Source organism: Cupriavidus oxalaticus (assembly GCF_004768545.1).
In the GTDB taxonomy this organism is placed as follows: Bacteria; Pseudomonadota; Gammaproteobacteria; order Burkholderiales; family Burkholderiaceae; genus Cupriavidus; species Cupriavidus oxalaticus_A.
Genome location: NZ_CP038634.1, coordinates 798,730 through 911,866, shown reverse-complemented (window position 1 = coordinate 911,866; position 113,137 = coordinate 798,730). Strand labels below are relative to the sequence as shown.

At 66.8% G+C, this 113,137-nt stretch carries 102 protein-coding genes (2 of these 102 running past the window's edge); 69 read left to right on the top strand and 33 right to left on the bottom strand.

Annotation, left to right across the window (positions count from 1 at the left end):
• Together E0W60_RS03940 and E0W60_RS03935 are read right to left on the bottom strand one after the other, a co-directional pair.
• Positions 1–1,069, bottom strand: partial view of a UxaA family hydrolase gene (locus tag E0W60_RS03940; RefSeq protein WP_135703097.1) — the 5' portion only. Its footprint begins 86 nt before the window's first position; the window shows 1,069 of its 1,155 coding nt (coding positions 1–1,069); its start codon is at positions 1,067–1,069; its stop codon lies beyond the left edge, outside the window.
• 5 nt (positions 1,070–1,074) lie between these two features.
• On the bottom strand, positions 1,075–1,365 hold the full coding sequence (locus tag E0W60_RS03935) for a UxaA family hydrolase (RefSeq protein ID WP_133095778.1): 291 nt from the start codon (positions 1,363–1,365) through the stop codon (positions 1,075–1,077).
• A 219-nt stretch (positions 1,366–1,584) separates the two neighbouring features.
• On the opposite strand from E0W60_RS03935, the gene E0W60_RS03930 reads away from it, so the two are divergent.
• From E0W60_RS03930 to E0W60_RS03865, 14 genes are all read left to right on the top strand, one after another.
• Entirely contained in the window at positions 1,585–2,046 is a 462-nt protein-coding gene (locus tag E0W60_RS03930; RefSeq protein ID WP_133095777.1) for a hypothetical protein, read from the top strand.
• Complete coding sequence (locus E0W60_RS03925; RefSeq protein ID WP_135703096.1) at positions 2,036–2,401, top strand: hypothetical protein; 366 nt, start codon at positions 2,036–2,038, stop codon at positions 2,399–2,401. The genes E0W60_RS03930 and E0W60_RS03925 overlap by 11 nt, the downstream gene beginning before the upstream one ends.
• A gap of 47 nt (positions 2,402–2,448) precedes the next feature.
• Positions 2,449–3,420: a zinc-binding dehydrogenase gene (locus E0W60_RS03920; RefSeq protein ID WP_135703095.1), complete on the top strand. Its 972-nt coding sequence runs from the start codon at positions 2,449–2,451 to the stop codon at positions 3,418–3,420.
• Between the two features lie 26 nt (positions 3,421–3,446).
• Entirely contained in the window at positions 3,447–4,241 is a 795-nt protein-coding gene (locus E0W60_RS03915; protein ID WP_135703965.1) for a TauD/TfdA dioxygenase family protein, read from the top strand.
• Positions 4,242–4,294: 53 nt separating this feature from the next.
• Positions 4,295–5,413 carry a Re/Si-specific NAD(P)(+) transhydrogenase subunit alpha gene (locus E0W60_RS03910; protein WP_135703094.1) on the top strand — a complete coding sequence of 373 codons (1,119 nt, stop codon included), beginning with the start codon at positions 4,295–4,297 and terminating at the stop codon, positions 5,411–5,413.
• 16 nt (positions 5,414–5,429) lie between these two features.
• On the top strand, positions 5,430–5,780 hold the full coding sequence (locus tag E0W60_RS03905) for an NAD(P) transhydrogenase subunit alpha (protein WP_133095773.1): 351 nt from the start codon (positions 5,430–5,432) through the stop codon (positions 5,778–5,780).
• A complete protein-coding gene (locus tag E0W60_RS03900; protein ID WP_135703093.1) occupies positions 5,777–7,246 on the top strand; it encodes an NAD(P)(+) transhydrogenase (Re/Si-specific) subunit beta in 1,470 nt (489 codons plus the stop codon). The genes E0W60_RS03905 and E0W60_RS03900 overlap by 4 nt, the downstream gene beginning before the upstream one ends.
• 45 nt (positions 7,247–7,291) lie before the next feature.
• Entirely contained in the window at positions 7,292–8,353 is a 1,062-nt protein-coding gene (locus tag E0W60_RS03895; protein ID WP_135703092.1) for a phosphotransferase family protein, read from the top strand.
• A gap of 254 nt (positions 8,354–8,607) precedes the next feature.
• Positions 8,608–10,359: an FAD-dependent oxidoreductase gene (locus E0W60_RS03890; RefSeq protein ID WP_135703091.1), complete on the top strand. Its 1,752-nt coding sequence runs from the start codon at positions 8,608–8,610 to the stop codon at positions 10,357–10,359.
• A gap of 303 nt (positions 10,360–10,662) precedes the next feature.
• Positions 10,663–11,910, top strand: a complete 1,248-nt coding sequence (locus tag E0W60_RS03885) for an efflux RND transporter periplasmic adaptor subunit (protein ID WP_135703090.1) — start codon at positions 10,663–10,665, stop codon at positions 11,908–11,910.
• Between the two features lie 103 nt (positions 11,911–12,013).
• Positions 12,014–15,199 (top strand): efflux RND transporter permease subunit, encoded by a 3,186-nt coding sequence (locus E0W60_RS03880; RefSeq protein WP_135703089.1) that lies wholly within the window; start codon positions 12,014–12,016, stop codon positions 15,197–15,199.
• Positions 15,200–15,292: 93 nt separating this feature from the next.
• Entirely contained in the window at positions 15,293–16,762 is a 1,470-nt protein-coding gene (locus E0W60_RS03875; RefSeq protein ID WP_135703088.1) for an efflux transporter outer membrane subunit, read from the top strand.
• A gap of 70 nt (positions 16,763–16,832) precedes the next feature.
• Complete coding sequence (locus tag E0W60_RS03870; protein WP_135703087.1) at positions 16,833–17,390, top strand: RrF2 family transcriptional regulator; 558 nt, start codon at positions 16,833–16,835, stop codon at positions 17,388–17,390.
• A gap of 188 nt (positions 17,391–17,578) precedes the next feature.
• Complete coding sequence (locus tag E0W60_RS03865; RefSeq protein WP_135703086.1) at positions 17,579–19,051, top strand: benzaldehyde dehydrogenase; 1,473 nt, start codon at positions 17,579–17,581, stop codon at positions 19,049–19,051.
• Positions 19,052–19,076: 25 nt separating this feature from the next.
• On the opposite strand, the gene E0W60_RS03860 is transcribed toward E0W60_RS03865, so the two are convergent.
• Both E0W60_RS03860 and E0W60_RS03855 read right to left on the bottom strand, forming a co-directional pair.
• Positions 19,077–19,538, bottom strand: coding sequence for a DUF6130 family protein (locus E0W60_RS03860; RefSeq protein WP_135703085.1), 462 nt, complete (start codon positions 19,536–19,538; stop codon positions 19,077–19,079).
• A 144-nt stretch (positions 19,539–19,682) separates the two neighbouring features.
• On the bottom strand, positions 19,683–20,882 hold the full coding sequence (locus tag E0W60_RS03855) for an AraC family transcriptional regulator (protein ID WP_240745830.1): 1,200 nt from the start codon (positions 20,880–20,882) through the stop codon (positions 19,683–19,685).
• A gap of 46 nt (positions 20,883–20,928) precedes the next feature.
• On the opposite strand from E0W60_RS03855, the gene E0W60_RS38030 reads away from it, so the two are divergent.
• Entirely contained in the window at positions 20,929–21,063 is a 135-nt protein-coding gene (locus E0W60_RS38030; protein WP_255519627.1) for a hypothetical protein, read from the top strand.
• A 117-nt stretch (positions 21,064–21,180) separates the two neighbouring features.
• Here the strand turns inward: E0W60_RS38030 and E0W60_RS03845 are convergent, their stop codons facing one another.
• Positions 21,181–22,101 (bottom strand): LysR family transcriptional regulator, encoded by a 921-nt coding sequence (locus tag E0W60_RS03845; RefSeq protein ID WP_240745829.1) that lies wholly within the window; start codon positions 22,099–22,101, stop codon positions 21,181–21,183.
• A 154-nt stretch (positions 22,102–22,255) separates the two neighbouring features.
• Between E0W60_RS03845 and E0W60_RS03840 the strand changes: the two genes are divergently transcribed.
• The 22 genes from E0W60_RS03840 (at position 22,256) to E0W60_RS03735 (ending at position 44,073) form a co-directional block, all read left to right on the top strand.
• The gene (locus E0W60_RS03840; RefSeq protein WP_135703084.1) at positions 22,256–23,638 is read left to right on the top strand and encodes an MFS transporter; all 1,383 of its coding nucleotides are present in this window, start codon (positions 22,256–22,258) and stop codon (positions 23,636–23,638) included.
• Between the two features lie 84 nt (positions 23,639–23,722).
• Positions 23,723–24,922, top strand: a complete 1,200-nt coding sequence (locus E0W60_RS03835; RefSeq protein WP_135703083.1) for a 3-hydroxybenzoate 6-monooxygenase — start codon at positions 23,723–23,725, stop codon at positions 24,920–24,922.
• A gap of 68 nt (positions 24,923–24,990) precedes the next feature.
• Positions 24,991–25,689: a fumarylacetoacetate hydrolase family protein gene (locus E0W60_RS03830; protein ID WP_135703082.1), complete on the top strand. Its 699-nt coding sequence runs from the start codon at positions 24,991–24,993 to the stop codon at positions 25,687–25,689.
• Between the two features lie 13 nt (positions 25,690–25,702).
• Positions 25,703–26,341: a maleylacetoacetate isomerase gene (gene maiA / locus E0W60_RS03825; protein WP_135703081.1), complete on the top strand. Its 639-nt coding sequence runs from the start codon at positions 25,703–25,705 to the stop codon at positions 26,339–26,341.
• Between the two features lie 24 nt (positions 26,342–26,365).
• Entirely contained in the window at positions 26,366–27,409 is a 1,044-nt protein-coding gene (gtdA, locus tag E0W60_RS03820; protein ID WP_135703080.1) for a gentisate 1,2-dioxygenase, read from the top strand.
• An 18-nt stretch (positions 27,410–27,427) separates the two neighbouring features.
• Complete coding sequence (locus E0W60_RS03815) at positions 27,428–28,942, top strand: fumarate hydratase (RefSeq protein ID WP_135703079.1); 1,515 nt, start codon at positions 27,428–27,430, stop codon at positions 28,940–28,942.
• Positions 28,943–29,041: 99 nt separating this feature from the next.
• Entirely contained in the window at positions 29,042–29,461 is a 420-nt protein-coding gene (locus E0W60_RS03810; protein ID WP_133095759.1) for an organic hydroperoxide resistance protein, read from the top strand.
• Positions 29,462–29,724: 263 nt separating this feature from the next.
• Positions 29,725–30,879 carry a patatin-like phospholipase family protein gene (locus tag E0W60_RS03805; protein WP_135703078.1) on the top strand — a complete coding sequence of 385 codons (1,155 nt, stop codon included), beginning with the start codon at positions 29,725–29,727 and terminating at the stop codon, positions 30,877–30,879.
• Positions 30,880–31,088: 209 nt separating this feature from the next.
• Complete coding sequence (locus E0W60_RS03800) at positions 31,089–32,690, top strand: MFS transporter (protein WP_135703077.1); 1,602 nt, start codon at positions 31,089–31,091, stop codon at positions 32,688–32,690.
• Positions 32,691–32,737: 47 nt separating this feature from the next.
• On the top strand, positions 32,738–33,187 hold the full coding sequence (locus E0W60_RS03795; RefSeq protein WP_135703076.1) for a RidA family protein: 450 nt from the start codon (positions 32,738–32,740) through the stop codon (positions 33,185–33,187).
• A gap of 13 nt (positions 33,188–33,200) precedes the next feature.
• Positions 33,201–33,749 carry a 3-hydroxyanthranilate 3,4-dioxygenase gene (locus E0W60_RS03790; RefSeq protein WP_135703075.1) on the top strand — a complete coding sequence of 183 codons (549 nt, stop codon included), beginning with the start codon at positions 33,201–33,203 and terminating at the stop codon, positions 33,747–33,749.
• Between the two features lie 25 nt (positions 33,750–33,774).
• The gene (locus E0W60_RS03785) at positions 33,775–34,425 is read left to right on the top strand and encodes a flavin reductase family protein (RefSeq protein ID WP_135703074.1); all 651 of its coding nucleotides are present in this window, start codon (positions 33,775–33,777) and stop codon (positions 34,423–34,425) included.
• 25 nt (positions 34,426–34,450) lie between these two features.
• Positions 34,451–35,413 (top strand): LysR family transcriptional regulator, encoded by a 963-nt coding sequence (locus E0W60_RS03780; RefSeq protein WP_135703073.1) that lies wholly within the window; start codon positions 34,451–34,453, stop codon positions 35,411–35,413.
• A 158-nt stretch (positions 35,414–35,571) separates the two neighbouring features.
• Positions 35,572–36,654, top strand: coding sequence for a porin (locus E0W60_RS03775; RefSeq protein ID WP_431189867.1), 1,083 nt, complete (start codon positions 35,572–35,574; stop codon positions 36,652–36,654).
• Between the two features lie 143 nt (positions 36,655–36,797).
• Positions 36,798–38,288 carry a 2-hydroxymuconic semialdehyde dehydrogenase gene (locus E0W60_RS03770; RefSeq protein ID WP_135703072.1) on the top strand — a complete coding sequence of 497 codons (1,491 nt, stop codon included), beginning with the start codon at positions 36,798–36,800 and terminating at the stop codon, positions 38,286–38,288.
• On the top strand, positions 38,285–39,112 hold the full coding sequence (gene mhpD / locus E0W60_RS03765) for a 2-keto-4-pentenoate hydratase (protein WP_135703071.1): 828 nt from the start codon (positions 38,285–38,287) through the stop codon (positions 39,110–39,112). The genes E0W60_RS03770 and mhpD overlap by 4 nt, the downstream gene beginning before the upstream one ends.
• Before the next feature lie 59 nt (positions 39,113–39,171).
• Positions 39,172–40,059: an acetaldehyde dehydrogenase (acetylating) gene (locus E0W60_RS03760; RefSeq protein WP_240745859.1), complete on the top strand. Its 888-nt coding sequence runs from the start codon at positions 39,172–39,174 to the stop codon at positions 40,057–40,059.
• Positions 40,060–40,070: 11 nt separating this feature from the next.
• Positions 40,071–41,111 (top strand): 4-hydroxy-2-oxovalerate aldolase, encoded by a 1,041-nt coding sequence (dmpG, locus tag E0W60_RS03755; RefSeq protein ID WP_135703070.1) that lies wholly within the window; start codon positions 40,071–40,073, stop codon positions 41,109–41,111.
• Positions 41,108–41,914 carry a 2-keto-4-pentenoate hydratase gene (locus E0W60_RS03750; RefSeq protein ID WP_135703069.1) on the top strand — a complete coding sequence of 269 codons (807 nt, stop codon included), beginning with the start codon at positions 41,108–41,110 and terminating at the stop codon, positions 41,912–41,914. The genes dmpG and E0W60_RS03750 overlap by 4 nt, the downstream gene beginning before the upstream one ends.
• 6 nt (positions 41,915–41,920) lie before the next feature.
• Positions 41,921–42,943 carry an amidohydrolase family protein gene (locus tag E0W60_RS03745; RefSeq protein ID WP_133095748.1) on the top strand — a complete coding sequence of 341 codons (1,023 nt, stop codon included), beginning with the start codon at positions 41,921–41,923 and terminating at the stop codon, positions 42,941–42,943.
• Complete coding sequence (locus tag E0W60_RS03740; RefSeq protein ID WP_240745828.1) at positions 42,940–43,461, top strand: DUF4863 family protein; 522 nt, start codon at positions 42,940–42,942, stop codon at positions 43,459–43,461. Before E0W60_RS03745 ends, E0W60_RS03740 begins: the two co-directional genes overlap by 4 nt.
• A gap of 27 nt (positions 43,462–43,488) precedes the next feature.
• On the top strand, positions 43,489–44,073 hold the full coding sequence (locus tag E0W60_RS03735) for an NADPH-dependent FMN reductase (protein WP_135703068.1): 585 nt from the start codon (positions 43,489–43,491) through the stop codon (positions 44,071–44,073).
• A 31-nt stretch (positions 44,074–44,104) separates the two neighbouring features.
• Here E0W60_RS03735 and E0W60_RS03730 read toward each other — a convergent pair whose 3' ends face one another.
• Positions 44,105–45,016: an AraC family transcriptional regulator gene (locus E0W60_RS03730; protein WP_205751627.1), complete on the bottom strand. Its 912-nt coding sequence runs from the start codon at positions 45,014–45,016 to the stop codon at positions 44,105–44,107.
• A 99-nt stretch (positions 45,017–45,115) separates the two neighbouring features.
• On the opposite strand from E0W60_RS03730, the gene E0W60_RS03725 reads away from it, so the two are divergent.
• Positions 45,116–45,901 (top strand): SDR family oxidoreductase, encoded by a 786-nt coding sequence (locus E0W60_RS03725; protein WP_135703066.1) that lies wholly within the window; start codon positions 45,116–45,118, stop codon positions 45,899–45,901.
• A gap of 27 nt (positions 45,902–45,928) precedes the next feature.
• On the opposite strand, the gene E0W60_RS03720 is transcribed toward E0W60_RS03725, so the two are convergent.
• Positions 45,929–46,159, bottom strand: coding sequence for a hypothetical protein (locus tag E0W60_RS03720; RefSeq protein WP_133095744.1), 231 nt, complete (start codon positions 46,157–46,159; stop codon positions 45,929–45,931).
• 69 nt (positions 46,160–46,228) lie between these two features.
• Here E0W60_RS03720 and pstS point away from each other — a divergent pair, with 69 nt between their 5' ends.
• The gene (gene pstS, locus E0W60_RS03715; protein ID WP_135703065.1) at positions 46,229–47,272 is read left to right on the top strand and encodes a phosphate ABC transporter substrate-binding protein PstS; all 1,044 of its coding nucleotides are present in this window, start codon (positions 46,229–46,231) and stop codon (positions 47,270–47,272) included.
• A gap of 387 nt (positions 47,273–47,659) precedes the next feature.
• A complete protein-coding gene (locus tag E0W60_RS03710) occupies positions 47,660–48,061 on the top strand; it encodes a cupin domain-containing protein (RefSeq protein WP_133095743.1) in 402 nt (133 codons plus the stop codon).
• A gap of 127 nt (positions 48,062–48,188) precedes the next feature.
• On the opposite strand, the gene E0W60_RS03705 is transcribed toward E0W60_RS03710, so the two are convergent.
• Positions 48,189–48,614, bottom strand: a complete 426-nt coding sequence (locus E0W60_RS03705) for a MarR family winged helix-turn-helix transcriptional regulator (RefSeq protein WP_167884536.1) — start codon at positions 48,612–48,614, stop codon at positions 48,189–48,191.
• A 4-nt stretch (positions 48,615–48,618) separates the two neighbouring features.
• On the opposite strand from E0W60_RS03705, the gene E0W60_RS03700 reads away from it, so the two are divergent.
• From E0W60_RS03700 to E0W60_RS03670, 7 genes are all read left to right on the top strand, one after another.
• Positions 48,619–48,972, top strand: coding sequence for a PaaI family thioesterase (locus E0W60_RS03700; protein ID WP_240745827.1), 354 nt, complete (start codon positions 48,619–48,621; stop codon positions 48,970–48,972).
• Positions 48,973–49,135: 163 nt separating this feature from the next.
• Positions 49,136–49,441 carry a carboxymuconolactone decarboxylase family protein gene (locus E0W60_RS03695; protein WP_133095741.1) on the top strand — a complete coding sequence of 102 codons (306 nt, stop codon included), beginning with the start codon at positions 49,136–49,138 and terminating at the stop codon, positions 49,439–49,441.
• 207 nt (positions 49,442–49,648) lie between these two features.
• Positions 49,649–50,140 carry a YkgB family protein gene (locus E0W60_RS03690; protein ID WP_135703063.1) on the top strand — a complete coding sequence of 164 codons (492 nt, stop codon included), beginning with the start codon at positions 49,649–49,651 and terminating at the stop codon, positions 50,138–50,140.
• A 100-nt stretch (positions 50,141–50,240) separates the two neighbouring features.
• Complete coding sequence (locus E0W60_RS03685; RefSeq protein ID WP_135703062.1) at positions 50,241–50,534, top strand: DsbA family protein; 294 nt, start codon at positions 50,241–50,243, stop codon at positions 50,532–50,534.
• Positions 50,535–50,720: 186 nt separating this feature from the next.
• Positions 50,721–51,881, top strand: coding sequence for an efflux RND transporter periplasmic adaptor subunit (locus tag E0W60_RS03680; protein WP_135703061.1), 1,161 nt, complete (start codon positions 50,721–50,723; stop codon positions 51,879–51,881).
• 27 nt (positions 51,882–51,908) lie between these two features.
• Entirely contained in the window at positions 51,909–55,061 is a 3,153-nt protein-coding gene (locus E0W60_RS03675) for an efflux RND transporter permease subunit (protein ID WP_135703060.1), read from the top strand.
• A complete protein-coding gene (locus E0W60_RS03670) occupies positions 55,058–56,515 on the top strand; it encodes an AdeC/AdeK/OprM family multidrug efflux complex outer membrane factor (protein WP_135703059.1) in 1,458 nt (485 codons plus the stop codon). The genes E0W60_RS03675 and E0W60_RS03670 overlap by 4 nt, the downstream gene beginning before the upstream one ends.
• Before the next feature lie 211 nt (positions 56,516–56,726).
• Here E0W60_RS03670 and E0W60_RS03665 read toward each other — a convergent pair whose 3' ends face one another.
• Positions 56,727–57,686 carry a GlxA family transcriptional regulator gene (locus tag E0W60_RS03665; protein WP_133095736.1) on the bottom strand — a complete coding sequence of 320 codons (960 nt, stop codon included), beginning with the start codon at positions 57,684–57,686 and terminating at the stop codon, positions 56,727–56,729.
• A 350-nt stretch (positions 57,687–58,036) separates the two neighbouring features.
• Between E0W60_RS03665 and E0W60_RS03660 the strand changes: the two genes are divergently transcribed.
• Together E0W60_RS03660 and E0W60_RS03655 are read left to right on the top strand one after the other, a co-directional pair.
• Positions 58,037–59,050, top strand: coding sequence for a carbon-nitrogen hydrolase family protein (locus E0W60_RS03660; RefSeq protein WP_135703058.1), 1,014 nt, complete (start codon positions 58,037–58,039; stop codon positions 59,048–59,050).
• Positions 59,051–59,208: 158 nt separating this feature from the next.
• Complete coding sequence (locus E0W60_RS03655; RefSeq protein WP_240745826.1) at positions 59,209–60,240, top strand: hypothetical protein; 1,032 nt, start codon at positions 59,209–59,211, stop codon at positions 60,238–60,240.
• Positions 60,241–60,830: 590 nt separating this feature from the next.
• On the opposite strand, the gene E0W60_RS03650 is transcribed toward E0W60_RS03655, so the two are convergent.
• Positions 60,831–61,694, bottom strand: a complete 864-nt coding sequence (locus tag E0W60_RS03650; protein WP_135703057.1) for an NmrA family NAD(P)-binding protein — start codon at positions 61,692–61,694, stop codon at positions 60,831–60,833.
• A gap of 128 nt (positions 61,695–61,822) precedes the next feature.
• On the opposite strand from E0W60_RS03650, the gene E0W60_RS03645 reads away from it, so the two are divergent.
• Together E0W60_RS03645 and E0W60_RS38295 are read left to right on the top strand one after the other, a co-directional pair.
• Entirely contained in the window at positions 61,823–62,464 is a 642-nt protein-coding gene (locus tag E0W60_RS03645) for a TetR/AcrR family transcriptional regulator (RefSeq protein ID WP_240745825.1), read from the top strand.
• A gap of 124 nt (positions 62,465–62,588) precedes the next feature.
• Positions 62,589–63,146: a hypothetical protein gene (locus E0W60_RS38295; protein WP_431189866.1), complete on the top strand. Its 558-nt coding sequence runs from the start codon at positions 62,589–62,591 to the stop codon at positions 63,144–63,146.
• Between the two features lie 90 nt (positions 63,147–63,236).
• On the opposite strand, the gene E0W60_RS03630 is transcribed toward E0W60_RS38295, so the two are convergent.
• On the bottom strand, positions 63,237–64,148 hold the full coding sequence (locus tag E0W60_RS03630; protein ID WP_133095731.1) for a LysR substrate-binding domain-containing protein: 912 nt from the start codon (positions 64,146–64,148) through the stop codon (positions 63,237–63,239).
• 276 nt (positions 64,149–64,424) lie between these two features.
• On the opposite strand from E0W60_RS03630, the gene E0W60_RS03625 reads away from it, so the two are divergent.
• Positions 64,425–65,375, top strand: a complete 951-nt coding sequence (locus E0W60_RS03625; protein WP_135703056.1) for a ring-cleaving dioxygenase — start codon at positions 64,425–64,427, stop codon at positions 65,373–65,375.
• A gap of 17 nt (positions 65,376–65,392) precedes the next feature.
• Positions 65,393–66,019, top strand: coding sequence for an NAD(P)H:quinone oxidoreductase (gene wrbA, locus E0W60_RS03620; RefSeq protein ID WP_135703055.1), 627 nt, complete (start codon positions 65,393–65,395; stop codon positions 66,017–66,019).
• A gap of 91 nt (positions 66,020–66,110) precedes the next feature.
• Here the strand turns inward: wrbA and E0W60_RS03615 are convergent, their stop codons facing one another.
• The 4 genes from E0W60_RS03615 to E0W60_RS03600 form a co-directional block, all read right to left on the bottom strand.
• Positions 66,111–67,082 (bottom strand): glutathione S-transferase family protein, encoded by a 972-nt coding sequence (locus E0W60_RS03615; protein WP_346769549.1) that lies wholly within the window; start codon positions 67,080–67,082, stop codon positions 66,111–66,113.
• 104 nt (positions 67,083–67,186) lie between these two features.
• Positions 67,187–68,095 carry a tryptophan 2,3-dioxygenase gene (locus tag E0W60_RS03610; RefSeq protein ID WP_135703053.1) on the bottom strand — a complete coding sequence of 303 codons (909 nt, stop codon included), beginning with the start codon at positions 68,093–68,095 and terminating at the stop codon, positions 67,187–67,189.
• Positions 68,092–69,513: an amidase gene (locus tag E0W60_RS03605; protein WP_135703052.1), complete on the bottom strand. Its 1,422-nt coding sequence runs from the start codon at positions 69,511–69,513 to the stop codon at positions 68,092–68,094. Before E0W60_RS03605 ends, E0W60_RS03610 begins: the two co-directional genes overlap by 4 nt.
• On the bottom strand, positions 69,513–70,649 hold the full coding sequence (locus E0W60_RS03600; RefSeq protein WP_135703051.1) for an iron-containing alcohol dehydrogenase: 1,137 nt from the start codon (positions 70,647–70,649) through the stop codon (positions 69,513–69,515). The genes E0W60_RS03605 and E0W60_RS03600 overlap by 1 nt, the downstream gene beginning before the upstream one ends.
• 257 nt (positions 70,650–70,906) lie before the next feature.
• Between E0W60_RS03600 and E0W60_RS03595 the strand changes: the two genes are divergently transcribed.
• Positions 70,907–71,590, top strand: a complete 684-nt coding sequence (locus E0W60_RS03595; RefSeq protein WP_133096025.1) for a nitroreductase — start codon at positions 70,907–70,909, stop codon at positions 71,588–71,590.
• 107 nt (positions 71,591–71,697) lie between these two features.
• Here the strand turns inward: E0W60_RS03595 and E0W60_RS03590 are convergent, their stop codons facing one another.
• The gene (locus E0W60_RS03590; RefSeq protein WP_133095724.1) at positions 71,698–72,219 is read right to left on the bottom strand and encodes a hypothetical protein; all 522 of its coding nucleotides are present in this window, start codon (positions 72,217–72,219) and stop codon (positions 71,698–71,700) included.
• A gap of 421 nt (positions 72,220–72,640) precedes the next feature.
• On the opposite strand from E0W60_RS03590, the gene E0W60_RS03585 reads away from it, so the two are divergent.
• From E0W60_RS03585 to E0W60_RS03560, 6 genes are all read left to right on the top strand, one after another.
• Complete coding sequence (locus E0W60_RS03585) at positions 72,641–73,228, top strand: hypothetical protein (RefSeq protein ID WP_135703050.1); 588 nt, start codon at positions 72,641–72,643, stop codon at positions 73,226–73,228.
• Between the two features lie 156 nt (positions 73,229–73,384).
• Positions 73,385–75,706, top strand: a complete 2,322-nt coding sequence (locus tag E0W60_RS03580) for a DUF3141 domain-containing protein (protein ID WP_135703049.1) — start codon at positions 73,385–73,387, stop codon at positions 75,704–75,706.
• A gap of 60 nt (positions 75,707–75,766) precedes the next feature.
• A complete protein-coding gene (locus tag E0W60_RS03575) occupies positions 75,767–76,705 on the top strand; it encodes a phosphate acetyltransferase (protein ID WP_133095721.1) in 939 nt (312 codons plus the stop codon).
• Positions 76,706–76,709: 4 nt separating this feature from the next.
• Entirely contained in the window at positions 76,710–77,912 is a 1,203-nt protein-coding gene (locus E0W60_RS03570) for an acetate/propionate family kinase (RefSeq protein WP_135703048.1), read from the top strand.
• A gap of 93 nt (positions 77,913–78,005) precedes the next feature.
• Positions 78,006–78,272 carry a hypothetical protein gene (locus tag E0W60_RS03565; protein WP_133095719.1) on the top strand — a complete coding sequence of 89 codons (267 nt, stop codon included), beginning with the start codon at positions 78,006–78,008 and terminating at the stop codon, positions 78,270–78,272.
• Between the two features lie 62 nt (positions 78,273–78,334).
• Entirely contained in the window at positions 78,335–78,871 is a 537-nt protein-coding gene (locus E0W60_RS03560) for a GNAT family N-acetyltransferase (protein ID WP_135703047.1), read from the top strand.
• A gap of 60 nt (positions 78,872–78,931) precedes the next feature.
• Here the strand turns inward: E0W60_RS03560 and E0W60_RS03555 are convergent, their stop codons facing one another.
• Both E0W60_RS03555 and E0W60_RS03550 read right to left on the bottom strand, forming a co-directional pair.
• Positions 78,932–79,609 (bottom strand): hypothetical protein, encoded by a 678-nt coding sequence (locus E0W60_RS03555; RefSeq protein ID WP_240745824.1) that lies wholly within the window; start codon positions 79,607–79,609, stop codon positions 78,932–78,934.
• A 17-nt stretch (positions 79,610–79,626) separates the two neighbouring features.
• The gene (locus E0W60_RS03550) at positions 79,627–80,304 is read right to left on the bottom strand and encodes a hypothetical protein (protein WP_135703046.1); all 678 of its coding nucleotides are present in this window, start codon (positions 80,302–80,304) and stop codon (positions 79,627–79,629) included.
• Between the two features lie 459 nt (positions 80,305–80,763).
• Between E0W60_RS03550 and E0W60_RS03545 the strand changes: the two genes are divergently transcribed.
• The 3 genes from E0W60_RS03545 (at position 80,764) to E0W60_RS03535 (ending at position 83,769) form a co-directional block, all read left to right on the top strand.
• On the top strand, positions 80,764–81,792 hold the full coding sequence (locus tag E0W60_RS03545; RefSeq protein WP_135703045.1) for a YeiH family protein: 1,029 nt from the start codon (positions 80,764–80,766) through the stop codon (positions 81,790–81,792).
• A 186-nt stretch (positions 81,793–81,978) separates the two neighbouring features.
• Positions 81,979–82,911: an IclR family transcriptional regulator gene (locus E0W60_RS03540; RefSeq protein ID WP_240745823.1), complete on the top strand. Its 933-nt coding sequence runs from the start codon at positions 81,979–81,981 to the stop codon at positions 82,909–82,911.
• Between the two features lie 45 nt (positions 82,912–82,956).
• Positions 82,957–83,769, top strand: coding sequence for an SDR family oxidoreductase (locus tag E0W60_RS03535; protein WP_133095715.1), 813 nt, complete (start codon positions 82,957–82,959; stop codon positions 83,767–83,769).
• Between the two features lie 23 nt (positions 83,770–83,792).
• On the opposite strand, the gene E0W60_RS03530 is transcribed toward E0W60_RS03535, so the two are convergent.
• From E0W60_RS03530 to E0W60_RS03520, 3 genes are all read right to left on the bottom strand, one after another.
• Positions 83,793–85,184, bottom strand: a complete 1,392-nt coding sequence (locus E0W60_RS03530; RefSeq protein WP_133096023.1) for an MFS transporter — start codon at positions 85,182–85,184, stop codon at positions 83,793–83,795.
• Positions 85,185–85,332: 148 nt separating this feature from the next.
• A complete protein-coding gene (locus E0W60_RS03525) occupies positions 85,333–88,776 on the bottom strand; it encodes an ATP-binding protein (protein WP_135703044.1) in 3,444 nt (1,147 codons plus the stop codon).
• Positions 88,777–88,802: 26 nt separating this feature from the next.
• Positions 88,803–89,450 carry a response regulator transcription factor gene (locus tag E0W60_RS03520; RefSeq protein WP_135703043.1) on the bottom strand — a complete coding sequence of 216 codons (648 nt, stop codon included), beginning with the start codon at positions 89,448–89,450 and terminating at the stop codon, positions 88,803–88,805.
• 375 nt (positions 89,451–89,825) lie between these two features.
• On the opposite strand from E0W60_RS03520, the gene E0W60_RS38290 reads away from it, so the two are divergent.
• On the top strand, positions 89,826–90,083 hold the full coding sequence (locus E0W60_RS38290; protein ID WP_371704464.1) for an FmdB family zinc ribbon protein: 258 nt from the start codon (positions 89,826–89,828) through the stop codon (positions 90,081–90,083).
• A 181-nt stretch (positions 90,084–90,264) separates the two neighbouring features.
• A complete protein-coding gene (locus E0W60_RS03510) occupies positions 90,265–90,516 on the top strand; it encodes a hypothetical protein (RefSeq protein WP_135703042.1) in 252 nt (83 codons plus the stop codon).
• A 57-nt stretch (positions 90,517–90,573) separates the two neighbouring features.
• Here E0W60_RS03510 and E0W60_RS03505 read toward each other — a convergent pair whose 3' ends face one another.
• Positions 90,574–91,017, bottom strand: a complete 444-nt coding sequence (locus E0W60_RS03505) for a BLUF domain-containing protein (protein WP_133095711.1) — start codon at positions 91,015–91,017, stop codon at positions 90,574–90,576.
• Positions 91,018–91,073: 56 nt separating this feature from the next.
• Positions 91,074–91,823 (bottom strand): GTP cyclohydrolase I, encoded by a 750-nt coding sequence (gene folE, locus E0W60_RS03500; protein ID WP_133095710.1) that lies wholly within the window; start codon positions 91,821–91,823, stop codon positions 91,074–91,076.
• A 323-nt stretch (positions 91,824–92,146) separates the two neighbouring features.
• Here folE and E0W60_RS03495 point away from each other — a divergent pair, with 323 nt between their 5' ends.
• A complete protein-coding gene (locus E0W60_RS03495; RefSeq protein ID WP_240745822.1) occupies positions 92,147–92,344 on the top strand; it encodes an arsenite efflux pump ArsB in 198 nt (65 codons plus the stop codon).
• Between the two features lie 44 nt (positions 92,345–92,388).
• Here E0W60_RS03495 and E0W60_RS03490 read toward each other — a convergent pair whose 3' ends face one another.
• Genes E0W60_RS03490 through E0W60_RS03480 form a run of 3 tightly spaced genes read right to left on the bottom strand, consistent with a single transcriptional unit; the run spans position 92,389 to position 96,862 of the window.
• Positions 92,389–93,642 (bottom strand): arsenic transporter, encoded by a 1,254-nt coding sequence (locus E0W60_RS03490; protein ID WP_133095709.1) that lies wholly within the window; start codon positions 93,640–93,642, stop codon positions 92,389–92,391.
• A gap of 45 nt (positions 93,643–93,687) precedes the next feature.
• The gene (locus E0W60_RS03485) at positions 93,688–95,844 is read right to left on the bottom strand and encodes a penicillin-binding protein 1A (RefSeq protein WP_135703041.1); all 2,157 of its coding nucleotides are present in this window, start codon (positions 95,842–95,844) and stop codon (positions 93,688–93,690) included.
• A 55-nt stretch (positions 95,845–95,899) separates the two neighbouring features.
• On the bottom strand, positions 95,900–96,862 hold the full coding sequence (locus E0W60_RS03480) for an alpha/beta hydrolase (protein ID WP_135703040.1): 963 nt from the start codon (positions 96,860–96,862) through the stop codon (positions 95,900–95,902).
• 206 nt (positions 96,863–97,068) lie between these two features.
• On the opposite strand from E0W60_RS03480, the gene E0W60_RS03475 reads away from it, so the two are divergent.
• Together E0W60_RS03475 and E0W60_RS03470 are read left to right on the top strand one after the other, a co-directional pair.
• Complete coding sequence (locus tag E0W60_RS03475) at positions 97,069–97,311, top strand: hypothetical protein (RefSeq protein ID WP_133095706.1); 243 nt, start codon at positions 97,069–97,071, stop codon at positions 97,309–97,311.
• 179 nt (positions 97,312–97,490) lie between these two features.
• Entirely contained in the window at positions 97,491–99,452 is a 1,962-nt protein-coding gene (locus E0W60_RS03470; RefSeq protein ID WP_135703039.1) for a sigma-54-dependent Fis family transcriptional regulator, read from the top strand.
• 6 nt (positions 99,453–99,458) lie between these two features.
• Here E0W60_RS03470 and E0W60_RS03465 read toward each other — a convergent pair whose 3' ends face one another.
• The 4 genes from E0W60_RS03465 to E0W60_RS03450 form a co-directional block, all read right to left on the bottom strand.
• The gene (locus E0W60_RS03465) at positions 99,459–99,854 is read right to left on the bottom strand and encodes a DUF779 domain-containing protein (RefSeq protein WP_133095704.1); all 396 of its coding nucleotides are present in this window, start codon (positions 99,852–99,854) and stop codon (positions 99,459–99,461) included.
• Positions 99,855–99,868: 14 nt separating this feature from the next.
• A complete protein-coding gene (adhP, locus tag E0W60_RS03460) occupies positions 99,869–100,897 on the bottom strand; it encodes an alcohol dehydrogenase AdhP (RefSeq protein ID WP_135703038.1) in 1,029 nt (342 codons plus the stop codon).
• A gap of 115 nt (positions 100,898–101,012) precedes the next feature.
• Positions 101,013–102,533, bottom strand: coding sequence for an aldehyde dehydrogenase (adh, locus tag E0W60_RS03455; protein ID WP_135703037.1), 1,521 nt, complete (start codon positions 102,531–102,533; stop codon positions 101,013–101,015).
• Positions 102,534–102,782: 249 nt separating this feature from the next.
• A complete protein-coding gene (locus E0W60_RS03450) occupies positions 102,783–105,269 on the bottom strand; it encodes a GcvT family protein (RefSeq protein WP_135703036.1) in 2,487 nt (828 codons plus the stop codon).
• A gap of 304 nt (positions 105,270–105,573) precedes the next feature.
• Here E0W60_RS03450 and E0W60_RS03445 point away from each other — a divergent pair, with 304 nt between their 5' ends.
• Positions 105,574–106,617 carry a sigma-54 interaction domain-containing protein gene (locus E0W60_RS03445; RefSeq protein ID WP_240745821.1) on the top strand — a complete coding sequence of 348 codons (1,044 nt, stop codon included), beginning with the start codon at positions 105,574–105,576 and terminating at the stop codon, positions 106,615–106,617.
• 47 nt (positions 106,618–106,664) lie between these two features.
• Here E0W60_RS03445 and E0W60_RS03440 read toward each other — a convergent pair whose 3' ends face one another.
• The 3 genes in view from E0W60_RS03440 to E0W60_RS03430 are tightly spaced (each overlapping or abutting the next) and all read right to left on the bottom strand, a layout consistent with a single transcriptional unit that may run on beyond the window.
• A complete protein-coding gene (locus tag E0W60_RS03440) occupies positions 106,665–107,129 on the bottom strand; it encodes a hypothetical protein (RefSeq protein WP_133095701.1) in 465 nt (154 codons plus the stop codon).
• The gene (locus tag E0W60_RS03435; RefSeq protein ID WP_135703035.1) at positions 107,126–109,951 is read right to left on the bottom strand and encodes a DUF4157 domain-containing protein; all 2,826 of its coding nucleotides are present in this window, start codon (positions 109,949–109,951) and stop codon (positions 107,126–107,128) included. The genes E0W60_RS03440 and E0W60_RS03435 overlap by 4 nt, the downstream gene beginning before the upstream one ends.
• Positions 109,948–113,137, bottom strand: the 3' portion of a protein-coding gene (locus E0W60_RS03430) for a DUF4157 domain-containing protein (protein WP_135703034.1). Its footprint extends 395 nt past the window's final position; the window shows 3,190 of its 3,585 coding nt (coding positions 396–3,585); its start codon lies off the right edge, out of view; the stop codon is at positions 109,948–109,950. Before E0W60_RS03430 ends, E0W60_RS03435 begins: the two co-directional genes overlap by 4 nt.

The window sequence follows — 113,137 nt, the reverse complement described above, 5'->3', positions numbered from 1 at the left end:
TCGCATAGCCGTACAGCTGCTCGCCGAGGTCAGGGATCTTGTCCCCGTGCTGCAGGACGCCGCTGACGTCGAAGTCAATGTTGTCGGCCATGGTGTGCAGGGTATTGACGTTGCCGCACACCTTGACCGTCGGTGCCACCATGCTGCCGATCGGATTGCCCACCCCCGTGCCGAAGAAGGTCAGCTGGCATCCGCCGGCAGCCAGCGCAGTGAGATTTTCCACTGCCGCGGCCGGTGCGTCCATGAAATGCAAGCCCTTCTTCTGCGGTGCCTCGCCGTAGCGCAGCACGCCCACCAGCGGGCTGGTGCCGGCCTTGGCCATCGCGCCCAGCGCCTTTTCCTCGACCGTGGTCAGGCCGCCGCGCTTGTTGTCGGGCGAGGGCTGGTCCTCGCGCATGTCCACGCCGCGCGAGATCGCCAGGTTTTCCATGTTGCGCACCGCGGTGACGAAGGCCTCGCGCACGCGGCCATCGGTGGCGCGCTCGGCAAACAGGTGCTCGGCGCCGATGAACTCGGAGGTCTCGGAGATGATCACGGTGCCGCCCTCCGCCACGACCATGTCCGCCATGCGGCCGATCACGGGATTGCAGCTGAGCCCGGAGGTGGTGTCCGAGCCGCCGCACTCCACGCCGATCACCAGGGACGACACCGGGCACGGCACGCGCCGCGCCCTCGACGCCGCCAGCGACAGCCGCGCGGCCTTGCGCGTGCCGTCGGCAATGCATGCGACCGTGCCGTCGGGCTGCAGGTGCACGCGTTCGACCGGCTTGCCGGTGCTGCGGATGCGGCGTGCCACTTCCTCGGTCGACGACTCTTCCAGGCCGACCAGCAGCACTGCCGCGATATTCGGATTGCGGCCCAGCCCGGCGAGCGACTCGAAGGCGAAGTCCAGGTCGGCGCCGAACTGCCCGCGCACGAACAGCGTCGTCACCGGGATGCAGCCGCCCACGGTGCGCGCGATGGTCCGGGTCACCGGGTTGCAGTTGTCCATCACGGAAACCACCGCGACCCAGTTGCGCACGCCGACCGCGCCGTTCTCGCGCGGGTATCCGAGGAAGGTTGTTGTCATCTGCTTTACCCCTTGTGCAGGTCGCCGCGGGCACGCGCCGACTCGATGTTGTGGACATGCATGTGTTCGCCGGCGCGCACCGCGCGGCTGGCGCGGCCGATGACCTGGCCGTATTTCACGATGGTGGCGCCCGCCGCCGTGTCGGCAATGCAGATCTTGTGGCCGAACGGCACGTCCTGCAGCAGCACCAGCGTGCCGGCGCGCTCGCCTTCCAGCACGCAGGCCTCGCCGGCATTGCCGGTGCCCAGCAGGGTGGCCACGTTGTCGGCCGGGTTCAGTACGATGGCTCGCGGCATTTGATCAACTCCTGTATAGGTGTTGAGGCCAACTGTAGGGAACCGGCCGGCGTATGGTCAAGAAAAATTGCGGGTTCTACGAGGAAACCACTACTCTATCCATGGAAGTCCTATATAGAAGTTTGTTGACACCGGCATCTCTGCTGTCTATCGTCATGACAACGGCGGCGGTGTCGGCGCCGGTTTATCGACACCGCGAACCCACTGGAGAAGACAGGCATGAAGGTTCGGTCACACCAGGAGAAGATCGGGCGGCTGCAGGCGCTGCGTGCGCGGCTCGATCCGCAGCAGGATTTCGGCCTCTGGTTCTGGGCAGGCATGACCGCGGGCACCCATGCCGTGAACGCGGCGCTGCACCACGCGGGCGTCACGCAGGACGACGACAGGTTTCCCACGCAGCCAGGCGTCTACCTGGTGCCGCAGCCCGATGGCAGCCTCAGGCCGGCGTTCGGTCCGCTGGGCGACGTGCTCCATGTGGGCCGGCCGAAGGTCGAGGCACCGGTGCCTGCCGACATCGCGGCGATGATGGCGGCGATGGAGGAGATCGAGCATTACCGCGATCCCTGCCTGCGCGAGGGCCTTGAACCCACCCCGGCCATTGCCGAAGTCTGCGATGCGGCGCTGCGCCGCTGCCTGGCGCTGCTGGCGGCGCGACTGGAAGGAGCAAGGGATGGATATTGAACGCCACATGGCGATGGCGCGCGGCATCGAGGCATCGCTGCAGAAGTGCACCAGCGCCGACTACGAGATGCTGATCGAAGGCGCGATGCTGGCCGGCACGCACTGGCTCAACGCGCTGCTGCACAAGCTCGGCACCACGCCGCCGCAGGCGGACGTGTTCCACAGCTACCTGCTGACCGTCAATGAATTCCGCCGGCTGGCGGTGGCGGCGGAACGGCCGCTGCATGCGCTGGCCGCGATCGAGGACAGCCGCGTGCCGTTCGTGCGCGGCAATCACCCCGGCGGTGAAGCAGCCGCCGAGCGCGCACTGGAACTGCTGTCGCTGATCAGGGCGACGGCGCTTGGTAGCGCATAAGGCAGTGCATAGGGCAGCACAGGGATCAATCGGGAAAGGAGACAACAGTGAAGGCAGTCCGCGTAGTGCCGGGCCCGGAGGGCGGCAAGGTCGAAGTGCAGGATATCCCGGTGCCGGTGGCGGCGGCGGGGCAGGTGCTGGTCAGGGTGCGCGCCGCCGGCCTGAACCGGGGCGAGATCAACCAGGCGAAGGAATTGCGCTCGGGCAATACCATCACCGCCGGCGTCGAGTTTGCCGGCGAGGTGGCCGACGTTGGCGCGGGCGTCAGCGGCTGGCGCAAGGGCGACCGCGTGATGGGTCATGGCCGCGGCTGCCAGGCCGAGTACGTGGTGGCCGAGCCGCTGGCGCTGATGCCGGTGCCGGACGGGCTGTCGTGGATCGATGCCGCGGCGTTTCCCAATGTCTTTATCACCGCGCATGATGCGCTGGTCACCAACGGCCGGCTGGTGGCGGGCGAATCGGTGCTGGTCAACGGCGCCTCGGGTGGCGTGGCGATGGCGGCGATCCAGATCGCCTCGCTGATGGGCGCGCGCCCCGTGATCGCGTCGTCGCGCTCGGCGGCCAAGCTCGACAAGATCAGCCAGTTCGGCGTGGACGTGGGCATCGATGCCTCGCGCGACGACCAGGTCGCGGCGGTCATGGCGGCCACCGGCGACAAGGGTGTCGACATCATCATCGACACGGTCGGCGGCCCGCTGTTCGAAGCCAATATGCAAAGCCTGGCGGTCAAGGGCCGGCTGGTGAACATCGCGCGGCTGGGTTCCGCGACCGCGCAGATCGACCTGACGCAGCTCTGGCTCAAGCGCCTGCAGCTGATCGGCGTGACCTTCCGCACCCGCACCGAACAGGAGCGGCTGGAATGCATCCAGGCCTGCGCGCGCGACATGCTGCCGTTCCTGCGCGCGGGGCGTGTGCGGCTGCCAATCGATCGCACCTTTGCCATGACCGATATAGCCGCCGCGCATGCCTACATGAAGCAAGAGCAGCACGTGGGCAAGATTGTGCTGCTTGCAGACTGATTCCACAGAAAAGACGAGGAGACATGATGACCATCCAGATCCAGCCGCTGACCGGTTCCGTTGGTGCCGCCGTGACCGGCGTCGACCTGAACCAGCCGCTCGACGATGCCAGCTTCGACATCCTGCACCGCGCATTCCTGGAATACGGTGTGCTGGTATTCCGCGGCCAGCACCTGCAGCCCGCGGCGCAGGTCGCCTTCGCGCGGCGCTGGGGCAAGCCGGTGCAGGGCAACCCGCTGCTCAAGGGCCTGACAGAGTTCCCGGAGCTGGCCCAGGTGACCAAGATTCCCAAGGAGACCGCGTCGACCGAGGCCTGGCATTCGGACTCGATCTACACCGAGGTGCCGCCCAAGATCTCGATCCTGTCGGCGGTCACCATCCCGGTTGGCGGCGACACCATGTGGTGCAACCAGTACGTGTCCTACGAGCGGCTGTCGCCGGCGATGCAGCGCATGATCGAAGGGCTGCGCTGCCGCTTCTCCGGCGCGCGGCTGGCCAAAATGACCGGCTCCGACAAGGTTCCCGCCGCCGTGCATCCGATCGTGCGCACTCACCCGGAAACCGGCCGCAAGGCGCTGTACGTCGGCCATCCCGATACCGCGCAGTGCATCGAGGGCATGACCGAGGCGGAGAGCCGGCCACTGCTCGACTTCCTCTACGAGCATTCGGTCTCGCCCGACAACGTCTACCGCCATATGTGGCAGCAGGGCGATGTGCTGATGTGGGACAACCGCTGCACCATGCACTACGCGGTGCACGACTACGGCAATGCCGAACGTGTCTTGAACCGCGTCACGCTGGAAGGCGAAGTGCCGCGCTGAGCCGCAACGCCACAGACCGGCGCCGCCATGCGGCGCCAATCCGGAGAATGAAGATGCTGATAGGGATCCCGACTGAGTCGCGGGCGGGGGAGGCGCGTGTTGCCGCGACGCCGGAGACCGTAAAGAAGTACGTCGCCCAGGGCCACAAGGTGGTCGTGCAGGCCGGCGCCGGCGTTCGCGCCAGCCAGCCCGACGGCGCGTATGAAGCGGCCGGTGCCACCATCGGCACCGCTGCCGAAGCGCTGGGGGCACAGCTGGTGCTCAAGGTGCGCGCGCCCGACGACGCGGAACTGGCACAGATGAAGCCGGGGGCCGTACTGGTGGGCATGCTCAATCCCTTCGATGCCGAGAACAACGCGCGCATGGCGGCAGCCAACGTGATCGCGTTCGCACTCGAGGCCGCGCCGCGCACCACGCGCGCGCAGAGCATGGACGTGCTGTCGTCGCAGGCCAACATCGCCGGCTACAAGGCCGTGCTGGTGGCCGCGCACCACTACCAGCGCTTCATGCCGATGCTGATGACCGCCGCCGGCACCGTCAAGGCCGCACGCGTGCTGATCCTGGGCGCCGGCGTCGCCGGCCTGCAGGCGATTGCCACCGCCAAGCGCCTGGGCGCGGTGATCGAAGCGTCCGACGTGCGCCCCGCGGTCAAGGAGCAGATCGAATCGCTCGGCGGCAAGTTCCTCGACGTGCCGTTCCTGACCGACGAAGAGCGCGAGATCGCGCAGGGCGTGGGCGGCTATGCGCGGCCGATGCCGCCGGACTGGATAAAGCGCCAGGCCGAGCTGGTGCACCAGCGCGCGATCCAGGCCGACATCGTCATCACCACCGCGCTGATCCCGGGCCGCAAGGCGCCGGTGCTGCTGCAGGAAGCGACCGTGCAGCAGATGAAGCCGGGCTCGGTGGTGGTCGACCTGGCCGCCGCGCAGGGCGGCAACTGCCCGCTGACGGTGGCCGACGAAGTGGTCGAGCGCCATGGCGTCACCCTCATCGGCCATACCAACCTGGCCAGCATGGTGGCGGCCGACGCCTCGGCGCTCTATGCGCGCAACGTGCTGGATTTCCTCAAGCTTGTCGTCGACAAGGATGGCCAGCTCACGCTCAACCTCGAAGACGACATCGTCGCCGCCTGCCTGGTGGCGGGACGCAAGGAAGCGGCGCTGGCCGGCTGATTCAAAGGAGACCTCAATGGAAATGGTTAGCCACACGGTGATCAACCTGATCATCTTTGTCCTGGCGATCTACGTGGGCTACCACGTGGTCTGGACCGTCACGCCCGCGCTGCATACGCCGCTGATGGCGGTGACCAATGCGATCTCGGCCATCATCATCGTCGGCGCGATGCTGGCCGCAGGACTGACCGAAGGCAATGTCGGCCGGGCCATGGGCACGCTGGCGGTGGCGCTGGCGGCGGTCAATGTGTTCGGCGGCTTCCTGGTCACGCAGCGCATGTTGGAGATGTTCCGCAAGAAGGCACCGAAGGCACCGCCGCAGGACAGCGCGCAGGCGGGCGGGAAGCTGGCGGAGGTGGCGCGATGAACGGCCTGTCGATGAATCTGGTGACGCTGTCCTACCTGGGCGCATCGGTCTGCTTTATCCAGGCGCTGAAGGGGCTGTCGCACCCGACCACGGCACGGCGCGGCAATGCCTTCGGCATGGCGGGCATGCTGGTGGCCGCGCTGACCACGGTGGCGCTGATCCTGAAGCTGAAGAACGAGGTGCTGGCGGGCGCGGGCGAGGCCGGCAACACCGGCAGCGGGCTGGCATTGATCCTGGCGGCGCTGGTGGTCGGCGGCGGCATCGGCGCCTACGTGGCGCGCAAGGTGCAGATGACCAGGATGCCCGAGCTGGTCGCGGCGATGCACTCGCTGATCGGTCTCGCGGCGGTGTTCATCGCGGTGGCCGCGGTCGCGGAGCCTGCGGCATTCGGCATCGCGCCGGTCGGTTCGAACGATATTCCGCTGGGCAACCGGATCGAGCTGTTCATCGGCTGCTTTGTCGGCGCCATCACCTTCTCCGGTTCGGTGATCGCCTTCGGCAAGCTGGCCGGGCGCTACAAGTTCCGCGTGTTCCAGGGCGCGCCGGTGGTGTTCCCCGGCCAGCACTGGCTGAACCTGCTGCTGGCGGTGGCGATGGTCGGCTTCGGCGTGATCTTCTTCATGTCGCAGGACTGGCTGCCGTTCCTGATCATGCTGGCGATCGCGTTCGTGCTGGGCGTGCTGATCATCATCCCGATCGGTGGCGCCGACATGCCGGTGGTGGTGTCGATGCTGAACTCGTACTCGGGCTGGGCGGCGGCGGGCATCGGCTTCTCGCTGAACAACCCGATGCTGATCATCGCCGGCTCGCTGGTGGGCTCAAGCGGTGCCATCCTCTCGTACATCATGTGCCGCGCGATGAACCGCTCGTTCTTCAACGTGATCCTGGGCGGCTTCGGCGGCGATGCGTCGGCTGGCGCGTCCGCCGGCGCGCAGGCGCAGCGCAACGTGAAGTCCGGCTCGGCCGACGATGCCGCCTTCCTGATGGGCAACGCCGAGACCGTGATCATCGTCCCCGGCTACGGCCTGGCCGTGGCGCGCGCGCAGCATGCCCTGAAGGAACTGACCGAACTGCTCACCGAGAAGGGCGTGACCGTGAAGTACGCGATCCACCCGGTGGCGGGCCGCATGCCCGGCCACATGAACGTGCTGCTGGCCGAGGCCGAGGTGCCGTACGACCAGGTCTTCGAGATGGAAGACATCAACAGCGAGTTCGGCCAGGCCGACGTGGTGCTGGTGCTGGGCGCCAACGACGTGGTCAACCCGGCGGCCAAGACCGATCCCAAGTCGCCGATCGCCGGGATGCCGATCCTGGAGGCGTACAAGGCCAAGACCATCATCGTCAACAAGCGCTCGATGGCGGCCGGCTACGCCGGCCTGGACAACGAGCTGTTCTACATGGACAAGACCATGATGGTGTTCGGCGACGCCAAGAAGGTGGTCGAGGACATGGTCAAGGCTGCCTGAGCCGCGCGGCAAGCCGACAACGAAGGCCACACGGAGAACGAATCGATGCAAGCAGCCCAAGCGGCGCCGCCCGACGCAGGCGGCACGGGATTCGACAACGCCGCGCTGGCGGCGCTGCTGCACCGCGAAGGCCTGATCGCGCAGCCCCGGCTGACGCTGGAGCGCCTGGCAGGCGGCCAGTCCAACCCGACCTACCGGATCGCGTGCGGTGCGCAGCAGTACGTGCTGCGCACCAGGCCGCCGGGACAGCTGCTGTCATCGGCGCATGCCATCGACCGTGAGTTCCGCGTCATGCAGGCGCTGCGCGACAGCGACGTGCCGGTGCCGCGGGTCCACCTGTACAGCGAGGACCTCTCCGTCGTCGGCAGCGCGTTCTACGTGATGGACTTCCTGCAGGGCCGCGTCATCTACGACCAGTCGCTGCCTGGTGTGGCACGCGGGCAGCGCGCCGCCCACTACCGCGAGATGAACCGCGTGATCGGCGCGCTGCACCGGGTGGACTACCGCGCCGCCGGCCTGCAGGATTACGGGCGCACCGGCGGCTACGTGGCGCGCCAGCTCGCACGCTGGTCCGCCCAGTGCCGCGATGCCGGCATGGACGGCAACCCGGCACTGGCGGCGCTGGCCGAATGGCTGCCGCACCACGTTCCCGATGCCGACCGGACCTGCCTCGTGCACGGCGACTACCGCATGGACAACCTGGTGTTCCACCCGACCGAGCCGCGCGTGCTGGGCGTGCTGGACTGGGAGCTGTCCACGCTGGGCGACCCGCTGGCTGACCTGGCCTACCACTGCATGAGCTGGCATATCCCGGCCGACCTGTGGCGCGGCATCGGCGGACTGGACCTGCAGGCGCTCGGCATTCCCAACGAGCAGGCCTACCTGCGCTGGTATGGCGAGAGCAACGGCACGCACGCGCTCGAACACTGGGACTTCTATCTTGCCTACAACTTCTTCCGGCTCGCGGCGATCATGCACGGCATCGGCCAGCGCGCCCGCCAGGGCAACGCGGCCGCGGCCGATGCCATGGAGACGGGCCGGAAGGCCGTGCCGCTGGCCGAGCTGGGCTGGCAGTTCGCGTTGCGCTATGGTGCTGCGGGCCGGTAGCGGTACCAAGCGCTGAAGATTTCTTTCGATCCGCCTCATGAGGTGCTTCCTGTGCCAGCCCCGCGGTCAGGGCCGCCAGGAACTCACAGGCTGTGCAGTGTCGCCAACGGTACATGGCAAGCTGTGAACGACAGCGCTCTGCTCTTCATCGATGCGCGGCCCCCGAGGTCCCGGCGGCAGCCGCCGGAACCGTCCCATGCTTGCAGCCACCTCACCTATAGTGATCGTGGCAGTGCCAAGCAGGGGGATTAGCGATGAGCATCGAATCGAATGCGGAAGGCGACATGCATGCCCGGGAAGTGCCGGGCGGGGAGCAGTACGCCAGCGGCGATGCCGAGGACTCCAGCGTGCGGGAACACCCTCGTTATCAGCAGATGTTCCCGGTCCTGACGGAAGCGGAAATCGAACGGGTGCGGCGCTTCGCCAGCGTCTGCCACTACGCTCGCGGGGAATATCTGTACCGGGTTGGCAATACGTGTCCCGGTGTATTCGTCATCCTCTCGGGGAAGGTCCGCATCGTTGCTCCCGAAGGCCTGCGTGAAAAGCGGATCATCCACATCTATACGCAGCACGGCGAATTTACTTCGGATATCACGCAACTATCGAGCAAGCCGGCCGTGGTGGATGCGCACGTCGACGAAGATGTTGACGCGTTGCTGCTGCGACCGGATGACCTCAGCGCACTGATCATTCGGGAAGCCGATATCGGCGAGAAAATCATGCGCGCGCTGATCCTGCGGCGTGCGCTGGCGGTCGAGCGTGGGCGCGGGCTCGTGATCGTCGGCGCTGCCGGCAATCCGCGCCTGCTGGCGCTACAGGATTTCCTGCGGCGCAATGGCTTTCCATACATGGCCCTCGACGCCGAGGCCGATGTGGATGCCATTGCACTGCTCGAGCACCTGACGCCCCAGCCTGACGACTTTCCGCTGGTAGTCTGCCCCAACGGCACTACCTTGCGGAATCCGGATGTGGGGCAGCTTGCATCGTGCCTGGGACTGGTGCCGGAATTCAAGCCGAGCCACGTCTACGATGTGGCAATCATCGGCGCCGGGCCCGCCGGACTGGCGACCGCTGTCTATGCAGCATCCGAAGGCTTGTCCGTGGTTGTGTTCGACTGTCGTGCGCCGGGTGGGCAGGCGGGCTCGAGCGCGCGTATCGAGAACTACCTCGGATTCCCGACCGGCATCACGGGGCACGAGCTGGCGAGCCGCGCTTTCGTCCAGGCGCAGAAATTCGGCGCCCATATCGGTATCCCGTGCGAAGTCAAGGCTCTGTATTGCGACAAGCAGCCGCTTGTCGTCGAGCTTGCCGACGGTCAACGCATCTGCTCGCGCACCGTGGTGATCGCCTCGGGCGCCGAGTATCGACGTCCGGCGGTGGACGGCCTGGCGCGCTTCGAGGGTGGCGGCGTCTATTACTGGGCAACGCCGCTCGAGGCCAGGTTGTGCCGGAACGAGCCCGTTCTGCTGATCGGGGGCGGCAATTCGGCGGGACAGGCGGCCGTCTTCCTTTCATTGCACGCCGAACATGTGCACATGTTCATCCGGGGCACGACGCTGGACGACAGCATGTCGCGCTATCTCGTGGAACGCATCAAGTCGCTGCCGAACCTGACTTTGCATACGCGCATCGAGCTCCGCGCGCTGGAAGGCAAGACGCAACTTGAACGGGTGCATTATCGTGGCGCAGGAGGCGCCGAGGGCAGCATGACGACCCATCACCTGTTCGTGTTCATCGGGGCCGAGCCGAACACGGGGTGGCTGCGGACCTGCGGGGTATCGCTCGATGACAAGGGCTTCGTGCTGACTGGCCCCGACGTCGCCGATGCGCCGCCGCAAGCCCTGCCGCTGCAGACAAGCGTGCAAGGCGTGTTCGCGACCGGCGACGTACGTTCGGGTTCCACCAAGCGCGTCGCGTCGGCGGTCGGCGAGGGCGCGGCCGTGGTCGCACAGATTCATCGCTTCCTGACAGAAGCACGCACCGCACGTCAGGCTACGCCTGCCTGAGGGGCCAGCCCAGCGACAAGATCCCACTGCTGCACATGCAGGTGGGCAGCGTTGCACCATCAAAAACTGCTTGCGCTTCATAACTACGACTAATAGAATCGTAGTTATGGTCCGTTCGGGTGCCGCCGATATGCCAAGGGTGCGCTGCCTGGGTCAAGAGTCGGGAACTGCATGTTCCGTACGCTGAAATGGCGATCGGAGCTTTTATGGCCACCAGCGCACCAGCGACCTCCAGTTTTGAGGCTGGATTGAGGTAAGGGCGCATCGACTCAAGAGTCTCAAAGATGCATGGAGTGAAGAACGATGAATCGCAAGTCTCGACAAACGCTGCTCGCCGCTGCCCTCGTGGCAATGCTGGGGGCCGGTGTGGCAGCCTCCGTGCTGCGTCCCTGGCACGGCGGGGAAGCGCAGGCCACCACGCCGCCGCCGGCACCGGCTGTGGAAGTGGCGGCAGTGGTGGGCCAGACCATCACCGAATGGGATGAATTCTCGGGCCGCATCGAGGCCGTGGACCGTGTGGAGATCCGTCCCCGTGTGTCCGGCACGATCGAAACGGTGCATTTCCGCGATGGCTCGATGGTGACGAAGGGCGACCCGCTGTTCACGATCGATCCGCGCCCCTATGCGGCCGAAGTGGCGCGCGCCGAGGCGGCGCTGGCTGCGGCGCAGGTACGGGCGTCGCATGCGCAGACCGAAAAGGCGCGCGCGCAACGCCTGCTCGACGATAGCGCGATCTCGCGGCGCGAGTTCGACGAGCGCATCAACGCGGCCAGCGAGATGTCGGCCGACGTCCGCGGCGCGCAGGCGGCGCTGGAGGTGGCGAAGCTGAACCTGGGCTACACGCGCATCGTTGCGCCGGTCACAGGCCGGGCGTCGCGCGCCGAGATCACGGTGGGCAACCTCGTGGCGGCCGGCGCGGCATCGCCGCCGCTGACCACGGTGGTATCGGTCTCGCCGGTGTACGCGAGCTTCGATGTCGACGAGCAGAGCTACCTGCGCTACACGGCGCCGAGCGCCGGTGGTGGCAAGGGCGACCTGCCGGTGTTACTGGGGCTGGCCAACGAGGATGGCAATCCGCACCAGGGCCGGATCCATTCGATCGACAACCGGCTCGACACGCGCAGCGGCACGATCCGCGTGCGCGCGGTCTTCGACAACGAGGACCGCCGCCTGCTGCCAGGGCTGTATGCGAAGGTCAGGCTCGGGGGCGGCTCGCCGTATCCCGCCGCGCTGGTCAACGACCGCGCCATCGGTACCGACCAGGGCAAGAAGTTCGTGCTGCTGGTGGACAAGGGCGGCAAGCTCGCGTACCGCGAAGTCGAACTGGGGCCGACGTACGAAGGGCTGCGCGTGATCCGCAAGGGCCTGCAACCGGGCGAGAACATCGTCGTGAACGGCCTGTCGCGCGTGCGCCCCGGCGACACCGTGACCCCGAGGCCGGTGGCGATGGCCTACCGCAGCGAACTTGAGTCGCGTGGCAGCACGACCGACCGCAAGCAGGCCGCGGCTGAGGGGAAGGCCGGCAAGGCCGGCAAGGGCAGCGTGAGCTGAGTCCCGACCTCCGTCACAGACCGAATCCGAATTTCCCGCCGAGGTTGCACATGGCGTCTGCTCCGGCGGACCGCCAGCGGGGACTGCTTTCGCCGAGACCAAGATGAATTTCTCGAAATTTTTTGTCGACCGCCCGATCTTCGCGGGCGTGCTGTCGGTCCTGATCTTCCTGATTGGCGCCATCTCGATGTTCAAATTGCCGGTCTCGGAGTACCCGGAAGTGGTGCCGCCGTCAGTGGTGGTGCGCGCGCAGTTCCCGGGCGCCAACCCGAAGGTGATCGCCGAGACCGTGGCCACGCCACTGGAAGAGCAGATCAATGGCGTCGAGGACATGCTCTACATGAACTCGCAGGCCAATACCGACGGCACGCTGACGCTTACGGTGACCTTCAAGCTGGGCACCGACCCGGACAAGGCCCAGCAGCTCGTGCAGAACCGCGTCTCGCAGGCCGAGCCGCGCCTGCCGGAGGATGTGCGCCGGCTGGGCATCACCACGGTCAAGAGCTCGCCGGACCTGACCATGGTGGTCCACCTGGTCTCGCCCAACGACCGCTACGACACGACCTACCTGCGCAACTACGCGCTGATCAACGTGAAGGACCGCATCGCGCGGATCCAGGGCGTGGGCCAGGTGCGGCTGTTCGGCGCGGGCGACTATTCGATGCGCGTGTGGCTGAATCCGGAGAAGATCGCCGAGCGCGGCCTCGCCGCATCGGACGTAGTGCGCGCCATCCGCGAGCAGAACGTGCAGGTGGCGGCAGGCGTGCTCGGCCAGTCGCCGGCGCTGCCGGGCACCGACCTGCAGCTGTCGGTGAACGCGCAGGGCCGGCTGCAGACCGTGGAAGAGTTCGGTGACATCATCGTCAAGAGTTCGCCCGACGGTGTGGTCACGTACCTGAAGGACATCGCGCGCATCGAACTGGGCGCGTCGGAATACGCGCTGCGTTCGCAGCTCGACAACAAGTCCGCCCTGTCACTGCTGATCTTCCAGTCGCCGGGGGCGAACGCGATCGATATCTCCAACGAAGTGCGCAAGACCATGGCCGAGCTAAAGCAGAACATGCCGGAAGGCGTGGCCTACAGCATCGTCTATGACCCCACGCAATTCGTGCGCCACAGCATCGAGGCGGTGGTCCATACGCTGTTCGAGGCGATCTTGCTGGTGGTGCTGGTGGTGATCCTGTTCCTGCAGACGTGGCGCGCGTCGATCATCCCGCTGCTGGCGGTGCCGGTGTCGATCGTCGGCACCTTCGGACTGATGCATGCGTTCGGCTTCTCGATCAACGCGCTGTCGCTGTTCGGGCTGGTGCTGGCGATCGGCATCGTGGTGGACGATGCGATCGTGGTGGTGGAGAACGTCGAGCGCAATATCGAGGAAGGCTTGTCGCCGAAGGAAGCCACCTACAAGGCCATGCGCGAGGTGAGCGGCCCGATCATCGCCATCGCGCTGACGCTGATCGCCGTGTTCGTGCCGCTGGCCTTCATGACCGGCCTGACCGGCCAGTTCTACAAGCAGTTCGCGCTGACGATTTCGATCTCGACCATCATCTCGGCCTTCAACTCGCTCACGCTGTCACCCGCGCTATCGGCCCTGCTGCTGAAGAGTCATGACGCCCCCAAGGACTGGCTGACGCGTGGCATGGACAAGGTCTTCGGCAAGTTCTTCGTCCGCTTCAACCGCTTTTTCGGCCGCAGCTCCGAAAGCTATGGCCGTGGCGTGAAGGGTGTGATCCGCCGCAAGGGCTCGGTCTTCGGCGTCTACGCGGTGATGCTGGTGGCCGCCTGGGGCGTGTTCCAGCTGGTGCCGAAGGGCTTTGTGCCGGCGCAGGACAAGCAGTACCTGGTCAGCTTTGCCAAGCTGCCGGACGGCGCCACGCTGGACCGCACCGAGGACGTGATGCGCCGCATGTCGGAGATCGCGCTCAAGCATCCGGGCGTGGAATCGGCCGTTGCCTACCCGGGCCTGTCGATCAACGGCTTCACCAACAGTCCGAGCGCCGGCATCGTCTTTGTCACGCTGGACCCGTTCGAAATGCGCAAGAGCAAGGAGCTGTCGGGCAAGGCCATTGCCGCGGACCTGAACAAGAAGTATGCCGCGATCCAGGACGCGTTTATTGCCGTGTTCCCGCCGCCGCCGGTTCAGGGCCTGGGCACGATCGGCGGTTTCAAGCTGATGATCGAGGACCGCGCCGCACTGGGCTATGACGCACTGTTCGACGCCACCAACGCGTTCATGACCAAGGCGCGCGCCACGCCTGAGCTTGCCGGCATCTTCAGCAACTACCAGGTGAACGTGCCGCAGCTTGATGTGCAGCTGGACCGTACCAAGGCCAAGCAGCTCGGCGTGCCGGTGACCGATGTGTTCGATACGCTGCAGACCTACCTCGGTTCCGCCTACGTCAACGACTTCAACAAGTTCGGCCGGACCTATCAGGTCAAGGTGCAGGCGGATGCGCAGTACCGCCAGCATGCCGAGGACATCCTGCAGCTGAAGGCGCGCAGCGCCAGCGGCGAGATGGTGCCGCTGTCGTCGCTGGTGCAGGTCAGGCAGGGCTTTGGCCCGGACAGCGTGATCCGCTACAACGGCTTCACCGCCGCCGACCTGAATGGCGGCCCGGCGCCGGGCTTTTCGTCGGGCCAGGCGCAGGCTGCCGCCGAGCGCATCGCCGCCGAAACCCTGCCGAAGGGAATCGGCTTCGAATGGACCGAGCTGACCTATCAGGACATCCTGGCTGGCAATGCGGGTGTGTGGATCTTCCCGCTGTGCGTGCTGCTGGTTTTCCTGGTGCTGGCCGCCCAGTATGAAAGCCTGACGCTGCCGCTGGCCGTGATCCTGATCGTGCCGACCAGCCTGCTCGCCGCCATGACGGGCGTATGGCTGACGCAAGGCGACAACAACATCTTCACGCAGATCGGCTTCATCGTGCTGGTGGGGCTATCGGCCAAGAACGCGATCCTGATCGTGGAGTTCGCGCGGGAGCTGGAGCATCACGGCCGCACCGTGGTCGAGGCCGCGATCGAGGCCAGCCGCCTGCGCCTGCGCCCGATCCTGATGACGTCGTTCGCTTTCATCATGGGCGTGGTGCCGTTGGTGGTGTCCAGCGGTGCCGGCTCGGAGATGCGCCAGGCAATGGGCGTGGCGGTGTTCGCGGGCATGCTCGGCGTGACCTTCTTCGGTCTGTTTTTGACGCCGGTGTTCTATGTGGCGTTGCGTTTGCTGGCCACCCGTGGCCAGCGCCGCGCGCAGACGGCGCAAGTCGAACACCATGCTGTGGCATTGGCTGAATAACGCATGTTTGCTTCCCTCTCCCGCAAGCGGGAGAGGGGAGCTACCTCGGCGGCGTTGAAGCCGCCGGAGCACAGAACAGTCAAGGAAACACAAATGATTGCCCACATCACAACGCAGTTGCCCCGAATCGCCACACTAGCGGCCGCGCTGATCCTGGCCGGCTGCTCGCTGGCGCCGACCTACAAGGTGCCGGAGACCGTCACCGTGCCGGCCTTCAAGGAAGCTGAAGCCGCGCAGGCCGAGAGCGCGCAATGGAAGACCGCCACGCCCGCCGAAGGCCAGCAGCGCGGTGAGTGGTGGAAGCTGTTTGGCGATGCCGATCTGGACCGGCTGATCGACGCGGCCAACACTCACAACCAGGAGCTGGCCGCGGCGGCGGCGCGCCTGAAGCAGGCGCGTGCGTTCACCGGCGCCACCGAGGCGGACCGGTACCCGCAACTGAGCGTGGGCCTGGACCCGACGCGCTCCCAGTCGTCGGCCGCCTCGCAGGGGCTGCCCGATGGCGCGCGCGTGGCGCCCCGGACGGTGCTCAAGGCCCGTGCGTTCGCCAGCTATGAGCTTGACCTGTTTGGCCGCGTGGCCAGCAGCGTGAACGCCGCGCGCGCCGACGAGCGGGGTGCTGAGGAGCTGTACCGGTCGGTGCAGCTGGCGCTGCAGGCCGACGTGGCGCAGGCCTACTTCGCGCTGCGCACGCTGGACAGTGACCGCGAGCTGCTCAATGCGACGATCAGGCTGCGTGAGGGCGCGCTGTCGCTGCTGCGCAAGCGCTACGAAGCAGGGGAGACCACCAACCTGGATCCGGCCCGCGCCGAAAGCGAACTGGGCACGGCGCGCTCCGACCTGGCCGGCATCGAACGCCGCCGAGCCAACCAGGAACACGCGCTGGCCGTACTGACCGGCGTGGCGCCCGCGCAGTTCGGACTCGCCGCCCGGCCGTTCGATACCGCTCCGGTGGCCGTGCCGGCGGGGCTGCCGTCGGAACTGCTCGAGCGCCGGCCCGATATTGCGGCGGCGGAGCGCCAGATGGCAGCAGCCAATGCGCGCATCGGCATCGCCCGCGCGGCGTTTTTCCCGCGCATCTCGCTCACGGCGCTGTTCGGCTTCGAGTCTTCGGACCTGTCGAACCTGTTCCAGTGGTCGTCGCGCACGTGGCTGCTGGGCCCGCTGGTCGGTTCGACGGTGGCGCAGACCGTGCTCGACGGTGGCCGCAACCGATCAAACCTGGCTGGCACCCGCGCCGCGCACGAGGAGAGCGTGGCGCGCTACCGGCAGACCGTGCTGTCGGCGTTCCGTGAGGTGGAGGACAGCCTGGCCGATGTGCGCTGGCTCAGCCAGCAGGCCACGGCGCTCGACGGCGCCCTGGCCGGCGCGAAACGGGCGCAGCGCATTTCGCGCAGCCGCTACGATGCCGGTGCCGTTGACTACCTGACCGTGATCGACGCCGACCGCACCGTGCTGCAGTCGCAGCGCGATGCTAATGCGGTGGCAGGCTTGCGTGCCGCGGCGACGGTGTCGCTGGTGCGCAGCCTCGGGGGCGGATGGAGCCAGCGGCAACAATCCTGACGGCGCGCCTTGCGGTTCCCGCAGAAGTTGTATAGCATTTCAACTACGATATACAAAGTCCTAGTATGCTATGTCCCAAATCAGTACAGGCGTTGAATACAGCATCCACTGCCTGCTGTACCTGACGCGGTCGCCGGCGGCTGTGGAAGAGGCGAGTGTCCGTGACCTGGCTGAGCTTCAGGGCGTTCCACACGACTTCCTGGCCAAGCTGTTCACCAAGCTGGCCAAGGCCAAGCTGGTAGTCGCCACGGAGGGCATCAAGGGCGGATTCCGGCTCGCGCGGCCTGCCAACCACATTACCGTTCACGATGTCGTGGTCGCGATCGACGGCGAGAAGCCGCTGTTCGACTGCCTCGAGATCCGCGGCCGCTGTGCCGTCTTCAATGACGACGCACCGGGTTGGGCGACACGTGGCGTTTGTTCGATTCACGCCGTCATGCAGGCGGCGGAGAAGGCGATGCGAGCGGAACTGAAACGGCATACCCTGGCCGACCTTTCTCAGCGCGTCAATGACAAGACGCCGGCCAGCTACGGGGTGCAGGTTGTCAACTGGCTGTCGGATCGTGCGGCCAACCGGCGGGGCGAAAGAGCTGCGCCCACGCGCGGGGGTTCACGCAAGAACGCCTGAGGTCCGCGCGTTCAGGTCACCGGCATTGCCTTGAGGCTCCTCATCGCTTGAGGGGCTTTTTTTCGCCGGCTTTTTCAAACTCGTCACATCTGACCTGCCAGCGATGCGTGACTAAACAGCGACTGTTTTAGTCGTTGTTTACGTCTATACTTGCTCTTGATCCCCACACCACAGGAACTGGAGCTTTGATGAACCTCACGCATTCCCCCGGCCTGCTCGACAAGAACATCTGGACCGGCCAGCTCTTTACCGGGCGCTGGCAGGCTGGCAGCTTCGCGACCGGCGTGATCGAGCCCGCTACGGGCCGGGAACTGGGCCGTATCGGCATGGCCGATATCTCGACGATTGCCAGTTCGGCCGAGGCCGCGGCGAAGGCGCAGCCGGGCTGGGCCAGCCTGCACTATGAAGAACGCGCAGGTGTGCTGCGCAGGGCTGTGCGAGTCGCCGAGACACATTTCGACGAGATCGTCGGCTGGATCGTGCGCGAAGGCGGCTCCACGCGAGCGAAGGCGGCGTTCGAGACCACGATCACCATCAAGGTTCTGCAGGAAGCCGCAGGGCTGCCATCGCGCTCAGCCGGAGAGGTATTGCCTTCCGTGCCCGGGCGGCTGTCGCTGGCACGCCGGCGGCCGCTTGGCGTAGTTGGCGTCATCTCGCCGTTCAATTTCCCGCTCTACCTGGCGATGCGGGCCGTTGCGCCGGCGCTGGCGCTGGGCAACGCGGTGGTGCTCAAGCCCGATCCGCGCACGGCGGTGTCCGGTGGCTTCGTGGTCGCGCGGCTGTTTGAACTCGCCGGCCTGCCGGCTGGCGCGCTGCACGTGCTGCCGGGCGATGGTGCCGCCGGTGCGGCGCTGACGGCCGATCCGAATGTGGCGATGATTCAGTTCACCGGTTCCACGGCCGCGGGCCGCAAGGTCGGGGAGGCCGCGGGCCGGCACCTGAAGAAAGTCTCGCTGGAGCTGGGCGGCAAGAATTCGCTGATCGTCCTCGATGATGCCGATCTCGATCTCGCGGTTGCAAACACCGCATGGGGCACCTTCCTGCACCAGGGCCAGGTCTGCATGGCCACCGGGCGCGTGCTGGTGCAGCGTGCCATCCACGACCGGTTCGTCGGGAAGCTGGCGGCCAAGGCCGCGAGCCTGACCGTCGGGGATCCCGCTGAAGGCGACGTCGCGCTAGGGCCGCTGATCAATGAAAGCCAGCGCGATAACGTTGCCAGGATCGTCAGCGACGCACAGCGTTCCGGTGCCCGCATCGCAACCGGCGGCGGGTATCGCGACCTGTTCTTCGAGCCGACCGTGCTCAGCGACGTCACACCGGATAGTCCTGCCTTCAGCGAAGAGATATTCGGGCCGGTGGCCGTGGTGGTGCCGTTCGACACGGATGAAGATGCGATTGCGCTGGCCAACCGTACCGAGTACGGGCTGTCGATGGGCATCGTCTCCAGTAATGTCGGCAGGGCATTGCGCATGGGGGAGCGCCTGCGCACCGGCATGCTGCATATCAATGACCAGACCGTCAACGACGAGGCCATCAACCCGGTCGGCGGCGTGGGCGCGTCTGGCAACGGTACCAGCATCGGCGGAGCGGCCAACTGGGAGGAATTTACCCAGTGGCAATGGATGACCATTCAGGGCGAAGCGCCGCAGTACCCGATCTAGGGCTTCCAGAAGCAACAATCAGAGATCAATGCTTGAGCGCCGCCGGCGCCTTCGGGTCAGGCAAGGTGAAGGCAATGGTCTCCGTGGCCAAGATCTTGTGGCTGGGATCGGCCAGTTCGAGCCGAAGCTTGTGGGCCCCCGGGGGCAGCCCCACTACGATGACGGGATCCTCGTTGGTGTGGGCCCAGGTAATGTGCGAGTCGTCGACCGTCACATGAAGATGCCCGATGCGCGGCGATACCTGTGTGGCGGTCTTGCCGAACACCGGCATGACACGGAAGTGTTCGGTCCGGAACTGCACGATGACGACACCGCGGGCCAACGGTTCGGCCAGCGGCGGATACGGGACCAGCCTGGGCGCCTGCTCGGATTCGAGTGGAAGGATTGCCGGGGGGCGGATGGGATCCGGTGCGCCTTGTGCAAAAGCCGTCACGCAGAGTGCCAGGGCGGACGCGGCGACGGACGCATGTCTCAGGGGGGAACGCATGATTGTTGTCCTTCCTTTTTGGAGGAGGAGTTTCGTCGACGCACGAGCCGATGCCGGTCCGTGCGTAAGTACAGAGTAGTCGCTGGCACAGCCGGCGACAGTACTTGCACAGCACGCCGCGATCGGTTGAATCCGCAACCGGAATCAGTCGCCACCCACGCGCCGACGAGGCGCCGTTCGCTGCCGGAATCCGCTTGGGTCCACACCATGCTGTTTGTGGAACGCCTGCGAGAAATTGCTGCGACTGGAGAAACCCACGGCGTGCGCCACCTGGGAAATCTGCAGCGTCGTGGTCGCCAGCAATTCCGCGGCCTTGTGCAGCCGCACCGTTCGCAGCATGGCCATCGGCGTCTGGCCGAACGCCCGTTCGAAGTGCGAAGCGAACGCTGAACGGCTCATTCCCGCCAGATCGGCCAATCGCTGCACCGACAGTGGTGCTTCGGGTTGTTCAAAGAGCTTTTCCAGCGCGAGCAGCAGCCGGGGATCGGCAACGGCCGCCGTCCACGACAGCTGCGCGTTATCGCTTTCCATCTGACGCCGTAGCAGCATGACCAGGCATTGCTTGAGCAATGCCTCGATCAGCACCCTCGATCCCAGTCCGGGCTGCGCGGATTCCGCCAGCAGCATGACGAACTGGTCTCTCAGCCCCGCTGGGCCATCGAAGCGCGTCACGATCGGATGCCGCAGCATCCTGAAGGGATCGGCGGTGTCCGTCGCAAAGCGCAACTCCCCGCACGCCAACTCGATCCCCGCTGCCGCTTCGCCCACCTTCAGCGTCGGCGCCGTTTCGCGCGCGGACCATGAGCCAAGCCTTGCCCGATCCACTGACATAGCCGGCGACTCGGACACGCATTCGAGCCGGTAGGAGACGCCGGGAGGCATCAGGACGAAACTGTGCGGCTGCAACGCGACGCGGTGGCCATTGCCTGCGTCGAGCGTGCCGCGGCCGTCCAGGCAGTAGTGGAGGCTGGCTGTTTCACACGCTTCGAAGCGCACGCTCCACCCGTCGCGGATGTCGCACCGTGTGATGTGCGTGACACCGATGTCCAGTGTGGCAAGGAAATGTTCGAGCACACGATGTGCGGAAGGGGCGGATGCCATCATTGGACGAATTGAAACCAAACTAAGACCAGGCGGAACCTTGCCCTTCCTATCATACGTACTCCAATCCCAACCTTGATGGAGTTTTCCATGCTCGATATGAAGGATCGTGCCTCGTTTGAGGAAGCTGGACGAAAACGCTCCTGAAGCGATGAAGAGCTTCCGTGCATTGGACCACGCGGCTTTTGCAGACGGCGCGCTTTCGGTGCAGCAGAAACAGATCATTGCGGTGGCCTGCGCCACCGGCGCGTGCTCCTCCACCACACCACCTATCCGTTGAGGAGTAAATATGCAACCCATCACATCCGCCGCCACGACGCGCACCAGCGAAGCCGTCCACAACCACGAGGCGTTGCTGTGCTGGTCGCTGGTTGTCGTCCTGCTGCGCACGGCGCTGGCACGTTGCCATGCGGCGCGTTCCTGATTCTCCTGGAGGACTGTCTGTCGATCGGCATTTCGCGACGAACGCGCAGGCAATCATGAACGAGGGCGATCCGATGATCGCCCTCGTTGCCTTTAATGGATGCGATGCACGGGCGCGCTACTCGCCAGGAGATTCGCCGAACAGTTCCTGGGTGACCGAGCGCAGCCAGCGATTGCCCGGGTCGTCATGCTGACAGCGGTGCCAATGCTGCCTGAGATCAAAGGCGGGAATCGGGAACGGTGGCTCGAGGACCTGTACATCGGCGATGCGCGCGAACAGCTCGCCCACCGGCAGCGGCACCGTGACGACCAGGTCGGTCGATGCGACCACGAGCGGAATGCTGAGGAAATGCGGGGAACGCAGCATCTCGCGCCGCGCGATGCCATGCTGGCGCAGATACGACTCGACCAGCTCCTGGCTGCGGCTTTCGCTCTGGATCACCGCATGCGGCAGTTCACGGAACTGTTCCGCGGTCATGCGTCCGCGTGCCACCGGGTGATTCTTGCGCGCCAGGCACACGAACCCGTGCCGGAACAGGCGCTGCTGGAATACATCCGAGCCGCCGAGGTCCGGATAGTAGCCGATGGCCAGGTCGATCCTGCCGCGTTCGAGCTGATCCATGATGTCCGTGTGCCGCGCCGATACCGTGCGCACGTCCACATGCGGCGCCTCTTTCATGAGCCGGGCCAGCAGGCGCGGCAGGAATGCCGCTTCGCCGACGTCGGACAGCGCCAGCGTGAAGGTCCGCCGCGCCTGCGCGGGATCGAAGCGCGGCGCCGTCAGCAGATGCTCCCGCACCTCGGATAACACGCCCTGCACCACGGGTGCCAGCACTACGGCGCGCGGCGACGGCTGCATGCCGGTGCGGACCTTCAGGAACAGCGGATCGCCGAGCTGGTCGCGCATCCGCTGCAACGCGTGCGACATGGCCGGCTGGCTCACGCCGATCTCCTCGGCCGCGCGGCCCAGGTGACCATGCCGCCACAGCGCATCGAACACGCGCAGCAGGTTCATATCGAAATTATCCATTTCGTTCATGACCGTCATTCCGTTCATTTGATTGCCGAATGATAGGCGAGGAACGAGACTTCCGTCATCCGGTTTGCCCGCAGCGCGGCGCAACGGCCGGCCGGATCGGGCCTGACCGGGTCAGGCCTCAATCAAACAACAGACCGCGCAAACAAGGAGACCCATGTACACGCCCCCAACCAGCATTGCGTCGGTCATCGACGCACGGCCTCTAGGTGCCTATCGGCTTCGCATCTTCATCGTCTGCTTCCTTATCGTGCTGATGGATGGTTTCGATACCCAGGCGATCGGCTTTGCGGCGAAGGCCATGTCTTCCTCGCTCGACATTGCCATCGCACTGTTCGGGCAGGTCTTCTCCGCGGGCCTGCTGGGCGCCATGCTTGGCGCCTTCCTGCTGGGCCCGCTGGCGGACCGCTTTGGCCGCCGCTGGCTGCTGGCGGCGGCGATCGTGGTCTTCTCGGGGTTTTCGCTGCTGACGCCGCATGCGTCCACGCTGCCGGAACTGCTGCTGGTGCGGTTCCTCGCCGGCCTCGGCCTTGGCGGCGCGATTCCGAACCTGCTGGCGCTGTCTGCCGAATACACGCCGCGGCCCATGCGCGGCATGATGACCGGCGTGCTCTATGCCGGCTTTCCGCTCGGTGGTGCCGTGGGCGCGCTCGCCAGCTCGTACATCGTGCCGCACTACGGCTGGCCCGCGCTGTTCTATCTCGGCGGCGCGCTGCCGCTGGGGCTGGCGCTGCTGGTCATCGTGGGCCTGCCTGAATCGCTCCCGTTCCTGCTGCGCCGCAAGGACGGCCAGGAGGCGGTACGCGCCATCGTCGCGCGCATCGCGGGCCAGCCGTCAGCGTCCGATCGCCAGGTCACCTATGTCGATGCCGAGGAACGCGTGCGCGGCCTGCCATTCCGGGAACTCCTGTCGGGAGGGCGGATCGTTGCCACGCTGCTGCTCTGGACCGGATTCTTCATGTGCTTTGTGCTGTTGATAGTGCTGGTGCTGTGGACGCCTGCGCTGCTGCGCGGCGAGGGCGTCGGCGAGCACGATGCCGCGCTCGTGGTCGCCCTGATCAATCTCGGTAGCGTGGCTGGTACCGCCGCGGGTGGCCGCCTGGTGGACCGCTTCGGTCCGTACCTGACGCTGCCGCCGCTGTTCCTGCTCGGTGCGCTCAGCGTGTCCGTGCTCGGTTACGCCACCGGGTCGCTGCCCGCGCTGGGGCTCGCGGCCACGCTGTCCGGCATCTTCCTGGGCGCCGGCAGTTCAGGGCTGCTGGGCCTGGCCGTGCTGAGCTACCCGAGCGGGATGCGCGCCACCGGCGTGGGCTGGGCCATGGCGCTGGGCCGCATGGGCCAGGTTAGCGGGCCGCTTGTCGTCGGCGCCTTGCTCGCGAGCGGATTCGGCATCAAGGCCATCTTCGTGTGCAGCGCCGTTCCTGCCGCCATTGCCGCTGCCGCGATTCTCGTGCTGCGGGTGGTGCGCGCCGCGCCGAGGGCACAGGGGGACGCGTCGGTGCAGAACGCCGCGCTGCCCGCCGCACTGGACGGCCACTAGCCACCTGATTCATTCATCGCCGTTGCATGGGGCGCCTGTCACGGCTTTTCGTGGCCGATGCCGCCCGCAGAAATAAGGAGTGTCATGCGTATTACTACTCAGTCATCCCCCGTGCTCGTCGTCGGTGGCGGCATCGGCGGGCTTGCGGCGGCGCTCGCGCTGGCGCGCGAGGGCTGCCATGTCAAGGTGCTGGAGCAGGCCAGCGTCATCGGCGAAATCGGCGCGGGCGTGCAGTTCGGCCCCAATGCCTTCGCCGCCTTTGACGCGCTTGGCGTGGGCGAGCGCACGCGCAGCCATGCGGTCTACACCGATCACATGATGATGATCGATGCGATCGACGGGAAGACCGTTGCCGACATCCCGGTCGGCGAAGCCTTCCGCAAGCGCTTTGGCAATCCGTACGCGGTCACGCACCGTGCCGACGTCCACAATTCGCTGCTCGAGGGTGTGCGCGAGACCGACCGGATCGAGTTCGTCACCGCAACGCGCATCATCGAGGTCCGGCAGTCGGCGGACGGCGTTACCGCATTCGACGAACAGGGCAACAGCTACCACGGCTGTGCCCTGGTCGGCGCCGACGGCGTGAAGTCCGCCATCCGCCAGCAACTGGTCGGCGACCCGCCGCGCGTATCGGGGCACGTGGTGTACCGCGCGGTGATCGATGCCGGGCATTTTCCGCGCGACATGCAATGGAACGCACCGGTGCTCTGGGTCGGGCCGAACTGCCACGTCGTGCATTACCCGGTCCGCGCCGGCGAGCAGTACAACCTCGTGGTGACGTTCCACAGCCGCCAGCAGGAGACCTGGGGCGTCAGCGAGGGCAGCCAGGAGGAGGTGCTTTCGTACTTCCAGGGCATCGATGCCCGTCCGCTGAGCCTGCTCTCCCTGCCGCCGACCTGGCGCCGCTGGGCCACCGCAGACCGCGAACCCATCGGTCAATGGACGCACGGCCGCATCACGCTGCTCGGCGACGCTGCGCATCCGCTGCTGCAATACCTGGCGCAGGGCGCATGCATGGCCGTCGAGGACGCCGTCACGCTCGGGGCCGCGGTACGCGCGTGCGACGGCGACCTGCCGCGCGCCTTTTCCGTGTACCAGGACGCACGCATCACCCGTACCGCGCGCGTCGTCCTGTCGACCCGCGAGTTCGGCCGGCTGTGCCACGCGTCGGGCGTGGAGCGCCTGGTGCGCAATTCCCTGTGGAAGAGCCGTTCGCCGGAGCGCTTCTATGACTCTCTGGAATGGCTCTACGGCTGGAAGGCCGAGACCTGCCTGACCGTATGACGGCCACTTCCCTCATCCCCTGATCGACCAGGGATCTGACCTTGCAGATCCCAAACCTGGAGTTCCGCATGACCTTTGTCGTTCCGCCCATTCCCGCCGTCACGATTCCCGTGTCCGGTGGCGACGGACTGTTTCCCGTGCGCCGCATCTACTGCGTTGGCCGCAACTACGCCGCGCACGTACGCGAGATGGGCATGGACCCGAGCCGCGAGCCGCCGTTCTTCTTCTGCAAGCCTGCCGATGCGATCGTGGTAGCCCCCGCGGGCGCCGGCGCGCAGATCGCCTATCCGCCGGCGACCGGGCAGTTCCACTTCGAGATCGAACTGGTGGTGGCGATCGGCCGCGCGGGACGGGATATACCGGTCGAGCAGGCCAATGCGCATATCTGGGGCTACGGGGTCGGCATCGACATGACGCGGCGCGACCTGCAGATCGCGGCGCGCGACCGGGGCCGCCCGTGGGAACTCGGCAAGAGCTTCGACCAGTCCGCGCCGGTTTCACTGCTGCATCCTGCCAGCGAAGTCGGCCATCCGGCAGCCGCTGAGATCTGGCTGCAGGTCGACGGACAGGACCGCCAGCGCAGTGACCTGGACAAGCTGATCTGGTCGGTGCCCGAGATCGTCGCAAACCTGTCGACGTTCTTCACACTGCAGCCCGGCGACCTCATCTTCACCGGCACGCCGGAAGGCATCGGGCCGGTGCGCAGCGGCGAGGTCATGCGTGGCGGCATCGCCGGGCTCACCGACGTCGAAGTGCGCGTAGCCTGAAGGCGGTACGAGCATGGATCTGTACAACTTCTTCAACAGTTCGGCGGCGTACCGGGTGCGCATCGCCATGGCACTGAAGGGCCTTCCCTGGGACCATATCGGCGTGAATCTGCGCGCCGGCGAGCAGGACCGGCCCGGGTACCAGGCGCTCAATCCGAACCGGCTGGTGCCGACGATCCAGGATGGCAGGCAGACCATCACGCAATCCCTGGCGATCATCGACTATCTCGATCGCAAGTGCCCCGTGCCGCTGCTGGTTCCCGCCGACGGCCAGGCTCGCACACGCGTGCTGGAGCTGGCGCTGACCATCGCCTGCGACCTGCACCCGCTGAACAACATGCGTGTGCAGAAGTACCTTAGCGCCCGCCTTGGCATTGCCGACGCCGACAAGTCCGAATGGGTCGCCCACTGGCTCACCGCGGGCTTCAGCGCACTGGAACCGTGGCTGCCCGCGGACGGCGGCTGGTGCGTCGGCGACGCCCCGACCCTGGCCGACTGCTGCCTGGTACCGCAAGTTGCCAATGCGCAGCGTGCGGGGTTCAGCCTCGACCCGTTCCCGCGCGTGCGCCTTGCCTACGAGCACTGCATGCGTCACGAGGCCTTCCGCGTGGCGGCGCCGAGTGCCCAGCCCGATTACATAGCCGCCCACTGATACCGATGCAGGAGGCATCCGATCATGACAACCAATCCCACGCCTGATGTGTTGAGCCGGCGCGACGCGTTCTACCGCGAGCTGGAACCGCATGCGATGGCGGCCCTCTGGACCCGGCTGCGCAAGCTGATTCCATCGGAACCCACACCGGCGGGCGTGGCGCACCGCTGGGCATATGCAACGGCCCGCCCGTACCTGATGGAATCGGCGAGCCTGATCTCGGCCGAGGAAGCTGAACGGCGCGTGCTGCTGATGGAGAATCCGGGCCTGCCCGGCACTTCGTGCATCACCAGAACGATGTACGCCGGCCTGCAGCTCATCCTGCCGGGCGAAGTCGCGCCCGCGCATCGCCATACCCAATCGGCATTGCGCTTCATCGTCGAAGGTTCGGGCGCCTACACCGCCGTGGACGGCGAGAAAACCTATATGGAACCCGGCGATTTCGTCATCACGCCGGCGTGGACATGGCACCATCACGGCCACGAGGGCAACGCGCCGATGGTCTGGCTGGACGGACTCGATATTCCTATCGTGTCGCTCTTCAACGGCGGCTTCCGCGAGGAATTCAAATCCGGCGAAGCGCCGGTCACGCGCCCTGCAGGCGACGCACTCGCGCGCTATGGCACAGGTCTGATGCCGGTGGGCTACCAGGCGTCCACGATGAACTCCCCGGTCTTCAACTATCCCTACGCACGTACGCGCGAGGCGTTGTTCGCGTTGCCACGCGCCGGTGCTCCCGATCCGCACGCGGGCTACCTCATGCGCTACACCAATCCGGTGGACGGCGGCTGGGCCATGCCGACCATCGCCACCATGATCCGGTTGCTGCCGTCCGGCTTCGCGACGTTGCCGTACCGCTCGACCGACAGCATCGTCTTCGTCTGCGTGGAAGGCAGTGGCCATGTCACGATCGGCGATCAGCAGCTGGAGATTGCGCCGCACGACGTGGTGGTGGTGCCGGGCTGGAGCCGCTACACGCTGCATGCCAGCCAGGACCTGGTGCTGTTTTCGTATTCGGACCGCGTCGCGCAGGAAAAGCTCGGCCTGTTCCGCGAGCAGCGTTGCTGAGGCGGGGTGGCCGGCATCATGACCACCATCGTTTCCTATGGAGACTTTGTCGACAGCATTGCCGCGGCGCTGCAGTTCATCAGTCACCATCACCCTCCCGACTATATCCGGCACCTTGCCGCAGCCTATGAACGCGAGGCCAGCGAGCCGGCCAAGCAGGCGATTGCGCAGATCCTGATCAACTCGCGGATGTGCGCGGAAGGCCGGCGTCCGATCTGCCAGGATACGGGCATCGTCAATATCTTCCTGCGCGTCGGCATGGACGTCCGGCTCGCCGGCTTCCCGTCGGGCATCGTCGATGCGGCCAATGTTGGTGTGCGTCGTGCGTATCTCGATCCCGACAATACGCTGCGTGCCAGCATCGTCGAAGACCCGTTGTTCGCGCGGCGCAATACCGGCGACAACACCCCGGCGGTCGTCCACGTCGAGCTGGTGCCAGGCAACACCGTCGTGGTCGACGTGATGGCAAAGGGCGGAGGCAGCGAGAACAAGAGCAAGTTCGCGGTGCTGATGCCCAGCGATTCGGTCGCAGACTGGATCGTCAGCATGGTGCCGTCGATGGGGGCCGGCTGGTGTCCTCCCGGCATGCTCGGCATCGGCGTCGGCGGCACGGCCGAGAAGGCCATGCTGCTGGCCAAGCAGAGCCTGACCGAGCCGCTCGACATGCTCGATCTCAAGGTCCGGGGCCCGCGCAACGCACTGGAGGCGCTGCGAATCGAGATCCATGACCGCATCAATGCGCTCGGCATCGGGGCGCAGGGGCTCGGCGGGTTGACCACCGTGCTCGATGTCAGGATTGCGACCTACCCCACGCATGCGGCAAGCATGCCTGTCGCCATCGTGCCGAACTGCGCGGCAACGCGCCATGCGCGCTTCGAACTCGATGGCAGCGGCCCGGTCATGCTGACGCCGCTCTCGCCGGATCGCTGGCCCGACCTCTGGCCGGATCTGCCTTTGCCTGACGGCACGGCGAGCCGCCGGGTCGATCTGAACACCCTGACCCGGGAGGAAACCCGCACCTGGCGCGCCGGCGAGACGCTGCTGCTGTCGGGGCGCATGCTGACCGGGCGCGATGCCGCGCACAAGCGGATCGACGAGATGCTCGCGCGTGGCGAGCCCTTGCCGGTGGACTTCCGCAATCGGATGATCTACTACGTCGGGCCCGTTGATCCCGTGCGTGACGAAGTAGTAGGCCCTTGCGGCCCGACCACGTCAACGCGGATGGACAAATTTGCCGGGCGCATGCTGCCATCCACCGGCTTGCTCGGCATGATCGGCAAGGCCGAGCGCGGGCCGGATGCGATCAGCGCCATCGTGAAGAACGGCTGCGTCTATCTGGCGGCAACCGGTGGGGCCGCCTATCTGATCTCCAAGGCGGTCCGGTCCTCCCGCATCCTGGCGTTTGGCGATCTCGGCATGGAAGCCATCTACGAGTTCGATGTGGAGAACCTGCCCGTTGTCGTTGCCGTGGACGCCGGCGGCAACAGTGTCCACGAAAGCGGACCGCGCACCTGGCGCATCGCGGCGGCATGAAGATCCACTTGCCCTGATTATCGCGTCGCCGGTAGCCGCCACCCCGGACGACGCTCAACCCCGCGTGGCGATCAACATCCTTAACTGAAATACCCCGAAATGATCAACCAGTTCGATAAAGTCATTTACACCGGCAAGACCCATACCGTCGGCGGCCGCAACGGCAACTCCCGCAGCACCGACGGCCGTCTGGCCGTCGATCTGTCAGGACCCGGCAGCAACGGCGCCGGTACCAATCCGGAACAGCTCCTGGGCGCCGGCTGGTCGGCCTGCTTCCTTGGTGCAATCGCCAAGGCGGCACAGGTGGCGAAAGTCACGGTTCCGGCCGACGCGGCCGTTGACGCTGAAGTGGATCTTGGCCAGGCCGGTGATGGCTACTTCCTGGCGGCACGGCTCAATGTGAGCTTGCCCGGGATTGACCGGGAGGTCGCGCAGTCCCTGGCCGCGGCCGCACACCAGCTTTGCCCGTACTCCAAGGCGACGCGCGGCAATATTGATGTCGAGATCAATATCGTCTGAGGACGGCAGGGCCTCGCACGCATCGGCTCGCGCCGATGCGTCGGCGAGAGCCGCGCCGATTCGCGGAAGCTCTTGAATGCCAGTCCGCCGTGCAACAGTCCGCCCCAGTTCTTCTTCGGGGCCTGGTAGATGCGCCAGCTCACGCCCCGGGCCTGCAGCAGTTCGGGCAGCGTGGCCGCCAGTGCGCCGCGGTTGCCTGGCCCCGGACGTAGGACGATACTTCCGAACAGTCGTGCCCCTGTGCCACGACAGGAAGGAATGCAATGGGCGAGACAGCAAAAGTATCCGTCTCCGCGCCAGCGGAAGCGCTCGCGGAACTGCCCGGGCAGGTCGTGCTGGTCCTGCAAGGTGGCGGCGCGCTTGGCGCCTACCAGGTCGGCGTTTACCAGGCCATGCATGAGGCCGGCCTCGAGCCGCGGTGGGTGATCGGAACGTCGATCGGGGCGATCAATGGGGCCATTATCGCCGGCAACCCGCCAGCCGAGCGGCTTTCCCGGCTCAAGCGGTTCTGGGATGGCATTGCCTACCGCGGCGCCGGCGAGGCAAGCGGCCACTTCCGCGAATGGGAAAACTGGGCGCGGGTGCTGTCGATTACCACCCATGGCATTCCGTCGTTTTTCACGCCAAGTCCCGCCGCCTGGTGGCTGGGGCTGCGCGCCACGGTCGGCCTTGCCCAGTCGGCCTTCTACTCCACCGAGCCGCTGCGCGCGACGCTGGGCAACCTGATCGACTTCGATTACCTGAACGCTGGGAACACGCGGCTGACCGTTGGCACGGTCGGCGTGCGCAATGGCCGCATGCGCTATTTCACCAACCGCGACGCGCCACTGAAGGTCGCGCACGTGATGGCCTCGGCAGCGTTTCCGCCGGGGTTTCCCTCGGTGCAGGTGGACGGCGAGGCATACTGGGACGGCGGCATCTATTCGAACACGCCGCTGGAAGCTGTCCTGGATGACCGTCCCCGCCGCAGTTCGCTGATCTTCGCCGTGCAGTTGTGGCCGGCCAGCGGCCCGGACCCGACCTCGATCTGGCAGGTAATGAGCCGGCTGCGCGACATCCAGTACTCCAGCCGCGCGGAATGCCACCTTGAGCGGCAGCGGCAGATACACCGCCTGCGGCACGTGATCCGCGAACTGGGCAAGCACATTCCGGAAAGCGAGCGCGCGCAGCCCGCCGTGCAGGAACTGCTCGACTGGGGTTGCGGAACCACCATGCATGTGGTCGAGCTGGATGCACCGCAACTCGACGGCAACGATATGAACCGCGATATCGACTTCTCCACGCACGGCATCGAACGCCGCTGGGCGGCCGGGTACCAGGACACGCGGGATGCGATTGGCCGTGCCCCCTGGCGCGAACCGCTCGACCCGATCGAGGGAATCGCCGTGCACCGGGTTCAGGCGAGCCTCCCCGGGTGAGATGCGAATCACCTGGCGAGCAGGCGCCGCGAAAGCTTGCGCGCGCCGCTTTCCACGCTGTGGTCTGGCTTGCGGCGCTGCTATTCCGGCATGGAATAGCAATGACCTGAGGATTGATTATGGCCTGACCGGCGCGGCTCTTAGACTCCTCTTCGACGGCAGCAACGGCGCTTCGTAGCCCGTAAGCCGATGGACGGAGGAGAGACTGGATGAGCAGCGAACTAGCAGCGAATGTGCGAGCGCACGGCGCGTCGAAGCGCGAAGAGGCGAAGGTGGTCGTAGGCGCGTGCGTCGGCACCGTACTCGAGTGGTATGACTTCTTCCTTTATGGAAGCCTGGCGATATTCTTTTCGTCGCACTTTTTTCCCGCCGGAAATTCAACCGCCAGCTATCTCGCATCGCTGGCGACATTCGGCATCGGCTTCATTATCCGGCCGCTAGGTGCCGTCGTATTCGGACGGTTCGGCGACAAGGCCGGGCGCAAGGCAACCTTTCTTGCCACGGTCGTGCTGATGGGCATTTCGACGGCGGGCATCGGCTTGCTGCCGTCCTATGAAACCCTGGGATGGGCTTCGCCGGCCATCCTGATCGTGCTGCGCCTGCTGCAGGGGCTCGCGCTGGGTGGAGAGTATGGCGGAGCCGCGGCCTACATCGCCGAACATACGCCATCCGGCCGGCGGGGCTATGCCACCGGCTGGCTCCAGACCACGGCGACATTCGGCTTCCTGCTTTCGCTGGCCGTGACGCAGCTCTGCCAGCTGTGGATTTCCGCGGAGGACTTCGCAGTCTGGGGTTGGCGCGTGCCGTTCCTGGCGTCGGTGCTGCTGCTTGCCGTATCGACCTACATCCGCACGACCCTTTCCGAGTCGCCGGTGTTCCAGCGCATGAAGGCAGAAAACCGCACATCGAGCGCACCGCTGCGCGACAGCCTCATGGTCGGCCAGAACGTGCGGCGGATGCTGGCGGTCCTGTTCGGCGCGCAGGCCGCGGTCGGCGTGGTCTGGTACACGTGCAACTTCTATGTCCTGTATTTCCTGACGTCGACGCTGAAGGTGCCGTCCAGCCAGGCGTACAGCTATCTCGTCGTCGCGCTGGTCTTCTCGCTGCCGCTCTACGTGTTCTTCGGCTGGCTGTCGGACAAGGTCGGCCGGAAATGGATCGTGCTGATCGGCTGCGGCATGGCAGTGCTGACCTTCTTGCCGATCTTCTCGCAACTCGGCAAGGCGGTGAATCCCGCCCTCGCGCAGTTCCAGCAGTCCGTCACCATCCGCGTGGCGTCTTCGGACTGCTCGGACAGCATTTTCTCCAGCACTCAGACCGCGTGCGACAAGGCGCGCGACTTCCTGACGCAGGCGGGCCTGTCCTACCGCGTGGAGCCTGGCCTGGCCGGCGAGCCGCTGGTGACGTATATCGGCGACAAGCCGGTGGCCGGCTTCGATGAGAAGGCCTATCGGGACGCGCTCGTTGCCGCGGGCTATCCCCCGGCGGCCGATGAAGCGGCAATCAACCGGCCCATGATGTACCTGCTGCTGTTCCTGCTGATGATCTGGGGCGCGATGGCCTATGGGCCGATGTCCGCGTACTACGTGGAGCTGTTCCCGGCGGCGGTGCGCTACACCTCGATCTCGATCCCCTACAACATCGGTGCGGGTTACTTCGGCGGCCTGGCGCCGTTCATGTCCACGGTGCTGGCGGTCAAGTCAGGCAGCGTGCTGGGCGGGTTGTGGTACGCGATTGCGGTAGGCGGCATCTCGGTCGTCCTCGGCATGTTCCTGCTGAAGGAGACCAAGGACGTCGACGTGAACCAGTGACACACAGGCAGTGTCCCGCTCAACCTGAAAGTAAATGGAGCATTGATATGAAGCAGTCTGCTCAGGCGCGGCTGGTGCAAGGCAAGGCCACGCCCCGGGGGCGGTTTCCCCACGTGGTGCGCGCCGGCGATTTCCTGTTCGTTTCCGGCACCAGTTCAAGGCGTCCCGACAACAGCTTCGTCGGGGCGGCCGTGGACGAAATGGGTACGTCCCGCGTCGATATCCGGGCGCAGACCCGAGCCGTGATCGAGAACATCCGCGACATCCTGCGGGCGGAGGGCGCAGACCTGGCCAATCTGGTCGAGATCACCACATTTCTGGTGAATATGAATGACTTTGGCGGCTATAACGAGGTGTATGCGGAGTATTTCGACGAAGCCGGGCCGGCGCGGACGACCGTCGCCGTCCACCAGCTGCCGCATCCGTTGCTGACCATCGAGATCAAGGCCGTTGCCTACGCGCCCCGCGCCGAGGCAGCGCAGACCCACGAGCCATGACATGGAGAACACTATGCTGAAGTATGGAGCGCCATTCAACTTTAACCATTGGATCGACGCGCACCGGCATCTCCTCAAGCCTCCCGTGGGCAACCAGCAGGTATGGCAGGACGCGGACCTGATCGTGACCGCGGTCGGCGGCCCGAATCTGCGTACCGACTATCACGACGACCCGTTCGAGGAATTTTTCTACCAGCTCAGGGGAAACGCGTACCTGAACCTGATGGTGGAAGGCAGGCGCGAGCGGGTCGACCTGCGGGAAGGAGACGTCTTCCTGCTGCCGCCGCACGTTCGCCATTCGCCGCAGCGGCCCGAGGAGGACAGCGTGTGCCTGGTCATCGAGCGCCAGCGTCCGGCCGGGGCCGTCGACGGCTTTGAATGGTATTGCGACAGCTGCGACGGCCTGGTCTGCCGGGCGGAGGTCCAGCTCAGGAGCATCGTCGATGACCTGCCGCCGCTGTTCGCGGCTTTCTATGCTTCCGAAGACAAGCGGCGCTGCAGCCATTGCGGCGCCATCCATCCGGGCCGCGGCGCAGCGCCGGTGCGTTCGCCGGTGCGTTGATAAGGGTTTGCAAACGGGACCACCAATGACAACTATTGCCATGTCGGGCCTGTCGGCCAGGCAAAAGTACTGGCTGATTACCGGCAGCGTGGGGCCGCGCCCCATTGCGCTGGTCACCAGCCTCGGCAGCGACGGCGTCTGCAACGCGGCGCCATACAGTGCCTTCAACTACATGGGCGAGGACCCGCCTTTGTTTGCGATCGCGGTCGATCACTACGGCGACGAGAGCCACCGGCCCGGCGAGGTCAAGGACACGCTCAGGAACATCCTCGATCGGCGCGAATTCGTCGTCAACATGGTCGACGAGCCCATCGTCGAGCGCGCGGTGATGTGCGGCAGCGACTATCCGGCGCATGTCTGCGAGGCCGAGGCGGTGGGTTTGTCGCTCGCGACTTCGGAGGCGGTCGCGGTGCCGCGGATCCGCGAGGCGCCGGTGGCGTGGGAATGCCGGCTGTTCAAGGTCTTCGAGTTTTCGACGCAGCGCGCCATCGTCTTCGGCGAGATCGTGTCGATGTATATCCGCGACGACCTGTTCGACGACGAGAAGCTCCGTATCAGGGTCGACCGGTTCTACCCGGTGGGGCGCCTGGGCGGGCCAAACTACTGCCGCTCGTCCGACCGTCGCCGGATTGCGGTGCCGACCTACCTGCCGACGGTGGGCGTTGCCAGAGAGTGAGTGCCGCCCCGGGGGTGATCCTGCCATGCACATTCATCCGCTAACGCAGATCCGGCTGAGCCGGAATCTGAAGCTGAGCCAGCTGCTGGTGTTCGACCGCGTCATCGAGACCGGTTCCATCCTCCATGCCGCCAACGACATGGGACTCACCCAGCCGGCGGTCACCAAGATCATCCAGGAGCTGGAGGGCTGTGTCGACGGCACCCTCTTTGCCCGCTCCAATCGCGGCGTGGTGCCGACCGAACTGGGGCTGGTGCTGGCGCGGCGGGTGAAGTCGCTGCTGGCCGAGTTCCGCTACATGACCGAGGAGCTCGACCAGTTCCGTTTCGGCAGCGCGGGCCGGGTGGTGGTCGGTACGATGATCGCCGCATCGGCGCACCTGCTGCCTTCCACGATCGCCAGGCTGAAGGAGCGGGCGCCGAACATCATCGTCACGGTGCGCGAAGGGCCGACCGCACAGCTGTTCCCGGCACTGGCCACCGGCGAGGTCGACATCGTCGTCGGCAGGTTGCCTGAACTGGAGCTGCCGATCTCGGATGCCTTTCCGCTGACGCACCAGGTGCTGTTCGAGGATTTGCTGGACGTGGTGGTCGGCAGCGCCAATGACGCCGTTGGCCAGTCCGTGACATCGTTGCACGAGCTGGACCAGCATCCATGGATCCTGCCCACGCCGGACTCTCCGTTGCGCTACGCCGTTGAACGGATGTTCCGCAACGCCGGCATCGAGCTGCCGCGCGACCTGGTGGAATCCATGTCCGTCCTGACCAACCTCGGGCTGCTGCTGACGACGAACCGCATCGCGGTGATGCCGCGGGTCGCGGCCAGGCAGTTCGTGCAGGCCGGGCTCCTGCGGACGCTGTCGATTCCTGAACTCGGCGCGTTCGGCACGGTGGGCTACTCGGTGCGGGCCAACAAGGCGCTCACGCCGGCGTGCGAGGTCTTTATCGAATGCCTGAAAGAGGTCTCCGGCACCGACAAGGCGTCCTGACTGCGCGGATCCGGCCTCAGCAGCGCTGCCCAGACCCCTCAAGACAACGCGATAACCCCGACTGACCGAGCCTGCGCCACGCAGGCTCGAGTGGACCGCTTTGTCCGCTTTCCGTGAATTACCAGAACCAACTGCCGCAATACAAAGAAGGAGGAGACGTGAAGCCAGGCCGAGCCATCTGGGCTGGCGCGATGAGTTTGCCAACCATCGCCCTTGCTCAATCCGTGACGTTGTACGGTGTCGTCGACACCGGCGTGGAGGTTCTCAACCACACCGGTGCCAAGAACAGCGCGCTCGTCAGAATGAACAATCTCTCGGGAACCGTGCCATCGCGCTGGGGCCTGAGAGGCACCGAAGACCTGGGCGGCGGCTTCAAGTCTGCATTCGTCCTGGAATCCGGCTTCGCGCCGGATTCCGGCGTGTCCAACCAGGCCGGGCGCCTGTTCGGGCGGCAGGCGTGGGTCGGCCTGAACGGGCGCTGGGGCCAGTTGGCGCTCGGGCGACAGTACACCATGCTGTTCTGGGCGACGCTCGATGCCGACATGCTCGGGCCGAACACGTTTGGCTCATCCTCGCTGGACAGCTACCTCGCCAATCCGCGCGCCGACAATGCGATTTCCTACAAGGGAACGTTTGGTGGCGTGACGCTCGGCGCCACCTACAGCCTGGGCCGGGATGCCGCGCCGGCCGGCGCCCCCTGCGCAGGAGAGAACCCTGCCGACCGCCGTGCGTGCCGGGAGTGGTCGGCGTTGATCGGCTACAACACCAGCGCATGGGGCATGGCCGTTGCCTACGATTCGCTGCGTGGCGCGGCGAGGGCCGGCGCCGGGCTGGGCAGCAGCGGCATGAAGGACGACCGGCTTTCACTGAGCGGGTACGCCAATATCGGCAAGGCAAAGCTCGGCGGCGGCTGGATCCGGCGGGACAACGACGCCAACCCTGCCACGCCGCGCAGCGATCTCTGGTACGGCGGCGCCTCGTATACGGTGACGCCGGCCTTCAGCGTCGACGCAGAGGTCCTTTTCCTGCGCTATCACCACAGTGCCAACAAGGCCTGGCTATATGCAGCAAGGGCGAATTACGCGTTGTCCAGACGCACCACGGTCTACGGCACCGCCGGCTTCATCGACAACGGCGGGCACCTTGCACTGTCGGTCAGTTCGGGCGGTACGCCGGCCGCACCGCCGACCGCGGGCGGCAACCAGCTTGGCGCGATGCTGGGCATCAAGCACATCTTCTGATGCGCGTCCCCGTTGCGGCCGCCATCCGCGCTGTGTCGGCGTCTCACTATTCCACGCCCTTATATCAACCCGCCAAGGATTGATTATCCAAGGCAAACGGGCACTCCTACACTTGCTTTCACCAACAATGTGCAGGAGAACCCATGGAGTACTACGCCGAGGTCGCAGAGGGATTGCCCCGACAGCTGCGGCATTTCATTGATGGAGAGTTCGTGGCGTCTGCGGGCTCGTTCGCCAAGCTGAGCCCGATCGACGGGCGTGAGCTGTCGCGCGTGGCGGAGGCCGACGCCGACGCGGTCGATGCCGCCGTGCAGGCCGCGCGCCGGGCCCAGCGCGGGCCCTGGCGCCAGTTCACCACGGCGCAGCGCGCGGCAGCCTTGCACCGCATCGCGGACGGTATCCAGCAACGCTTCGACGAGTTCGTGGCCGCGGAAGTGGCCGATACGGGACGCCCGATCGCGCAGGCCCGGGAGCTGGATATCGCGCGCGGCATCGCGAATTTCCGCACCTTTGCGGACCTGGTGAGCACCGCGCACAGCGAGTGCTTCGAGTCTGCCGGTGCCGATGGCACGCAGCTGCTCAACTACGTCACGCGCAAGCCGCTGGGCGTGGTCGGGGTGATTTCCCCATGGAACCTGCCGCTGCTGCTGCTGACGTGGAAGGTGGCGCCGGCACTGGCGATGGGCAATTCCGTGGTGGCCAAGCCCTCGGAAGAAGCCCCCACCAGTGCGACGCTGCTGGCCGAAGTGATCCGCGACAGCGGCCTGCCCAACGGCGTCTTCAACCTGGTTCACGGCCACGGGCCAAGCGCTGCCGGCGAATGGCTGACCCGGCACCCGGACATCGATGCCATCACCTTCACTGGCGAGTCGCGCACCGGCAGCACGATCATGAAGGCGGTGGCCGATGGCGTGAAGAACATCTCCTTCGAGCTGGGCGGAAAGAACGCGGCCATTGTCTTTGCCGATGCCGACTTCGATGCCGCCGTGGAAGGCGTGCTGCGCTCCAGCTTCACCAACGCCGGGCAGGTGTGCATGTGCACGGAGCGCGTCTATGTCGAGCGCCCGATCTTCGAGCGCTTCGTCGCGGAACTCAAGACGCGGACCGAGGCCCTGCGGATCGGATCGCCGTATGTGTCCGGGGTGACGACCGGCCCGATGATCTCCGCCGCGCACCGCGACAAGGTGCTGGGCTATCTGCGGCTCGCCGTGGAGGAGGGCGCCACCGTTGTCACCGGCGGCGACGTGCCGCGCTTCGGCGATGCCTGCGACAACGGCGCCTTCGTGCAGCCGACGATCTGGACGGGGCTGCCGGACAGCGCGCGCTGCGTCAACGAGGAAGTGTTCGGCCCGGTATGCCATATCGCGCCGTTCGACGCCGAGGACGAAGTGGTGGCGCGCGTCAACCATAGCAACTATGGCCTGGCGGCAAGCGTCTGGACCACGCACCTGGCGCGCGGCCACCGCGTCGCGCAGCGCATCGAGACCGGCATCGTCTGGGTCAACGCCTGGTATGCGCGCGACCTGCGCACGCCGTTCGGCGGCACCAAGCTGTCCGGCTTCGGCCGTGAAGGCGGGCGCCATTCGATGGACTTCTATTCCGAACTGACCAATATCTGTGTGAGGGTGGCATGAGCGCGGCACATGACACAGCCCGGCAGGCCATTGCCGATGCCCTCAGGAAGGCCCATGACGGGCTGCCGTTCGCGCCCGTGCCGCCGGTGCGCGAGGCGATCGCGGCGATCGACGGTAACCCGCTGGAGAACGCCTACCGCATCCAGCAGATCAACGTTGCGCACCGGGTGCTGGCGGGCGCGCGCCGCGTCGGGCGGAAGATCGGCCTGACGTCGCGCAGCGTGCAGGCGCAGCTCGGCGTGAATGCGCCGGATTTCGGCACGCTGCTGGACGGCATGGCGTTCGGCGATGGCGAGGAAATCCCGTTCTCGCGGACCCACCAGCCCAAGGTCGAAGCCGAGATTGCGCTGGTGCTGGAGCGCGACCTGCCGCATGCGCGGCATACGGTGGCGGACATCATTCGTGCCACGGCATTTGCGCTGCCGGCCATCGAGGTGGTCGGCAGCCGGATCGCGAACTGGGACATCCGCCTGCTCGACACCGTCGCCGACAACGCGTCCAGCGGATGCTTCGTCCTGGGCTCGCAGCCAGTCAGGCTGGAAGCGCTCGACCTGGTCAGGTGCGGAATGCTGATGGAGCGCAATGGCGAGCAGGTCAGCGTGGGAGCCGGTGCCGCGTGCCTGGGCAATCCGCTGAACGCGGCGATCTGGCTCGCCGACACCATGGCCCGGATGGGCGAGCCGCTGCGTGCCGGCGATGTGGTGCTGACCGGCGCATTGGGCCCGATGGCAGCGGTGGTGCCGGGCGATGTATTCAGCGCGCGCATCGAAGGCCTGGGCGAGGTGCGCGCCGCTTTCTCGAAGCAACCGGAAATCCAATCGTGAATGACAAAACCAGAGTCCCCGTCGCCATCATCGGCTCGGGCAACATCGGCACGGACCTGATGATCAAGGTCCTGCGCCATGCCGAACATCTCAGCATGGCTGTCATGGTCGGCATCGATCCGGAATCGGACGGCCTGGCGCGCGCCGCGCGGATGGGCGTGGCCACCACGGCCGACGGTCTCGACGGCCTGGTCGCCATGCCCGGGTTTCGCGACATCCGCATCGCTTTCGATGCGACCTCGGCCGGCGCGCATGCGCGGCACGCCTTGGTCCTGGCTCGGCACGGCGTCACGGTGATCGACCTGACCCCGGCCGCGCTCGGCCCGTTCGTCGTGCCGTCGGTCAATCTCGACGCGAACCTCGATTCGGAGAACGTCAATATGGTGACGTGCGGCGGCCAGGCGACGATTCCCATCGTCCGCGCGGTCTCGGACGTCACCCCGGTCCACTATGCCGAGATCGTGGCATCGATCGCGAGCCGGTCGGCCGGCCCGGGCACGCGCGCGAATATCGACGAGTTCACGGAAACCACGTCGCGCGCCATCGAGGTCATCGGCGGGGCGACGGTCGGCAAGGCCATCATCATCCTGAATCCGGCCGAGCCGCCGCTGCTGATGCGCGATACCGTCTACTGCCTGGTCGACGCCGATGCGGACACGGCGCGGATCGAGGCATCGATCCATGCCCAGGTGGCGAAGGTGGCCGCCTACGTGCCCGGCTACCGCCTGAAGCAGGCGGTGCAGTTTGACCGCGTCGCGCTGCCGCGCCAGTTCGCTAAGCACGGCGCATCGTCGACCGGCCTCAAGGTCAGCGTGTTGCTGGAAGTCGAAGGCGCGGCGCATTACCTGCCCGCATATGCCGGCAATCTCGACATCATGACCTCGGCCGCCTTGCGCACCGCCGACCAGATTGCCGCCAGGCGGCTCGCTGCCTGGGTCGCTGCCTGAAGGAGAAGACGATGACCGCCATGAGCAAGAAGATCTATGTCTCGGACGTGACGCTGCGCGACGGCATGCATGCCGTGCGCCATCAATACACGCTGCCGCAGGCCGTTGCCATCGCGCAGGCACTCGACGACGCCGGCGTCGACAGCATCGAGGTCGCGCACGGGGATGGGCTCGCCGGATCGAGCTTCAACTACGGGTTCGGCGCGCACACCGATATCGAGTGGGTCGCCGCGGTGGCAGCCGTGGTCAGGCGGGCGCAGGTGGCGACCCTGCTGATTCCGGGCATCGGCACGCTGCACGACCTGCGCGAGGCGCATGACGCGGGCGCCCGCGTGGTCCGGGTGGCGACGCACTGCACCGAGGCCGATATCTCGCGCCAGCACATCGAATACGCCCGCTCGCTGGGGATGGACACCGTCGGCTTCCTGATGATGAGCCACATGACGACGCCACAACTGCTCGCGCAGCAGGCGAAGAAGATGGAAAGCTACGGCGCGCAGTGCATCTACGTGGTGGACTCGGGCGGGGCGCTGAACATGCGCGACGTTGCCGAGCGCTTCCGCGCGCTCAAGGACGTGCTCGATCCCGCTACGCAGACGGGCATGCATGCGCACCACAACCTTGCGCTCGGTGTCGCCAATTCCATGGTCGCCATCGAGGAAGGCTGCGATCGCATCGATGCCTCGCTGACCGGCATGGGAGCCGGGGCCGGCAATGCGCCGCTCGAAGTGTTCATTGCCGCGATCGACCGCCAGGGACTGCACCACGGCTGCGATGTGAAGAAGCTGATCGATGCGGCGGACGATATCGTCCGCCCGCTGCAGGAGCGGCCGGTGCGCGTCGACCGGGAGACGCTGGCGCTTGGCTACGCCGGCGTGTACTCGAGTTTCCTGCGCCATGCGGAGGCCGCGGCGCAGCGGTACGGCCTGTCGGCGTTCGACGTGCTGGTCGAACTGGGCCGCAGGAGGATGGTCGGCGGCCAGGAGGACATGATCATTGACGTTGCGCTCGACCTGGTCCGGCGCGGCGAACGACAAGCGAGGGCAGCATGATCGATATCGAAGCTGCGGCGCGCCTGCTGGATGACGCGGCGTTGCACGCCAGGGCCATCAACCAGCTCACCGCCACCGAAGACTTCCCGGTGCCGGATGCCTATCGGATCCAGCGTGCGTCGATCGAGCGGCGGGTGCAGCGGGGCGAACGGCGCGTCGGCATCAAGCTCGGGTTCACCAGCCGGGCCAAGATGGTGCAGATGGGCGTCGACAGCCTGATCTGGGGCTGGCTGACGGACACCATGCTGGAGGACGACGGCGGCCGCGTCGACCTGCGCCGCTTTATCCATCCGCGGGTCGAGCCCGAAGTGTGCTTTCTCACGCGGCGCGCCATCGAGCGGCCGCTGACCGCGCTGGAGGCCAAAGACTACCTGGAAGCCGTGGCGCCGGCGATGGAGATCATTGATTCGCGCTACCAGGACTTCCGTTTCACGCTCGCGGACGTGGTCGCCGACAACTGCTCCAGCGCGGGCCTTGTCGTCGGCAACTGGGCCAGGGACTTCGACGGCCTGCGCAATGCGGGCGTGATCCTGCGCGTGGACGGGCGTGATGTGCAGATTGGCTCCACCGGCGCCATCCTCGGGCACCCGCTGCGGGCCGTGGTCGAAGCGTCGCGGCTGGCGAGCGCGTCGGAAACGGTCCTGCCGGCCGGCACGCTGATTATGGCGGGCGCCGCCACGGCCGCGCATCCGCTCCTGCCGGGCAGCCATGTGCAGGCGGTGGTGAATGGTGTCGGCGAGGTCGAGTTCACGACCTGCCTGACCGTGGGGCAGACGGTAGCGCAGAACCTGGAAGAGGCATAGCAAGCTATGACATTGCGAATCGACATGCACGCCCACTTCTTCCCCACGATCTCGCGGGAAGAGGCGGAGCGCGCCGACCAGCCCGGCGTGCCGTGGCTTGCCGTGGCGGAGGATGGCGAGTCCGGCATGATCATGCTGGACGGGCGGCCCTTCCGGCCGGTGAGCCGGCCCCTGTGGGACCCGGTGCGGCGCCTTGAACAGATGGACGAACAGGGCATCGACGCGCAGCTGATGTGCGCGACGCCGGTGATGTTCGGCTACCGCTACGACGCCCCGGCGGCGCTGCAGTGGGCCCAACGGATGAACGACAAGGCGCTGGAGCTCTGCTCGGTGGCGCCGGACCGGCTGATGGCCCTGGCGCAGGTGCCGCTGCAGGATATCGAGCTCGCTTGCCGCGAAGCTTCGCGTGCCGTCGCGGCCGGGCATCGCGGCGTGCAGATCGGCAACCACGTCGGTTCGCGGGACCTCGATGACGAAGCGCTGGTCCGCTTTCTCTGCCATTGCGCGCAGGAAGGCATTCCCGTGCTGGTCCATCCGTGGGACATGATGACCGACGGGCGCATGAAGCGGTGGATGCTGCCCTGGCTCGTGGCCATGCCGGCCGAGACCCAGCTGGGCATCCTCTCGCTTATCCTGTCCGGCGCGTTCGAGCGTATCCCGCGCTCGCTCAAGCTGTGCTTCGCGCATGGCGGCGGCAGCTTCGCCTTCCTGCTCGGGCGGGTCGACAACGCCTGGCTGCATCGGGATATCGTGCGCGAAGACTGTCCGAACCTGCCGTCGTCGTACGTGGACCGGTTCTCGGTGGACAGCGCGGTATTCGACGCAGGCGCGCTGCGCCTGCTTGTGGACGTGATGGGCGAGGAACGGGTCCTGCTCGGCTCGGACTATCCCTATCCGCTTGGCGAGCAGAAGATCGGGGCCCTGGTGGAGAATCACCCGCACCTGGGCGAGCGGGCCAGGCGCCTTATCCTCGGCGGCAATGCCGCCAGGTTCTTCAACTTGCCTGCCGACGGCAGCGGAGACGAATGATGGATTCAGAGAAGGAGCGCCAGATGCTGCCGCACGGTCCGCACAAGGAAGAGTTGCTGCAATGGGTGCGTCAGCTGTGCGACGAGATTCGCTCGCGCCCGCTCGATCAGGACCTCGAGGCCTATCTGAACCGCGAATATGGCGCGGGTACTCGCCCTTACCAGGAGCTGTGCCGCCTGCTGCAGCTCGGCGTGGAGGAGGGCTGGGCGGGCTATGTCGAGATCGAGGGTGCCACCTACCGGCGCGGCAGGATCGCCGAGCCCTCGCCGGAAACTGCCGGCATGAGCGTGGAAAGCGGGCTGTTGCGCGACGTTATGGGCCAGTACCACTGCCACACCCGGGGCGAGATCAACATGATCGTCCCGCTTGAACCGGGCGCGCAGTTCTGCGGGCATGGCGCGGGCTGGCGCGTGTTCCCGCCGATGAGCGAGCACTTCCCGACGGTCACGGGCAAGGCGCTGATGATGTATTTCCTGCCTGGCGGCGAGATCGAGTACCGCGCGGCGCCCGCCGCATGACTTCAACCTTTGCTCCGGAGCATTCGAGTGAGTATCAGGATCCTTGCAGTAAGCGGAAGTTCGCGTCGCGGCTCGCTTAACCAGAAGCTGCTCGACATCGCGGCGTATGGCGCGCGCGACGCGGGCGCGGTGGTGACATCCATCCGGCTGGCGGACTATGCGCTGCCGCTCTACGACGGCGATGACGAGGCGGAGCAGGGCGTGCCGGCCGAAGCGCGCCGCCTGCAGCGCGAATTCGCCGGCCACGATGCGTTGCTGATTGCCACGCCGGAGTACAACGGCGGCTACACGGCAATGCTGAAGAACGCCTTGGACTGGGTCAGCCGGCCCCAGGAGGACGGCACCTCCGGCGTCGCGCTGCTGGCCGGCAAGGCCGCCGCGCTGCTTTCGGCGTCGCCGGGGCCGCTGGGCGGCCTGCGCTCGCAGCTGGCGCTGCGCACCGTGCTCGACAAGCTGGGCGTAGTGGTCATTCCCGACGCATTCGCGCTGGGCACGGCGCACGAGGCCTTCGAAGGCGAGACCGGCCTCCGGGACAAGGGGGCGGAAAAGGCGGTCATCCAGGTTGGCGTGGCGCTGAGCCGCACCGCCGGGCGGCTGTCGAACAAGGGATAGCGACCGCGGCGGCCCTGGCGCACCAAAGTCGTCAGGCCGCCGCCTGCGTGGATTGCCGTGCGAACTGGCTCGGCGACTGTCCGACGTGTCGGCTGAACGCCGTGCTGAAGGCGCTGGCGGATCCATAGCCGACCCGTTCGGCGACCTGCGCAAGCGCAACGTCTTGCCTGCGCAGCATGTCCTTTGCCAGCGCCATGCGCCAGGCAACCAGGTATTCCATGGGCGGCAGGCCGACCGCCCGCGTGAACCGCTCAAAGAATCCCGAGCGGGAGAGCGCTGCCTTCGCGGCCAGTTCCGCCACCGTCCATGTGTACGCGGGGTCAGCGTGCATGTGGTTCAGCGCCACCGCGAGCCGTTCGTCGGCGAGCCCGCGGAGCAGGCCGGCCGGCGCGGCGTCACCGGGCGCGCAGCGCAACGCCTCGACCAGGAGGATCTCCACCAGGCGCGTCAGCACCAGGCTGTGCCCCGGGCGTTGCGCCGACGCTTCCCTGCCGACGAGTCGCACCAGCACCGACAGGTGCTCTGCGTCGCGGATATGGACCATGCCGGGCAGCAGCGACACCAGCAACGCGGCATCGGGCGAGTCGAACAGGAAGTAGCCGCCCAGCATGCGCAAGTCCGGTGGCCCGTCAGGCGTGCCGTGGCGCATGTCCTCCGTGGGCTCCGGGAGCGCCGTCGGGTCGATCAGCACCGGCGTCGCCGGCTCGGCGCCTGACATGGTGAAGCCGGGCGTCGCAGGCAGCAGCACGAAATCGCCGGCCTGCAGCGTGACGGGTTGCTGGCCGTCGACGCCGAGCACGCAACCGCCCTCCAGCACGGCGCAGAAGCTGGGGTGGCCGAACGCCGTGTAGCGCACGCTCCACCGGCCCGCACCGCTGATGCCCTTGGAAAACACCGTACGCGGCCGGAGCAGTGCGATCACTTCAGACAGCGGATCCATGATGTCTGGACGAATGCGAAAGTTATATGGACGTCTGATTATAGATGGTCCGGCCAGGCTTCCCTATCGTTATGCCATCGCAATCGAACAAGGAGCAACACCATGAAGACCGTCCTGATCACCGGCTGCTCGTCCGGCTACGGCCTTGCCACCGCGCACCATTTCCTGTCCCAGGGTTGGCACGTCATCGCAACCATGCGCTCGCCGCGTGAAGACCTGTTGCCCCGGTCGGAGCGCCTGCGCCTGCTGGCGCTTGACGTGACCCGTGCCGAAAGCATCGACGCCGCGCTGGCCGTGTGCGGGCCCATCGACGTGCTCGTCAACAATGCCGGCGTGGGCCTGTTCGGCGCCTTCGAGGCGACGCCGATGACGACGGTGCGCGAGGTATTCGAAACCAATACCTTCGGTGTGATGGCCCTGACGCAGGCCATGCTGCCGCGTTTCCGGGAGCGCCGTGCCGGCGTGATCGTCAACGTGACCTCGAGCGCGACGCTGGCGCCGATGCCGCTCGTGGCCGCTTATACCGCGAGCAAAACCGCCATCGAAGGTTTCACCGCTTCGCTGGCCCATGAACTTGGCGAGTTCGGCATCCGCGCCAAGCTGGTCGAGCCCGGCTATTGCCCGGACACCCGCTTCACGGAAAACGCAGGGCCGCGCATGGCCGGCATGATCCCCGAAGCGTACGGCGCGTATGCGATGTCCGTGCTGGCCGGATTCGCGCAGCCTGCCAGGGCGACCAAAGCATCCGATGTGGCCGAAGCCGTGTGGCGGGCGGCAAATGACCGGTCCGGGCAGCTGCGCTTCCCGGCCGGAGCCGACGCTGTCGCCCTGGTCCATGGCGACATATTGCCGGCGGGCGAGCCTACCGCGGTATCACGTTTCGACTGACGCCATTGCCGTTCATCCGCTACGTGTTCAACCATATCGCTCCCATGCCGCGAAATGCCCGCCATTGGCGATTTCATCTGCCATTGCGCAGATCCAATGTCGATGCGTCGGCGCACTGGCAACTGATGTCAGAAACATGACAGTCACAAACAATTTTGGGGCAGAGATAAATGGACTGCTTGCCACCGTCTGGCGGGCAACGGTCCATGGAGTGAGTCGCTTTTTTTTCCCGCAGGGTGTCACGACTACTGTCGTCATGTCTCTCGCCATCTGCTAGCCTGAATTGCGCAAGCACAGAAACGTGGGCGAAGAAGCGGGAGAACAATCATGAAGCCAGCGCCAGATTGCGGATTGCGGATTCTGCCAGCGATCCGCCAAGTTGCGATTCTGTTGCTCCTGCTCGGCACCGTTTTACTGGCACGCGCCGGCGATATCACCGGCGCGGGTTCCACCTTTGTTTATCCCTTGATGTCCAAATGGGCGGCAACGTACTACGCCCGAACCGGCCATCAGGTTAACTATCAACCCACGGGCTCGGGAAACGGGATTCGCCAGATTCGCGCTGCCCGGGTGACCTTCGGCGCCACCGACATGTCGCTCAAGCCCGAGGATCTGCGCGCGGCGGGCCTGGTGCAGTTTCCGATCGTGGTCGGTGGCGTTGTCCCGGTGCTCAACCTGGATGGTGTTGGCCCGGGGCAGCTGCGCATGACCGGCGCGTTGCTGACGGATATCTACCAGGGAAGGATCGTCAACTGGAATGACCGGGCGATTGCCGCGGAAAACCCTGGCCTGGCGCTGCCGGACCTGAAGATCGTGGTCGTCCATCGCAACGACAGTTCGGGGACCACCTTCAACTGGACGGATTACCTCACCAAGGTCAGCCCGCAATGGGGAGAACGCGTGGGCGCCGGAACGACGGTGAAATGGCCCGTCGGCGTCGGGGCAAATGGCAACGATGGCGTTGCAACCTACATTCGCAATGTGAAGGGCTCCATTGGCTATGTCGAGCTGACCTACGCATTGCAGCGCAAGCTCGCCTATGCCGCCGTCAAGAACCGGGACGGCATCTATGTGCAGCCATCGCGCGAAACCTTCAGCGCGGCGGTGACCGCGGCAGAGTGGAATCCGAAGGCGGATTTCTATCAGGTGCTGACAGATGCTTCGGGCCCTCAGGCCTGGCCTATCACCGGGGTCGTATTCGTCCTGATTTCCAAGGCGAACGGCAACGCTGCCGAGACCAACGACGCAATCGCGTTCTTCCGGTGGGCGCTGTCGGAGGGGCAGGCAGACGCCGCGGCCGAGCATTATGTCGCGCTTCCGGCCGGCGTGGTCAGGCATGTTGAAGCGTACTGGAAGGAGGCGTTCCGATGATGGGAACGCCTCGCACGGAGCCAGTCGCGGTCACCCCAGGCCAGGCGACGGGGACAGCGTCCCCAGGTCAACCCAGGTCGTCCTTGATGGGACGGTGCTTGAAAGTACGGAGCCGCGGCACGACGTCGTGGCTTGGCTTTGTGTGCGGAGGTATCCATCCGAGTCCTGATTACATGAAGATACATTGGCAAACGTGCGCAGACACAGGCCAGATACATGGCCATCTTTCAATGTGCCATGTGCAGGGGATTGGTGCGGGTTTGCATTGGGGGTTCCCGGACCACATGGCTTGCTGCCAGGACCGCACGTTGCCTGCACGTCGTCGCCCATCCCCTGGGCGAAATGCAATCTCATCGTTAATGTCAATCAGGACACAGGAGTCAGCAGATGAAATCGACCCGAATGATGGCTGCGGCCATGCTCTTCGTCGGCAGCGGCTTGTTGCTGCAGACGGCGCAAGCTCAGATGGCAGGCGTCCATCGCACCGATCTCGTTCAGCACGATCTCAGCGTGCCGGGTCGCGAGGGGGTACAGGTCCGCGTTGACCTCGATCCCGGCGCGTTCGCGCCAATGCATTCCCATCCAGGCGAGGAGATTGCGTACGTGCTGCAGGGGACGCTGGAGTACCAGCTCGGCAACAATCCGCCTGTCACGCTCAAGACCGGTGAATCCCTGTTCATTCCCGCCGGTACGCCCCACTCGGCGCGCAATGTCGGCAGCGGCACGGCATCGGAACTGGCGACCTACATCGTGAAGAAGGGCGCACCGCTGGTGGCACCGGCCAAATAGGCCGGGCGCAACGTGGCAGCCGGTATCATGCGCGTCCGTCGTGGACCAGGCGCACCAATGAGTCAGCGGTGACTCTGGGCGTCAGCTAAGCCTGTGCCAGGCCGCCGAGGCGAGGCAGGGCTCGACGCTACTCCTCCAGCCTTGCTGCGACGGCGCCCACGATGTTGTGCGCCTCTAAACCCAGCTTCCGAAGCAACGCGCGGTGCGCTGGCTGCCACAGCGCGAGAGCCTGTTGCAATGTCAAGGCGCACGCCTCTGTCAGCCAAACCGCGCGGCGGCGGCGACCGGCTTCCGCCATGACAACTTCCACCATCCCCGTGCCGACAAGTTGATCCGCGTTCCTTGACATGGTCGATTGATTCAACCCGGCCCGTTGCGCCAATGCGGCCAGCGTGTCGTCTGTTGCCGACGCAATCAGGCACATCAATCCAAATTGAGTACTGGTCAGGCCAGACGGCGCCAGCGCCTCATCCAACGCCGCTGTGATTCTAAGCGCCAGCAAGCGCGACGGATTCGCCGCGTTCGAAGGCGAGCCGTCGTCACGGCTGCTCAATCCAATGGGCTCGGTGCACGGCGGATGGCCCCTGACGCTCATTGACAGCGCCACTGGCTGTGCGGCCAACTCCCTTCTTCCCGCCGGCGTTGGTTACACCACTGTCGAGACAAAGGGCAGTTTCTCCAGACCGATCAAGCCTGACACGGGCAGGGTCCGCGCCGAAGGCCGCGTTGCCAGCCAGTGCCGTCAAATCATCACTGCGGAAGCTCGCGTGCTGGCAATGGACGGACGCGTCCTGTCACATGGCACATCTACGCTGCTCGTGCTATCGCCCGTCCAGGCAGTAGTGGAGGCTTGCCGTCTCGCATGCTTCGAAACGCACGCCTCAACCCATCGCGGATGTTGCCCCGTGTGATGTGCGTGAGGCCAATGCCGAGCGTGGCAAGGAAATGTTCGAGCACACGATGTGCGGAAGGGGCGGATGCCATCATTGGACGAATTGAAACCAAACTAAGACCAAGTGGAACCTTGCCCTTCCTATCATACCTACTCCAATCCCAACCTTGATGGAGTTTTCGATGTTCGATATGAAGGATCTTGCCCGTTTGAAGAAGCTGGACGAAAACGCTCCTGAAGCGATGAAGAGCTTCCGTGCATTTGACCATGCAGCTTTTGCAGATGGCGCGCTTTCGGTGCAGCAGAAACAGATTATTGCGGTGGCCGTGGCGCTGACGACGCAGTGCCCGTATTGCATCGCCCTGCATACCAAGGCCGCCCACGATGCCGGCGCTACCAATGCGCAACTTGCGGAAGCCGCGCTCGTGGCCGCTGCAATCCGGGCGGGCGGTGCAGTCACGCATGCCACGCACCTGTTCCGCGACTGAACCCACGACTAAACCCACGACTGAATCCACGTAAGGGACGCGCCTGATACGTCCCTGGGACAAAGGTTTTTTTGAATCGCAGGCTCCGGCACAGCTGGAGCCGGCCGCCGGAACGCGCGCATGCGCGTCCTCGCAATGACAGGAAAGGAGGTCTGCGCCACCGGGGCGTGCTCCTCCACCACACCACCTATCCGTTGAGGAGTAAATATGCAACCCATCACATCCGTCGCCACAACGCGCACCAGCGAAGCCACCAACAACCACGAGGCGTTGCTGCGCTGGTCGCTGGTTGTCGTCTTTCTCTGGTTCGGCGGGATGAAGTTCACCGGCTATGAAGCGCAGGGCATTGCGCCGTTCATCGCGAATAGCCCCTTCATGGCCTGGCTTATCGACGCATTCGGTGTACGTGGCGCCAGCGCTGTCATTGGCGTGATGGAACTGTCCACCGCGGTGACACTGGCCGTCGGCGCATTCCATCACAGGGTGGCGGTACTGGGTGCAGCCATGTCATGCGCGACGTACGCCATCACGCTGACGTTCTTTGTCACCACCCCCGGCGTTGCCGAGCCGACTGCCGGCGGGTTTCCGGCGATCTCCGCGCCGATCGGCCAGTTCCTGCTGAAGGACCTCGTGCTGCTGGCAGCGTCGGCTTCCCTGCTGCGCACGGCGCTGGCACGTTGGCAGGCGGAGCAATCCTGACGTAATACATGCCACGCACATGTTCCGTGACTGAAGCGAGCAATTCTCCGTGAGCTCCGGTTCTATCGCGCTTAACGTCGCCCACGACAAAGGGAACATCATGAATGCCATTTCCAAGGGCCAGCGTCCGTTGAAAATCGATATCTGGACCGATTTTCTTTGCCCCTTCTGCTATTTGACGACACTACGCGTTCAGCGTCTGGCACAGGTCATGCCAGTTGAGCTCACCGCGCGTGCCTTGATGCTCCGGCCGCCTGCTGCGCCCCCGTTGCCGGAGGATTTCTGCGGTAAGGGGCTCTCACAAATGTCCCAGTTCAAAGGGCTTGGCCGTTTGCGGGATCGGTCCCGTTACGACCAGGCCCATCATCTGTCAGGCCACCGCGTAAGTGATTGAAAATACGAGCGGCCGATAATCGGCCGAACCAATTCTTCGAGTCGCGCTAGACTTCGTTGGCTACGCCAGCAACCGACGCTGCCGCTGGACCAATTGCGGGCATGGCGTTTGCGTCACCTGGAACTCTTCGCCGGCTAACCGGTTCGCCAGCGACAGACTCGGCTTCATTCCTAGCGGGACATCGCAATGCAACGATCACGCGGCTGCAGCGCCCGGGTTCCGGTCACACTGGCCATCGCCATATCAATGCTTGCCGGATGCGGCAACAAGAAGGAGGCCGCGGGCCCGCCGCCACCGCAAGTGAGCGTGGTCACGCTCAAGACCGAGCAACTGACGCTGGATACCCAGCTGCCGGGGCGCACCACGGCGTTCCGCATTGCCGAGGTCAGGCCGCAAGTGGATGGCATCATCTTGCGCCGCCTGTTCAAGGAAGGCAGCGACGTCACGCAGGGCCAGCAGCTCTACCAGATCGACGCATCTACCTACGAGGCCACCTACAAGAGCGCGAGGGCGACGCTGGAATCCGCCCGCCTGCTGGCGGAGCGCTACGGGCGCCTGGTCGGTGACGAGGCGGTCAGCAAGCAGCAGTATGACGAGGCCAGGGCTGCCTGGCTGCAGGCGCAGGCAGCGGTGGACCGCGCAGAAATCAACCTGCGCTATACCAGGGTGCTGGCGCCGATCTCCGGCCGCATCGGACGCTCGAATGTGACCGAGGGTGCGTTGGTGACCAACGGCCAGGCTACCGCGCTGTCAGTGGTGCAGCAGCTCGACCCGATCTACGTCGACGTGACCCAGGCCTCTTCGTCGCTGCTGCGGCTGCGGCGCGAACTGGCCAATGGTGCGCTGCAGAGTGCCGGCACCAACGCGGCCCAGGTCAGCCTGGTGCTCGAAGACGGTACCCGCTATCCCGAAACCGGCCGCCTGGAGTTCTCTGAAGTGGCCGTGGACCAGGGCACCGGCTCGGTGACGCTGCGCGCGGTGTTTCCCAACCCGCGCCATGAGCTGCTGCCGGGCATGTTTGTCCATGCCCGCCTGAGTGAAGGCGTCAAGACCGATGCGCTGCTCGTGCCGCAGCAGGGCGTGACGCGCGATCTCAAGGGCCAGGCGACGGCGCTGGTGGTCAATGCCAGGGACGAGGTGGAACTGCGCCAGATCCGCACCGAGCGCGCCGTTGGCGACAAGTGGCTGGTGTCCGACGGCCTCGGTGCCGGCGACCGCGTCATCGTGGAGGGCCTGCAGTTCGTGCGGCCCGGGGCAAAAGTGCGCGTAGCCCAGGCCGGGAGCGGGGCGGGTGCGCCGGTGGCGGGTGCATCCGCACCATCGGCCCCATCCGCAGCCAAGCGCTGAGCGCACCGCCCGGGCGAGGGAGTAGCCATGTCCAACTTCTTTATCGACCGGCCCATCTTTGCGTGGGTGATCGCGCTGGTCATCATGCTGGCCGGCGTGCTGTCGATCCGTGCGCTGCCCATCAGCCAGTATCCGGCCATCGCGCCGCCCACCATCGCCATCTCGGTCAACTACCCCGGCGCCTCCGCCGAGACGGTGCAGGACACCGTGGTGCAGGTGATCGAGCAACAGCTCAACGGCCTGGACCGCCTGCGCTATATCTCCTCCGAAAGCAACGCCGACGGCAACATGACGATCACGGTGACCTTCGAGCAGGGCACCAATCCGGATATTGCCCAGGTGCAGGTGCAGAACAAGCTGGCGCTGGCGCAGCCTCTGCTGCCGCAGGAAGTGCAGCAGCAAGGCATCCGCGTGACCAAGTCGGTGCGCAACTTCCTGGTCATCGTGGGCCTGATTTCCACTGATCCCAAGGTGACGCGCGAAGACCTGTCGAACTACATTGTCTCGAGCCTTCAGGACCCGCTGTCGCGCACCTACGGCGTGGGCGACTTCCAGGTGTTCGGCGCGCAGTATGCCATGCGGGTATGGATTGACCCGGCCCGGCTCAATAGCTTCCAGCTCACGCCGCTGGACGTGAGCAACGCGATCAGGGCGCAGAACGTTCAGGTGGCCTCGGGCCAGCTGGGCGGCCTGCCGGCGGTGCGGGGCCAGCAGCTCAACGCAAGCGTGATCGGCAAGACCCGGCTGCAGACCAGCGAGCAGTTCGGCAACATCCTGCTCAAGGTCAATCCGGACGGCTCCCAGGTACGCCTGAAGGACGTGGCCGAGGTGGGCCTGGGCGGGCAGGACTACAACATCAACGCCCAATACAACGGCCAGGCGGCCTCGGGCATTGCCGTGCGGCTGGCCGCGGGGGCCAACGCGCTGGAAACCGTGCGCGCCATCCGCACGACGCTGGATGGCCTGGAGCCGTTCTTCCCGCCCGGGATGAAGGTGGTCTTTCCGTATGACACCTCGCCGGTAATCGCAGGCTCCATCCAGGAAGTGGTGAAGACGCTGATGGAAGCCATCGTGCTGGTGTTCCTGGTGATGTACCTGTTCCTGCAGAACGTGCGCGCCACGCTGATTCCCACCATCGCCGTGCCGGTGGTGCTGCTGGGCACCTTTGGCGTGCTGGCGGCGTTCGGCTACACCATCAACACGCTGACCATGTTCGGCATGGTGCTGGCCATCGGGCTGCTGGTGGATGACGCCATCGTCGTGGTCGAGAACGTCGAACGCGTGATGGCCGAGGAAGGCCTGCCGCCCAGGGAGGCCGCGCGGCGCTCGATGGGCCAGATCCAGGGCGCGCTGGTGGGCATTGCCATGGTGCTCTCGGCGGTGTTCCTGCCGATGGCGTTCTTCGGCGGTTCGACCGGCGTGATCTACCGGCAGTTCTCCATCACCATTGTCTCGTCCATGGTGCTGTCGGTGCTGGTCGCGCTGATCCTGACGCCGGCCCTGTGCGCCACCATGCTCCAGCCCATCGAAAAGGGCGATCATGGCGAGAACAAGGGCGGCTTCTTTGGCTGGTTCAACCGCAGGTTCAGCGCGACCACCCAGCGCTACGAACGCAGCGTGTCGGGCATCCTGAAGCGCCGCCTGCCGTTCCTGCTGATCTACGTGGCCATCCTGGTGGTGATGGGCTTCCTGTTCACGCGCATCCCCACTTCATTCCTGCCCGAAGAAGACCAGGGCGTGCTGTACGCCCAGGTGCAGACGCCTGCCGGCGCCACCGCCGAGCGCACGCAGAAGGTGCTCGACCAGATGCGCGAGTACCTGCTCAAGGAAGAGGGCGGCGTGGTGGCATCGCTGTTTACCGTCAACGGCTTCAACTTTGCCGGCCGCGGCCAGAACTCGGGCCTGGCATTCATTCTGCTCAAGCCATGGGCGCAGCGCAGCGGGGACAGCACCAGCGTATTCGACCTGGCCGCGCGCGCACAGCGCAAGTTCATGAGTTTTCGCGATTCGATGTCGTTCGCGTTCGCCCCGCCCGCGGTGCAGGAGCTGGGCAATGCCACCGGTTTTGACCTCTACCTGCAGGACCAGGCCGGCATTGGCCACGTGGCGCTGATGAACGCGCGTGACAAGTTCCTGGCGCTGGCCGCGCAAAGCCCGGTGCTGCAGCGCGTGCGTCCCAATGGCCTGAATGACCAGCCGCAGTACCAGTTGGTGATCGACGACGAGAAGGCGCGCGCGTTCGGCGTTTCGCTGGCTGACATCAACAGCACGGTGTCGATCGCCTGGGGTTCCAGCTACGTCAACGATTTTATCGACCGCGGCCGGGTCAAGCGCGTCTACGTGCAGGGCCGCCCGGATTCCCGCATGAACCCGAACGATATCGACAAATGGTTTGTACGCAATGACAAGGGCGAAATGGTGCCGTTCTCAGCCTTTGCCGACGGCAAGTGGGGCTATGGCTCGCCCAAGCTGCAGCGCTACAACGGCGTGGCCGCGGTGGAAGTGCTCGGCGAGCCTGCGCCGGGGCGCAGTTCCGGCGAGGCCATGAGCGCGATCGAGGAGATCATGAAGCAGATGCCGCCAGGCGTGGGTTATGCCTGGACTGGCCTGTCCTACGAGGAACGGCTGTCGGGCTCGCAGGCTCCGGCGCTCTATGCGCTCTCGCTGCTGGTGGTGTTCCTGTGCCTGGCTGCGCTGTACGAAAGCTGGTCGATCCCGTTCTCGGTGATGCTGGTGGTGCCGCTCGGCGTGATCGGCGCACTGCTTGCCACGCTGGGGCGCGGCTTGTCGAATGACGTTTTCTTCCAGGTGGGCCTGCTGACCACCATCGGCCTTTCAGCCAAGAACGCCATCCTGATCGTGGAATTCGCCAAGAGCGAGTACGAGCAGGGCAAGGGGCTGGTCGAGGCCGCCGTGGAGGCGTGCCGCTTGCGCCTGCGCCCCATCGTGATGACTTCGCTGGCCTTCATGCTCGGCGTGTTCCCGCTGGCCGTGTCGACCGGGGCCGGTGCCGGCAGCCAGCACGCCATCGGCACCGGCGTGATCGGCGGCATGATCACTGCCACGGTGCTGGCGATCTTCTGGGTGCCGCTGTTCTTTGTTGCTGTCACCTCCATGTTCGGACGCAAGCGCAGGCCGCAGCCGCATGGCGCCTCCGTGGAAAAAGGCGCGCTCGAATGAAGAAGACCTTGTCTTGCGCTGCCGCCATGGCCATGCTGGCCGGCTGCAGCCTGATTCCCACGTATGAGCGCCCGGCCTCGCCGGTGGCGGCAGCGTACCCGCAGGGCCCGGCCTACCTGCCCGCCGATGCCGCCGCCGAAGCCGGCCAGGTGCCCGCGGTCGAGCTGGGCTGGCGCGAATTCTTCGCCGATGCGCGCCTGCGCCGTCTCATCGAACTGGCGCTGGAGAACAACCGTGACCTGCGCGTGGCCGTCCTTAACGTGGAGGCGTTCGGGGCACAGTACCGCATCCAGCGCGCCGACCTGTTTCCCGCCATCGGCGCGGCCGCACAGGGCACGCGCCAGCGCATTCCCGCCGACCTGTCCGCCACCGGACAGCGCCTGATCAGCAGCCAGTACGGCGTGTCGCTGGGCACCACGGCGTGGGAGATCGACCTGTTCGGCCGCCTGCGCAGCCTCAGCGAAGCCGCGCTCGAACAGTATTTCGCCAGCGAAGAGGTACGCCGCAGTGCGCAGATCTCGCTGGTGGCGGGCGTTGCCAGCGCCTACCTGACCCAGCGCGCCGATGAAACCCTGCTGCGGCTGACCCGGGAAACCCTGGCCAACTATGAGCGCAGCTATGGCCTGACCCGGCGCAGTTACGAGGAAGGGATCGCTTCCCGGCTGGACCTGCGCCAGGCGCAGACCGCCGTGGAAACCGCCCGTGCGAGCCTTGCGCGTTACACCCGGCTGGTTGCCCAGGATGAGAATGCGCTGGTGCTGCTGCTCGGCACGAACCTGCCAGCGGACCTGCCGGAAGGCCTGCCGCTGGAGCAGAAGCTGTTCGCCGATGTGCCGGCCGGGCTGCCCTCAGACCTGCTGCAAAACCGTCCGGACGTGCTCGCGGCCGAGCACCGGCTGCGCTCCGCCAACGCCGATATCGGCGCCGCGCGGGCGGCGTTCTTCCCCAGCATCAGCCTGACCGCATCGGCGGGCACCGCCAGCAGCCAGCTTTCCGGCCTGTTCGGGGCCGGCTCCGGCACGTGGTTGTTCCAGCCGCGCATCAATCTGCCGCTGTTTACCGCCGGCAGCCTGCGGGCCAGTCTGGACTACGCCACCATCCAGAAGGACGTCAACGTCGCCCAGTACGAGCGAACGGTGCAGACCGCCTTCCGCGAGGTGGCCGACGGGCTGGCGGCGCGGGGCACCTACACCAGCCAGCTCCAGGCCCAGGTCCGCTTCGTGGAAGCTGCCCAGGACGCCTATGGCCTGGCCGACCGGCGCTACCGCACGGGTGTCGACAGTTACCTTGCCGTGCTGGACGCGCAGCGCTCGCTTTACAACGCGCAACAATTGCTGATCGAAGCCCGGCTCGAACAACTCTCCAGTGAAGTCAACCTGTACAAGGCCCTGGGCGGCGGCTGGCACGACCAGACCGGCAAGCGCACCGATACGAGGGTTGGCGGGGATTTGTAGATTTGTGAATCTCCCGCGCGTTCTCATTTGGGCTCTGTGAAAAGGCAGTTGGTGGAAACCGCTCACCAGACCTGCCCATACTCGCGCTCCCTTCGCGGCAACGTCAACGTGCTGTTCGAGATTCTTTAAGCAGCGTGTTCCCCGGACAGATAGTGACACTGGCGTTCACCGTGCCTGAGGGCGCGAAAGCGCACTAGCACTAGCACTAGCACTAGAGCTGAGCCGAATCCGCTGCAAGCCGCGAGCGGGCCGCCCGCTTCAACGCCTGAGGCGGTTGGCCGAAGACGCGCAGGAACGCCCGCCTCATTCGCTCCGGATCGGAGAAGCCGGTTTCACTCGCGATGCGCTCGATGGTGAGCCGATCCGCCTCGACAAGAATGCGAGCCGTTTCCGCGCGCAGCCGCTCGACGGCGCGCGCAGGAGGTTGACCGGTGTTCAAGCGGAACTCTCGGCTGAAGTGGCGTGGGCTCATGTGGACGGCATGGGCGAGCCGCTCCACCGACAGGTCTTCGCGCAGGTGGTTCTTGGCGTAGGTCAGTGCCGCCTGGATGCGATCGGACCTGGATTCCAGCTCCGACAGTGTCGAGAACTGCGACTGCCCACCCGAGCGCCGATGGTGTACGACCAGCTGTCTTGCGACTGCTCTCGACACGTCGCTGCCCAGGTCGCCCTCCACCAGCGCCAGCGCGAGGTCGATGCAGGCGGTCATGCCGGCCGAGGTCCAGATGGTGCCGTCGCGTATGAAGATCCGATCCTCTTCGACCCGGATCGACGGATAGCGCCGCTGAAGCTCACGCGCATGTGCCCAATGCGTTGTCACCCGCCGGCCCTCCAGGATGCCGGCCTCGGCCAGGACGAAGGCGCCGGTGCAAATGCCGGCCATGCGCCGGGTGGGCTCGAGAGCACGCGCGAGCAGCTTTCGGAGCCTGGGCGATGACGGCTGAGGCGTGGTCGCGCCGGCCATGATGATTGTGTCATAGATGTTCGGATCCAGCGCAACGGTCTGGACGGCCGTGCCCATCGAGCTCTTCACCGCACCGCCAGATTCGGAGACGACATGGATGTCATAAGCCGCCCTGGGTGCAGCAGCGTTAGCCAGCTCGAACACGGAGACCGGCACGATGTCGAGGATCTGGAAGCCGGGGAACACCACGAGTCCGACGCGTTTCATGTTGGCCTAAAAGGAGGGAAGTTGGTCATTTGAGCTAAAGCCTAGGCCCCTATCCTGTATCTGTCAAAGCCATCCAATTGCTTCGGACCGCCGGGTATCAGCATCCCGATGGCACTGAACTCTGAAGGCCTTCCACTCGGGCTCGAGCTCGATGCGGCAGCTGGCCGTGAGCTGCTTGCCTTGTCGCGCCGAGTCGAACAAGTCCTTGGTCGCCTGCCCGGACCCAGCGGGTTCTGAGACGGACCCACCGTGAGCCGGAGGCAGCCACATCGACGCTCGGCACTGGATACACCTATCCAACTTCGATGCGGCACTACGATGCCGCGTCCCATTCAAAGGAAATTTTTCAAATGACAGTCATCAAAGCAGCAGCAGTCCAGATCAGCCCCGTGCTTTACAGCCGTGAGGCAACCGTGGATAAAGTCGTGCGGAAGATCCGGGAGCTTGGTGAGAAGGGGGTGCAGTTCGCCACGTTTCCGGAAACCGTGGTGCCGTACTACCCGTATTTTTCAGCGGTCCAGACGGGCCTTCAGCTTCTTGCCGGAAATGAGCATCTCAGGTTGCTCGAGCAGTCCGTGACGGTGCCGTCCCCGGCCACCCACGCGATCGCCGAGGCGGCCCGCAAAGCCGGCATGGTGGTGTCCATTGGTGTAAATGAGCGTGACGGAGGCACCATCTACAACACGCAGTTGCTCTTCGACGCGGACGGGACCCTGATCCAGCGCCGCCGCAAGATCACGCCCACCTATTTCGAACGCATGATCTGGGGGCAGGGCGACGGATCGGGCCTTCGCGCGGTCGACAGCAAGGTCGGACGAATCGGCCAGCTCGCATGCTTTGAGCACAACAATCCGCTCGCGCGCTACGCGATGATCGCCGACGGCGAGCAGATCCATTCGGCCATGTATCCGGGGTCAGCCTTCGGCGAAGGGTTTGCCAAAAGGATGGAAATCAATATCCGGCAGCATGCGCTTGAGTCCGGCTGCTTCGTCGTGAACGCAACAGCGTGGCTGGACCCTGACCAGCAGGCGCAAATCATTAGGGATACGGGGTGCGACATCGAGCCGATTTCCGGCGGTTGCCTGACCACTATCGTGGCGCCGGACGGCATGCTGTTGGGCGAACCTATCCGCTCGGGTGAGGGTGAGGTCGTCGCCGATCTTGATTTCTCTTTGATCGACCGGCGCAAGGTATTGATGGACTCGGCGGGACACTACAACAGACCAGAGTTGCTTAGTCTCATGATCGACCGCACGGATACCGCCCACCTGCACGAGCGCGCCGCGCATGCCGGATCGCCCGTCCATCAAGAGCCGGGAGACCTGCACGCCACAGTAGCACCCAGTCCTACACTGACCGCATAGAGAGGTATCCACTCGAATACGCCGCGTTCTCCGAAGCTGCTCATGCGTCATCCGGAGGTCGTGCGCCATGGAGATACGCGGTGATCCGCGAATTCGAGCGCCAATGACCACGGCGCGATAGTCTCATTGCAGCCTGCGCCAACGCCTACGATGCTTACATGTCAAAATCCGACGGATTCCCCAGGTCATGGCAAGCCAATCTTTTTGCCGCCGTAATCGCGGCTGTCTATTCGCTGGTTCCTGGCGCTCCCCGATCAGCAAGCGCCGCACCCGTGACCATCGAGGTGCGGAACTTCACCGCGCCGACCCAATGCACCGAGGAGGACAACGTCTCGTTCGTACTGAGTTCGCCGGCAATCCAGCGTTTCCGCGTAGAGGCGCTACATCCGCCATATCTCGGCAAGGTTCGCGAGCTCCGTTATCCGCCGCCGGACTTCTCCAACTGCGACTTCGGCGAAAATTCGCCCCGCGCGGATCCGGGCCGTCGCTTCGAGCCACGTAAGGTGCGAATCTACGACGGGCCTGATCTCGCCATCGAAGGCAATACCTACGAGACGTTCTGGCGGACACGGTCTGTGCCAGTGGCGGTGTGGGGCAGCGTGTATCAGGAGTTCCATCTGCTGCAGTTTTATGTAAAGCACTCGCACGCTGGAAAATTGCGCGAGACGCAAGTGCTGGTGTTGTACCCCCCCGACGGGTACTGGCGGGCCAAGCCATTGCCGGCAGCACCCGCTAGCAGCAATTCATACGGCTCATCGTTTCTGATTGGCCCGATAACGGAGGCTGGCAGACCCGTTGTGGAGATCGCCGATATCGATATCGACCCCAAGGGGCGAACCATTCGACTGCGCTTCATCGCAGGCGGCGAGGCCAGCGTGCGATTGATCGAAGTGAGCCGCGAGCGCACCGCGCTCGATGTGACATTCGAGCCGAGCTATCGATCCTCCAACAAGTCCGCGGCGGCTGACATGTCAGGCTTCGCAATGCTGCGCTCGATGTATGTTGCCGACGACAACGCCGATATAAGCCGTGTCGAGTGGCGTGATGCCGCCGGCCGCGCGCACCACACCTCCGTGGCCGAAACTACCGCGCTACAGGCGCGTTCCGTGCGTTTCGGGAGGGTGGTGCCGTCGCGGCATAATACCGACGCGCCCGATATACGCTTTGATGCCTTCGACGGCCCCCCTTGAGCCTTTGTGCCCTTGCGCCCTTGTAGTCAAGGATATCCAGCGCACTGCATTTCGGCGCAACGAGGCCAGCTCGAGTGCCGCCAACAGGGCATCAAGGCCGACTCCTGGGCGACGACGCGGGGTGGCCAGGCGTTGCTGCCGCGGACGCGCCCTGGCCGGCGGCACGCCCCATATCGCGGTCAGCCTTGCCGTTCGTTTTTGCGCGCTCGCCAGAGACACCGCTGGCTGCCTGCACAGACGGCTCCGCGCGCCGGCCAGTGTCAGTCCCGGGTGTTGGAGGGGAACCGTAGCGACCGCCCTGCGCCCAAGCTGCAACGGCTAACGAAAGGGCGGCAAGGAAGGCTAGCTTTCTCATTGCTGTCTCCGAACTTCGTTGTGTCATGGTGCTTCAGTAGTAGGTCAGGGAAGCTCACAGCGATGTCAGCCAATCTCCTACTTTCGTGAATGGCGATGGGAGATGGCTTCCCGGAGGCGCATTCGAGTCAGAAAGCGGTTCTGCCGAACGACTCTGAGTGGCCGGTCTCCGACGTCGGCGCACCCGCCCAGGGGTGCGCATGCGCCAGGGGCAACTAGCGACTCGGCGGTGACATTTACGCCAAGAGATGGCGATGCTCTTCGATGAACTGTTCGGGCGTCGTCAGCGGCTGACCGACGATCTCCGCCGCGCTCTTGTCGACACCGGCAAGCAATTGCTCCTGCTGATCGACCTTGACCGCCTTGAAATGGGCAGCAAAGGAAGGATCGCCGTCCAGGCCAATGGCCTTTACGAACTCGTCCGGCGACACCTGCTCGAAGCGAATCTCCTTTCCGAGCGTCCTCGCGAGAATGCCCGTGAGTTCGATGTGGCTGACTTCGACCGAGCCTGTGACCGGAATGATCGTCCTACCGAACGCCTCGGGATTCTCAAGAATCTTTCCAACCACTCGTGCGATATCGACAGCGGCGATGGGCACGAAGCGGCTCTCCGGATCGAACGGCGTCAGATAGCGGCCGGCGCGAATCTCAGCGGCTGTGTACAAGATCCATTCGGCGAAGAAATTGACGCGAAGATGTGCTGTCGGAATGCCCGAGCGGTCGAGGATCTGCTCGGAAAGCCAGTGACTCATCGTTGCCGGGCTGCGCGCGTGCGGGCGCGACTGTCGGTGCGACATGTACACGATCTGCTTCACACTGTGCTCGGTTGCAGCCTGGGCGAGGATCGCCGTAGCTTCTACCGCGCCTTGTGTCAGTGGATAGCAGAAGTAGACTCCATCAACACCCTTCATCGCACGACGGACATCTTCGATCTTCAGCATATCGCCGGTCACGATTTCCGCGCCCAGTTCCTTCATCGCCTCGGAACGGACGTCTTCACGACGAACGAAAGCCATCACCTTGTGGCCGTTTTCGAGCAGGAGGCGAACGGTAGGAGTGCCTGTAACGCCAGTGGAACCTGTAACGAGAAACTTCTTCATATGGATCTCCGGAGACTAAGGAAGCGCGGCCAAAGCTTGTGCGCCGTGTCCGCAAGACTAAGCAGTATGATCATCATGTTAGGGGGCGCGCACGTGCCCGGGGTCGCTTGAAATGCGACCCGTCAAACATGATGACCATCATGCTTCCGTTTGCCAAGCATGATGGTTATACTGTTTGCCGTCAACTAATTTTTTCGCAGTTTTCGGAGGACGCAATGCGTTACCCGCCAGAAGAGACGGCAGAGAAGCATGCCCGGATCCTGGAACAGGCATCCATTTTGTTTCGCGAACACGGATTTTCCGGAGTCAGCCTCAGCGAGATCATGAAGGCGACCGGCCTTACACATGGCGCCTTCTACAATCACTTCGAGTCAAAAGAGGATCTGATCGCGAAGAGTATCGAAGACACATCGGCCAAAGCGCTCGCGTCCATGAGAGAACGCGGGGCTCGCGGTGAGCAGCGGGCTCAATACGTTGACGGATATCTCACCGAGCAACACCGCGACGACAGAGGCAACGGATGCATGATGGCAGGATTGGCTGGCGAGATTGCGCGTGAACCTGCGGCTCAACCGGCCTTCACACAGCATGTCGAGGGTATGCTCAAAGGCTTCACTGAGCCTGGTGCAAAGACAAAAAAGAAGAATGCTCGTCGCGATGCGATTCATACCCTTTCAAGCATCGTCGGCGCGCTCATTCTGGCTCGGGCGGTGGATGATCCTGAACTGTCAGAAGAGATTCTTCGTGAAACTCGGGCGGCTCTGGACTAACGCTCGTTTATCGGGTGGTGCCGCTTGACCTCGCGATTGTCGTTCTGGCTCCGTCATCACAGGAGCGCAACGAGGCTTTGAACGCGCTAGATGGTCGATGTCCGCAGTCCGATGCACAGCCGACGTGCGAGCAGTTGAACGGCTCGAATACCTGACCACTATCGTGGCGCCGGACGGCATGCTGGCCGGATCGCCCATCCATCAAATGATGCAGCAGTGGCGCGACGACCTCGTGGCGTATCGGTGCGGGATGCCGAATTCCCGGCTGCAGGAGATCGCCGCACGCCGCCCAGGCTGGCGTTGCAACGAAGTGGAATTCTTGGTCACGCGGATCTCGTTTGAGTCCCTCGACAAGGAGCGTGCTGCAAGTCTGAACGAGCTGCCGACGAGGCTTCGCCTGCCCGAGAGTGACGTCGATCGCCTGATCGAAGCGGGAAGGGATGCCATCCTTGGCAACCTGGTGATCCGCGAATTCGAGCGCGAATCACCGCGGCGCGATAGTCTCGCGGCACGCGGCGTGGGTGAGGCACATCATCTACGAAGACATCGTGGCCGGCCGGCCGGTGGCGGTGCTGGCGGACCGGCAGCTTCCCAGGCTGACGATAAACGTGGCATACCAATGCCGCCGCCACCAGCCCGCGAAGCTGCGCGTCTTCATCGATTTCCTGTTCGAGCGGTTTGAGCGTGCCTGGAGCTGGCGAAGAAGTCGGAGCGCGCCGCCGGCTAGCGTTCCGGCGTTCGGCGTTGCGGCGTTGCTGCGTTCCGGGCGGGCTCAGTGCCGGTCGAACGCCGTCACCTCCGGCAGCACCACGGCGAGATAGTCCACCAGTGTGCGGACCGCCGGCAGCAGGCCCGTGCGATAGGGAATGAGGGCGGTGATACGGGCGTCCGCGGCGATCCATTCCGGCAGTATCTGCCGCAGCCCGCCCGCCTTCAGCTCGGCCTGGCAGGCGTACACCGGCAGCGCGGTGATGCCGACGTTCGCGCACGCCGCTTCTTTCAGCGAGATCAGGCTGTTGCTCAGGAACCTCGGTTCAAACGGCACGGTGGCCACGCGCTTGTCCGGCCCCTGCAATTGCCATTGCGACGCGCCCTTGCCCGCCATGGCGATGATAGAGTGAGACGCCAGTTCCTCGGGCTGCGTCGGCACCGACGTCCGTTCGAGATAGTCGGGCCCGGCGAAGAGATACCACGGCGTCCTGGCCAGCGGATGCTGGACCAGGTTGGAGTCCTGCAGCTGGCCGACATGACCGCGGATCGCCAGGTCGAAGCCCTCGCCGACGATGTCCACGATCCTGTCCGTGGCGGTTTCGTCGATTCTCACCTTGGGGTGGTCGGAGAGGAAGGTCGGAAGCACGTGGCGCAGCGCGAACTGGGCGATGTCCACAGCCACCGTCACGCGGATCACGCCACTCGGCTCCGCCAGCCGCTGGCGCATGGCTTCTTCGGCAAGCTCGGCACTGCGCATCAGCGCCATGGCGTACTGGTAGAACTCCTGGCCCACTTCCGTCATCGCGAACTGGCGCGAGGTCCGGTTGATGAGCCGCACGCCCAGCGAGGCTTCCAGTTCCTTGACGCGGTGGCTCAGCGTGGACTTCGGAAGCCGGAGCGCCTCGCCGGCCGCGGTGAATCCGCCGCGGTCGACCACCTGCACGAAGTAATAGACGTCCTTCAGATCGAGCATGGCATGGGGATTCGCCGGCCATTCCAATGCCGGCGGGTTTGCTGAGGGGGCGAGTGGGTGACGCCCGATCATACTCCAGCGCCGGCGCCCACTGCCATCCGGGCAAGCCTTGGTGCCCACCGGGCGCACCGCGCCGCACCGGGCGCCATTGTCCAAGTTTGCCGAACCCTGCGTACAACCCGTGACGGCTGCCCAAGCGGAATCCGGCGACATAAGCTGTTGCGCAGGAGCGGCTCTGCGCTGTTTCTACATGCTTATTTCAAACTGGAGAGGACAATGACAATGCTCAAGGGATTTCATCACCTGACCGCCGGCGTGCGGCACGCGCAGGAGGATGTGGACTTCTACGTCAAGCTGCTCGGGCAGAGCCTCGTGAAGAAGACCGTGCTTCTCGACGGCGAAGATCCCATCTACCACCTCTACTACGGCAACGCGAATGGCGATCCGGGGACCCTGGTGACGTCGTTCCCGTTCCGCCAGCGCGGGGTCATGGCGCGCCAGGGATCGGGCCAGGTGCGGGTCATCAACTACTCGGTGCCCACGGGCTCGCTCGAGTTCTGGCGCAGCCGCTTCGATGCCATGAACGTGCCGTATGACAGCGAGATCGTCGAGCGCTTCGGCGAGCGCCGCCAGCGGTTCCAGCATCCGTGCGGCATCGAGTTCGATCTCGTCGAAACGGATCTGGACCCGCGTCCGGCCTGCGTGGCCAGCGATATCCCCGAGGCCCATGCCATCCGCGGCGTGCACAGCATCACGCTGTCGCTGCGCGATGTCGCCGAATCGATCCGCTTCATGAGCGAAGCGATCGGCTTCCGCCACGTTGGCCAGTCGGGACCCTACTACCGCTTCGAGACGTACACCGGCGGCCCGGGCACGGTCGTCGAGTTCCAGCATGAGCCGGACCGGCACCAGGGCTCGTCGATCTACGGCGAGGGTACGATCCACCATGTGGCGTTCGCCGTGGACAACGTCGAACAGCAGGCGATCCTGAAGGAGAAGCTGTTTGCGCTGGGCTACATCGACACCTCCGAATCGGTGCACCGCAACTATTTCCGCTCGATGTACTTCAAGATGCCCGGCGGCGTGATGTTCGAGGCCACGACCACCGACATCGGCTTCGCGATCGATGAAGAGCCCGGCCATTTTGGCGAGGAGTTCCAGCTTCCGCCCTGGCTGGTGGATCGCAAGGATGAGCTGCTGGGCCGGCTCGAGCCCATTTCCGCATGACGTTGCCGGGGATCGATATGCGCAAGCCAAAGGTACTGATCGTTTTCTATTCACGCAACAGCTCCACCGAGATGCTGGCCAAGGCTGTCGCCGAGGGGGCCCTCGATACCGGCGCCGAAGTCCGCATGCGGCGCGCGCGGGAGGTCGTCGGCCCCGACGTCATGCGGCAGGCGCCGGGCTGGCTCGAGAACGCCACGGAGATGAACGCGAAATACGACGCGCCGACCGAAGCCGATGCCGAGTGGGCCGACGCCATCGTGTTCGGCACGCCGACGCGGTTCGGGACCATCTCGACCGAACTCAAGGCCTATATCGACGGGCTCGGCGGCCTGTGGTTCGCGGGCAAGCTCAATGGCAAGGTGGGCTCGGTGTTCGGCACGACGTCCTCGCGCCACGGCGGCAATGAAGCCACGCTGCTGGCGGCCTACACGCCCATGGCCCACCTGGGCCTGATCATCGTGCCGCTGGGCTATGCCGACGCGGCGATGTTCAAGGCCGGCACCCCCTACGGCGCGACGCACGTCTCGCACCGTGACACCGTGAAGCCCGACGACGATCACCTCGACGTTGCACGGTACCAGGGCCGCAGGGTGACGACTGTCGCCCGTGCCCTGCACGTCCAGCCGGAGCCCGTGGCAGCCTGAAAGTAAAAGCCTGATCGTAAAAAAAGGCGGAGACTCGGAGTCTCCGCCCGATTGCTTCATCGGCACAGCCCGATGACAAGCTGGCTACCGCTCAGGCCGGCGCCGTCTCCATGCAGGTTCCCAAGGCATCCATCTGTCGCGATGGCGGCAGCGAGTCGATCGTGGCGCGGACCGCCTCCCTGCAGAGCGAAGGCCGCTTGACCAGGGTTTCGACATAGCGGGCAACGTTGGGCAGGTCGTGCCACATCGGCGCGAGCCCCAGGTACGTCAGCCGCACCAGGTTGACACCCCACAGCACATCTCCAAGGGAGAACGCGTGTCCCGCAACATACAGGGCCGGTGCGGCCCCCAGCGTGCGGTCCAGCTCCTTCAACACGCCTTCGACGTGATGGTGCGCGGCACGCTGGAATGCGGCATCGCGGCGGACCGCCCGGCCGCCGCGCTCCTTCGCGAGCTTGGCGCGATAGGCGGCAACGAGTTCAGCGTCGTCGCCATTGCCGGCCAGCATGGCCTCGAGCGCTGCGATCTTGTGGTCGTAGACCGTTTCCATGACCGTCTTGAGCGCGTCTGGCCGCCCGTCGGCGTCGGGATGAAAGCCATATAGCAGGGCGCCGTTCGGCATCTGGTCGACGATGCCCACCTGGCGCATCACCGCGGCACGCGCCTGGTCATCGTCCGGCAAGAGCTGGACGGGCGCGCGCGATACCGCGTCGAGATAGCAGCAGATCCGCCGGGAATCCGCGATCACGCGGGAGGCTTCGTAGTCGACGAGCAATGGCACCGCGCACGGATCGAAGCCGTCGGTATCCACGGAAGGGCGCCCGCTATAGCCGCTGACGAACTCCCGCCCGATTTCCAGTCCGGCCATCAGCCGCAGGCGTACATAGGGCGGGTGATAGTGCTCCGCGGGAACGACGCCGTCCGGACCCATCGAACTCAGGATCATCATGTCGTTCGACCGGTATGGCAACTGCTTCTCGGACAGCACCGTGCGGACCTTCTGCGAGCACAGCGAACTGGCCGCGTGGAACAGCTCAAAGCGCGGGTTTGCATCGCTTCCCACGATGGAGATCCGCGCAGGATCGGCGATGGCAGCGCGGGCACCGGCTGCCAGGTTTCTCAACAAGTCATTGCGCATGGGTTTCTTCCAGCTGATGGTTAGTCACGTCACTCCGCAGCCCGGGCGCCGGCCTGTCCGCGCGCGTGCGGACACACCGCGGGCGGATCGCCGATGAAGCCGCGCGCGGACCAGAGTTCAGGGAACGGGATCTCGTTCATGGTCGGCAGCAGCCAGGCAATGCCCTCGGTGCCGAAGTAGGCCGGCCGGGCGCCGAAGGTCCGGCGCGTGGCCATCAGGTGCAGGTGCTTCCATGCGGAGAATCCCTCCGCAATATCGGCCAGCGTCTCGCCGAGTTGCTGCAGTTCGCGGTGCTGGTCCGGGTCGGCGTAGACGTCGCGCCAGACGTTTTCGACCGCCTTGTCCGGCGCGTAGGGCACGCTGAAATCGCGGTCGAGTGCCAGCGCCGGCACGGCGAAGCCCTTGCGGCTCAGGTGGGCGAGCACGTCGTCATACAGGCTCGGCTCTGCCAGCGCCTTGCTGAGCTGCTCCCAGCGCCGGGGCTGCGGCAGGAAGTGCTGCAGGTGCTCCCCCTGCTTGATGCCGAGCAGGTAGACCATCTGCCGGAACGTCCAGCCCTGCAGTGCGGTGTCCTTGCCAAACTTCGGCCCGACGCAGGACAGGATGGCCAGCAGGTCGACCGGCGTCATCCACGCGATGGAGCGCCAGGTGGCATTGAGCGGCTCGTGGTGGGCAACCACGCGCCGCAGCGTGCGGCATGCGCCGGCCAGGTCATCGGCACGCAATTGCGCCTGCGCGGCCTGGATTTCCCTGATGATCAGCATCCAGTAGAGCTCGGACACCTGCGCCGATACGATCCAGGCGTGCTCGCCGGGATGATCGCTGACCGGGTGCTGCAGCGAGTGGAGCACGTCTGTCTGCAACCAGTCACTGTATGGCGTGCGCCCGGCTGGCGTTTCTGCCGGTGCCCGGGATGCGGGCTTGACGGAATCTTTCATTCTGGTCTCCTCGTGGTGGTGTGGTCAGGCAAGTCTTGTGCAACGGAGACGGTCCCCAGCATCGACTCGATCTGCTGCGCGACCTGCAGCAGCGCGCCGTCGCCGCCGGGCCTGCCGACGACCTGCAATGCGGCTGGAAGGCCGCCGACGCGGGACGGCAGCGGAATCGAGATGGCGGGAAATCCCGCGACGTTGAACGGCGCGGTGTAGGTCATCAGGGCCTCGCGGACGGTGCCGGTCCAGTTGCCGATGTCGACCGTGCCGGCATCGCGGGGCGGGGCGGTGCAGGGGCAGGTCGGCAGCACGAGATAGTCGAGTGTCGACATCGCTTCATGCAGCCGGGCCGTGAAATGCCGCCTCGACTGGTGGGCCGACGCATAGGCGCGCAGGTCCATGGCCTGTGCACGCCTGAGTCTGTCGACCGTTTCCGGGTTGTAGTGCGTGGCGATGCGATCCCAGTCGTGGCGTCGGAAATGCTCGATTCCGCCCTCGATAAGAACGATGGCCGCAAAGGCATCGAACACCATATCGAACATGGCGTCGAACCGGCGGGTCTCGCCGAGGTCGACGCAGCTGAATCGCTGCGCCAGTTGTTCCACCGCCTCGTCGAATGCGCTGGCGACCTCAGGACTCAGCGGCACCGGCGCGATCTGCCTGACGATGCCGAGGCGGGCGGAAGGCGTGGCATCGCTGCGGCGGATGTCGATGCCAGCGGCATCGGCGAGCACCAGCACGTCATCGACCTGTCCGCCCAGCAGGCCGACGTGGTCGCAGGTGGCCGCCAGCGGAAACACGCCGCGCGTGGACAGCGTGCCGAGCGTCGGCTTGAAGCCGACGACACCGCACAGCGCGGCCGGGATACGGGCCGAGCCGCCGGTATCGGTGCCCACGCCCGCCATGACCGCGCCATGCGCGATCGCCGCCGCGGCGCCGCCGCTGGAGCCGCCGGGAATGCGGGAATGGTCGAGGGGATTCAGGGTGTCGCCGAAGCTCGGGCTGGCGGTCGTCACGCCCCACGCAAATTCGTGGGTGGTGGTCTTGCCGATGACGATGGCGCCGCATCCGGTCAGTGTCTTCACGATGTCGGCATCGGCAGCGGGAACATTGCCGCGGTAGGCGGCAGATCCATACAGTGTTTCGATGCCCTTCGTGTCGATCAGGTCCTTGATGGCGATGGGCAGCCCTTCCAGCGGACGCTGGCTGCCTTCGCCGTAGCGGCGGTCGCTCTCCGCCGCGGCCTGCAGCGCGCGGTCCTGGTCAATGGCGGCGAACGCGTTGAGCGATTGCTTGCTGGCTTGCGCGCGGAGGAGCGCCTCTTCGGTCAGGCCCGTCGCCGTGATCCGCCGGCTGGCCAGGGCCGCAAGCGCGTGGCGCAGGCCCGCGGGATGCGGGAAGCTGTAGGATGGCTGGCCGGTCATTACCACAGGCTCTCCAGCAGCGCATCCAGCCTGGTGCCGGCATTGTCGCCAAGGTCGCCAAGGTCGCCAAGGTCGCCGACTTCGGAAGGATAGTTCTGCCTGAGCAGGGCCGCGATCTCGGGAAGCTTAGCCCGATCGAAATCGAGGTCGCGGAGCCGGCTGGGCAATTGCAATGCATCCACGGCTGCCTCGATGCGGTCGGCGAGAAATGCGGCGGGCGGGCGGCTGCCGCGTTCCGTGGCGAAGATCTCGAGCTTGCGGCCATAGGCGCCGGCGCAGGCGCGGATGACGGGCGCCAGCGCAATGCACGAAGTCACGCTGTGCGGTACCCCGAAGGTCCCGCCGAGGATGTGGCCGATGCGATGGCTCAGGCCGTAGATGACCGAAGCGGGATAGAAGTAGCACTGCCACGCGGCGAGCTGAAGCTGCAGCAGGTCGTCGGTCGACACGAGGCCGCCCGCGATGGCCTCGCGCGTTTCGAGCTTGCGCGGCCACTTCTCCAGCACGGCAAGGAAGCGCTCCACGCCCCTGGCGGCCAGGATGGCGTGAGGGTGATCCACGTCGACCCGGCGCATGCCTTCCACCGCATGGTCGATCCCCTTGATGGCCGAACTCAGCAGCAGCATGCGTGGCGTGTCGACGATCATGCGGGGATCGAGCACCACCAGCCGCGGTGTCGTTTCGCGCACCGCATAGCTGCGCTTGAACTTCTGCGGGCCGTCCGTTTCCGTCACGCCGAAGTAGTGGGAGAACTCCGAGCCCGACAAGGTCGTCGGAATCGCCGCAATCGGCAGGTAGCGGCCCGTCTGCTGGAAATGCTGGTACGAGACTGCCTTTGCGGCGTCGAGCACGGAGCCGCCGCCGAGGGCGATGATCGATGCCGCATCGGCCTCGATGCAGGCACGCAGCCCGTCGCGTACGGCGAAATCGGGCACATGCGGCGGCAGGCCGGTGAAGGTGCCCACGCCGTCGCCGATGACAGGCTGCAGGTGCTCGCGGTTCAATGCCTCAAGGAATTCGACCGTGAACGTGATCGGACGGCGGATGCCGTAGTTCTCCATGGAGGCAGCGACGGTCTTCAGCACGTCGTGTCCCCAGGCAATCTCTTCCTGCGGCAGGCATTTCAACTGGTTCATTCCACGTCTCCCCATGTTTTCATATGCGATCGGGGCTCCGATCCCGTGTAGGAAGATAGGCGAATCGCGTGCGCGCGTGCGCGCGGGATCGGGGAACGAAGCGTTCAGGAATTTGGACGCCGGGCCTGCGCGGTCGCGCGCCGTCGTTCGCTGCTGCCGAACGAAGCATTCAAGCATTGCCATCTTCACAAGGCAGGGGACGTGTCTATGATCTTTTCCACCGTAGCGACCCCCACCACAAGAACGGAGACATGAAGATGGAGACAATGCAGATGACGGAAGCGCTGATCCGCGGACGCCACAGCAAGCGCGGCTTCCTTGACCGGCCGGTGCCGATGGAGACTGTCAGGGACATCCTGTCGGTCGCGAAATACGCGCCGAGTTCGAGCAACACGCAGCCCTGGCGCTGCTATGTGCTGACCGGAAAGGCGCGCGAGAAAATCGCCGGTGCCGCGGTCGAGGCGTATCGCGCCGATCCCGAGGGACTGGTGCCCGATTACCCTTTCTTCCCAAAGGAATTGCCGGCGCCATTTGCGTCGCGCTTCAACACGTTTCGCGGGATGCTGGGCGATGCGCAGGGCGTGCACAGGAGCGATATCGCCGGGCGCCGGCGCGACGTCGAACGGCAGTTCCGGTTCTTCGATGCGCCAGTGGGACTGATCTTCACCATGGACCGGCGCCTGGAATGGGCCAGCTTCATCTGCTACGGCTGTTTCCTGCAGAACCTCATGCTGGCCGCTCGCGCGCGGGGGCTGGACACCTGCCCGCAGCAGATCTGGTCGCTGCAATCGCCGGTGCTTCGTGAAGGACTCGCCATTCCCGACGGGGAGATGGTCGTGGCCGGGATGTCACTCGGCTATGCGGACAACAGCATCCCCGAAAACAACATGGAGCTTTGCAAGCTGGAGCTGGACGAGTTCGTCTCGTTCGTCGATGGCTGACATGCGGAACCGGACAGGCCGCGCCCCGACCTGTCCGGCGCAATTGTCATCGGCGAGTGTGGTGCGACGCCATGGGCCTGCGCGCAGGCGGCCTGCCCGCGGCCGGCCTATTTGCTGCTGTCGCGCGCGTCGCCGCCGATCGCGTCGAGGATGATCATGGTCCGGTCGAGAACGCCGCGTTCGTCAAAGTAGGCGCTGAAATGTGCCGGCATGTAGGCACCTGCGTAGAGCCGGTAGGACCAGGCTTCCCGCTTCATCAGCGGGTAGAACTGGATGGGCTCGCGCGGATGGCCAAAGCGCTCGGCAATATCCTGCTTGGTCCAGACGCCCGGGCGCGCTTCGTAGATTTCCTTCTCGGTGAGCATCTGCCTGAACCTTGTCAGCTTGCCGTTTCCGTCAAAGTCTGCCGCGTAGACCTCGAAGCCGAGCGGCTGCTTCGAATAGATCCAGCGGGTGGTGCCGTCGGCGAGCTGGTAGGTTTCGGTGGGAGTGCCGAACGTATCGCGCACGGCATTCTGCGGAGCGCCGAGCATGCGTTCTGCCGTCTGGAGGGGCTGGAGGGAGGCGCAGGCGCCCAGCACCAGGCTCGCCACGGCGGCGGCCACGCAGGTGGGGAGGCGATAACCCATGATCGTTCTCCTGGGAGGCGGCGGGGCACGCGCCGCGCCAGTTCAGCATAGCGCACGCAGCGCAGGAGTGTTCATGCATCCGGCCGCCCGTGACCGAAATTTTTCTCATGTCGTCTTCCGAAAAGATTCAGTTCAGTTGCGACCACGACTGACGTTAGAGTTCGGAGCGACATTATCCACGGATACCCGCATCAAAAGCCTTTTCATCGTCACCCACGACGGGCACGCCTTCGGGCGGGATCCCGGGCCGGACAGTGACGCCCTGTCAAGCTGCAAGTACAGGTTGCGAGGCGCCTCCACGGCATGTTCTCCAACAGTCACAGGATTTCCGCCCTGGTAGTGAGTGAGCGCTTCAACCGAGGCGAAAGGCGGCATAGGAAGCCCGGATGGGCGCAAGGCAAGTCTGATCAGAGGGGATAGCATGAAACGAATGACTCTACTGGCTGCGGCGGTCATGGTCGCGGCGACCGCTTCTGTCTGGGCGCAGCCCGAAACCCGCGTGGATGTCACGCAGTCGCCCGGACAGGCGACCGCGACCGGCACGGCGAAGCTCAATGCCACGATCGTCAAGATCGATGCGCCGACGCGAACGGTCTCGCTGAAATCCGCCGACGGCAAGGTCACGGATCTGGTGGTGGGGCCGGAGGCGCGGAACTTCGAGCAGCTCAAGGTCGGCGATACCGTCGCGATCGAGTACAAGGAAGCCCTGACCATGAGCCTCAAGAAGGGTAAGGGGCCGCTTGCCATGACCGAGCGCGAGATCTCGGACCGTGCGGCGCCGGGCGCCAAGCCGGGCGGCACAGTCGGCCGCGAAGTGACCGTGACCGCCGACGTTGTGGCGGTCAATACCAGCGCCAAGACCGTCACCCTGAAGGGGCCGAAGGGACGCACCGTGGACCTGCTGGTCGAGGATCCGGAACGTCTCAAGGGCATCAAGAAGGGTGACCGGGTCGAAGCGGTCTATACCGAGGCCATTGCTGTGTCCGTGCAACCGGCCGCAGCCAAGTAGCAGTACCGAAAAGCACCGAATTGCTCCAGGACAGGCCCGCCGGTCATGCGGGCCGTTTCCTGGCGTCCGCGGTCGGGGCGGTCGGGGCGTACCGCCACGGTGGACCGACCCCCGCCCCCTGGCCTCCCTGTCACAGAATGTCTGGTGGAGAACGGCATGGATGCAGCAAAGCAACTGGTTCACGCGCGTGAAGTTGGCCTCAAGACCGGCATGGTGCTGCAAAAGCGTCTGAAGAATGCGCAGGAGGCCTATAGCGGCCGCGTGCAGCAAGCCGTTGGAGCTCCGGGGAGCGCTCCGTCCACGCCGATGGCCGACATGGATCCGATGGGCGGCTATGCCTATGCCGTCGACAGCATGCAGCGTGCCATCCTGTTCTGGGACACGCTCAGGCAACGGGGCAACAACTTTGTCGAAAATACCATGCAGGGCCTCAAGCCGGTCCTGCATTTCGGCTACGAGACCATCATGGACGGGCGCCAGTTCGAGCGGCCCGTCAACTATGCGCTGCTGAAGATAACGGCGCCCGATGGCGTGACGATCGATGACAGCCGCCGGCCCTACGTCATCATTGATCCGCGCGCCGGCCATGGGCCGGGCATCGGCGGCTTCAAGGACGACTCGCAGGTCGGCGTGGCGATGCGTGCCGGCCATCCCGTGTATTTCGTCATCTTCTTCCGCGATCCCGAGCCGGGACAGACCCTGCTGGATGTGTGCGAGGCCGAGCAGCAGTTCATCAGGAAGGTGCGCGCGCTGCATCCGGACAGCCCCAAGCCGGCCATCATCGGCAATTGCCAGGGGGGCTGGGCCGCGATGATGCTGGGCGCCTCGGATCCCGACGACACCGGGCCGATCGTCATCAACGGCGCGCCGATGTCGTACTGGAGCGGTGCCTGGAGCGAGGGCGAAGGCGACAACCCGATGCGCTATTCCGGCGGGCTCCTTGGCGGCACCTGGCTGGCCTCGTTCACGGCGGACCTTGGCAACGGCAAGTTCGATGGCGCCTGGCTGGTCCAGAATTTCGAGAACCTGAATCCTGCCAACAGTCTCTGGGACAAGTACTACAACCTGTACCGGAAGGCCGATACCGAGCCGCCGCGCTTCCTGGAGTTCGAACGCTGGTGGGGCGGCTACTACCTGATGAACCGCGAGGAGATCGAATGGATCACGCGCAATCTGTTCGTCGGCAACAAGCTCTGGAGCGGTGACGTCAAGAACGCCGGCGGCAAGGCGTTCGACCTGCGCGAAATCCGCTCGCCCATCGTGCTGTTTGCGTCGATGGGCGACAACATCACTCCGCCGCAGCAGGCATTCAACTGGGTGGTGGACATCTACGGCAGTACCGAGGAGATCAAGAGCCGCGGCCAGGTGATCGTTGGCATGATGCACCGGAGCGTCGGCCATCTCGGCATCTTCGTTTCCGGCAAGGTGGCGCAGAAGGAGCACGCGCAGATCGTCTCGGTGCTCAAGAGTATCGAACTGCTGCCGCCGGGGCTCTACGGCATGGTCATCCATGAGCGCAAGGGCAGCGATGGCGTGGAGTACGAGGTCGAGTTCGAGGAGCATTCGCTCGAGGACATCGCCAGCCGGCTCAACCGCTTTGAGCGCGTCGACGAGCGGCCATTCCAGACCGTCGCCAACCTGTCGGACTTTACGCAGCGCGCCTACGAGCTGTTTGCGCAGCCTTATGTCCAGGCGGTGTCCAACGAGATGACAGCGCGGGTGCTGCGCGAATTCCATCCGCTGCGCATGCAGAACTGGCTGTTCTCGGACCTGAACCCGTGGATGGCATGGCTGAAGCCTGCCGCCGAGGCGATCAAGGCCAACCGGCAGGCGCTGGAACCGGACCATCCGCTGCGGCGGCAGGAACAGGCAGGCGCGGAATTGCTCAGCGCCGGACTGGACGCATACCGCGCCGTGCGCGATGCGATGACCGAGTACACCTTCTTCAATGTGTATGCCAACCTGTTCCCGTTCCAGCCAAGGAGCGAGCCCGATGCGCACGCGGGCACACCGGCGGCGACCGACCCGCGGGAGCTGCCGGAAGTCAAGGCGGCGCTAGCCGCGGCCGGGCAAGGCGGGTACGCCGAAGCCATCGCCCGGCTGGCCTGCCTGCTGAGCCGCAAGGGCGAGCCCCTGCCGCTGTCCAGGCTGGAGTTGCGCAAGGAACTGGTCACGGACTATGCGGATCTGCTACCGGAACTGGAGCCGGACGCCTGGCGCAAGATCCGCGGCCGGCAGGAACTGATCACGCGCTACGCGCCCGAGGAGGCGCTCGCGACGCTGCCCGCCTTGCTCAGGCATCAGGCCGACCGCCAGCGGCTGCAGGCGCTGGCGGACAAACTGCGTACCGATGAGCGCGTGCTTGGCGCCACGCCCACCGACGAGCAGGCGGCAATGCTTGAGCGGATCCGCACCGTGCTCGGCAGCCGGCCAGAACGCGCGCGCGGCGCGGCCGTTCCGATCAAGCGCGCTTCCTAGCGCGCCGTGGAGCTGCATCGCAGGCGACTGAAACCGATGAACCCGACGCAGGAGCAAACCGTGAATGCCAAGCATGAGAAGTACCAGCGTCTGATCGACTACTGCAAGACCATGCCGCCCACGCCGACCGCAGTGGCGCATCCGTGCGACAAGTCTTCGCTGGAAGGCGCCGTGGAGGCCGCCCGGCTGGGTCTGATCGCGCCGATCCTGGTCGGCCCGCGCGCCCGCATCGAGGACGCCGCCCGTGAAGCCGGCATCGACATCCGCGAGTACCCGATCGTCGATGCCGCGCACAGCCATGCGGCGGCGGCTGCCGCCGTGCAGCTGGTGCGCGAGAGCAAGGCCGAGGCCCTGATGAAGGGCAGCCTGCACACCGACGAGCTGATGGGAGCCGTGGTCAAGGGCGACACCGGCTTGCGCACCGCGCGGCGTATCAGCCACTGCTTTGTGATGGACGTGCCCGGGCACGAGGACGCGCTGATCGTCACCGACGCGGCCGTCAACATCGCCCCCACGCTGGCCGAGAAGGCCGACATCCTGCAGAACGCGATCGACCTGGCCCATGCCTTGCGGGTCGAGGAGGTGCGCGTGGCGATTCTTTCGGCCATGGAGACGGTCAACCCCAAGGTGCCGTCCACGCTGGATGCGGCCGCGTTATGCAAGATGGTCGACCGCCACCAGATCACCGGTGCCGTCGTCGACGGGCCGCTCGCCCTGGACAACGCCATCAACCTGGATGCCGCGCGGATCAAGAAGATCGACTCACCGGTGGCCGGGCGCGCCAATGTGCTGCTGGTGCCGGACCTGGACGCCGGCAACATGCTGGCCAAGAGCCTGACCTTCCTGGCCGGCGCCGACGCCGCGGGCATCGTGCTGGGCGCGCGCGTGCCCATCATCCTGACCAGCCGCGCCGACTCCGTCACGACCCGGCTGGCGTCGTGCGCGGTGGCCGCGCTGGTGGCCAGGGCGCGCCGCGAGTCCGGCCAGGTGGCGGGGTGATGCCATGGCCGAACTGATCCTGGTCCTGAATGCGGGTTCGTCGAGCATCAAGTACTGCGCCTACGATACCCATGACGATGCCCTGAGACTTGTCTTGCGCGGCAGCCTCGAAGGCCTCTATACGGCGCCGGCATTCCGCGCCACCGACGCGGCAGGGGCCGAGATCGAGGCAAAGCGCTGGGAGGCCGGCACCGAGCTCGGGCACGAGGGTGCCATCGCCTTCCTGGCGGACTTCCTGCGCAGCCACGGCGAAGGGCATGCGCTGAGCGCGGTGGGGCACCGGGTGGTGCATGGCGGCGTGCGCTTCACCCAGCCGGCCAGGGTGACCGATGCGCTGCTGGCCGAGCTGGATACGCTTTGCCCGCTTGCCCCCTTGCACCAGCCCCACAACCTCAAGCCGATCCGCATCCTCGCCGAGCGGCGTCCGGAACTGCCGCAGGTCGCCTGCTTCGATACCGCCTTCCACCGGGCGCAGCCGGAAGTGGCACAGGCCTTCGCGTTGCCGGCGGAGATTACCGACAGGGGCGTCAGGCGCTACGGCTTTCACGGGCTGTCCTACGAGTACATCGCAAGCGTCCTGCCGAGTGTCGATGCGCGCGCCGCCGCGGGCCGCACGGTTGTGGCACACCTCGGCAACGGCAGCAGCATGTGCGCGCTGGTCGGAGGGCGCAGCGTGGCCAGCACCATGGGTTTTACCGCGGTGGACGGGCTGCCGATGGGCACACGCTGCGGCAGCCTCGATCCGGGCGTGATCCTGTACCTGATCAGCGAACTCGGCATGGATGCCCACGCCATCGAGGACCTGATTTACCGCAAGTCCGGCCTGCTTGGCGTCTCCGGCTTGTCGAGCGACATGCGCGCGCTGCTCGCCAGCGACGATGCGCAGGCCCGCTTTGCCGTCGAGTTGTACACCTACCGCATCGCCCGGGAGCTTGGCTCGCTGGCCGCCGCCGCGCAGGGGCTGGACGCGCTGGTGTTCACCGCAGGCATCGGCGAGCATGCTGCGCCGATCCGCGAGCGCGTATGCCAGCTCGCGGCATGGCTCGGCGTGAGCGTAGATGCCGCGGCGAACGCGGGCGACGGACCGCGCATCAGCCCGGCGTCCGGAAAGGTTCCGGTCTGGGTCATCCCGACCAACGAGGAACTGATGATTGCCAGGCATACCAGGGAGGTCCTCGCAGTGCCCGCACGCCGGTCGGACGGATGACGGGGGCGATGCCAGACCGCGCCAGCTAGCCAAGCTCTCCTGCGGAAACTAAAGTGGATTGACGACACAAGGCCGATCCATCAAGGAGGCGCCATGTTCCATTCCTACCCGCTGCGGCTGGCTTCCCTGGCGGCATCGCTGGTCCTTGCCAATGTTGCGTTTGCCAGCGTTGCATGGGCGACCGAGCAAGCGCAACAGCGCCGTGCCGGTCGTGACGTTCGCCAGGAAACACGTCAGGACTCCAGGCAGACCAAGCAAGACTGTCGTGCCGCGGACCAGCAAAGCAATGCCGGTTGCCGGCAGGACAAGCGGCAGACAAAGCAGCAAGGCCGCGAGACAGCCAGGGACATCAAGTATTGATGCATGGCAATTCGGAGCTGCCGTCCAGCGAACCCGCTTTCTTTTCCACCCACAACGTTGCCATGCAAGACAAGCCTGCAGCGACAAGCTTCGTGCCCTTCAACGTGCCGCTGCGCGATGGACGGCAAGTGCTTGTGCGGGAGATAACCGAAGACGACAAGGTCGGGCTGCTGGCGGCATTCAACAGGCTGTCGGCCGATGCGCGCTACGCCAGATTCATGGCTGCCATGCAGCAGCTGCCGGAAGCGATGCTCGAACATGCGACGCACCCCTCGGTCGAGCGCGAGTTTGCGCTGGTGGCGCTTGCCACGGAAGGCAAGGCGTCGTCCATCGTGGGTGGCGCGCGCTACGCTGCGGCACCGGGCAGCGATACCTGCGAGTTCGCGGTAACGGTCGCCGATGACTGGCACAGGCTTGGGCTGGCCAGCCGGCTGCTGGGCACCCTGATCGACATTGCCCGGAGCCGCGGCTATCGGAGCATGGAAGGCTATGTCTTGTCGTCGAATACCGGCATGCGGCGACTGGCCAGGCAATTTGGCTTTGCCGACATGGCCTGTCCGGACGATGCCACGCTGCGCGTGGTGACGCTTGCGCTGTAAGTCCAAGCGCGCGCATCCGGATCAAACCGTACTCAAACGTACGTGCTGCGCTCGCCAGCGTCAGAAGCTCAGCCCGATCGAGACCACGGCGATCTGGTCGTGCGCGGCGGGGTTGAACCAGTAGACCGCACCGGAGACATGCTTGCCCTTCACTTGCGCAAACACGCCGCGCTGCAAATTGCGGCCATTGTCAGGCACACGCGTGCGCTGGGCCGCCAGGCCCAGCCGCAGCCAGTCCCGAGGGCGCCAGGCTAGCTCGCTCCATGCATAGGCGTACCCGGACGGCTCGGCGTCCGGCACGTACTCGAACTCGATATAGGCATCGGCATAGCGGCCGGTCAGCGTGGCCTCGAACCCGCCCACGACGCTGTGCGTGCTGCCGGTGACCACACCCAGGATCGGCGTGAAATCCAGCCGCAAGGCGTCACCCCAGCCAAGGTTGTAGCCGACGAAGAACGAGTACGCATCCATGCCTTCGTAGTTGCTGCGCGCCTCCAGGTGCAAGGCGCCGCGCTTGGCGATGGCGATGCCCGTGACATAGGCTTCGCTGCCGCGCGGCAGATTGAGGTAAGCCGAGACTCCGCCGCTCCACGCCGGCGCCTCCGCGGTCGCGGGCGCGACGCTGTCTTCGGCGGCATGCAAGGGCAGCGGCGCGGTTGCCGCGGCCAGCACCAGCCAGCGTGCGGCCAGTCGTGTTGCGGGTCGTGTTGCGGGTCGTGTTGCGGGTGGTGCAGCCATACCCCCGGCCTCCATGGTCAGCCTCCAAGCGCGATGATGGCCACGGTCAGTGCAACGCCGACCAGCGTCATCGCCGCACCCGCTATCCATCCGCCGAAGCCGGCATAGCGCCCAAGCGCGATGCCGGCCCCGAACAGCATCAGGATGGTCAGCACGCGCGATACCAGCAGCGCCGTGGAGACGTCCGCAAACACGATAAACGGCAGGGCCACCGGGAAGGTGGCAAGCACGACCAGCAGGAAGATCCCGGCAGCTGCCAGCAGATCCTGTGTGCCCAACGCCGGGCGCGCGGGCAGATCGACGGTGCGGGCGATGCGGCCCCGCATCGCTTCCAGCTCGGCATCGTCGACCAGCGTGCGCAAGGCGGGCGAAAGCGCATCACGCAGGCGCGCGATGGCGTCGCCCGGGTCGCCGGCATTGCGAACCGCCTTGACCAGCGACAGCCTGCGTCCGCGCTCGGTCAGCGTGCGCACCAGGTACATCACGGCATCGGCCAGCCCCCAGGCCAGGTTGCAGCCCAGCGCAGTGAAGAACATCGTGCGTGGGGCATCCGCCGGCGCGCCGACGGCCGACACCGCGCCAACGAAGGTCAGGGCCATGAACAGGCCGAAGCACATCTCGCATACGCGGTCGACGGTATCGAGCAGGCGCGGCCGCACTTCGGCGGCGTGGGGGTCGAGGGAAGTAGTCAACACTGGCTTGCACCCGGCTGCAACTGCCCGCGGCGAAGGTCTGCGACGAAGCCCCCGCCCCCCGTGCCGGGTGCGACAGCATCGAGCCTGCGGCTCCCGGGCGGGCAGGCATCCCGGGGGCGCGACCTGACGGCGAAGGCGGCGCCGCCGGCACTCGCCAACTGCCGCCGCATCTACTGTAGGCAAAGATCCACACCGACGATAGCGGCGCATGGTGCGGAAATTACACCCGGAGGTATGGCGGCAGCCTGCGGTACCTTCGGCATCTGCGCCGCCATCAGCCCGAAGCGAGGTGCTGCAGGGAACGCTCACCAGTAACGGTGGCATGTAATGCAAAGCCGCTGGCATCCTTTGCATGGCGGAAACCGGTTCGCTGCACCATGCTTGCCGGATGGGAAATTGCAGAGTGTGTCCGCGTGCGTTTTCCGGTTTGCAGCGATGGCGGACATCGGAGAGACATTCATGTCCGAAAGATTTCTGAATCCGGGCTGGCTGGGCACCTTCCGCGGCTACCTGCCCGGCATGGTCATCAGCGCGGTGGTAACCGTGGCAGCCATGTCGCTCGCCGCGCATTACCAGGCGCCGGTAATGCTGTTCGCCCTGCTGTTAGGCATGGCGCTGAACTTCCTGTCCCGGGAATCCTCCGGCGCCGCAGGCATCGACTTCAGCGCCAAGCAGGTGCTTCGGCTGGGCGTGGCCTTGCTGGGGTTGCGCATCACGGCGTCGCAGGTGGCGGCACTGGGTTGGCACTCGGTTGCCATGGTCATACTGGCGGTGGCGCTGACCATACTGTGCGGCATCGTGCTGGCCCGGTTGATGGGATTCCAGACCTTCTTCGGCTTGCTCACCGGCGGCGCCGTGGCAATCTGCGGGGCTTCCGCGGCGTTGGCCCTGTCGGCGGCCATGCCCCAGCATCCGCTAAAGGAGCGCGCGACGCTGTTCACGGTGATCTCCGTCAGCGCGCTGTCGACGATGGCGATGGTGGTGTATCCGATGATCGCGCAACTGCTGGCCTTGCCTTCCCTGCAGGCCGGAGCCTTTATCGGCGGGACCATCCATGACGTGGCCCAGGTGGTTGGGGCCGGTTACAGCATCTCGCACGAAGCCGGCGATGCGGCCACGCTGGTCAAGCTGATGCGGGTGGCCATGCTGCTGCCGGTGATCGCGCTGGCCGCGTGGTTGTCGCAGCGGCATCAGCGGGCGCAGGGAGAAGCCGGAAAGGGGCCGCGTCCGCCGCTGCTGCCGTGGTTTGCCGTGGCGTTTGCGGTACTGGTGGCGATCAACAGCACCGGCTGGCTGCCTGCGGGACTGGTTAAGGCGGGGCAGTTCGCGTCGCAGTGGTGCCTGGTCATGGCCATGGTCGCAATCGGCATGAAGACTCACCTCAAGGACATTCTGTCCGTAGGGTGGAAGCCCGTGGCGCTGATGGTCCTGGAAACGCTGTTCCTGGCCATGCTGTTCTACGGCATGCTGGTGTTGGCGCGGTCCTAGTTTGTCCGGCGGCTCGGCAGGCTTTTGCTCCCGCGGTCAACGGCAATGGTCGCGCGAACGTGCGGATTCGTGCCCATGAACGCCGTCTCTCGCGCACATGATTTCGCTACATACCGATGCCAGCTTCGGCCGGGAACTGCTATCAAGAGTCCTTTGCCGTTGCCGCACGCCGTAGCCGCCTGCCCGATGAAGCGCTCCACCACCATCCCGACTCCGCCGCCCGATGCCGCCCACGCGCTTGCGCCGGTCGACGCGCAGGCGAACTCCGGTTGCGAGGACCGCAATTTCGTCACGGCGCTGGCGCGCGGCATGGAACTGCTGCGGGCCTTCGGGCCGCAGGACGATTACCTCGGCAATGCCGAATTGTCGCGCCGCACCGGCATCCCGCGGCCGACCGTGTCGCGGCTGACTTACACGCTCGCCACGCTCGGCTACCTGACCTATATCGAGGGCACGGAGAAATACCGGCTGGGGCAGGGCGCGATGGTGCTCGGCCATCGCTACATCGCGGGCGCGGGCATCCGCGAGATCGCGCAGCCGCTGATGCAGTCGCTGTCCTTTGCCACCGACTGCACCGTGGCGCTGGCGATGCCGGACCGGCACGCCATGGTCTACCTGGAAAGCTGCCAGCCGCGCGGCGCGCTGGTGATCCGGCTGGCGCCGGGTGCGCGCCTGCCGATGGCCACCTCGGCGATCGGGCGCGCCTGGCTGGCAGGGCTCGACCCCGGCCAGCGCGAAGCGGCACTGGCCGAGCTGGCGCGCCACTACGGCGCGCGCTGGGCTGCCATGCGCAGCGGCATCGAGCGCGCGCTGCACGACTACGCCCGCCGCGGCTTCTGCGTGGCGCACGCGGAATGGGACCGCACCGTCAGCGGCGCCGCGGCGCCGCTGCGGCTCGCGGGCAGCAGCGAAGTGCTGGCGATGAATATCGGCGGCTCCGCGGCACGGCTGTCGCCGGAGATCCTGGAAGGCAATCTCGGCCCGCGCATCCGCGACCTGGCCGAGACGTTGCAGGCGCGCCTGTGGCAGCCCGGCGGCGCGCGCGCTTCGATGCGCCTGCCAGCGGATGGGCCCGAGGCGGGCGCATGTCCCGCCGGCCAGCGAGCCGCCAACGAATGACGCGGTGGCAGACCATATCAACAAGGATCGATGAGGAGATAGCGCATGGACATACGTAACAAGACCGTAGTGGTGACCGGCGCGGCCACCGGCATTGGCCGCGCGCTGGCGCTGGCGTTTGCCCAGGCCGGTGCACGTGGCGTGGCCGTGGCCGACCTGAACGAGGCCGGCGCCGCCAAGGTCGCCGGCGAAGTCCAGCAGGCAGTGCCGTCGTGCCAGGTGTTCGCGCAAGCGGTGGACGTTGCCGATGCCGCCGCGGTGCAGGCACTGGCCGACGAGGCCACGCGCCGCTTCGGACAGGTCGATGTGTTCTGCTCCAACGCCGGCATCATCCTGCGCAAGGGCCTCGACGCGGGTGCCGACGAATGGCAGCGCATCTGGGAAATCAACGTGATGGCGCATATCCACGCGGCGCGCGCGGTGCTGCCGCAGATGCTCGAGCGCGGCGACGGCTATTTCGTCAATACGGTATCGGCGGCAGGGCTGCTGTCGCAGATCGGCTCAGCCCCCTACGCGGTGACCAAGCACGCGGCGATCGGGTTTGCCGAATGGCTGTCGATCACCTATGGCGACCGCGGCATCAAGGTCAGCTGCATCTGCCCGCAGGGCGTGCAGACCAATATGCTGTTCGGCGAGAACGGTGAGCGCAAGGGCTTCCTGCAGGAGGGCTCGGTTACCGCCGAGCACGTGGCCGCGGCGACCCTGGAAGGCGTGGCCCACGAGCGCTTCCTGATCCTGCCGCACCCGGAAGTGCTGGAGTACTACCGCCGCAAGGGCCAGGACTACGACCGCTGGCTGCGCGGCATGCGGCGCCTGCATGACAAGGTGATGCAGGAGTTCGGCGGCATCGCGGTGTAAGCGCGCGGGCCCGGCGGCCCGCTTCAGGCGTCCGGCTCCGCCGCCGCCTGCGCATTGCCTTCGCCGCTGGGATCGCGCAGCCGGCTCAGGCTGATGAGGGCGCCGACGGTTGCGACCGCCGCCGCCACATACAGCGCGATGCGCGCGGCGCCGTCCGGCGCCAGGCTGAACAGCAGTGCCACCAGCGCCGTGCCGGTGGTCTGGCCCAGCAGCCGCGTGGTCGCCTGCGCGCCGCTGGCGCCGCCGCTGCGTGCCGGCGGCGTGGCGCCGATCATGGCGCGGTTGTTAGGTGACTGGAAGAAGCCGAAGCCCATACCGCACAGCGCCATGCGCCACGCTATGTCGAGGCTGCTTGCATCCGCTCCCAGCGTTGCCAGCCCTACCAGCCCGCCGGCCAGCATGGCCAGCCCGAGGCCGGCGAGGATGCTGGCCGGGTAGCGGTCCGACAGCCGCCCCGACAGCGCCGCCATCACCGCCACCATCGTCGGCCACGGCGTGATCAGCAGCCCGGTCTCCTGCAGCGAGCGGCCAAGCTGGTATTCGAGGTAGAAGGGCAGCGCCACGAAGGACAGCATCTGCGTCATGAACGAGCAGAACGAGGTGCCCACCGCCAGCGCGAAGGCCCGGCTGGCAAACAGGTCCACCGGCACCAGCGGCGCGGCGCGGCCGCGCTGGCGCCGCACCAGCAGCCATCCCAGCACGATCGCCGCGGCAAGCCCCGCGACGCCGGCCGCGCGCCAGGCTGCATGGCCGAGCCCGTCCACGCCCAGGATAAACAGCCCGAACACCAGTGCCGACAGCAGCGCGCTGGGATAGTCGAACTCGCGCGGCTGCGGCGGCGTTGCCGGCAGCGCGCGCCGGCTCAGCACCAGCGCCAGGATGGCCACCGGCACGTTCACCGCGAACAGCCACTGCCAGCTGGCTACCGCCAGGATGATCGCCCCCAGCGAAGGCGCCACCGCAATGGTCACGCCCACCACCAGCGCGTTCAGCCCGATGCCGCGGCCCAGCTTCGTGGGCGGGTAGATAAAGCGCACCAGCGCGGTATTGACGCTCATGATGCCGGCGCCGCCGATGCCCTGCAGCACGCGCGCCGCCACCAGCATCGGCAGGTTGACCGAGAGCGCGCACAGCAGCGAGCCGACCAGGAAGGTTGCGAGCCCGGCACGGTACACACGCTTGTAGCCGAGGATGTCGCCCAGCGACGACAGCGGCAGCAGGCACACGGTCACCGTGAGCTGGTACGCGTTGACGACCCAGATGGTGCTCGACGGCTCCGCGTGCAGTTCGCGCGAGATGGAGGGCAGGGCGATGTTAGCGATCGAGCCATCGAGCACGGCCATGATCAGGCCAAAGAAAACGGTGAGGATCGCCCAGGTGCGTTGCGGCTGGGGGAGGCCTTGTTCTGGCTGCATCGGGAAAGACATTGGAGACAATGCCGGGCCGCGGAAAAACCGCATGAAGACCCGGATGGCTGGCCGCTGGCGCGGCCTCGCCCATTATCGTCCGGCGTCGCGGTCCTCGCAAATCCGCGAATTGTGGTAGGCGTCCCGCGCGCAACGCTCAGGCTGCCACGGCGGTGTCCTGCATATAGCCGCGCAGCCTTTCGCGCAGCGCCGCCGCCGCCGCGGCGATCGCGGGTGTCCAGCCTCCGGCCGCGGCGCACAGCGCTTCCAGTGCCCGGCACTCGCGCACGATCGAGTTACGCCGCACGATCATGAAGGCGCCGGCCACGGAGTGCGTCCAGCAACGCAGCGCAGGCAGCTCGCACTGCGCGATGATGCGTTCCAGCTCGGGCAGGTCCTGCCGCAGCTGGGAGCGCAGCATGGCTTCATAGCGCTCGCGGTCGGCGGCGGCGGGATCCGTGCCGGCGCCGGCGGGTGGGGCGGCTTGTGCCCGGCCGCGACCGGGCAGGTTGCGCAGGCATGCCTGCAGGTCCTGCAGCGACGCCGGCTTGGACACATAGCCGGCGAACCCGCGCTGGCGCCAGTCGGCCAACCACTCGCTGCGCGCGAACGCGCTGAACGCCAGCACCGGCACGCCGGCATGCCGGGCGCGTACCGCTTCGAGCAGTTCATAGCCATCCATGCCGGGCATCCGGATGTCGGTCAGCACGGCGTCGACCGGCGTGGTCTCCAGCACGGCCAGCGCCTGCCTGCCGTGGCTTACGACGATCGGCTGGCAGCCGAGCGCCTGCAGCTGTTCGGCGATCAGGGCCTGGTTCAGCGCATTGTCTTCTGCCACCAGGATGGTCGGCACGGTTGCGGCCGCGTCAGCGGAAGGCGTTGCTGCCCCGGCCGCGTTGCCGCCTTCGCCGGCATGCAATGCCACGCCCGCGGCAGCGTTCTCGCAAGCCTCGGCTACGCACGCCAGCAGCGCGCGGTGGCTGAACGCGGTGACTTCCAGGATGCCGGGCGCCCGCTGTTGCGGCCGATGGGGGCCGTCCGGCGTGACCCACGCCACGGTGGCGGGCACCGTTTCGCGCAGCGCGTCCAGTGATGCCAGCGTGAATTCGTCGCTGGCCACGATGGCCCGGACCGGCGTGAAGGCCTGATATTCCCGGGCTGCCTCGACCGACGCCAGCACGCTGGTGTGCCAGCCGGTGGACTGCAGCCACGCGTCCAGGCTTGCGGCGGTGCGCGCGTCCTGGCACAGCACCATGACGTGGCCGCGCCCGTGTCCGGGCCCGTTTCCGCGCCCGTTTCCGCGCCGCGCTGCAGCCCCGGCCGCCGCCGGTACCGCCTGCACGCCGCGGGCCGGGATGGTCACCGTGAAGGCGCTGCCCACGTCAGGCACGCTGGCCACCGCGATGCTGCCGCCCATCAGTTCGCACAGGCGCGCGCAGATCGACAGCCCGAGGCCGGTGCCGCCGTAGCGGCTGGCACCGGCGCCATCGCCCTGCACGAACGGCTGGAATGCCCGCTCCATCAGCGCGGGCGGCATGCCGATGCCCGAATCGCTGACGCGGCAGACCAGTTGCGGCACGCCGTGTTCATTCGCCACCAGCTCGCCGCTGAGGGCGATGCGGCCGCTGGTGGTGAACTTGAAGGCGTTGCTGAGGAGGTTGTTGATCACCTGCACCAGGCGTGTACGGTCGCCGGTGATGTCCACGTCGAGCGACGACGACAGGTGCAGGCTCAAGTGCAGCGGGCGCCCGGCCGTCATCGGCGCATAGGCCAGCGCCACGCTCTCCAGCGCGTCGACGGGGCGGAACGGTTCCTCGACCAGTTCGAGCTTGCCGGCATCGATCTTGGAAAAATCCAGCACGTCGTTGACGATGCGCCGCAGCGCTTCGGCCGCCGTGTCGAGGGCCTTCAGCCTGGGCGCATGCGGCTCCAGCCCGGGGCTGCGCGCAAGCAGTTCCAGGTTGCCCAGCAGCGCATTGAGCGGCGTGCGGATCTCGTGGCTCATGGCGGCGAAGAAGGTCGAGCGCGCGCGCATCATCGACTCGGTTGCCTGCTGCGCCGAGCGCAACTGGTCCTGCAGCGCCTGTTGCGCGGTGCAGTCGTGCACTGCGCAGAACAGCACGTCGTCGTCGCGGTAGCGTGCAGGCGCATAGGTGACCTGCAGGAAGCGCCCGGCATCGGCGGACGGTGCCATCGCTGGCATTGCGACCGTGAAGCTGGCGATCGCGTCCGGCCTCTTGCCGCCATCGCGCGGCTGCCTGCCGAAGGCCTCCACCAGCGGCTGCGGCATGGGCCCGCACGGTTGCCGCTGCAGCAAGGTATCGGCCTGCTGGTTTGACATCAGCACGGCGTAGTCGCGCCGCCGCACGATGCACAGGCCAACCGGCGTGGCACTGACGAGAATGTGGTTCATCAGCTCGCTTTCCAGCGCGCGCGACGCATCGGCATGCATGCGCCGCAGCAGGTTCCGGCTCCAGTAGCGCGCGGTGAGGACAATGCCGCCCACCAGCACCAGGATGGCGGCGACAATGCCGGCCAGCTCGGGGGCCAATGCGTCCGCCAGCAACCGGTACGGCAGGAAATAGACCAGCCGGCCAAGGCCGGCCTGCAGCGGTTGCACCAGCAGCACGCCCGAGCCGGTGTATTGCAGCGAATCCTGTGGCCGGTCGCGAGCGCGCCCGGTCAGGCTGTGCAAGGTCTCCGCGGGGATCATGCCGTCGCGCGGCGAGATGTCGATAATGTCGTCGGATTCGTTGAGCAGCACCAGCAGCGCCGGGTCGGATGGCCGTTGCAGTGCCGCGAGAAATCCCTGGGCCGGGATGCAGGCAGCGACCAGCGTGGTGGGGATATCGCCCGCGTAGGCGGCGCTGGCCAGCGCCATGATCGCGCTGTCGTCGACCGGATGCCGCAGCGGCCCCAGCCACACCTGCCGGTCGGGGGCCGGGACGGCATGGCCAGTGCGGTCCAGCAAGGCTTCGTTCAGGCGCGTGCGCAGCAGCGGGATCAGGGTGGGGTCGAGCGCCATCGGTGCGCGCGCCCCGGATTCCGGCTGGCGGATGACGACGGCACTGTCCTCGTCCAGCGACACCGCGAAGGCGTCGTGGTCGAGGTTGAACGCCTGCTGTGTGGCCATGGTCGCCATGGCCAGCTGGCGCAGGCGGGCGAACTCCGAAGGCAGCCTGGCTCCCCAGGCCTGGCGCGTGGCCTCGGCAGCGAGCAGGTGGTAGTCCTTGTGCACCGCCTCGACATGGACGCTGGCCGCGCCGGTGCGCAGAAACGACTCGAACGCGGGATCGCGGACCGGATCCGGGGCTGGCGTATCGCGCTGGTAGCGCAGCGTCAGCACGCTGCGGCGCAGGAACGAGGACTCGTTCTGCAGCAGCTGCGTCAGCGACGCGACGTATTGCGCCGCGTGGCCGCGCCGGTAGTCGAGGTGCCTGGCGGCAGCCAGCCCGGCCAGCAGCAGGCCCGAGAACACCACCATGGCGACCAGTACAGCGATGGTGGCCGCATAGCGCTGCTGCTGCCGGCGGGATTGCTCGGCCAGGGCGTCAAAGGCGCTGGCCAGCGATTCGCGCGTGCGTTCCAGGGATGGCTGCATCGGCGCGGGTCTACGTTGCCAGGGGTTCAGATAAGGCCGTTTTCATACGCGTAGCGGATCAGGCCGGTGTTGGTCTGCACCCCGAGCTTGCGCATGGCAACAGTCTTCTGGCTGGAAATGGTGCTGACCGAGCGCCCGAGCTTGCCGGCGATGTCCGCGAGCTGGATCCCCTGCGCATAAAGCCTGACCACCTCCAGTTCGCGCAGCGTCAGTTCGGTCGCCGGCGCCGCGGCGAGCGCGGCGCTGTCAAGGATGGCCTGCGCCGCAGGCGAGTGGTAGCGACCATCGCAGGCGACAACCTGGAGGCAGGCCCGCACCACTTCATCGATCGGGTCTTCCTTGCTGACGTAGGCGCGCGCGCCCAGCTTCATGGCGCGGCGGATGATGGCGGCATTGGCCTGGGCACTGACCACTACGATGCGGGTCAGCGGATGGCGGCGCGCGAGCCGGTTCAGCAGGTTGAAGCCGTCCGACGAGGCATCGCCCCGGCCCATGCAGAAGTCGGTGATGGCAATGTCGGCAGGCTCGCGGTCGAGCGCGGCCAGCAGTTCCGTGCCGTTGCCGCAGTTGCTGGTGACCTGGAAGTTGGGCGTGCGCTGCAGGCAGTCCTGCAGCGCGACCATGACCAGCGGATGGTCGTCCGCCAGGGCGACACGGATGATTCGGTCGTACATCGTTTTCTAGTCCTCCGGGTTCTTGGCGCTTGCCTGGCCGGGGCCCCTGCAGGCGCCGCGGCGTCACCCAAAATCCGCATTCTGGCTATGTTCCCGGCGCCCCTGAATCGCAATTCGGCTAGTTCGCGGTCACTGCGGTCGTACGGACGGGCAGGTGGAATACAAGGGTACGGCCTGAACCCCACATGCATTGACGGCGAACTGCGCGAAGGCTGCGCGATTTTTCCGCGGATCGCGCGCAATGGCATTTGCGGGACATCAACGCATGGCGCAGCAGTGTCCTTACCGAGGAAGTGGATTGCCGGCGACATATGCCGGCGCGCCGGCAGCAGCAGCCATCGAACTTTCACGTTGGCCCGCGCACGCTGTCCTAGAATGAACCTGACACGCGCCCGCGGCCATCATGCCGCGCAGGCCCGGCTCGCGCCGGGTGGCGCTTGCGGCGCGTGCCGCGTGGGGGAATTTGCCATGCCCGTCTATCAATACCGCTGCGAGAAGTGCGGTCATGTGTTCGAGAAAACCGAGCATCTCGCGGAACATGTCTCTGCCCATCCGAATTGCCCGAAATGCGGCAGCCAGTCCGTCCAGCACGCGCCGGCCCCGTTCGTGGCAGTGACCCAGCGCAAGAGCTGAGCCGTAACAGCAACGTCCCAGGAGATTTGCGCTCCGCCGCGAGGCCGCAGCGGGGCGCTGGCGTGCATGCCGCCGGACAAAGCCGGCGGGATGCCGAGTGGTTTTTTATGCGTGGCGCATGCACCGCCACGCGCGTTCGCGCTGCGCGCAAGCGGCGATCTCAACCTTGACGGAGGATGCCATGGCCACGAGACCGTTTTCCCAGTTTCCCGCCGACGAGCAGCAACAGGTAACGCAGGTTTGCATGCATGTCGGGATTGCAACCGAGGCGTTCCAGATCACGGACGAGGGCGGCGGCGAGGGACGCCGCGTCAGCGTGAAGCGGCTGGGCACGGACGCGGTCAGCGTCTATGAGGCCGGGCCGGGTTCGGCCTGGGTCGAGGAATTCGAGAGCGATCTCGAATGCGGCCTGTTCGGGCGCGTGGCGGCGTAGCGCGGGAGCGCCGGGAGAAGAGCGCCGAGGGGCGCAAGACACCGCTGGCAGCGCGGCTCAGTGCCGGCCGCGCTCGCCCAGGCGCGACACTACCGAGGCGCCGGCAATCAGTTCCTTGAGCAGTGCCAGCGAGGCCGCGCCGCTGGTCCGGAACGGATCGAGTTCGGCGTGTGCCGAGAACTTCAGCAGCGTCGCGGTGTTGATGCGCGCCGCGTTGACCTGCCCCATGGCCCAGCCGGCAAAGTCGCGCGTGCAGGTCTCCTCGAAATGCAGCAGCGTCACGTCCTGGTGGCGCGGATCGCGCGTGATCGACTGGAACAGCTGCGAGACCTCCTGCCGGTCGCCTTCGAGCGCCTGCAGGAAGATGCCGTTGCCGTGGCACAGCACGCCGGTGATGCCGTGGCGCGGGTTGCGTTCCAGGCTGGTGGCCAGGATCGCATCGAGCAGGGCCGTGTCGATGGCCTGGCGGGCACGGCTGGCATAGATCAGGCGGACTAGCATGGTCGTGGCGGTTCCGTAATGGGGAAGGGGCGGAGGCTGGTGCGGAGACGGGGCACCTAGCCGCGGTTGTTGTTCAGCAGCGTGAGGAATTCGCGCCGCAGGCTGTCGTCCTTCAGGAAGGAGCCGCGCATCACGCTGTTGGTCATCTTGGCGTCGGTGTCGCGCACGCCGCGCCAGTGCATGCAGAAGTGCTCGGCCTCCATCACGATGGCAAGGCCGTCGGGATTCATCTTTTCCTGCAGCAGGTCGGCCACCTGCGCCACGGCTTCTTCCTGGATCTGCGGCCGGCACATGATCCACTCCGCCAGCCGCGCGTACTTGGACAGGCCGATCAGGTTGGAATGCTGGTTGGGCATGACCCCGATCCACAGCTTGCCGAGGATCGGGCACAAGTGGTGCGAGCAGGCACTGCGCACGCGCAGCGGGCCCACGATCATCAGCTCGTTGAGCTGGCCGACGTTGGGAAACTCGGTCACTGCCGGGGGCTTCGCGTAGCGGCCGGCGAAGATTTCCTTCAGGTACATCTTGGCCACGCGCCGCGCGGTTTCCTGCGTGTTGTGGTCGTTGTCGACGTCGATTACCAGTGCGCGCAGCACGCCTTCGATGCGGGACTGGACCTCGGCCTGCAGCTGCTCCAGCTCGCCCGGCTCGATATAGCGGGCGATATTGTCGTTGGCGTGGTAGCGTTCCTGCGCCGCCAGCAGGCGCGCGCGGATCCGCTCCGAGACGGAGGAGGCCGGGTCGCCGGCCGCCGCGTCGGCCGGGTGGAGATCATGCGCGCGGCGTGCCGCGTCCTTGCTGTTCATGGGTAGCGTGGTGGTTGCGGATGGATTCCGGAGTGGTCCCGGAGTGTTCCGGCATGGGCGCCGGCGGGTGTGCCGGATTCACTATATGGCAGATGCGGTGGCCCGACAACCTACGCTGCCGCGCGTCCCGAGGACCGTTGCCCACTGCCGGACGCGCCGCATAGCGCACACTCCCGCGTGCCTCCGTGAATAGTTCGTGACAACGCTCAACGTCGTCCCGCGCGACGCCGACAAACGCACATAATGTCCGCAAACATGAGCCGCCCGCCACCTCGATGGCGGGCGTACCGCAAGTTGCGGCCTTACTTTTTGTCGGGAACAACGTGACCTTGCCGATCGCCTTTCCGTGCAGCAGCCTGATGCTGATCCATGTCGTGACGGTACCGCTGCCGGCAACGCCGGTGGAAACGGGTGTGGCGGAGCATCACGCCAGCGCGGCCCGTGCGGGCAAGCCCGGCTTGCGGCGGCCGATCGCCGTGGGCGCACGCGTGCCGACCGGCGGGCGTACCACCACCGGCTGAGGCGCGCGGCAGCGTGCCGGACCCGTTCAGGCGCCCCGCAACACCTACCAGAGCAGCAGCGCCAGCGCCGGGACCATCGCGGCCGGCATGACGATCGCGCCCAGGCGCAGGAACTGGCCGGCGCTGACCATATGCCCCTCGCGGCGCAGCGCGGTGAGCCACAGCAGCGTGGCCAGCGAGCCGGTCACCGACAGGTTCGGGCCCAGGTCGATGCCGATCAGCACCGCGCCGGTGACCGCGTGCGACGCATCGCCCGCGGACAGCGCCGACGCCGCGATCAGCCCCGCCGGCAGGTTGTTGGCGATATTGCCCGCCAGCGTCACCAGCCCGCCCACCGCCAGCAGCGCCAGCGCACCGCCATCGCGCGAGGCGGCCGCGACCGCATCGGCCAGGTAGCCGATCACCGACGTCTGTTCCAGCGCGGCCACCAGCACGAACAGGCCGGCCACCATCGGCAGCACGCTCCACGAGACTTCGCCCAGCGCCGGCAGCAGCAGATCGCGCCGGGTGGCGCAGACCAGCAGCAGCGTGGCCACGCCCGCGGCGCAGGTGGGCCAGCCCAGCTCACTGCCGCGCAGCGACGCCACCAGCAGCGTGATGCCGGTCAGCACGATGCCCAGCGCGGTCAGCCAGGCCTGCAGCGACAGCGGCGGCACCGGGACGTCGCTGCCGATCGGCTCGGCCAGCGCATGGCGCTGGGTCCACCACAGCGCGGCCAGCGTCGCCAGTATCGCGGCCAGCGACGGCAGCGCGAAGCTCGCCAGCCATCCCGCCAGCGGCGGCATGCGCTCGCCGAAGATCACCAGGTTGGCAGGATTCGAGATCGGCAGCACGAAGCTGGCCGCGTTGGCGATGAACGCGCACGCGTACAGGTAGGGCAGCGGATGGCGCACGCGCGCCGCACGCGTGGCGGCCAGCACCGCGGGCGTGAGCACCACCGCGGTGGCATCGTTCGACATGAATGCCGTAACCAGCGTGCCGAAGCCATACACCAGCAGGAACAGCCGCAGCGCCGAGCCGCGCGCCTGGCGCACCGCCAGCGCGGCGACGTGGTCGAACAGGCCGGTCTTGCGGGCCAGTTCGGAGATCAGCATCATGCCGGCCAGGAACAGGTAGACGTCGTAGCCACGCATGACCGCGGCGAATGCGTCGGGCAGCGCCAGCAGTCCGGTGGCGCACAGCAGCAGGGCGCCGGCGGCGGCCCAGAATGCCTCGGGCAGGCGGAAGGGGCGGAACAGGACGCCGGCGGTGGTCAGCGCGGCGACCGACCAGATCAGCAGCGGGCTGTGGCTGGACATCGGGATGGGCTCGAAGTGGGGTGAGGCGGCGGGAAAGCGAGGAGTCTACAGGCCGTCCCGGCTGATGGAAACGCCGGGCGCGGCCACGGCGGCGGGCGCCGGCATGGCGGTGGCGGGAAGCTGCGTGCCCGCGGCCGGCGGCGCCGGGGATGTGGCGGGGGTGGCCGGGGTGGCCGGGGTGGCCGGGCTGGCGGCGTTGCTTGCCACCGGCGCCACGACCGGATCGGCTGCCGGCGTCACCGGCGCATCCGCCGGCGGCAGCGGGAAGCCGAGCGAGGCGATGCCACGGCTGCCGTCCGCATATTCCGCATACACCCAGTCGTTGTTCGCGCGCACCAGGCCGGCCGGGGCATCCGGCTGCGCCTCGGGGACGCCGGCCAGCCGCCCTTCCATGTACGCTGCCCACACCGGCAGCGCCGTGGTGGCGCCGAACTCATGCTCGCCCAGGCTGCGGTTGTCGTCGTAGCCCATCCACGCCACCGTGACCACGCCGCCGGCGTAGCCGGCGAACCAGCCGTCCATGGCTTCGTTGGTGGTGCCGGTCTTGCCGGCCACGTCGTCGCGGCGCAGGTAGCGGCGCACGCCCGCGCCGGTGCCTTCGTCGACCACGCTGCGCAGCAGGCTGTCCATTACGAAGGCATTGCGCGCGCTGATCACGCGCGTCGGCGCCGCGGCGCCATTGGCGCTGGTGTGGCTTGCTTCAAACAGCACGTTGCCCTCGCTGTCGGTGATGCGCTCGATCAGGTAGGGCTCCACGCGCTGGCCGCCGTTGGCGAACACGCCGTAGGCCGCGGCCAGGCGCAGCGGCGAGGTGGTGCCGGTGCCCAGCGCCAGCGGCAGGTAGCGCGGCAGCCGCCTGGGCGAGAAGCCGAAGCGGCTGGCGAACTCCACCGCATAGGGGATGCCGATCGCCTGCAGCGTGCGGATTGCCGGCAGGTTGCGCGATTCGGCCAGCGCCTGGCGCACGGTGACGGGGCCGACAAAGCGGCCGTCGTCGTTGGTCGGCTGCCAGCGCGACGAATTGGCCAGCGGCGTATCGTTGATGACCGTGCCCGGCGACACGCCGCGTTCCAGCGCGGCGGCATAAACGAAGGGCTTGAAGGTCGAGCCCGGCTGCCGCAGCGCCTGCGTGGCGTGGTTGAAGCGGCTGGTCCCGAAGTCCGCGCCACCCACCATCGCCTCGATCGCGCCGGTACTGGCGTCGAGCGACACCAGCGCCGCCTGCGGCCCCTGCGCCAGCTCAGGCACGGCCTTGCGGTGGCGGCGCGCATAGCGCTGCAGTCCGCCGCTCACGGCATCGTGGGCCAGCGTCTGCCGCACCGACGACACCGTGGTGTAGACGTTCAGTCCGCGCGTGTAGGCCTCGTCGCCAAAGCGCTCGCGCGCCAGCTGGCGCGCCAGTTCGGCCACGTATTCGGCATGGCCGGCGAAGCTGCCCGGCGTTTCGCCGGAGATGGCCAGGCGCTCGGCGCGGGCCGCGCGGTAGTCGTCCTGGCTGATCATGCCCAGCGCCAGCATGCGGCCCAGCACGTATTCCTGGCGGCGCTTGGCGCGCGGCAGGTTGGCCACCGGGTTCATGGTCGACGGCGCCTTGGGCAGCCCCGCCAGCATCGCGCTCTCGGCCAGCGACAGCGCCGCCAGCGGCTTGCCGAAATACGCATGCGCCGCGCTGCCGAAGCCATAGGCATGCTCGCCCAGGTAGACCTGGTTCATGTACAGCTCGAGGATGCGGTCCTTGGGCAGCGACTGGTCGATGCGCCATGCCAGCAGCATTTCATACCACTTGCGCGCCAGCGTCTTCTCGCGCGACAGGTAGAAATTGCGCGCGACCTGCATGGTGATGGTCGACGCGCCCTGTGCGTAGCCCTGGCCGAGGTTGGCCAGCGCGGCGCGGAACAGCCCGGGGATGTCGACGCCCTCGTGCTGGTAGAACTGGTCGTCCTCGGCCGCCAGCAGGGCCTGGACCATGCGCGGGGGAATCTGCTCGAAGGGGATAAATTCGCGGTGCTCGCTGCCGAATTCGCCGATCTGCACGTTGTCGCTGGTGTAGATCCGCAGCGGGACATCGGGGCGATAGTCGCGCAGGGCGTCGACCGGTGGAAGCTGCCGCAGGCTCAGCACCGCGGCAAAGCCGGCGAGCAGGCTGGCGGCCGCAGCCAGCGCCAGTATGGCGCCGCCTGCCTTGACTGCGATTTTTTTCATGCGCGCATTCTACCTGCTCCGCTACCTGCTCCGGGTCGCCGAACCGGCGGGGCGGTCATCGGGTGGCTGCCAGCGGCAGCGGGCTGCCGTCGTCGTCCCGCTCGGCGGGCGGGGCGATGGCGTCCGGCACGGCATGGAGCGCCGGCGCGGTAGCGGCGGCGTTGTCCGGTTCCGGCTGCGCCGGCGCGGCTTCGGCCATGCGCAGCCGGGCCTCGCTGTGCTGGCGCGCGAACTCGAACAGCGACAGCCAGGTCTGCTGCTGTTCGATGATGGTGAAGTGGTCCGTGCCGGGCATGGTCTGCAGCGCGACCGGCCCGGGCCATGCTGCCATCAGCCGCTCCGAGCAGGCATGCGGCACGACCTCGTCCGACTCCGCCAGCAGCACCTTGGTGCTCTGCACGACCTTTTTGCAGTGCAAGATCGAATCGAAATGGTGGCGCATCAGCTGCCGCAGCGGCACCAGCGGGAAGCGCTTGCGCACCAGTTCCAGCATTGAGTCGTAGGGCGTGATCAGCTGCAGGCTCTCGAATTCCTGCAGGTCGGCCAGCTGGATCGCGACGCCGGTGCCGAGGCTGCGCCCGACCACGTGCACGCGGGTGTCGGGAAACACGCGCCGGACATGCAGCAGGAACTGGCTGGCATCGGCGACGGCCCCTGCCTCGGACGGACGGCCGTCGGAATGGCCCAGCCCGCGGTAGTCATAGGTGGCGAAGGCCATGCCTGCCGGCAGCCAGCGTGCGAATTGCAGCGTTTCCAGCACATCCTCGCCGCGTCCGGGCAGGTAGAACAGCAGGTCGCCCACGCTGTCGCCGGGCGCCTGGTAGATGTAGCCACGCACCACCCCGCCGGGAATCCTGTGCGAATACCCGATGATGCCGTCCGGCAGGTCGCGCGGCGGACGCCGGCGCGCGTCGAACAGCAGGCGGTCCTGGTTCAGCGTCAGGTAGGTCCAGTAGCAGGCGAAGCCGCTGGCAGTCATCAGCGCGGCGGCCAGCGCGTGGCGGGTCTTGAATCGCATGGCAAGTCTTCAGGTGCGCGGCGGGCGTGGCGCCGGGGGGCGCCGGCCATGCCGCCCAAGCTGCGCAGCCTACCTCATTTTTGACAGGCGCGGCCGCGCGGCGCAAGCCGGGCCGCGCAGTTCTTGTACGATATGCCTCATACACGCACACGCGCGCCCACCCCCACCGGCATCCCGGCCGACGGCGCGCCCAGGGAGCAAACCACATGAGCGAGCAGAAAGACGAGCAGTTCCGCGCCGAAGAGGCGCAGGCCATGGAGCGCGTGGTCGCGGCCACGCGCCAGGTACAGGTGGCATTCACCGCGCTGCAGGGTCACTATCCGCCGCAAGGCAGCGGCAAGCCATCCAAGCTCGCGCTGCAGACCTTCGATGCGGCGCTGCAGGCGCTGGAAGACGCCCAGGCGGCGTTCGACGAGATCCTGAACGACCTGCTCGACGAAAAACGCTGACCCGGCGCCCTGGGCGGCGCGGATCCCGTACACGGCCAGTCCGCTGTGATAAGGTTGCCGGACAACAGCCGCCCGGCCTGCCGCAGCGTCCGCCTGCGCGGCCTGCACGATGTGTGCAAGGGGACGGCAAGGCAGCGGCCGCCACGCGAGCCGCCAGCCGCCACTGGAGACCCGCCGTCATGCACCGTGCCGCCCATCCCGCTGCAGATCCCGCCGCAGACCTAGCGCTTTCCGGCGTCCAGCGCCACGGCGCCGAAGCAGGCGCAAATCCGGATGATACCGATCGCGCCGCGCTGATCGCGCGCGCGCATGCGCGCTCGGCCGGCTTCGGGCTCGATGCCGGCCACGCGCCGGGCTACGAGGCCCTTGCCGCACGCGCCCTGGGAGAGCTGGTCGACGCCAGCCGCGACCTGTACCGCCACGCGCTGCCGGTGATGGAAACCCTGCACGCGCAGATCGCCAACACCGACAGCATGGTGCTGCTGACCGACAGCAGCGGCGTGATCCTGCACAGCCTGGGCGACGGCGATTTCGTCGCACGCGCCCGCCGCGTGGCGCTGGCGCCGGGCGTGTCATGGTCAGAACCCAGCAAGGGCACCAACGCCATCGGCACCGCGCTGGCCGAGGCGCGCCCCACCATCGTCCACGCCGGCGAGCACTTCCTGCAGGCCAACCACCAGCTCACCTGCTCGTGCGCGCCGATTGCCGGCCCCACCGGCGAGATCCTGGGCGCGCTCGACGTCAGCGGCGACCACCGCGGCTTCCATCGCCACACCATGGCGCTGGTGCGGATGTCGGCGCAGATGATCGAGAACCACCTGTTCGCCAACCATTTCCCCGAAGCCGTGCTGGTGCGCTTCCATGCGCGGCCGGAATTCGTCGGCACGCTGTTCGAGGGCATGGCGGCATTCACGCCCGACGGCGCCTTCCTGGCCGCCAACCGCAGCGGGCTGTTCCAGCTCGGGCTGGCGCCGCACGCGCTGGCGCTGTCAGGCTTTGCCGAGCTGTTCGGCCAGCCGGTGCGCATGGCGATGCAGGCGCGCGCGGCCGGAACGCTGCACGTGCTGACGCTGCCCAGCCGCGTGCAGGTGTTCGCGCGCATCGAATACCGCGCCGTGCCGGTCAGCGTGCGCCAGCCGCTGCCGGACGAGCCGCTGCCGCCCGCGCTGGCCGCGCTCGACACCGGCGACGCCGCCGTGGCGGCCGTATTGCGCCGCGTGCGCAAGGTCAGCGGCCGCGATATCCCGATCCTGGTCCAGGGCCGCACCGGCGCGGGCAAGGAGTGGCTCGCACGCGCCATCCACGCCGCTTCGCCGCGCGCCAGGGGTCCCTTTGTCGCCGTCAATTGCGCGGCCATCCCCGAAACGCTGATCGAAGCCGAGCTGTTCGGCTATGAAGAAGGCGCCTTCACCGGCGCGCGCCGCCGCGGCTGCGCCGGCAAGCTGGCGCAGGCGCATGGCGGCACGCTGTTCCTCGATGAAATCGGCGACATGCCGCTGGCGCAGCAGGTGCGGCTGATGCGCGTGCTGCAGGAGCGCGCGGTGACGCCGCTGGGCGCGTCGCACGCGGTGCCGGTCGATGTGCGCGTGGTCTGCGCCACCCACCGCGACCTGCGCGCCATGATCGCCGACGGCACCTTCCGCGAAGACCTGTATTACCGCATCAATGCACTGGTGGTGACGCTGCCGGCGCTGTGCGAGCGCAGCGACCTGCCGGTGCTGGTGGAGCGGATCCTGCAACGGCAGCGGGAAGAGGCCGGGCCCGGATCACCGGTCCAGGTCAGCGCGCAGGTGCTGGCGTCGCTGCGCAGCCATCCGTGGCCGGGGAATATCCGGCAGCTCGCCAATGTGTTGCGCACGGCGGCGATACTGGCCGAGGGCGAGGCGGAGATCGGGTGCGAGCACCTGCCGGAGGGGTTTGAGCAGGAGTGCGGCGGGCCGGTGGAAGGGGCGCCGTCCGCGACCGCCGCGGCAGCACCTGCCTCACGTGAAAGCCATGGTCGCGACTTGCGTGGCTGGGAGGTCGGGGTCATCCGCGAGGCGCTGGCACGGCACAAGGGCAATGTCAGCCACGCTGCGCGCGAACTGGGTGTGTCGCGCAACACGATCTACAGGCGCTTGAAAGACCTGGGCGATACCTGAGACGCATCACGGAGCCGGCTGCGCCGCCAGCCACGCCGCCTCTTCATCGCTGAACAACTCCGACCGCGTCAGGAACCGCTGACCCGTCCGCCCCTCCAGCGAAAACATCCCGCCCGCGCCCGGCACCACGTCGATCACCAGCCGCGTGTGCTGCCAGTACTCGAACTGCGCGCGCGTCATGTAGAACGGCGCGCCGCCGATCTCGCCCAGCCGGACATCGGCCGGGCCGACCAGCAGCTCGCCGTCGGGGTAGCACATCGGCGCGCTGCCGTCGCAGCAGCCGCCGGACTGGTGGAACATCAGCGGGCCATGCCGCGCGGCCAGCTGCGCGATCAGCGCCAGCGCGGCGGGCGTTGCCACCACGCGGGCGACGGACGGGACGGCAGATGCGGAAGCCGGCATGACCCCACTCCTCGTCAGGCGTTGAAGTCCAGCACGACCCGGCCTTCGATCTTGCCGTCGCGCAGGCGCCCGAACACATTGTTGATGTCGTCGAGCTTCGCGGTGGACACCGTCGCCTTCACGTCGCCATGCGCGGCAAAGTCCAGCGATTCCTGCAGGTCGCTGCGCGTGCCGACGATCGAGCCGCGGATGGTGATGCCCTTGAGCACCACGTCGAAGATCGGCGTGCCGAACTCGCCCGGCGGCAGCCCGTTGAGCGCGATGGTGCCGCCGCGGCGCACCATGCCGATCGCCTGCGAAAATGCAATCGGCGACACCGCGGTGACCAGCACGCCATGCGCGCCGCCGATTTCCTTCTGCAGCCACGCGGCGGGATCGGTGGTGCGTGCGTTGACGGTGGCTTCTGCGCCGAGCTTGCGCGCCAGCGCGAGCTTGCCGTCATCGATATCGACCGCGGCCACGCGCAGACCCATGGCACGCGCGTACTGCACGGCCACGTGGCCGAGGCCGCCGATGCCGGAAATCACCACCCACTGGCCCGGCCGCGTATCGGTCACCTTCAGACCCTTGTAGACCGTCACGCCCGCGCACAGGATCGGCGCAATCTCTACAAAGCCGACCTTGTCGGGCAGCAGGCCCACGTAGTTGGGATTGGCGACGACATATTCGCCGTAGCCGCCGTTGACGGAATAGCCGGTGTTCTGCTGCTTCTCGCACAGCGTTTCCCAGCCTTGCAGGCAGTGTTCGCAATAGCCGCAGGCGCTGTAGAGCCAGGGCACGCCGACGCGGTCGCCTTCTTTCACGCGGGTCACGCCGCTGCCCACGGCGGAAACGTAGCCGACGCCTTCGTGGCCGGGGATAAAGGGCAGGGTGGGTTTGACCGGCCAGTCGCCGTCGGCGGCGTGCAGGTCGGTATGGCAGACACCGGAGGCCTCGATCTTTACCTGGATCTGGCCGGGGCCGGGTTGGGGAACAGGAACTTCGTCGATCGTGAGCGGCGCGCCGAATTCGCGCACCACGGCAGCTTTCATGGTTGCAGGCATCTCGACTCCTTCAATGACTCCTTGTCCGGGATGGCCCCGCGTCCGCGGGGCACAACCGGATCATGGCACGGGCAGGGCCGCAATAGGCGGCCATTGCGCCATGCCTTGAGCGTCGTCAGAAAAACCCGAGTGCGTTGGGGCTGTAGCTGACCAGCAGGTTCTTGGTCTGCTGGTAGTGGTCAAGCATCATGCGATGGTTCTCGCGGCCGATGCCGGACTGCTTGTATCCCCCGAATGCGGCATGCGCGGGATAAGCGTGGTAGCAGTTGGTCCACACGCGGCCCGCCTGGATGCCGCGGCCCATGCGGAATGCGCGCGCGCCGTCACGCGTCCACACGCCGGCGCCGAGGCCGTAGAGCGTGTCGTTGGCGATGGCGAGCGCCTCTTCCTCATCCTTGAAGGTAGTGACCGACACCACCGGCCCGAAGATCTCTTCCTGGAAGATGCGCATCTTGTTGTGCCCCGCGAACACGGTCGGCTTGACGTAGTAGCCACCCGCCAGGTCGCCGTCCAGCGCATTGCGCTCTCCGCCCGCCAGGCACTGCGCGCCTTCCTTGCGGCCCAGGTCGATGTACGACAGGATCTTCTCGAGCTGTTCCGCCGATGCCTGCGCACCGATCATGGTGCCCTTGTCGAGAGGATGGCCCTGGCGGATCGCCGCCACGCGCTTGAGCGCGCGTTCCATGAAGCGCTCGTAGATCGATTCCTGGATCAGCGCGCGCGACGGGCAGGTGCAGACCTCGCCCTGGTTCAGCGCGAACATGGCAAAGCCTTCGAGCGCCTTGTCGAAGTAAGCGTCGTCGGCGGCCAGCACGTCTTCGAAGAAGATGTTGGGCGACTTGCCGCCCAGCTCCAGCGTCACCGGGATGAGGTTCTGCGACGCGTATTGCATGATCAGCCGGCCGGTGGTGGTTTCGCCGGTGAAGGCCACCTTGCTGATGCGCGGGCTCGACGCCAGCGGCTTGCCCGCCTCCAGCCCGAAGCCGTTGATCACGTTGACCACGCCCGGCGGCAGCAGGTCGCCGATCACCTCCATCAGCACCAGGATCGACGCGGGCGTCTGCTCGGCCGGCTTGAGCACCACGCAGTTGCCGGCGGCCAGCGCCGGCGCCAGCTTCCAGGTGGCCATCAGCAGCGGGAAGTTCCACGGGATGATCTGGCCGACCACGCCCAGCGGCTCATGGAAGTGGTAGGCGATAGTGTCGCCGTCGATCTCGGAGATGCCGCCTTCCTGCGAGCGGATGCAGCCGGCAAAGTAGCGGAAGTGGTCGACCGCCAGCGGCAGGTCGGCGGCGGTGGTCTCGCGCACGGGCTTGCCGTTGTCGATGGTCTCGGCCACCGCCAGCAGCGTCAGGTTGGCCTCGATGCGGTCGGCGATGCGGTTCAGGATGTTGGCGCGCTCGGTGGTTGAGGTGCGTGCCCATGCGGCCTTGGCGGCGTGCGCGGCGTCGAGCGCGGCATCGACGTCCTGCTGGTTGGAGCGCGGCACGCGCGTGAACGGCTTGCCGGTGATCGGCGTGACCGACTCGAAGTACTCGCCGCCGGCGGGCGGCACCCACTGGCCGCCGATGTAGTTCTCGTACTGCTGCTTGTAGGGGTTGCTGACGCCCAGCTGGGCGATTTCCGCCATGTTCATGTCTCGCTCCGTTCGAAGGATTTGTGTCGTGTCGTCACGGCGTGGGACCGTGCGCACGGGAGCAGATCGCAAGAGGTGTGCCGGGGCGCGATAAGACGGAAACGCGGGGGAATTGGGAGGAATATCCGCGGAAATGAGCCAGGAATGTGTCACGCGCCGGCGGCGGTGTGCCAGCGCGTGACAGCGGTTGTTCCAGATTGGAACACCTATTCTCGTCGCAGCAGGTCGCCCTTGTTCCCCCGGCCCTGTTCAAGCCTTCGGGCGCGCGGATGCCGGATCGTAGGGCGCGCGCAGGTGTACGCGTGCGGGCAGCAGTTCGCCGGCCAGGTCGACGTGGTACGTGCCGGCTTCAAGCCACGCCGCATCGGCCGGCCCATCCTCGCGCGCCAGCAAGGCCATGCCGACCGGGCAGCCCAGCGTGTGGCCGAATGCGGCAGAACTGAGCGATCCCACTGCGCGCACGCTGCCGTCGGGGCCGGTGCGCAGCACGGCCTCTGCGCCCCACAGCATGGCGTCGCTCGCGCCATCCATCGTCACGACCACCATGCGCCGCGTGGGCGCGCCCGCCTGCCGCAGTTGCAGCAGGGCTTGCCGGCCGCGGAAGTCGATGCCGCTGGCCAGCTTGCAGGCGAACGACAGTCCCGCCTCGAACGGGTTGACCGACGGCGACAGCTCGCGGCCCCAGGCGCGGTAGCCCTTTTCCAGCCGCAGCGATTCAATCGCGTAGTAGCCGGCATTGATGAGCCCGAGGGTGCGCCCGGCTTCGTGCAGGGTCTCGTAGACGCCCACGGCGAATTCCACCGGCACGTACAGTTCCCAGCCCAGCTCGCCCACGTAGGTCAGGCGGGTCGCGCGCACGGAGGCATAGCCGAGATCGATCTCGCGCGAACTGCCGAAGGGAAAGCCTTCGTTGGAGAAGTCCGCGCGCGACACCTTCCGCAGCAGCTCGCGCGAGCGTGGCCCCATCACCGCCAGCACCGCGTACTGGCCGGTGATGTCGACGATCACGCAGCGCTTCTCGGAGGGGATCAGCCGCTCGATATAGCTGAAGTCGCGCGTGGCCTGCGCCGACCCGGTCACCACCAGGTACTGGTCGTGTGCCAGCCGCGTCACGGTCAGGTCGGACTCATAGGTGCCGCGTTGGTTGAGCATCGCGGTATAGACGGCCTGCCCCGGCGGCACCGCCACGTCGTTGCTCATCACGTACTGCAGCACCGCTTCGGCATCGGCACCCTTGACCAGGTACTTGGAGAACGAGCTCATGTCGAACAGCGCCACGCCTTCGCGGCAGGCACGGTGCTCGGCACCGCTCCACGGCAGCCAGTTCTGCCGGCCGAAGGCATATTCGATCCGCGGCGATGCGCCCGGCGGCGCGAAGAAGTTGGGCCGCTCCCAGCCCATCTTGCTGCCGAAACTCGCGCCGGCATCGCGCAGGTGCGCGTACAGCGGCGAGCGGCGGAACGGGCGCGCGGTCTCCAGCTCACGGTTCGGCCACGGCATCGCGTAGTGCAGGCCGAGCGTTTCCTTGACGCGGTCGTGCAGCCAGTTCTGGTTGCCGTTGAAGCCGGCGAAGCGGCGGATATCGACGGGCCACAGGTCCATGGTGGGTTCGCCCGCCACGATCCATTCCGCCAGCGCCATGCCGGCGCCGCCGGCGGAGGCGATGCCCATCGAGTTGAAGCCCGCGCCGACGTAGAAATTGCGCAGCTCCGGCGCCTCGCCGAGGATGAAGTTGTTGTCCGGCGTGAAGGATTCCGGGCCGTTGTAGAACTGCTTGACCTGCGCCGTTTCGAGCGCGGGCACGCGCACCAGCGCGTTTTCCATCAGGACCTGGAACTGGTCCCAGTCGTCGGGCAGCAGCTGGAACTCGAACGGCTCGGGAATGCCCTGCATGCCCCAAGGCTTGGCGTCAGGCTCGAAGCCGCCCATCACCAGCCCGCCGACTTCCTCCTTGAAGTAGATGAAGCCGTCCGGGTCGCGCATCACCGGCAGGTCGGGGTGCACGCCGGCGATGCGCTCGGTGACGATGTAGTAGTGCTCGGCCGAATGCAGCGGCACGGTCACGCCGCACATCAGGCCTACCTGCCGCGCCCACTGGCCGGCGCAGTTGACCACGATCTCGGCCTGCAGCCGCCCCTCGTCCCCGTTCTTGTTGCGCCAGCTGACGCCGGTGGCGCGGCCGTCGGCGCTATGGATCGCGGTGATCTTCGTGTCCTGCGCGATGATGGCGGCGCGGCTGCGCGCGCCGCGCGCCAGCGCCTGCGTCAGGTCGGTGGGATTGGCCTTGCCGTCGCCGGGCAGCCAGACCGCGCCGCGCAGGTCGTCGGTACGCATCGCCGGCCACAGCTCGCCGGCCTGCGAAGGGGAGATGACCTCGCACGCCACGCCATAGGCGCGCGCCACCGCCGCGGTGCGGCGCAGCTGCGTCATGCGCTCGGCGGTGCGCGCCACGGACAGAGAGCCGCATTGTTTCCAGCCGGTGCCGAGGCCGGTTTCCGCTTCCAGTTCGCTGTAGAGCTGCGTGGAGTAGCGGATCAGCTTCGTCATGCTTTCCTGCGAGCGCAGCTGGCCGACCAGCCCGGCGGCGTGCCAGGTGGTGCCGCACGACAGCTGGCCCTGCTCGAGCAGCACCACATCCTTCCAGCCCAGCTTCGTCAGGTGGTAGGCGACGCTGCAGCCGATGATGCCGCCGCCGATGATGACGACGCGGGTTTGGGCGGGGAGGGGGATAGGCATGGCGGGACTCGAGGGGCGCGGATCGAGGCTTGATGTTATTCCACAGCATGCCAATAAACAACACAAAATGCAACAAAAATGCGCTTTCGCGTCGCCCTGCGAAACGCCTAAATCCTTGAATACAAGCTGCAAATGCCGTGTGAAAGCTGATCTGCGGCAAACTTAATTGCGTTTCGGCCGCCATGGGCTAGTGTGTAGCCATCCCGCCGCTTGCTGCTGCCCTGCACAAAGGCGCCGGGTGAGGCATTTGGGCCCGTGACGCGCGATGCTTGTCGCTGCGCTGCCGGCGCCGGGGGAGGGAAAGATGTCTCCGAAGCAAGAATTCGCGCCTGCCGGCATCGCGCAGGCAGGGGAGGACGGCGTCATGCCGGACGGCGAGGACCCCGGCGGGTTGCTGGGATCCAGCCAGGTGTTCCGGGAGGCGATGGCGGTGGTGGCCCGGCTGGCCCGCGTCGACGTGCCCGTGCTGATCCTGGGCGAGACCGGCACCGGCAAGGAGCTGGTGGCGCGCAGCCTGCACTATCGCGGCGGGCGCCGCGACCGGCCCTTCGTCCCCGTGGATTGCGGCGCGTTGCCCGAAACGCTGTTCGAAGGCGAACTCTTCGGCCACGTGCGCGGCGCCTATACCGATGCGCGCCGCGATGCCGCCGGCCTGGTCGCGCAGGCAGAAGGGGGCACGCTCTTCTTCGACGAAATCCATGCGCTGTCCCTGCGCAGCCAGGCGTCGCTGCTGCGCTTCCTGCAGGACTTCCGCTACCGGCCGCTGGGTGCCCCGCACAGCCGCAAGGCCGACGTGCGCATCGTCGCCGCCACCAACCGCGAGCTGAAGCAGGGCGCCCAGGATGGCTGGTTCCGCGAAGACCTGCTCTATCGGCTCAACGTGGCCAACGTGCGCATGCCCAGCCTGAGGGAGCGCCCTGAAGACATCCCGCCGCTGGTCGAGCTGTTTGCGTCGCGCTTCTGTGCCCGCTATGGCTGGCCCGGCTGCCGGTTCGACCAGGCCTCGCTGGCGTGGATGCTGGCACAGCCGTGGCGGGGCAACGTGCGTGAGCTGGAGAACTTCGTGCAGCGCTGCCTGCTGTCGTGCGACGGGCGCGTGGTGCATGCCGAAGGCTGCCCGGCGACGCCCTGCACGGTCGACCTGGCCAGCGAGGCTGCGCCCGGCATGCAGCCATTCAAGGAGGCGCGCGACCAGGCCCTGGCGGCATTCGAGGCGGCCTACCTGCGCTCGGCGCTGGCGCGCAGCCACGGCAACGTGTCAGCGGCGGCGCGTGAGGCGGGCAAGGAGCGACGGGTCTTCGGAAGGTTGCTGAAGAAGCACGGCATCGATCGGGCCGAGTTCTCCTAGCCGGCTTGCAGGCGCGCTTGCGATACGGGCCGATTCAGGGGGCCGATTCAGGCCAGCTCGTGTTCGGCGGTGGCAAGCAGCGTGCCGAGCGGGATGCGCGGCAGTGCGTGGATCGCGTCGTATGCGAGCGCGAACGGGTCAAGCCTGGCCCCGGCCGGCACCGGCGCGTCCATGCCGGTGACCACAAAGGCAAGATAGAAGCGCTGCTGCGGATTGTCCTGCACCGTGAGCTGGCCGCCGTGGCGGGCCATCACGTAGTGCGCCAGGTAAAGGCCGAGCCGGTTCAGCAGCCAGGTGCGCGCGTCGTCCGTCGCCGCCTGCAGGTCGGTGCGATCGACAAAGGCCGCGAGCCGCGCGAACTGGCCCTGCGGGTCGTCCGACAGGGCGCTGTGGGGCACGATGCCGGCGACCTGCGCGAGTTCGTCCAGCATGTCGCGCTGGCGCGCCTTGAGCGTGTCCAGCCAGGCGCGGCGGGCGGCCAGCGAAGGGAGGGGTTGGGCGGGCTCGGTCAAAAGCTGTACTCGATAAAGACGATGCCCTCGTCCCGCAGCGCCTGCCGCAACGCTGCAGAGGGCGGGGCGTCGGTGAACATCCAGCGTGGATCATAGCCCGGGACGTTGTTGCGCAGCCAGACATCGCGCTGGATCTGTTCGCGGATGCGGTCGGTGAGTTCGACCTGGTTCGGAATCCCGCCGCGCTGTCCGGGCACGCCGATCCAGCGCGTGTACGATTTTGCCTCGCCCGCCAGCACGCCGCCGCCGGCCTGCGGCACGGGTACGTCCACGTAGCGCCCGCCGGTATTCGGCACCGGGAAGTGCTGTTGTCCCGGCGCGCCGTACACTTGCTGCAGGTATGTCTCGCGCTCTTGCCACAGCATGGGCTGGCGCATGCGGCTGATTTCGTCCCAGGTGTACGTGGTGGCATTGCCCGGCCCGAGCATCAGCGGCTCGCGCGGCGGCGGCGTGATCAGCACACGCGCCGGCTGGCTGCCCGTCGACAGCGGCGCCAGCGTCGACCCCGGCGCCGTGGGCGAGAACGGCACCAGCGCTTGCGGGCCCACCGGGACCAGCGCCGTGCTTGCCGCCCCGGTGCCGCTGCCGGCCTCCAGCATCAACGGCGCACTGCCGGCGCCGCGCGATGGCACGGTGGCACTGGCGGCCACCCGCATGCCGCCGCCTTCGAGCAGTTGGTACAAGGTTGCGGTTTCTCCCCGCACCATGATCACCAGGTCCGGACGCGAGGCAACGGTCACGAACATGGCGCCGTCCTCGCCGATGGTGATGACATACTCGCCGTGTTCGAGGGTGCGTGCGGCGGTGGCGCCACGGCCCGACAGCGCCAGTCCACCCTGTGTCAGCGGCGCCGCGCGCGGCATGGCGGTGCCGGCGCGCAGGGCACCGCTGAACATGCCCAGGTAACCGGTGGCCACGCTGACGAAGCCGTTGAGCACCATCGCGTCGCCAGCCTGCTGCTGCTCAGGCGTGAAGACATCGTGTGCGCCGATACCCAGCCGGTAGGCGGAACCAATGCGCATGGCTTCCTGGCCCTTTTGCACGCTGTAGTAGCCAAGCGAGATCTCCAGCGCGGCAAAGAACGCAATGCCCGCGGCGGAGGTGGGCGGGAAGATGGTCAGCAGCAATGCCAGCGCCGACAGCGCCGCGACCACCACGGATTCAACCTTGTCCCAGAACGCGTTGCTGTCCATCTCGTCCTGGATGGCGGTACGGACCGTCTCGTCGGCGAGAGGCAACAGGCTTCTGATGACCGGGCCGAAGTGCTCATAGCCAACTTCGTTGGCCCGGATCTTGGCCATCAGTTCGTCGTAGTTGCCCTTGCGCGTGGTGATCGCCGACAGGATCTGCCCGCGGATATCCTGCGCGGTGCCGGTGCGCAACGTGTTGAGCATCCCTTCGGGCAGCACCTTGTAGCCCGATGGTCCAAGCGCGCCGATGACCGGCCCGACCCGTGCCAGCGCCTGCCGGGTTGCCTCGGGATCGGGGAACAGCTGGTGCAGCTCGGCTTCGGCAGTGCCGGCCGGCGGCCGGTACAGGCCCGGCCGCGCGAGTTCCATGGCCGGATGCGCCGCCGGCGCAAGCCCATAAGGCCCGGCCAGGTCCGGCGGGCTGCTGAAGCGGGCCAGTGTTTCGAAGCGCGAAGGCGGGCGGATACCGGCGCGCATTTCGTTGGGCGTGGCCCAGCCATAGGGGCTCAGTGCCTCGCGTTCGGTGCGCGACGCGGAGATCTGGGTTTCCAGATGGCAACCGGTGCAGGCGCGGAACTGGCCAAAGGCCTGCCGCGCGCGCAGCTCCCGCATCTGCGGGTCGCGCATGTCCTGAAGCTCGAAGTAGGGCCGCGACGCGCCGGATTGCGTCATGCCCAGCGCGGCGATGTCCTCGCTGGGGATCATGTCCTCGACCAGGACTGCCCACATGCCGAGATTGCGTTTGTTCGACAGCAGCCGGTGGATTGCCGTGGTCTTTACGAGCTCCTTGAACGACGCGACACGCTCGTCCAGCGAGCCGGTGAGGTCTAGGACGGTCGGGTTGGCAGGATCCGGCGCCGCCATGCACATCTGCGGCTCGGCCGGCTCCTCGCCCCTGCAGACCTGGGACGCGTCGTCGGCGGGGGCCAGGCTTAGCAGGGAGGACGCGGAACCGGTGGATGCGGACGATGTGGATGAAGACAGGGGATCGCGCCGCAGCGTGGGCCCGGCTTGCGCGTCGTCCTGCAGTACATGGGCCAGTTCGTGCCCGATCAGCCGTTTGCCTGCGCTGGTGTGTGGCTGGTACTCGCCGGCACCAAAGACGATGCTCGAGCCGATGGCGAACGCGTGCGCATCCAGCCGTGCAGCGCTGGCGGCCGCCTGCGCAGTGTCATGAACGCGCACTGCCGACAAGTCTGCCTGGTAGCGGCTCTCGAAGAAGCGGCGCGTGCCGTCATCCAGCGCACGCCCGGGACCCGGCGCGAGGTCCGGGGTCTCGGCCAGCCAGTCCCGGCCGCGCGGCTTGCGCCGCAAGGTGGCGCCGGCGCTGGCCTGGCACGCGGAACAGGGGGGCTCGCCCGATGTGCAGGTACAGCCTGCGGGGACAGGCTGCGCGCCGCTGACGGCGGCTTCGGCCATCTGGTCGGCCTGCAGCTCGGCGGTGTCGGACGCGACGCCAAGCACCGGCTTGGCACGGATCGCACCGCGCGCGCAAAGCGCCTGCATCGCCAGATTCCCCGCTTGCCGTTGCGGCTCGCGCCCCCCGTGCGCGCGGCCGCTTCCCCTGGCAGGCGCATCGGGGCAGTCGGCGTCACGGACCGGCGCGGGCGGCTTGCGTGAGGTCGGGCTCATGGCCCGCTCCCGGCCGCGGGCGGAGGCTCGCGCCGCGCCATGGTCAGCAGCGTGACCCAGCGGGCGATGGCCTGCTGCTCTTCCGTGGAGATCTCCGACGATGACATCATCGGCTCGAGCGTGGTGGTTTCGCCGATGGTGGCGACCACGCGCGGCGCCATGGCTTGCCGCAGCGCTTCGGCTTCCCGTGCGCGGCGCGCCTCGGCGGCCGCGGCGTCGGCATTCCAGGATTCCGCGCTGCCCGGCACCACCTGGTCGAGGATGTAGGCGGAGACGCCGCCCGCAATCGCGCCGACGATGAAGCCCACCACCGCACCGGCCGCGGTGCCGGCGCCCGGCACGACAGAGCCTGCCGCCGCCCCGATTTCCATCGAGACGATGGCGATGCCCACCGCGCGGCCGACCCGCGTGGTGACCTCGAGCCCGCTATGCGGGCGCTGTTCCTGGCTGATGTTGTAGATCTCGATGCCGCCCGAGAACAGCGCAGTAGGCCCGGCGCGCGCGCCAAAGCGGGCCAGCCCGCTCAGCGGTGCGCCAGTGGCGATGGCGCGCTGTGCCATGTAGTACGTCAGCCGGCTCTCCAGTGCCGACTGGGTGCCCGACAGCGCAAAATCGCGGCCGCCGGCCAGCGCCAGTTCCTGCGCCCAGTCAGGGTGTTCCTGGGTGTCGACGTAGATCGTGCCGGCGGTGGTCACCACACCGACGATCATGCCGCCGAGGCCGCCCCGGCCAAAGCTCTCGGCGGTAGCCCGGGCAGAGCCGAGCCGGACGTGGGACAGCACATCCGGCTGCAGCACCGTGCCGGCCTGGTCGCCCAGCGCCACGGTTGCGACGTCGCGGAATCCCTCCAGCCGGTTGAGCTGGGCGGTGGTCACGCCGCTGCCGGTGACGCGGCCGGCGACCAGGCCCTGCGCCTGCGCGCGCGCCTGGTTGTACTGCTCCGGCGTCATGGACGCGCGCGCCGCGTCCAGTTCCGCGGGGGAGTGGAACGTGCGCGGGCCGGAAGCGGTCGTGACGGTGACGGGACTGTCCGCCATGGCGGCGCCGAAGCTGGTGCGCAGCCGGCCGTCCCAGGCCGCGTCGCTGTGCAGCGTCGCCTGGAAGGCGCGCACATCGTCGGCATTGATCGCCAGCAGGGCGTTGCCGAGGACCTGCTGGCGCGCCGCGTCGAATTCCGGCGTGCCGCGCTGCAGGGACGGATTGCCGGTCATGGCACGCACGGCCGAAAGCACCGGGTCGGCTTGCGCCGCGGTGGTCCAGCGGGCGCCGCCGCTGCCTGGCGCGCCGGCCGTGCGCGCGTCCGCCAGGCCCTGGCCGATGCGCTCGCCGATGTAGCCAAGATCGTGGCTGTCGATCTCCAGGATGCGAGTCGGCGTGGCAATGGTGGGGCCGACGGGGGGCGGGCGTGCCGCGTCCGCGGCGGCAGCCATGGCCGGCGCGCTGCCGATCGGCACGATGCGGCTGGCGGCGGTGCGGCCCAGCTCGGCCATTGCCCGGTTGAACTCGGCGGTGGAGATACGCTGGTTCGGCGGGTAGGACAGGCTTGATCCCGCCACGCTAAAGCCGGATGCCGCCGGCGCGCGTGCCGCCAGTTCAGCCAGGCTGCTGCACATCACCGTGCTGCCATCGCGCAGCGTGAGCCGGACCGGCGCAGCGCGCAGCGCGTCGGTGTACAGCGCGCGCAAGCCGCCGGGGCGCGCGATCATCCGGTTGGCCCCCCCGGGCGGCGCGGCGTTGGGGTTGGCAATGGCGCTGCGCAGGCTGGCCAGGTCGGCGTCGGGCACGGCAAACATGGTGTCAGACAGGAAGCGCGCCTGCGCCTGCTGGTACGCGGCCGTGCCGGGCGCCAGCGTGGCATCGCCGCTCGCCTGCTGAAGGTGGCGCAGCACCAGGTCCGTGCTGGCGGGCGAGGTCGCGCGCCGGCCTGCCACGTCCAGCAGCGCCTCGATCTTCATGGTGTATTGCTGCTGCCGCGTGTCGTAGTCCGCGGCACCGCTGGTGGTCACGGAGATCGGCTGGATATCCAGGATGCGCGGTACCCGTCCCTCGCCCGGACCGAAATCCACCACGGGGAAGTTGCCGGTCTGCGTGCGGCCGGTCACATCGACCCAGGATACGCGGTTCAGGTCCTGCAGGCCGGTGCCCCAGCCGGTGCGCCAGTCGCTGCCCATGCCGATCTCGCCGATGCGCCCGCGGAAATTGGCGTCGGCCAGGCCCAGCGGCAGCTGTCCCGGGGCCGTGCCCGGGCCATAGGGATGAAACCCCCCTGCCAGGCGGTAGTCGAGAAACGGCGTACGGCCGATCCCGCCCTGCGTCGGCAGCGACAGGCCACGTTGCCGCTCGGCGGCGATCGCGCGCTGGATCAGGTCGGCGCGGTTGGCGATCATCCCGTCAGCCTGCGGACCGCTGATGGTGCGGTAGCCCAGGGTCGCCACGTAGGCGCGCACTTGCCGCTGCGTCATGATTGCGCCGCCCAGCGTGACATCCGCAGCCCCCATCGCCGCCGCGGCGTTGGTAGTGACAATCTCGATGATGCCGGGCGCCGCGCTGCCGCGCATCTGGTAGAGCGCCGCAGGCGTGGTGTCGGTCCGTTCAGCCAGGAACACAAAGCCGCGCGCGATGCGCCGTGTCCGCTCCGCCGCGATCGCGCGCTGCAGCCGTTGCCAGCCGGCGGTTCGCGGGCTGGTGGCGGTGGCTTGCGCGAGGAACGTGGACGCCTCCAGATCGCGAGCGATCAGGTCGGCATTGGTCAGCGTGCGCACATCGGCATTGGCCGGATCGAACGCGGCAGGCGCCGACGGGACCGCGGAGGATGCCGGCGAGGTCGATGACGATGACGAGGACGAGGACGTGGCGACCGTCCCCCCGCTTGCGTCGTCGGATGAGCAGAATGCTGGCGGCGGCATGCTGGACGGCGTGTCCGGCGTGCTGGTCTCCTGCCGGCCGATGGCGGCGACCTGACCGCTGGCCGGGCGCGCCGCGCCGCGCGCACCGTCCAGGACGCGCGGGCCCAGCGCATGCGCCTCGCGTTCGGCGGCATCGTCGTGGCGGCTCAGGCTGCGCAGGCGCCCAGGGCCGAACGCCTGGTTTTGCGCGACATGCACCAGCTCGTGCCCGAGCAGGGCGCGGCCGGCCTGGGTATCCGGTGCCCACTGTTCGGGCCGGACAAAGACGTGATTGCGCCAG

What these genes read in the sequence shown, in the direction of transcription:
- E0W60_RS03935 (WP_133095778.1), bottom strand. Translation starts at nt 1,365, where the DNA reads ATGCCGCGAGCCATCGTACTGAACCCGGCCGACAACGTGGCCACCCTG.
- E0W60_RS03930 (WP_133095777.1), top strand. Translation starts at nt 1,585, where the DNA reads ATGAAGGTTCGGTCACACCAGGAGAAGATCGGGCGGCTGCAGGCGCTG.
- E0W60_RS03925 (WP_135703096.1), top strand. Translation starts at nt 2,036, where the DNA reads ATGGATATTGAACGCCACATGGCGATGGCGCGCGGCATCGAGGCATCG.
- E0W60_RS03915 (WP_135703965.1), top strand. Translation starts at nt 3,447, where the DNA reads ATGACCATCCAGATCCAGCCGCTGACCGGTTCCGTTGGTGCCGCCGTG.
- E0W60_RS03910 (WP_135703094.1), top strand. Translation starts at nt 4,295, where the DNA reads ATGCTGATAGGGATCCCGACTGAGTCGCGGGCGGGGGAGGCGCGTGTT.
- E0W60_RS03905 (WP_133095773.1), top strand. Translation starts at nt 5,430, where the DNA reads ATGGAAATGGTTAGCCACACGGTGATCAACCTGATCATCTTTGTCCTG.
- E0W60_RS03900 (WP_135703093.1), top strand. Translation starts at nt 5,777, where the DNA reads ATGAACGGCCTGTCGATGAATCTGGTGACGCTGTCCTACCTGGGCGCA.
- E0W60_RS03895 (WP_135703092.1), top strand. Translation starts at nt 7,292, where the DNA reads ATGCAAGCAGCCCAAGCGGCGCCGCCCGACGCAGGCGGCACGGGATTC.
- E0W60_RS03890 (WP_135703091.1), top strand. Translation starts at nt 8,608, where the DNA reads ATGAGCATCGAATCGAATGCGGAAGGCGACATGCATGCCCGGGAAGTG.
- E0W60_RS03885 (WP_135703090.1), top strand. Translation starts at nt 10,663, where the DNA reads ATGAATCGCAAGTCTCGACAAACGCTGCTCGCCGCTGCCCTCGTGGCA.
- E0W60_RS03880 (WP_135703089.1), top strand. Translation starts at nt 12,014, where the DNA reads ATGAATTTCTCGAAATTTTTTGTCGACCGCCCGATCTTCGCGGGCGTG.
- E0W60_RS03875 (WP_135703088.1), top strand. Translation starts at nt 15,293, where the DNA reads ATGATTGCCCACATCACAACGCAGTTGCCCCGAATCGCCACACTAGCG.
- E0W60_RS03870 (WP_135703087.1), top strand. Translation starts at nt 16,833, where the DNA reads ATGTCCCAAATCAGTACAGGCGTTGAATACAGCATCCACTGCCTGCTG.
- E0W60_RS03865 (WP_135703086.1), top strand. Translation starts at nt 17,579, where the DNA reads ATGAACCTCACGCATTCCCCCGGCCTGCTCGACAAGAACATCTGGACC.
- E0W60_RS03860 (WP_135703085.1), bottom strand. Translation starts at nt 19,538, where the DNA reads ATGCGTTCCCCCCTGAGACATGCGTCCGTCGCCGCGTCCGCCCTGGCA.
- E0W60_RS38030 (WP_255519627.1), top strand. Translation starts at nt 20,929, where the DNA reads ATGCAACCCATCACATCCGCCGCCACGACGCGCACCAGCGAAGCCGTC.
- E0W60_RS03845 (WP_240745829.1), bottom strand. Translation starts at nt 22,101, where the DNA reads ATGAACGAAATGGATAATTTCGATATGAACCTGCTGCGCGTGTTCGAT.
- E0W60_RS03840 (WP_135703084.1), top strand. Translation starts at nt 22,256, where the DNA reads ATGTACACGCCCCCAACCAGCATTGCGTCGGTCATCGACGCACGGCCT.
- E0W60_RS03835 (WP_135703083.1), top strand. Translation starts at nt 23,723, where the DNA reads ATGCGTATTACTACTCAGTCATCCCCCGTGCTCGTCGTCGGTGGCGGC.
- E0W60_RS03830 (WP_135703082.1), top strand. Translation starts at nt 24,991, where the DNA reads ATGACCTTTGTCGTTCCGCCCATTCCCGCCGTCACGATTCCCGTGTCC.
- maiA (WP_135703081.1), top strand. Translation starts at nt 25,703, where the DNA reads ATGGATCTGTACAACTTCTTCAACAGTTCGGCGGCGTACCGGGTGCGC.
- gtdA (WP_135703080.1), top strand. Translation starts at nt 26,366, where the DNA reads ATGACAACCAATCCCACGCCTGATGTGTTGAGCCGGCGCGACGCGTTC.
- E0W60_RS03815 (WP_135703079.1), top strand. Translation starts at nt 27,428, where the DNA reads ATGACCACCATCGTTTCCTATGGAGACTTTGTCGACAGCATTGCCGCG.
- E0W60_RS03810 (WP_133095759.1), top strand. Translation starts at nt 29,042, where the DNA reads ATGATCAACCAGTTCGATAAAGTCATTTACACCGGCAAGACCCATACC.
- E0W60_RS03805 (WP_135703078.1), top strand. Translation starts at nt 29,725, where the DNA reads ATGGGCGAGACAGCAAAAGTATCCGTCTCCGCGCCAGCGGAAGCGCTC.
- E0W60_RS03800 (WP_135703077.1), top strand. Translation starts at nt 31,089, where the DNA reads ATGAGCAGCGAACTAGCAGCGAATGTGCGAGCGCACGGCGCGTCGAAG.
- E0W60_RS03795 (WP_135703076.1), top strand. Translation starts at nt 32,738, where the DNA reads ATGAAGCAGTCTGCTCAGGCGCGGCTGGTGCAAGGCAAGGCCACGCCC.
- E0W60_RS03790 (WP_135703075.1), top strand. Translation starts at nt 33,201, where the DNA reads ATGCTGAAGTATGGAGCGCCATTCAACTTTAACCATTGGATCGACGCG.
- E0W60_RS03785 (WP_135703074.1), top strand. Translation starts at nt 33,775, where the DNA reads ATGACAACTATTGCCATGTCGGGCCTGTCGGCCAGGCAAAAGTACTGG.
- E0W60_RS03780 (WP_135703073.1), top strand. Translation starts at nt 34,451, where the DNA reads ATGCACATTCATCCGCTAACGCAGATCCGGCTGAGCCGGAATCTGAAG.
- E0W60_RS03770 (WP_135703072.1), top strand. Translation starts at nt 36,798, where the DNA reads ATGGAGTACTACGCCGAGGTCGCAGAGGGATTGCCCCGACAGCTGCGG.
- mhpD (WP_135703071.1), top strand. Translation starts at nt 38,285, where the DNA reads ATGAGCGCGGCACATGACACAGCCCGGCAGGCCATTGCCGATGCCCTC.
- E0W60_RS03760 (WP_240745859.1), top strand. Translation starts at nt 39,172, where the DNA reads ATGATCAAGGTCCTGCGCCATGCCGAACATCTCAGCATGGCTGTCATG.
- dmpG (WP_135703070.1), top strand. Translation starts at nt 40,071, where the DNA reads ATGACCGCCATGAGCAAGAAGATCTATGTCTCGGACGTGACGCTGCGC.
- E0W60_RS03750 (WP_135703069.1), top strand. Translation starts at nt 41,108, where the DNA reads ATGATCGATATCGAAGCTGCGGCGCGCCTGCTGGATGACGCGGCGTTG.
- E0W60_RS03745 (WP_133095748.1), top strand. Translation starts at nt 41,921, where the DNA reads ATGACATTGCGAATCGACATGCACGCCCACTTCTTCCCCACGATCTCG.
- E0W60_RS03740 (WP_240745828.1), top strand. Translation starts at nt 42,940, where the DNA reads ATGATGGATTCAGAGAAGGAGCGCCAGATGCTGCCGCACGGTCCGCAC.
- E0W60_RS03725 (WP_135703066.1), top strand. Translation starts at nt 45,116, where the DNA reads ATGAAGACCGTCCTGATCACCGGCTGCTCGTCCGGCTACGGCCTTGCC.
- E0W60_RS03720 (WP_133095744.1), bottom strand. Translation starts at nt 46,159, where the DNA reads ATGACGACAGTAGTCGTGACACCCTGCGGGAAAAAAAAGCGACTCACT.
- pstS (WP_135703065.1), top strand. Translation starts at nt 46,229, where the DNA reads ATGAAGCCAGCGCCAGATTGCGGATTGCGGATTCTGCCAGCGATCCGC.
- E0W60_RS03710 (WP_133095743.1), top strand. Translation starts at nt 47,660, where the DNA reads ATGAAATCGACCCGAATGATGGCTGCGGCCATGCTCTTCGTCGGCAGC.
- E0W60_RS03700 (WP_240745827.1), top strand. Translation starts at nt 48,619, where the DNA reads ATGGGCTCGGTGCACGGCGGATGGCCCCTGACGCTCATTGACAGCGCC.
- E0W60_RS03695 (WP_133095741.1), top strand. Translation starts at nt 49,136, where the DNA reads ATGTTCGATATGAAGGATCTTGCCCGTTTGAAGAAGCTGGACGAAAAC.
- E0W60_RS03690 (WP_135703063.1), top strand. Translation starts at nt 49,649, where the DNA reads ATGCAACCCATCACATCCGTCGCCACAACGCGCACCAGCGAAGCCACC.
- E0W60_RS03685 (WP_135703062.1), top strand. Translation starts at nt 50,241, where the DNA reads ATGAATGCCATTTCCAAGGGCCAGCGTCCGTTGAAAATCGATATCTGG.
- E0W60_RS03680 (WP_135703061.1), top strand. Translation starts at nt 50,721, where the DNA reads ATGCAACGATCACGCGGCTGCAGCGCCCGGGTTCCGGTCACACTGGCC.
- E0W60_RS03675 (WP_135703060.1), top strand. Translation starts at nt 51,909, where the DNA reads ATGTCCAACTTCTTTATCGACCGGCCCATCTTTGCGTGGGTGATCGCG.
- E0W60_RS03670 (WP_135703059.1), top strand. Translation starts at nt 55,058, where the DNA reads ATGAAGAAGACCTTGTCTTGCGCTGCCGCCATGGCCATGCTGGCCGGC.
- E0W60_RS03665 (WP_133095736.1), bottom strand. Translation starts at nt 57,686, where the DNA reads ATGAAACGCGTCGGACTCGTGGTGTTCCCCGGCTTCCAGATCCTCGAC.
- E0W60_RS03660 (WP_135703058.1), top strand. Translation starts at nt 58,037, where the DNA reads ATGACAGTCATCAAAGCAGCAGCAGTCCAGATCAGCCCCGTGCTTTAC.
- E0W60_RS03655 (WP_240745826.1), top strand. Translation starts at nt 59,209, where the DNA reads ATGTCAAAATCCGACGGATTCCCCAGGTCATGGCAAGCCAATCTTTTT.
- E0W60_RS03650 (WP_135703057.1), bottom strand. Translation starts at nt 61,694, where the DNA reads ATGAAGAAGTTTCTCGTTACAGGTTCCACTGGCGTTACAGGCACTCCT.
- E0W60_RS03645 (WP_240745825.1), top strand. Translation starts at nt 61,823, where the DNA reads ATGATGACCATCATGCTTCCGTTTGCCAAGCATGATGGTTATACTGTT.
- E0W60_RS03630 (WP_133095731.1), bottom strand. Translation starts at nt 64,148, where the DNA reads ATGCTCGATCTGAAGGACGTCTATTACTTCGTGCAGGTGGTCGACCGC.
- E0W60_RS03625 (WP_135703056.1), top strand. Translation starts at nt 64,425, where the DNA reads ATGACAATGCTCAAGGGATTTCATCACCTGACCGCCGGCGTGCGGCAC.
- wrbA (WP_135703055.1), top strand. Translation starts at nt 65,393, where the DNA reads ATGCGCAAGCCAAAGGTACTGATCGTTTTCTATTCACGCAACAGCTCC.
- E0W60_RS03610 (WP_135703053.1), bottom strand. Translation starts at nt 68,095, where the DNA reads ATGAAAGATTCCGTCAAGCCCGCATCCCGGGCACCGGCAGAAACGCCA.
- E0W60_RS03605 (WP_135703052.1), bottom strand. Translation starts at nt 69,513, where the DNA reads ATGACCGGCCAGCCATCCTACAGCTTCCCGCATCCCGCGGGCCTGCGC.
- E0W60_RS03600 (WP_135703051.1), bottom strand. Translation starts at nt 70,649, where the DNA reads ATGAACCAGTTGAAATGCCTGCCGCAGGAAGAGATTGCCTGGGGACAC.
- E0W60_RS03595 (WP_133096025.1), top strand. Translation starts at nt 70,907, where the DNA reads ATGGAGACAATGCAGATGACGGAAGCGCTGATCCGCGGACGCCACAGC.
- E0W60_RS03590 (WP_133095724.1), bottom strand. Translation starts at nt 72,219, where the DNA reads ATGGGTTATCGCCTCCCCACCTGCGTGGCCGCCGCCGTGGCGAGCCTG.
- E0W60_RS03585 (WP_135703050.1), top strand. Translation starts at nt 72,641, where the DNA reads ATGAAACGAATGACTCTACTGGCTGCGGCGGTCATGGTCGCGGCGACC.
- E0W60_RS03580 (WP_135703049.1), top strand. Translation starts at nt 73,385, where the DNA reads ATGGATGCAGCAAAGCAACTGGTTCACGCGCGTGAAGTTGGCCTCAAG.
- E0W60_RS03570 (WP_135703048.1), top strand. Translation starts at nt 76,710, where the DNA reads ATGGCCGAACTGATCCTGGTCCTGAATGCGGGTTCGTCGAGCATCAAG.
- E0W60_RS03565 (WP_133095719.1), top strand. Translation starts at nt 78,006, where the DNA reads ATGTTCCATTCCTACCCGCTGCGGCTGGCTTCCCTGGCGGCATCGCTG.
- E0W60_RS03560 (WP_135703047.1), top strand. Translation starts at nt 78,335, where the DNA reads ATGCAAGACAAGCCTGCAGCGACAAGCTTCGTGCCCTTCAACGTGCCG.
- E0W60_RS03555 (WP_240745824.1), bottom strand. Translation starts at nt 79,609, where the DNA reads ATGGCTGCACCACCCGCAACACGACCCGCAACACGACCCGCAACACGA.
- E0W60_RS03545 (WP_135703045.1), top strand. Translation starts at nt 80,764, where the DNA reads ATGTCCGAAAGATTTCTGAATCCGGGCTGGCTGGGCACCTTCCGCGGC.
- E0W60_RS03540 (WP_240745823.1), top strand. Translation starts at nt 81,979, where the DNA reads ATGAAGCGCTCCACCACCATCCCGACTCCGCCGCCCGATGCCGCCCAC.
- E0W60_RS03535 (WP_133095715.1), top strand. Translation starts at nt 82,957, where the DNA reads ATGGACATACGTAACAAGACCGTAGTGGTGACCGGCGCGGCCACCGGC.
- E0W60_RS03530 (WP_133096023.1), bottom strand. Translation starts at nt 85,184, where the DNA reads ATGCAGCCAGAACAAGGCCTCCCCCAGCCGCAACGCACCTGGGCGATC.
- E0W60_RS03525 (WP_135703044.1), bottom strand. Translation starts at nt 88,776, where the DNA reads ATGCAGCCATCCCTGGAACGCACGCGCGAATCGCTGGCCAGCGCCTTT.
- E0W60_RS03520 (WP_135703043.1), bottom strand. Translation starts at nt 89,450, where the DNA reads ATGTACGACCGAATCATCCGTGTCGCCCTGGCGGACGACCATCCGCTG.
- E0W60_RS38290 (WP_371704464.1), top strand. Translation starts at nt 89,826, where the DNA reads ATGAACCTGACACGCGCCCGCGGCCATCATGCCGCGCAGGCCCGGCTC.
- E0W60_RS03510 (WP_135703042.1), top strand. Translation starts at nt 90,265, where the DNA reads ATGGCCACGAGACCGTTTTCCCAGTTTCCCGCCGACGAGCAGCAACAG.
- E0W60_RS03505 (WP_133095711.1), bottom strand. Translation starts at nt 91,017, where the DNA reads ATGCTAGTCCGCCTGATCTATGCCAGCCGTGCCCGCCAGGCCATCGAC.
- folE (WP_133095710.1), bottom strand. Translation starts at nt 91,823, where the DNA reads ATGAACAGCAAGGACGCGGCACGCCGCGCGCATGATCTCCACCCGGCC.
- E0W60_RS03490 (WP_133095709.1), bottom strand. Translation starts at nt 93,642, where the DNA reads ATGTCCAGCCACAGCCCGCTGCTGATCTGGTCGGTCGCCGCGCTGACC.
- E0W60_RS03485 (WP_135703041.1), bottom strand. Translation starts at nt 95,844, where the DNA reads ATGAAAAAAATCGCAGTCAAGGCAGGCGGCGCCATACTGGCGCTGGCT.
- E0W60_RS03480 (WP_135703040.1), bottom strand. Translation starts at nt 96,862, where the DNA reads ATGCGATTCAAGACCCGCCACGCGCTGGCCGCCGCGCTGATGACTGCC.
- E0W60_RS03475 (WP_133095706.1), top strand. Translation starts at nt 97,069, where the DNA reads ATGAGCGAGCAGAAAGACGAGCAGTTCCGCGCCGAAGAGGCGCAGGCC.
- E0W60_RS03470 (WP_135703039.1), top strand. Translation starts at nt 97,491, where the DNA reads ATGCACCGTGCCGCCCATCCCGCTGCAGATCCCGCCGCAGACCTAGCG.
- E0W60_RS03465 (WP_133095704.1), bottom strand. Translation starts at nt 99,854, where the DNA reads ATGCCGGCTTCCGCATCTGCCGTCCCGTCCGTCGCCCGCGTGGTGGCA.
- adhP (WP_135703038.1), bottom strand. Translation starts at nt 100,897, where the DNA reads ATGCCTGCAACCATGAAAGCTGCCGTGGTGCGCGAATTCGGCGCGCCG.
- adh (WP_135703037.1), bottom strand. Translation starts at nt 102,533, where the DNA reads ATGAACATGGCGGAAATCGCCCAGCTGGGCGTCAGCAACCCCTACAAG.
- E0W60_RS03450 (WP_135703036.1), bottom strand. Translation starts at nt 105,269, where the DNA reads ATGCCTATCCCCCTCCCCGCCCAAACCCGCGTCGTCATCATCGGCGGC.
- E0W60_RS03445 (WP_240745821.1), top strand. Translation starts at nt 105,574, where the DNA reads ATGTCTCCGAAGCAAGAATTCGCGCCTGCCGGCATCGCGCAGGCAGGG.
- E0W60_RS03435 (WP_135703035.1), bottom strand. Translation starts at nt 109,951, where the DNA reads ATGAGCCCGACCTCACGCAAGCCGCCCGCGCCGGTCCGTGACGCCGAC.